The sequence below is a fragment of the Actinokineospora sp. NPDC051303 genome, assembly GCF_055586285.1.
Genome location: NZ_JBVJIN010000013.1, coordinates 26,616 through 141,958 on the forward strand (window position 1 = coordinate 26,616; position 115,343 = coordinate 141,958).

The 115,343-nt window shown below is 70.4% G+C and carries 98 protein-coding genes, 1 tRNA gene and 2 pseudogenes (1 of these 101 only partly in view); 47 read left to right on the forward strand and 54 right to left on the reverse strand.

The features are described from left to right. Positions 1-100: 100 nt before the first annotated feature. Complete coding sequence (locus ACZ6SD_RS12725; protein WP_465317072.1) at positions 101-1,261, reverse strand: alkaline phosphatase PhoX; 1,161 nt, start codon at positions 1,259-1,261, stop codon at positions 101-103. A 316-nt stretch (positions 1,262-1,577) separates the two neighbouring features. On the opposite strand from ACZ6SD_RS12725, the gene ACZ6SD_RS12730 reads away from it, so the two are divergent. Together ACZ6SD_RS12730 and ACZ6SD_RS12735 are read left to right on the forward strand one after the other, a co-directional pair. Then, positions 1,578-1,856: a type II toxin-antitoxin system Phd/YefM family antitoxin gene (locus ACZ6SD_RS12730; RefSeq protein WP_465317073.1), complete on the forward strand. Its 279-nt coding sequence runs from the start codon at positions 1,578-1,580 to the stop codon at positions 1,854-1,856. Next, on the forward strand, positions 1,849-2,253 hold the full coding sequence (locus ACZ6SD_RS12735; RefSeq protein ID WP_465317074.1) for a type II toxin-antitoxin system VapC family toxin: 405 nt from the start codon (positions 1,849-1,851) through the stop codon (positions 2,251-2,253). The genes ACZ6SD_RS12730 and ACZ6SD_RS12735 overlap by 8 nt, the downstream gene beginning before the upstream one ends. 16 nt (positions 2,254-2,269) lie before the next feature. Here the strand turns inward: ACZ6SD_RS12735 and ychF are convergent, their stop codons facing one another. Next, positions 2,270-3,349: a redox-regulated ATPase YchF gene (ychF, locus tag ACZ6SD_RS12740; protein ID WP_465317075.1), complete on the reverse strand. Its 1,080-nt coding sequence runs from the start codon at positions 3,347-3,349 to the stop codon at positions 2,270-2,272. 339 nt (positions 3,350-3,688) lie between these two features. Between ychF and ACZ6SD_RS12745 the strand changes: the two genes are divergently transcribed. Together ACZ6SD_RS12745 and ACZ6SD_RS12750 are read left to right on the forward strand one after the other, a co-directional pair. After that, positions 3,689-6,907, forward strand: coding sequence for a S8 family serine peptidase (locus ACZ6SD_RS12745; RefSeq protein ID WP_465317076.1), 3,219 nt, complete (start codon positions 3,689-3,691; stop codon positions 6,905-6,907). A 128-nt stretch (positions 6,908-7,035) separates the two neighbouring features. Next, a complete protein-coding gene (locus ACZ6SD_RS12750; protein WP_465317078.1) occupies positions 7,036-8,505 on the forward strand; it encodes an AlkA N-terminal domain-containing protein in 1,470 nt (489 codons plus the stop codon). Here the strand turns inward: ACZ6SD_RS12750 and ACZ6SD_RS12755 are convergent, their stop codons facing one another. Both ACZ6SD_RS12755 and ACZ6SD_RS12760 read right to left on the reverse strand, forming a co-directional pair. Beyond that, positions 8,506-11,469 carry an AAA family ATPase gene (locus ACZ6SD_RS12755; protein WP_465317079.1) on the reverse strand — a complete coding sequence of 988 codons (2,964 nt, stop codon included), beginning with the start codon at positions 11,467-11,469 and terminating at the stop codon, positions 8,506-8,508. It lies immediately after the preceding gene. Next, positions 11,466-12,614 carry an exonuclease SbcCD subunit D gene (locus tag ACZ6SD_RS12760; protein ID WP_465317080.1) on the reverse strand — a complete coding sequence of 383 codons (1,149 nt, stop codon included), beginning with the start codon at positions 12,612-12,614 and terminating at the stop codon, positions 11,466-11,468. The genes ACZ6SD_RS12755 and ACZ6SD_RS12760 overlap by 4 nt, the downstream gene beginning before the upstream one ends. A 125-nt stretch (positions 12,615-12,739) precedes the next feature. Here ACZ6SD_RS12760 and ACZ6SD_RS12765 point away from each other — a divergent pair, with 125 nt between their 5' ends. Beyond that, positions 12,740-13,687 carry a DNA recombination protein RmuC gene (locus tag ACZ6SD_RS12765; RefSeq protein ID WP_465317081.1) on the forward strand — a complete coding sequence of 316 codons (948 nt, stop codon included), beginning with the start codon at positions 12,740-12,742 and terminating at the stop codon, positions 13,685-13,687. Positions 13,688-15,006: 1,319 nt separating this feature from the next. After that, positions 15,007-15,666 (forward strand): DUF6542 domain-containing protein, encoded by a 660-nt coding sequence (locus tag ACZ6SD_RS12770; protein ID WP_465317082.1) that lies wholly within the window; start codon positions 15,007-15,009, stop codon positions 15,664-15,666. 247 nt (positions 15,667-15,913) lie between these two features. On the opposite strand, the gene ACZ6SD_RS12775 is transcribed toward ACZ6SD_RS12770, so the two are convergent. Then, complete coding sequence (locus tag ACZ6SD_RS12775; RefSeq protein ID WP_465317083.1) at positions 15,914-16,873, reverse strand: 4-hydroxy-3-methylbut-2-enyl diphosphate reductase; 960 nt, start codon at positions 16,871-16,873, stop codon at positions 15,914-15,916. Positions 16,874-16,994: 121 nt separating this feature from the next. Here ACZ6SD_RS12775 and ACZ6SD_RS12780 point away from each other — a divergent pair, with 121 nt between their 5' ends. Genes ACZ6SD_RS12780 through ACZ6SD_RS12795 form a run of 4 tightly spaced genes read left to right on the forward strand, consistent with a single transcriptional unit; the run spans position 16,995 to position 19,589 of the window. Further along, positions 16,995-17,768: a lipid droplet-associated protein gene (locus ACZ6SD_RS12780; protein ID WP_465317084.1), complete on the forward strand. Its 774-nt coding sequence runs from the start codon at positions 16,995-16,997 to the stop codon at positions 17,766-17,768. Beyond that, a complete protein-coding gene (gene xseA, locus ACZ6SD_RS12785) occupies positions 17,765-19,009 on the forward strand; it encodes an exodeoxyribonuclease VII large subunit (protein WP_465317085.1) in 1,245 nt (414 codons plus the stop codon). The genes ACZ6SD_RS12780 and xseA overlap by 4 nt, the downstream gene beginning before the upstream one ends. A gap of 2 nt (positions 19,010-19,011) precedes the next feature. Continuing rightward, on the forward strand, positions 19,012-19,389 hold the full coding sequence (locus ACZ6SD_RS12790) for a sugar ABC transporter substrate-binding protein (protein WP_465317086.1): 378 nt from the start codon (positions 19,012-19,014) through the stop codon (positions 19,387-19,389). Continuing rightward, positions 19,383-19,589, forward strand: a complete 207-nt coding sequence (locus tag ACZ6SD_RS12795; protein WP_465317087.1) for an exodeoxyribonuclease VII small subunit — start codon at positions 19,383-19,385, stop codon at positions 19,587-19,589. Before ACZ6SD_RS12790 ends, ACZ6SD_RS12795 begins: the two co-directional genes overlap by 7 nt. A 299-nt stretch (positions 19,590-19,888) precedes the next feature. On the opposite strand, the gene ACZ6SD_RS12800 is transcribed toward ACZ6SD_RS12795, so the two are convergent. Then, positions 19,889-20,473: a DUF4245 domain-containing protein gene (locus tag ACZ6SD_RS12800; protein ID WP_465317088.1), complete on the reverse strand. Its 585-nt coding sequence runs from the start codon at positions 20,471-20,473 to the stop codon at positions 19,889-19,891. 143 nt (positions 20,474-20,616) lie between these two features. Between ACZ6SD_RS12800 and glpX the strand changes: the two genes are divergently transcribed. Continuing rightward, positions 20,617-21,690 carry a class II fructose-bisphosphatase gene (glpX, locus tag ACZ6SD_RS12805; protein ID WP_465317089.1) on the forward strand — a complete coding sequence of 358 codons (1,074 nt, stop codon included), beginning with the start codon at positions 20,617-20,619 and terminating at the stop codon, positions 21,688-21,690. Positions 21,691-22,552: 862 nt separating this feature from the next. Next, the gene (locus tag ACZ6SD_RS12810) at positions 22,553-23,167 is read left to right on the forward strand and encodes a L,D-transpeptidase (protein ID WP_465317090.1); all 615 of its coding nucleotides are present in this window, start codon (positions 22,553-22,555) and stop codon (positions 23,165-23,167) included. On the opposite strand, the gene ACZ6SD_RS12815 is transcribed toward ACZ6SD_RS12810, so the two are convergent. Next, positions 23,168-24,151 carry an NAD(P)/FAD-dependent oxidoreductase gene (locus tag ACZ6SD_RS12815; protein WP_465317091.1) on the reverse strand — a complete coding sequence of 328 codons (984 nt, stop codon included), beginning with the start codon at positions 24,149-24,151 and terminating at the stop codon, positions 23,168-23,170. A 93-nt stretch (positions 24,152-24,244) separates the two neighbouring features. Between ACZ6SD_RS12815 and ACZ6SD_RS12820 the strand changes: the two genes are divergently transcribed. The 5 genes from ACZ6SD_RS12820 to ACZ6SD_RS12840 all read left to right on the forward strand — a co-directional run bounded on the left by ACZ6SD_RS12820 (position 24,245) and on the right by ACZ6SD_RS12840 (position 28,886). Beyond that, positions 24,245-25,636 (forward strand): class II fumarate hydratase, encoded by a 1,392-nt coding sequence (locus tag ACZ6SD_RS12820; RefSeq protein WP_465317092.1) that lies wholly within the window; start codon positions 24,245-24,247, stop codon positions 25,634-25,636. A 93-nt stretch (positions 25,637-25,729) separates the two neighbouring features. Further along, positions 25,730-26,452, forward strand: a complete 723-nt coding sequence (locus tag ACZ6SD_RS12825; protein WP_465317093.1) for an ESX secretion-associated protein EspG — start codon at positions 25,730-25,732, stop codon at positions 26,450-26,452. A 20-nt stretch (positions 26,453-26,472) separates the two neighbouring features. Continuing rightward, complete coding sequence (locus ACZ6SD_RS12830; protein WP_465317094.1) at positions 26,473-26,928, forward strand: hypothetical protein; 456 nt, start codon at positions 26,473-26,475, stop codon at positions 26,926-26,928. 9 nt (positions 26,929-26,937) lie between these two features. Then, positions 26,938-27,561 carry a DUF3558 domain-containing protein gene (locus ACZ6SD_RS12835; RefSeq protein ID WP_465317095.1) on the forward strand — a complete coding sequence of 208 codons (624 nt, stop codon included), beginning with the start codon at positions 26,938-26,940 and terminating at the stop codon, positions 27,559-27,561. A 74-nt stretch (positions 27,562-27,635) separates the two neighbouring features. Further along, a complete protein-coding gene (locus tag ACZ6SD_RS12840) occupies positions 27,636-28,886 on the forward strand; it encodes a hypothetical protein (RefSeq protein ID WP_465317096.1) in 1,251 nt (416 codons plus the stop codon). 103 nt (positions 28,887-28,989) lie between these two features. Here the strand turns inward: ACZ6SD_RS12840 and ACZ6SD_RS12845 are convergent, their stop codons facing one another. Both ACZ6SD_RS12845 and ACZ6SD_RS12850 read right to left on the reverse strand, forming a co-directional pair. Then, entirely contained in the window at positions 28,990-29,301 is a 312-nt protein-coding gene (locus ACZ6SD_RS12845; RefSeq protein WP_465317097.1) for a DUF397 domain-containing protein, read from the reverse strand. A 15-nt stretch (positions 29,302-29,316) separates the two neighbouring features. After that, positions 29,317-30,237: a DMT family transporter gene (locus ACZ6SD_RS12850; RefSeq protein WP_465317098.1), complete on the reverse strand. Its 921-nt coding sequence runs from the start codon at positions 30,235-30,237 to the stop codon at positions 29,317-29,319. Between the two features lie 101 nt (positions 30,238-30,338). Here ACZ6SD_RS12850 and pdxR point away from each other — a divergent pair, with 101 nt between their 5' ends. Next, positions 30,339-31,739 carry a MocR-like pyridoxine biosynthesis transcription factor PdxR gene (gene pdxR / locus ACZ6SD_RS12855; RefSeq protein ID WP_465317099.1) on the forward strand — a complete coding sequence of 467 codons (1,401 nt, stop codon included), beginning with the start codon at positions 30,339-30,341 and terminating at the stop codon, positions 31,737-31,739. Here the strand turns inward: pdxR and ACZ6SD_RS12860 are convergent. Both ACZ6SD_RS12860 and ACZ6SD_RS12865 read right to left on the reverse strand, forming a co-directional pair. Continuing rightward, the gene (locus ACZ6SD_RS12860; RefSeq protein WP_465317100.1) at positions 31,717-32,418 is read right to left on the reverse strand and encodes a hypothetical protein; all 702 of its coding nucleotides are present in this window, start codon (positions 32,416-32,418) and stop codon (positions 31,717-31,719) included. The two genes, pdxR and ACZ6SD_RS12860, sit on opposite strands and share 23 nt — an antisense overlap. 26 nt (positions 32,419-32,444) lie before the next feature. Beyond that, a complete protein-coding gene (locus tag ACZ6SD_RS12865) occupies positions 32,445-34,211 on the reverse strand; it encodes a substrate-binding domain-containing protein (RefSeq protein ID WP_465317101.1) in 1,767 nt (588 codons plus the stop codon). A gap of 209 nt (positions 34,212-34,420) precedes the next feature. Here ACZ6SD_RS12865 and ACZ6SD_RS12870 point away from each other — a divergent pair, with 209 nt between their 5' ends. From ACZ6SD_RS12870 to ACZ6SD_RS12890, 5 genes and pseudogenes are all read left to right on the forward strand, one after another. Continuing rightward, positions 34,421-35,944, forward strand: coding sequence for an ATP-dependent DNA ligase (locus ACZ6SD_RS12870; protein WP_465317171.1), 1,524 nt, complete (start codon positions 34,421-34,423; stop codon positions 35,942-35,944). Positions 35,945-36,000: 56 nt separating this feature from the next. Continuing rightward, a pseudogene (locus ACZ6SD_RS12875) lies at positions 36,001-36,853 on the forward strand (IS110 family transposase). A gap of 286 nt (positions 36,854-37,139) precedes the next feature. After that, complete coding sequence (locus ACZ6SD_RS12880; RefSeq protein WP_465317102.1) at positions 37,140-38,576, forward strand: GuaB1 family IMP dehydrogenase-related protein; 1,437 nt, start codon at positions 37,140-37,142, stop codon at positions 38,574-38,576. 42 nt (positions 38,577-38,618) lie between these two features. Further along, on the forward strand, positions 38,619-39,623 hold the full coding sequence (locus ACZ6SD_RS12885; RefSeq protein WP_465317103.1) for an ABC transporter ATP-binding protein: 1,005 nt from the start codon (positions 38,619-38,621) through the stop codon (positions 39,621-39,623). Beyond that, positions 39,620-40,393: an ABC transporter permease gene (locus tag ACZ6SD_RS12890; protein WP_465317104.1), complete on the forward strand. Its 774-nt coding sequence runs from the start codon at positions 39,620-39,622 to the stop codon at positions 40,391-40,393. The genes ACZ6SD_RS12885 and ACZ6SD_RS12890 overlap by 4 nt, the downstream gene beginning before the upstream one ends. Positions 40,394-40,702: 309 nt before the next feature. On the opposite strand, the gene ACZ6SD_RS12895 is transcribed toward ACZ6SD_RS12890, so the two are convergent. Both ACZ6SD_RS12895 and ACZ6SD_RS12900 read right to left on the reverse strand, forming a co-directional pair. After that, positions 40,703-42,094: a PhoH family protein gene (locus ACZ6SD_RS12895; protein ID WP_465317105.1), complete on the reverse strand. Its 1,392-nt coding sequence runs from the start codon at positions 42,092-42,094 to the stop codon at positions 40,703-40,705. Between the two features lie 418 nt (positions 42,095-42,512). Beyond that, the gene (locus tag ACZ6SD_RS12900) at positions 42,513-43,289 is read right to left on the reverse strand and encodes an isoprenyl transferase (protein WP_465317106.1); all 777 of its coding nucleotides are present in this window, start codon (positions 43,287-43,289) and stop codon (positions 42,513-42,515) included. A 49-nt stretch (positions 43,290-43,338) separates the two neighbouring features. Between ACZ6SD_RS12900 and ACZ6SD_RS12905 the strand changes: the two genes are divergently transcribed. Together ACZ6SD_RS12905 and trhA are read left to right on the forward strand one after the other, a co-directional pair. Next, positions 43,339-43,776 (forward strand): CoA-binding protein, encoded by a 438-nt coding sequence (locus tag ACZ6SD_RS12905; RefSeq protein WP_465317107.1) that lies wholly within the window; start codon positions 43,339-43,341, stop codon positions 43,774-43,776. A gap of 75 nt (positions 43,777-43,851) precedes the next feature. Further along, a complete protein-coding gene (gene trhA / locus ACZ6SD_RS12910) occupies positions 43,852-44,511 on the forward strand; it encodes a PAQR family membrane homeostasis protein TrhA (protein WP_465317172.1) in 660 nt (219 codons plus the stop codon). 532 nt (positions 44,512-45,043) lie between these two features. On the opposite strand, the gene ACZ6SD_RS12915 is transcribed toward trhA, so the two are convergent. Together ACZ6SD_RS12915 and ACZ6SD_RS12920 are read right to left on the reverse strand one after the other, a co-directional pair. Next, entirely contained in the window at positions 45,044-45,595 is a 552-nt protein-coding gene (locus tag ACZ6SD_RS12915) for a hypothetical protein (protein ID WP_465317108.1), read from the reverse strand. 85 nt (positions 45,596-45,680) lie between these two features. Beyond that, the gene (locus ACZ6SD_RS12920; protein ID WP_465317109.1) at positions 45,681-47,681 is read right to left on the reverse strand and encodes a thioredoxin domain-containing protein; all 2,001 of its coding nucleotides are present in this window, start codon (positions 47,679-47,681) and stop codon (positions 45,681-45,683) included. A gap of 57 nt (positions 47,682-47,738) precedes the next feature. Here ACZ6SD_RS12920 and ACZ6SD_RS12925 point away from each other — a divergent pair, with 57 nt between their 5' ends. Both ACZ6SD_RS12925 and ACZ6SD_RS12930 read left to right on the forward strand, forming a co-directional pair. Continuing rightward, positions 47,739-49,157, forward strand: a complete 1,419-nt coding sequence (locus ACZ6SD_RS12925; RefSeq protein ID WP_465317110.1) for a 3' terminal RNA ribose 2'-O-methyltransferase Hen1 — start codon at positions 47,739-47,741, stop codon at positions 49,155-49,157. After that, positions 49,157-51,676, forward strand: a complete 2,520-nt coding sequence (locus ACZ6SD_RS12930) for a polynucleotide kinase-phosphatase (RefSeq protein ID WP_465317111.1) — start codon at positions 49,157-49,159, stop codon at positions 51,674-51,676. Before ACZ6SD_RS12925 ends, ACZ6SD_RS12930 begins: the two co-directional genes overlap by 1 nt. A gap of 49 nt (positions 51,677-51,725) precedes the next feature. On the opposite strand, the gene ACZ6SD_RS12935 is transcribed toward ACZ6SD_RS12930, so the two are convergent. Both ACZ6SD_RS12935 and mca read right to left on the reverse strand, forming a co-directional pair. Further along, complete coding sequence (locus tag ACZ6SD_RS12935) at positions 51,726-51,935, reverse strand: hypothetical protein (protein WP_465317173.1); 210 nt, start codon at positions 51,933-51,935, stop codon at positions 51,726-51,728. A gap of 38 nt (positions 51,936-51,973) precedes the next feature. Further along, complete coding sequence (gene mca / locus ACZ6SD_RS12940; RefSeq protein ID WP_465317112.1) at positions 51,974-52,855, reverse strand: mycothiol conjugate amidase Mca; 882 nt, start codon at positions 52,853-52,855, stop codon at positions 51,974-51,976. A 129-nt stretch (positions 52,856-52,984) separates the two neighbouring features. On the opposite strand from mca, the gene ACZ6SD_RS12945 reads away from it, so the two are divergent. Both ACZ6SD_RS12945 and greA read left to right on the forward strand, forming a co-directional pair. Then, a complete protein-coding gene (locus ACZ6SD_RS12945; protein ID WP_465317113.1) occupies positions 52,985-53,425 on the forward strand; it encodes a DUF4307 domain-containing protein in 441 nt (146 codons plus the stop codon). A 177-nt stretch (positions 53,426-53,602) separates the two neighbouring features. After that, complete coding sequence (gene greA / locus ACZ6SD_RS12950; protein WP_465317114.1) at positions 53,603-54,100, forward strand: transcription elongation factor GreA; 498 nt, start codon at positions 53,603-53,605, stop codon at positions 54,098-54,100. 233 nt (positions 54,101-54,333) lie between these two features. Here greA and ACZ6SD_RS12955 read toward each other — a convergent pair whose 3' ends face one another. Continuing rightward, on the reverse strand, positions 54,334-54,864 hold the full coding sequence (locus tag ACZ6SD_RS12955) for an Lrp/AsnC family transcriptional regulator (protein ID WP_465317115.1): 531 nt from the start codon (positions 54,862-54,864) through the stop codon (positions 54,334-54,336). A 117-nt stretch (positions 54,865-54,981) separates the two neighbouring features. On the opposite strand from ACZ6SD_RS12955, the gene hppD reads away from it, so the two are divergent. Both hppD and ACZ6SD_RS12965 read left to right on the forward strand, forming a co-directional pair. After that, positions 54,982-56,184, forward strand: a complete 1,203-nt coding sequence (hppD, locus tag ACZ6SD_RS12960) for a 4-hydroxyphenylpyruvate dioxygenase (RefSeq protein ID WP_465317116.1) — start codon at positions 54,982-54,984, stop codon at positions 56,182-56,184. Positions 56,185-56,272: 88 nt separating this feature from the next. Further along, on the forward strand, positions 56,273-56,539 hold the full coding sequence (locus tag ACZ6SD_RS12965) for a hypothetical protein (RefSeq protein ID WP_465317117.1): 267 nt from the start codon (positions 56,273-56,275) through the stop codon (positions 56,537-56,539). Positions 56,540-56,597: 58 nt separating this feature from the next. Here the strand turns inward: ACZ6SD_RS12965 and ACZ6SD_RS12970 are convergent, their stop codons facing one another. From ACZ6SD_RS12970 to ACZ6SD_RS12985, 4 genes are all read right to left on the reverse strand, one after another. Further along, positions 56,598-57,770, reverse strand: coding sequence for a cystathionine gamma-synthase (locus ACZ6SD_RS12970; RefSeq protein ID WP_465317118.1), 1,173 nt, complete (start codon positions 57,768-57,770; stop codon positions 56,598-56,600). A gap of 105 nt (positions 57,771-57,875) precedes the next feature. Continuing rightward, positions 57,876-58,457, reverse strand: coding sequence for a hypothetical protein (locus tag ACZ6SD_RS12975; protein WP_465317119.1), 582 nt, complete (start codon positions 58,455-58,457; stop codon positions 57,876-57,878). Positions 58,458-58,579: 122 nt separating this feature from the next. Continuing rightward, positions 58,580-59,863 (reverse strand): hypothetical protein, encoded by a 1,284-nt coding sequence (locus ACZ6SD_RS12980; RefSeq protein ID WP_465317120.1) that lies wholly within the window; start codon positions 59,861-59,863, stop codon positions 58,580-58,582. Positions 59,864-59,968: 105 nt separating this feature from the next. Continuing rightward, on the reverse strand, positions 59,969-61,345 hold the full coding sequence (locus ACZ6SD_RS12985; protein ID WP_465317121.1) for a cystathionine beta-synthase: 1,377 nt from the start codon (positions 61,343-61,345) through the stop codon (positions 59,969-59,971). 177 nt (positions 61,346-61,522) lie between these two features. On the opposite strand from ACZ6SD_RS12985, the gene ACZ6SD_RS12990 reads away from it, so the two are divergent. From ACZ6SD_RS12990 to ACZ6SD_RS13000, 3 genes are all read left to right on the forward strand, one after another. Further along, positions 61,523-62,344 carry an SGNH/GDSL hydrolase family protein gene (locus ACZ6SD_RS12990; RefSeq protein WP_465317122.1) on the forward strand — a complete coding sequence of 274 codons (822 nt, stop codon included), beginning with the start codon at positions 61,523-61,525 and terminating at the stop codon, positions 62,342-62,344. Between the two features lie 102 nt (positions 62,345-62,446). Beyond that, positions 62,447-63,667 carry an acetyl-CoA C-acetyltransferase gene (locus ACZ6SD_RS12995; protein WP_465317123.1) on the forward strand — a complete coding sequence of 407 codons (1,221 nt, stop codon included), beginning with the start codon at positions 62,447-62,449 and terminating at the stop codon, positions 63,665-63,667. A 26-nt stretch (positions 63,668-63,693) separates the two neighbouring features. Beyond that, entirely contained in the window at positions 63,694-64,665 is a 972-nt protein-coding gene (locus tag ACZ6SD_RS13000) for a pentapeptide repeat-containing protein (RefSeq protein ID WP_465317124.1), read from the forward strand. On the opposite strand, the gene ACZ6SD_RS13005 is transcribed toward ACZ6SD_RS13000, so the two are convergent. The 5 genes from ACZ6SD_RS13005 to ACZ6SD_RS13025 form a co-directional block, all read right to left on the reverse strand. Beyond that, positions 64,659-65,564 (reverse strand): hypothetical protein, encoded by a 906-nt coding sequence (locus tag ACZ6SD_RS13005; protein WP_465317125.1) that lies wholly within the window; start codon positions 65,562-65,564, stop codon positions 64,659-64,661. The genes ACZ6SD_RS13000 and ACZ6SD_RS13005 overlap by 7 nt on opposite strands. Positions 65,565-65,633: 69 nt before the next feature. Beyond that, a complete protein-coding gene (locus tag ACZ6SD_RS13010) occupies positions 65,634-66,593 on the reverse strand; it encodes an ATP-binding protein (protein WP_465317126.1) in 960 nt (319 codons plus the stop codon). A gap of 92 nt (positions 66,594-66,685) precedes the next feature. Further along, positions 66,686-67,813, reverse strand: coding sequence for a polysaccharide deacetylase family protein (locus tag ACZ6SD_RS13015; RefSeq protein WP_465317127.1), 1,128 nt, complete (start codon positions 67,811-67,813; stop codon positions 66,686-66,688). 101 nt (positions 67,814-67,914) lie between these two features. Continuing rightward, entirely contained in the window at positions 67,915-68,511 is a 597-nt protein-coding gene (locus ACZ6SD_RS13020) for a class F sortase (RefSeq protein ID WP_465317174.1), read from the reverse strand. A 173-nt stretch (positions 68,512-68,684) separates the two neighbouring features. Then, positions 68,685-70,142, reverse strand: coding sequence for an MSCRAMM family protein (locus tag ACZ6SD_RS13025; protein WP_465317128.1), 1,458 nt, complete (start codon positions 70,140-70,142; stop codon positions 68,685-68,687). Between the two features lie 452 nt (positions 70,143-70,594). Here ACZ6SD_RS13025 and ACZ6SD_RS13030 point away from each other — a divergent pair, with 452 nt between their 5' ends. Next, complete coding sequence (locus tag ACZ6SD_RS13030) at positions 70,595-71,413, forward strand: Bax inhibitor-1/YccA family protein (protein ID WP_465317129.1); 819 nt, start codon at positions 70,595-70,597, stop codon at positions 71,411-71,413. Positions 71,414-71,884: 471 nt separating this feature from the next. On the opposite strand, the gene ACZ6SD_RS13035 is transcribed toward ACZ6SD_RS13030, so the two are convergent. The 8 genes from ACZ6SD_RS13035 to ACZ6SD_RS13070 form a co-directional block, all read right to left on the reverse strand. Then, positions 71,885-72,673 carry an alpha/beta fold hydrolase gene (locus tag ACZ6SD_RS13035; RefSeq protein ID WP_465317130.1) on the reverse strand — a complete coding sequence of 263 codons (789 nt, stop codon included), beginning with the start codon at positions 72,671-72,673 and terminating at the stop codon, positions 71,885-71,887. A gap of 11 nt (positions 72,674-72,684) precedes the next feature. Then, positions 72,685-73,755 carry a PDR/VanB family oxidoreductase gene (locus tag ACZ6SD_RS13040; RefSeq protein WP_465317131.1) on the reverse strand — a complete coding sequence of 357 codons (1,071 nt, stop codon included), beginning with the start codon at positions 73,753-73,755 and terminating at the stop codon, positions 72,685-72,687. Between the two features lie 281 nt (positions 73,756-74,036). Then, positions 74,037-74,894, reverse strand: coding sequence for a metal-dependent hydrolase (locus ACZ6SD_RS13045; RefSeq protein ID WP_465317133.1), 858 nt, complete (start codon positions 74,892-74,894; stop codon positions 74,037-74,039). Between the two features lie 14 nt (positions 74,895-74,908). After that, positions 74,909-76,684: an SDR family oxidoreductase gene (locus ACZ6SD_RS13050; protein WP_465317134.1), complete on the reverse strand. Its 1,776-nt coding sequence runs from the start codon at positions 76,682-76,684 to the stop codon at positions 74,909-74,911. Positions 76,685-76,845: 161 nt separating this feature from the next. After that, complete coding sequence (locus ACZ6SD_RS13055) at positions 76,846-77,601, reverse strand: MerR family transcriptional regulator (protein WP_465317135.1); 756 nt, start codon at positions 77,599-77,601, stop codon at positions 76,846-76,848. Positions 77,602-77,764: 163 nt separating this feature from the next. Next, positions 77,765-77,838, reverse strand: a tRNA-Leu gene (locus ACZ6SD_RS13060). A 90-nt stretch (positions 77,839-77,928) separates the two neighbouring features. After that, on the reverse strand, positions 77,929-79,254 hold the full coding sequence (locus tag ACZ6SD_RS13065) for an NAD(P)/FAD-dependent oxidoreductase (protein WP_091450746.1): 1,326 nt from the start codon (positions 79,252-79,254) through the stop codon (positions 77,929-77,931). A 471-nt stretch (positions 79,255-79,725) separates the two neighbouring features. Next, positions 79,726-80,019, reverse strand: a complete 294-nt coding sequence (locus ACZ6SD_RS13070; protein ID WP_465317136.1) for a DUF397 domain-containing protein — start codon at positions 80,017-80,019, stop codon at positions 79,726-79,728. 226 nt (positions 80,020-80,245) lie between these two features. Here ACZ6SD_RS13070 and ACZ6SD_RS13075 point away from each other — a divergent pair, with 226 nt between their 5' ends. From ACZ6SD_RS13075 to ACZ6SD_RS13085, 3 genes are all read left to right on the forward strand, one after another. Then, entirely contained in the window at positions 80,246-81,115 is an 870-nt protein-coding gene (locus ACZ6SD_RS13075; protein WP_465317137.1) for a DUF5753 domain-containing protein, read from the forward strand. Positions 81,116-81,205: 90 nt separating this feature from the next. Continuing rightward, entirely contained in the window at positions 81,206-81,586 is a 381-nt protein-coding gene (locus ACZ6SD_RS13080; RefSeq protein ID WP_465317138.1) for a hypothetical protein, read from the forward strand. A 31-nt stretch (positions 81,587-81,617) separates the two neighbouring features. Continuing rightward, the gene (locus tag ACZ6SD_RS13085) at positions 81,618-81,779 is read left to right on the forward strand and encodes a hypothetical protein (RefSeq protein WP_465317139.1); all 162 of its coding nucleotides are present in this window, start codon (positions 81,618-81,620) and stop codon (positions 81,777-81,779) included. A 424-nt stretch (positions 81,780-82,203) separates the two neighbouring features. Here the strand turns inward: ACZ6SD_RS13085 and ACZ6SD_RS13090 are convergent, their stop codons facing one another. Beyond that, entirely contained in the window at positions 82,204-82,908 is a 705-nt protein-coding gene (locus tag ACZ6SD_RS13090) for a uracil-DNA glycosylase (RefSeq protein WP_465317140.1), read from the reverse strand. Between the two features lie 48 nt (positions 82,909-82,956). Between ACZ6SD_RS13090 and ACZ6SD_RS13095 the strand changes: the two genes are divergently transcribed. Continuing rightward, the gene (locus tag ACZ6SD_RS13095) at positions 82,957-84,426 is read left to right on the forward strand and encodes a S10 family peptidase (protein ID WP_465317141.1); all 1,470 of its coding nucleotides are present in this window, start codon (positions 82,957-82,959) and stop codon (positions 84,424-84,426) included. 274 nt (positions 84,427-84,700) lie between these two features. Here ACZ6SD_RS13095 and ACZ6SD_RS13100 read toward each other — a convergent pair. The 8 genes and pseudogenes from ACZ6SD_RS13100 to ACZ6SD_RS13135 all read right to left on the reverse strand — a co-directional run bounded on the left by ACZ6SD_RS13100 (position 84,701) and on the right by ACZ6SD_RS13135 (position 94,809). Continuing rightward, positions 84,701-86,406 (reverse strand): annotated as a pseudogene (locus ACZ6SD_RS13100) (S8 family serine peptidase). 69 nt (positions 86,407-86,475) lie between these two features. Beyond that, positions 86,476-87,474, reverse strand: a complete 999-nt coding sequence (locus ACZ6SD_RS13105) for an ABC transporter ATP-binding protein (RefSeq protein ID WP_465317142.1) — start codon at positions 87,472-87,474, stop codon at positions 86,476-86,478. After that, a complete protein-coding gene (locus ACZ6SD_RS13110) occupies positions 87,467-88,507 on the reverse strand; it encodes an ABC transporter ATP-binding protein (RefSeq protein WP_465317143.1) in 1,041 nt (346 codons plus the stop codon). Before ACZ6SD_RS13110 ends, ACZ6SD_RS13105 begins: the two co-directional genes overlap by 8 nt. 6 nt (positions 88,508-88,513) lie before the next feature. Continuing rightward, the gene (locus tag ACZ6SD_RS13115) at positions 88,514-89,473 is read right to left on the reverse strand and encodes an ABC transporter permease (RefSeq protein WP_465317144.1); all 960 of its coding nucleotides are present in this window, start codon (positions 89,471-89,473) and stop codon (positions 88,514-88,516) included. Next, on the reverse strand, positions 89,466-90,395 hold the full coding sequence (locus ACZ6SD_RS13120) for an ABC transporter permease (RefSeq protein WP_465317145.1): 930 nt from the start codon (positions 90,393-90,395) through the stop codon (positions 89,466-89,468). The genes ACZ6SD_RS13115 and ACZ6SD_RS13120 overlap by 8 nt, the downstream gene beginning before the upstream one ends. Positions 90,396-90,464: 69 nt before the next feature. Beyond that, complete coding sequence (locus ACZ6SD_RS13125; protein ID WP_465317146.1) at positions 90,465-92,114, reverse strand: peptide ABC transporter substrate-binding protein; 1,650 nt, start codon at positions 92,112-92,114, stop codon at positions 90,465-90,467. A gap of 265 nt (positions 92,115-92,379) precedes the next feature. Further along, a complete protein-coding gene (locus ACZ6SD_RS13130; protein WP_465317147.1) occupies positions 92,380-93,351 on the reverse strand; it encodes a Ppx/GppA phosphatase family protein in 972 nt (323 codons plus the stop codon). Between the two features lie 147 nt (positions 93,352-93,498). Then, positions 93,499-94,809 (reverse strand): lytic transglycosylase domain-containing protein, encoded by a 1,311-nt coding sequence (locus ACZ6SD_RS13135; RefSeq protein WP_465317148.1) that lies wholly within the window; start codon positions 94,807-94,809, stop codon positions 93,499-93,501. A gap of 232 nt (positions 94,810-95,041) precedes the next feature. Here ACZ6SD_RS13135 and ACZ6SD_RS13140 point away from each other — a divergent pair, with 232 nt between their 5' ends. Genes ACZ6SD_RS13140 through ACZ6SD_RS13150 form a run of 3 tightly spaced genes read left to right on the forward strand, consistent with a single transcriptional unit; the run spans position 95,042 to position 97,396 of the window. Next, complete coding sequence (locus ACZ6SD_RS13140; RefSeq protein ID WP_465317149.1) at positions 95,042-96,670, forward strand: acyl-CoA dehydrogenase family protein; 1,629 nt, start codon at positions 95,042-95,044, stop codon at positions 96,668-96,670. Between the two features lie 50 nt (positions 96,671-96,720). Further along, a complete protein-coding gene (locus ACZ6SD_RS13145) occupies positions 96,721-97,029 on the forward strand; it encodes an ArsR/SmtB family transcription factor (protein ID WP_465317150.1) in 309 nt (102 codons plus the stop codon). Beyond that, entirely contained in the window at positions 97,010-97,396 is a 387-nt protein-coding gene (locus ACZ6SD_RS13150) for a VOC family protein (RefSeq protein WP_465317152.1), read from the forward strand. Before ACZ6SD_RS13145 ends, ACZ6SD_RS13150 begins: the two co-directional genes overlap by 20 nt. Before the next feature lie 5 nt (positions 97,397-97,401). On the opposite strand, the gene ACZ6SD_RS13155 is transcribed toward ACZ6SD_RS13150, so the two are convergent. From ACZ6SD_RS13155 to eno, 3 genes are read right to left on the reverse strand one after another with little or no spacing between them, the layout of a single operon-like run. Further along, positions 97,402-97,878 (reverse strand): DUF501 domain-containing protein, encoded by a 477-nt coding sequence (locus tag ACZ6SD_RS13155; protein ID WP_465317153.1) that lies wholly within the window; start codon positions 97,876-97,878, stop codon positions 97,402-97,404. An 11-nt stretch (positions 97,879-97,889) separates the two neighbouring features. After that, positions 97,890-98,438: an FtsB family cell division protein gene (locus tag ACZ6SD_RS13160; protein WP_465317154.1), complete on the reverse strand. Its 549-nt coding sequence runs from the start codon at positions 98,436-98,438 to the stop codon at positions 97,890-97,892. 5 nt (positions 98,439-98,443) lie between these two features. After that, the gene (eno, locus tag ACZ6SD_RS13165; RefSeq protein WP_465317155.1) at positions 98,444-99,730 is read right to left on the reverse strand and encodes a phosphopyruvate hydratase; all 1,287 of its coding nucleotides are present in this window, start codon (positions 99,728-99,730) and stop codon (positions 98,444-98,446) included. 148 nt (positions 99,731-99,878) lie between these two features. Between eno and ACZ6SD_RS13170 the strand changes: the two genes are divergently transcribed. The 3 genes from ACZ6SD_RS13170 (at position 99,879) to ACZ6SD_RS13180 (ending at position 102,080) form a co-directional block, all read left to right on the forward strand. Continuing rightward, on the forward strand, positions 99,879-100,265 hold the full coding sequence (locus tag ACZ6SD_RS13170) for a tetratricopeptide repeat protein (RefSeq protein ID WP_465317156.1): 387 nt from the start codon (positions 99,879-99,881) through the stop codon (positions 100,263-100,265). 47 nt (positions 100,266-100,312) lie between these two features. Next, a complete protein-coding gene (locus tag ACZ6SD_RS13175) occupies positions 100,313-101,167 on the forward strand; it encodes a class I SAM-dependent methyltransferase (protein WP_465317157.1) in 855 nt (284 codons plus the stop codon). Positions 101,168-101,237: 70 nt separating this feature from the next. Beyond that, entirely contained in the window at positions 101,238-102,080 is an 843-nt protein-coding gene (locus ACZ6SD_RS13180) for a lysozyme family protein (protein WP_465317158.1), read from the forward strand. Positions 102,081-102,710: 630 nt separating this feature from the next. Here the strand turns inward: ACZ6SD_RS13180 and ACZ6SD_RS13185 are convergent. From ACZ6SD_RS13185 to mfd, 5 genes are all read right to left on the reverse strand, one after another. After that, positions 102,711-105,902 carry a S41 family peptidase gene (locus tag ACZ6SD_RS13185; RefSeq protein WP_465317159.1) on the reverse strand — a complete coding sequence of 1,064 codons (3,192 nt, stop codon included), beginning with the start codon at positions 105,900-105,902 and terminating at the stop codon, positions 102,711-102,713. A 52-nt stretch (positions 105,903-105,954) separates the two neighbouring features. Continuing rightward, positions 105,955-106,935, reverse strand: coding sequence for a nucleoside triphosphate pyrophosphohydrolase (locus ACZ6SD_RS13190; protein ID WP_465317160.1), 981 nt, complete (start codon positions 106,933-106,935; stop codon positions 105,955-105,957). Beyond that, positions 106,932-107,927, reverse strand: a complete 996-nt coding sequence (locus ACZ6SD_RS13195; protein ID WP_465317161.1) for a SurA N-terminal domain-containing protein — start codon at positions 107,925-107,927, stop codon at positions 106,932-106,934. Before ACZ6SD_RS13195 ends, ACZ6SD_RS13190 begins: the two co-directional genes overlap by 4 nt. 53 nt (positions 107,928-107,980) lie before the next feature. Then, complete coding sequence (locus tag ACZ6SD_RS13200) at positions 107,981-108,700, reverse strand: ESX secretion-associated protein EspG (RefSeq protein ID WP_465317162.1); 720 nt, start codon at positions 108,698-108,700, stop codon at positions 107,981-107,983. 74 nt (positions 108,701-108,774) lie between these two features. Continuing rightward, positions 108,775-112,365 carry a transcription-repair coupling factor gene (gene mfd, locus ACZ6SD_RS13205; RefSeq protein WP_465317163.1) on the reverse strand — a complete coding sequence of 1,197 codons (3,591 nt, stop codon included), beginning with the start codon at positions 112,363-112,365 and terminating at the stop codon, positions 108,775-108,777. A gap of 115 nt (positions 112,366-112,480) precedes the next feature. On the opposite strand from mfd, the gene ACZ6SD_RS13210 reads away from it, so the two are divergent. Continuing rightward, on the forward strand, positions 112,481-113,086 hold the full coding sequence (locus tag ACZ6SD_RS13210; protein ID WP_465317164.1) for an HD domain-containing protein: 606 nt from the start codon (positions 112,481-112,483) through the stop codon (positions 113,084-113,086). A 133-nt stretch (positions 113,087-113,219) separates the two neighbouring features. Beyond that, on the forward strand, positions 113,220-113,474 hold the full coding sequence (locus ACZ6SD_RS13215) for a helix-turn-helix domain-containing protein (RefSeq protein WP_465317165.1): 255 nt from the start codon (positions 113,220-113,222) through the stop codon (positions 113,472-113,474). A 37-nt stretch (positions 113,475-113,511) separates the two neighbouring features. Here ACZ6SD_RS13215 and ACZ6SD_RS13220 read toward each other — a convergent pair whose 3' ends face one another. Continuing rightward, on the reverse strand, positions 113,512-114,279 hold the full coding sequence (locus tag ACZ6SD_RS13220) for an enoyl-CoA hydratase-related protein (protein ID WP_465317166.1): 768 nt from the start codon (positions 114,277-114,279) through the stop codon (positions 113,512-113,514). A 966-nt stretch (positions 114,280-115,245) separates the two neighbouring features. Beyond that, positions 115,246-115,343 carry the end of a hypothetical protein gene (locus ACZ6SD_RS13225; protein ID WP_465317167.1) on the reverse strand. It continues 2,050 nt past the right edge of the window, so only the last 98 of its 2,148 coding nucleotides appear in the window; its start codon lies beyond the right edge, outside the window; it ends in the stop codon at positions 115,246-115,248.

Consider the following 115,343-nt stretch of genomic DNA (forward strand, 5'->3'; position numbering starts at 1 on the left):
TTGATTTCTTCCCCGACACAGAACTCTGTGCGTTTGCTCACCTCCCCCCCCCCCCCCCCCCCCCCCCCCCCCCCCCCCCCCCCCCCCCCGCCGAGCGGGCTCAGGAGCGGAACGGGCCGGTCACCTCGTAGGTGATGCCGCCGCTGCTGCTGCCGGTGGTGCCGCGCTGCGAGGAGAAGTACAGGCGGCTGCCGTTCGGGCTGAACGCCGGGCCGGTGATCTCCGACGACGTCTGGCCGGTGACCTGCAGGAACGGCGCGACGACGCCGGTGGGGGTGATGATGCAGATCTCCATGTTGCCGCCGTCCTCGGCGACGAACAGGTCGCCGCTGGAGGTGCGGGTGACGTTGTCGACGCCGGTCAGCGGCGCGGTGCCGCTGGTGACGAGCGAGTCGTCGTAGGTGAGCGAGATCGTGGAGTTGTTCGCGTCGTAGGCCCACACCCGGTTGTCGCCCTTGGTGGTGAACCAGCAGGTGCCCGCGGCGTAGTAGCAGCCTTCGCCGCCGTTGAACCGCTTCGCGCCGCTCACCTGGTTGCGGGTCGCGGTGGGGCTGCCGTCCGGGTCGGGGACGTTCGCCCAGGTCACCGAGCCGCTGGTCTGCGAGTTGGAGCCCACCATGACCTGCAGGGTGCCGCTGGACAGGTTGCCCCAGGTGTTCGGGCGGAACCGGTAGAAGCAGCCGTCGCTGACGTCCTCGGTGAGGTAGATGTACCCGTGGTCGGCGTCGGCGGCGCACGCCTCGTGCTTGAAGATGCCCATCGCGGGCCGCGCGACGGCCGGGTTCACCCCCCACGGGTCGGTCTCGAACACCCGCCCGTTGGACACCTCCTCACAGGACAGCCACGTGTTCCACGGCGTCGCCCCGCCCGCGCAGTTGACGTTGGTGTTGGACAGCGTGCGGTAGGCCCCGGTGATCTGCCCGGTCGAGTTGAACTTGACCGCGCCGACGCCGCCGGTGCTGGACACCTCGCTGTTGGAGACGTAGATCCACCCCGTCCCGTCGGCGAAACACGCCCCGCCGTCCGGCGCCGGGTGCCAGGTGTAGTTGGTCCCGGCCACCTTCTGCCCGGTCCGGGCGATCACCCGGCTGGTGAACCCGGCGGGCAGCCGAATCCCATTCGCGTCAGCGGCCTGCAACGCCCCGTACGGGCTCGGCCCCGGCTGCGCCGTAGCCGCGAACGCTGTCCCCCAAGAAGCCCCGCCAAACGCGGCGGCGGCACCCCCCACGACGGCTACCCGAAGAAAGTTCCGACGCTCCACGGTCAACTCCGATCGTGTCACTACTCGTGTCCGCACGTGCTCCGTGCGTGGCAGAAACGTAGACGCGGGGCATGACGGGCCGCCAAAGATCGAGTGTGGAGAAGATGTACGACTGTCTCGGGAATCAGCGCCGAAGATTCACTTGGAATAGTGCGTTCGGCGGTACTCCACACCCGGGACCAATAAAACGAAAACCCCTCGGATTCGGCTGGCGCCAAGCACGCTCCCCGCAATATCGCTCCCGTTTGAAACCAAGCCACGCGAGACGGCAAAGCCGCTTGTAGCCCAGCGTGCTACATGGTGCTACACTAGCGTGATGAAGGTCATCAGCCAACGGGAGTTCCGAAACAACTCCGCCGAGGTCATGAACGCCGTCGAGGCGGGGGAAACCTTTCACGTCACCCGCAATGGCGTCGAGATAGCCGAACTCCGGCCACTGGCCCGCAAGCGCCGCCTGAGCGCCGAGGAACTGGTCGAGCGGCACCGCAAGCTTCCTCGCGTCGACTACGGTCTCATGCGCGACGAGGCCGACGCCTTCTTCGGTTCCGAGGACCGCGTCGGTGACGACGCCCCATGGGACGCGTCCCGTGGCTGACCGCCCCGAGTCCGGCGTGCTCGACACCTGCGTCTACATAGACCTGGCACTACTCGATCCGATCCTTCTACCCGCGACGCCGGAAATCACCGCGGTGACCATGGCCGAGCTGCATCAGGGTGTCGCGATGGCCAGAGACCCGCACACCAGAGCGGTACGCACCGAGAAACTGGGCGCCGCCATCGTCGAATTCGATCCACTCCCCTTCGACGCCGAGGCCGCCGCCAGGTACGGAACGCTGGTCGCCTTGACTTTGCTGGCCAATCGCGAGCCCCGCCCTCGCCGAATCGATTTGATGATCGCGGCCATCGCGTCCGCACGCGAATTGCCGCTCTACACTCGCAATCCGTCGGACTTCACTGGACTTGACGATATGCTCACAGTGATCGCGATTTGACGACCGCGGTCACCGGTCACACGTTGAAGCGGAACTCGACCACGTCGCCGTCGGCCATGATGTAGTCCTTGCCTTCGATGCGGACCTTGCCCGCCGACTTAGCCGCGGCCATGGAGCCCGCGGCGACCAGGTCGTCGAATGACACGACTTCGGCCTTGATGAAGCCGCGCTCGAAGTCGGAGTGGATGACGCCAGCGGCCTGGGGGGCGGTGGCGCCCTGGGGGATGGTCCAGGCGCGGGCTTCTTTCGGGCCCGCCGTGAGGTAGGTCTGCAGGCCGAGGGTGTGGAAACCGGCGCGGGCGAGGGCGTTGAGGCCGGGTTCGGTCTGGCCGACGGATTCCAGTAGTTCGCGGGTGGATTCCTCGTCCAGTTCCAGCAGTTCGGCTTCGACTTTGGCGTCGAGGAAAACGGCGTCGGCTGGCATGACCATTTTCGCGAGTTCGGCGACGCGGGCGTCGTTGGTCAGGACCGACTCGTCGGCGTTGAAGACGTAGAGGAAGGGCTTGGTGGTGAGCAGGCTCAGCTCGCGCAGCAGCGAGAGGTCCACTTCGGACTGCGCGGCGAACAGGGTGCGGCCGCCGTCGAGGATGTCCTTGGCCTTGGTGGCCGCGTCCAGGGTGGGGCGTGCCTCCTTGCGGGTGCGGGCCTCCTTCTCCAGGCGGGCCAGGGCCTTCTCCAGGGTCTGGAGGTCGGCGAGGATCAGCTCGGTGTTGATGGTCTCGATGTCGGCCAGCGGGTCGACGTTGCCGTCGACGTGCACGACGTCCGGGTCGTCGAAGACGCGGATGACCTGACAGATGGCGTTGGCCTCGCGGATGTTGGCCAGGAACTTGTTGCCCAGGCCAGCCCCCTCCGACGCGCCCTTGACGATGCCCGCGATGTCCACGAACGACACCACTGCGGGCACGATGCGCTCGCTGCCGAAGATCTCGGCGAGCTTGTCCAGCCGCGGGTCGGGGAGCGGGACGATGCCGACGTTGGGCTCGATGGTCGCGAACGGGTAGTTCGCGGCGAGCACGTCGTTGTTCGTCAGGGCGTTGAACAGGGTGGACTTGCCGACGTTGGGCAGGCCGACGATCCCGAGGGTCAAACTCACGGTGGTTGAGTCTACGGACCGACCCCCTGGCGGCTTCCGGCCCGGGGCGGGTGTCAAACCGTTACCAACGTTATTCCCAGTTTTGGTGACGCTGCGCGATGTGTCGTAGGACATACATACGCACAACAGCGCCCGTTCGCGGGGTAACACCCGGACACCAGCGGCGATGGATGCACACTCCGTGCCCAATAGTCCAGATTTCCACTACTGGATTAACCCAAATGGACGCTAGTCACCGCTGGGCTCGCCAACAACACTCCGTGAGCGCCCTGCTGTCGTCCGCCCACCGGAGGTTCCAGGCGCGCGCCCAGCTCACCCGCTGAGGAAGAAGGAAGTGGGATGACTCAACCTGAATGGCGCACCCGCAGCCGGTTGGCCCTCGGCCTGGCGTTCAGCACGGCCGTCACCGGGGTCATGCTGTCCTCGGCCCCGGCCGCCGCCGCGCCCGCCCCGGCCGACGAGGGCCCCGGCATCGGCAAACACGACTTGGACCTGTTAGCCAAGGCGGTGCAGTCCGGCGCGAAGACGGTCAAGGTCCTCATCGCCACCGACCGGGGCGACAGCGCCCGCCGGGTGGACGAGCTGACCAGGGCGGGCGCGAAGGTCGAGCACCGGGCCGACGAGATCGGCTACGTGCGCGCCGAGGTCCCCGTCGACCAGGTCAAGAAGGTCGCCAAGCTCCCCGGGGTGACCGCGCTGGACCTGGACGAGAACATCCCGCTCCCCGACCCGCGCCCCACCGGCATCGCCGACCCCACGCCGCAGCCCGCTCCGGGGCCGTCGACGCCGGGGGTCAACCCGTACATGCCGACCGGTGACATCAACGCCGCCCAGTTCGTGAACGAGCACCCGACCTGGGACGGGCGCGGCACGACGATCGCGGTCCTCGACAGCGGCGTCGACCTCGGTCACCCGTCGCTGAACACGACCAGCACGAACGAGCGCAAGATCACCGACTGGGTGACCTTCACGGACTCGTCCTTCGTCAACGGCGTCAACAAGGACAACGACCCGACGTGGGTCCCGATGACCGCTACCGTCAGCGGCGCCTCGGTCGGCCTGCCCGCCGAGGGCCAGCTGCGGTCGGGCACGTTCAACGAGCGCGACCCCCGGCTCGGCGGCGAGGTCGGCTCGGACGTCAACCGCGACGGCAACGGCGCGGGCACCAGCGGCCTGTTCGGCGTCGTGTGGAACCCCGCGACGAACACCGTGTGGGTGGACGCGAACCAGACCGGCACCTTCGGCGACGACAAGCCGATGACCAACTACAAGGTCAAGTACGACGTCGGCGCGTTCGGCACGGACAACCCGGCGACCCCGGTGCGCGAGTCCATGCCGTTCGTCGTGCAGACCGACGCGACCAACAACGCCGTCAACATCGGCATCGTCTCCGGCGCGCACGGCTCGCACGTCGCGGGCATCGTCGCGGGCAACCGGCTTTTCGGCGGCACGATGAACGGCGCGGCGCCGGGCGCGAAGCTGGTGAGCGTGCGGGTGTGCCTGTTCATCACCGGCTGCACCAACCACGCGCTGCTCGAAGGCATGATCTACGCGGCCCGGGACGCGAACGTCGACGTGATCAACATGTCGATCGGCGGCCTGCCCGCCCTCAACGACGGCAACAACGCGCGCGCCGAGCTGTACGACCGGCTCATCGACACCTACGACGTGCAGATGTTCATCTCGGCGGGCAACTCCGGCGCGGGCTCGAACACCGTCGGCGACCCGTCGGTGGCGACGAAGGTGCTCTCGGTCGGCTCCTACATCACCAAGGAGACCTGGCAGCGCAACTACGGCTCGGACCTGGGCGTCGCCGAGAGCCTGCACGGCTTCTCCTCGCGCGGCCCGCGCGAGGACGGCGGCTTCAAGCCGAACATCGTCGCCCCCGGCTCGGCGATCTCCACGGTCCCGACCTGGCAGGCGGGCCAGCCGGTGGCGGGCACCTATCCCCTGCCGCCGGGCTACGCGCAGTTCAACGGCACCTCGATGGCATCGCCGCAGGCGGCGGGCGCGGCGGCGCTGCTGGTCAGCGCGGCGAAGGCGCGCGGCGTCTCGCACAAGCCCGCGCAGCTGCGCGCCGCGTTCCAGTCGAGCGCGCGGTTCATCGCCGGGCTGGGCGCCTACGAGCAGGGCAACGGCCTGATCGACACCACGAAGGCGTGGAACCTGCTCAAGTCGAACCCGAGCACCACCGACATCACCGCGTCCGTGCCGGTCAACACCGCGCTGTCCGGGTTTCTCAAGACCCCGGGCGTCGGCGTCGGCATCAACGACCGCGAGGGCGTGAAGGCGGGCGACCGCTACGTGCGGCAGTACACCTTCACCCGCACGTCCGGTCCGGACCACCCGGTCACCTACAAGGTCGACTGGGTCGGCAACGACGGCACGTTCAGCTCGGCGAAGACGGTGACGCTGCCCAAGAACAGCGCCGTCAAGTTCGACGTCACGGTGAATCCGGGGTCGACCGGCATCCACTCCGCGATCCTGAACCTGGACAGCCCGACGACCTCGGGCATCGACGGGCAGACCTTGAACACGGTGATCGCGGCGGAGGACTTCACCTCGGCCAACAACTTCACCGTCATCAAGGGCGGGCAGGTCGGCCGCAACGAGGTCGTGAAGTTCTTCTACCGCGTCCCACGGGGCGCCCCGGCGTTCAAGGTCGACCTGAACGGCGGCGGCGCGGCCGCGGGCGCGGGGCAGCTTCGGTTCCTGCGGTTCCACCCGTACGGCGTGGGCGTGGAGGCCAACTCGTCGCTGAACTGCTACAACCCGCCGGTTCCCGGTGGCCCGGGGTGCGACGCGGGCAGCCCGACGAGCCGCACGGTGACCAACCCGCAGGCGGGCGTGTGGGAGGTCGTCGTGGAGGCCCGCCGCACCTCCGACGCCGCGGCCGCGCCGTTCACGCTGACCGCGTCGGTGTTGGGCGCTTCGGTCTCCCCGAACCCCGACACGATCGCCTCGGCCGCGGCGGGCACACCGGTGATTCGGGAGTACACGCTCAAGAACCTGTTCGGGCCGTTCACCGGGCGGGCGACCGGCACGCCGCTGGGCAGCGCCAAGCTGGGGCAGTTCAGCATCGCCGACCAGGAGGGCAAGCATTTCCAGGTGATCGTGACGCCGGGGTCGACCTCGCTGCGGGCGAAGATCGGCAACACCTCCGACGCCGCGGCCGACCTCGACCTCGCCGTGTTCAACTGCACCACCGGCCGGTGCGTCCTCGCGGGCCAGCAGGCCGACGGCGACTCCGAGGAGCAGGTCGTCATCCCCAATCCGGCGCCGGGAATCTGGGTGGTGCTGGTCGAGGGCTTCGCGGTTCCCTCGGGCACGACGACGTTCGACCACCTGGATGTCTTCGTCAATCCCGCGTTCGGCTCGGTGTCGGTGACCGACGCGAACGCCGCGCGCGACGCGGGCGCGCAGTGGACCGTGCGGGGAACAGTGACCGCCAACGAGGCTCCGGAAGAAGGACGCGTCCTGCTCGGCAACGTGCAGGTCCGCACCGAGGCCGACGTGGTGGTCGGCTCGGGTGACGTGGTGGTCCAGGCAGTCACGTAACACAGACGCAATAAACGGGAGCGGGGATCTGCGGCTAAGCAGATCCCCGCTTCTCTTTTTTTCCTCTTCGCGAACCACATGTCTCTTTCCTGCCAGCCCTTCGAGACGCGCGCCGGCAGCATGGTCGGGTGTTGATCGACCCGGAGCAGGGATACCACGCTGTCGTCTCGCGCGACGCGCGCTTCGACGGGCAGTTCTTCCTCGCCGTGCGCCCCACTGGGATCTACTGCAGGCCGTCGTGCCCGTCGATCACGCCGAAGCGCAGGAACGTCGAGTTCTTCCCGACCGCCGCGGCGGCGCAGCAGTCCGGATACCGGGCGTGCAGACGCTGTCTACCCGACACAGTCCCAGGTTCACCGGAGTGGGATCTGCGCGGTGACCTGGCCGGACGCGCGATGCGCCTGATTTCGGACGGGGTGGTGGAACGCGAAGGCGTGCCAGGACTCGCCCGCAGAGTGGGCTATTCGGAACGCCACCTGACCCGGGTGCTCACCGCGGAACTGGGCGCGGGTCCACTGGCGCTGGCGCGGGCGCACCGCGCGCACACCGCGCGGCTGCTGCTGGAGACCACGACGATGTCGGTGTCCGAGGTGGCGTTCGCCTCCGGGTTCGCCAGCGTCCGGCAGTTTAACGACACCGTGCGGGCCGTGTTCGCCACGACGCCGTCCGAACTGCGCCTGGCCGCGCAGCGGGCGGCCAGGCCCCGGCAGGCCGCGAGCGGCGGCCGGGTCACGCTGCGGCTGCCGGTGCGGACTCCATTCGACGCGGCCGGAATCCTGGCTTTCCTTGGCGCACGGGCGATTCCTGGGGTCGAGGCCGCGCGCCCCGGCCGCTACTCGCGGACCCTGCGGCTGCCGCACGGCTCGGCGACCGCGCACCTGCGGCCAGCGGGAAACCATGTGGAGTGCGCGCTGCGGCTGGCCGACCTGCGTGATCTCGGCACGGCGGTCTCCCGGCTGCGGCGGCTGTTCGACCTCGACGCCGACCCGGCCGCGGTGGACCGGGTCCTCGCGGCCGATCCCGCGCTCACCGCGTCGGTCGCCGCGACCCCCGGAATCCGGGTTCCGGGCAGTGTGGACGGCACGGAAACCGTGGTGCGGGCGCTGCTGGGCCAACAGGTCAGCGTGGCGGCCGCGCGGACCGGCGCGCGCAGGCTGACCGAGGCCATCGGCGAGGAACTGCCCAATCCGGAAGGGGAACTGACCACGCTGTTCCCCTCGGCGGCGGCGGTGGCCGAGCGGGCGTCGGAGCTGATCGCGGGCCCGGCCCGCCGGGTGGAGACGATCCGCGCCGTCTGCGCCGCGATCGCCTCCGGCGACCTGGAGCTGCATGTGGGCGTGGACGCGGAGACGCTGCGCAGCCGGTTGCAGACCTACGCGGGCATCGGCCCGTGGACGGCGGGCTACGTGGTGATGCGCCTGCTGGGCGACCCGGATGTGCTGCTGCCGCAGGACATCGCGCTGCGCAACGGCGCCAAGCTGCTGAACCTTCCGCCCACAATGGACGGTCTCGCCGAGCGCGGCAAGGCGTGGCGGCCGTGGCGCTCCTACGCGGGCATGCACCTCTGGCGCGCCGCCGCGCGGGGCATCACACCCTGATCACGCGGTCAGGTGCAAGGTCGACCCAGTCCGAGCCTTCGCCACCCGCAGCCGCACGGGAATCCGCTGCCGCAATTCGTCCACATGCGACACCAGGCCGACGACCCGGCCGCCTTCCCGCAGCGAGTCCAGGATCGCCATGACGTCGTCCAGCGTCCCGGCGTCGAGCGTGCCGAATCCCTCGTCCACGAACAGGGTGTCCAGCAGCGCGCCGCCACCGCTTTCGGCGGCCACCACATCGGCCAAGCCGAGCGCCAGCGCCAGGGACGCGACGAAAGACTCGCCGCCGGACAGGGTTTTCGCGGGCCGGGTGCGGCCGGAGAAGTCGTCCAGCACGTCGAGCCCGAGGCCGCCGCGGGTGCCGCGCGCGCCCGCCTCGTCGCTGTGCACGAACGAATAGCGGCCCTGGGTCATCTGCCGCAGCCGCTCGGTGCCCGCGGCGGCGATGTCCTCCAGCCGGGCCGCGAGGACGTAGGAGCGCAGCGACATCCTGGTGGAGTTCTGCCCGCGGCCGTTCACCACGTCGGTCAGCGCGTCAAGCTCGGCGAACTCGGCTTCCAGCGGCGCCAATGCCGCCCAGGCCACGCGCAGCCGCTCGCCGAGGCGCCGAGCCTCGCGCAGGCGGGTCGCGGCGGTCCGGGCTCCGGCCACGGCGTCCTCGGCCAGCGTGCGCGCCTGCTTCGCGGCCTGGGTCAACGGAAGCAGGTCGACGTCGAGGTCGGCCTCGATGCCGAACAGGTCCGGGTCGGCCAGGATCGAGCGGCTGGCGGCCTCGCGCTTCTCCGCCTCGGCGAGCTGTTCGCGCAGCTTGTCGATGACGGTGTCGTCGCGGGCCGCGCCCAACGCCTCGGCCAGGTCGGCGAATCCGGCCTCGGACACCACGTCGGCGAGCGCGTCGCGCTGCTCCTTGAGCCGTTCCCGGGCGGTGACCGCCGCGGTCTGCGCCTCGATGAGAGCGTCGACGGCCGTCACCAGCGTCAGCAAGTGTCGTCGCCGCGCGCCAACGGACGCGTGCTCCCCGCGCGCCTGCTCCACAGTGGACGCCCGGTCGGCGACGGTCGCGGCGAGCGCGGTCCGCTCCGACTCCAGCGACACCGCCTCCCGCTCCAGCGCCCCGTGCTTGCCCCGCAGCGCCTCGGCCTCGGCTTCCAGCGCCGCCAGCGCCTTGTCGAGCGCGCCGTGCCTGCCCGCCAGCTCGTCCGCCGACTGGAACGCCGCGAGCGCGGACGCGTGCACCCGCGCCAAGTCCACTTCGGACCAGGGAGCCAGCCGCTCGGCCAGCGTCTTGAGCGCGTGCTGCGCCCGGGTGACCGCGTTCGCTGCGCTCTCACGGGCTTTGGCCAGCTTGCCCTCGTCGGCCTGGGCGGCTTCCTCGTCCTCCGGGGTCGCGCGGACCGACGTGGGGTGCGCGGGCGCGGGATGCTCGACCGACCCGCACACCGGGCACGACTCCCCCGCCGCCAGGCCCTCGGCCAGTTCCGCCGCCATCCCGTCCAGCCGCCGCTGCCGCAGATCCAGCACCAGGTCCCGGGCCGCCTGGTGGGCGTCCACGGCGTCCTGGTGCGCGGACTTGGCCGCCGCCAAGGCTTCCTCGGCTTTGGGCAGCGCCCCCTGGTCAGCGAGCGCGGCGGCGACCTCGTCCTTGCGTGCCAGCAACCCGGGCAGCGCGGCCCGCGCCTCGGTCGCCTTCGACAGGTCTTCGCGCGCGGCGGCGATCCGCTCCGGGAATCCGGCCGACCGCGCGGCGATGTCTTCGGCCGCCTGCCGCGCGGCCTCGATCCGCTCGCCCAGGTCGACCAGTCGCGCCTCATCCACCCGCTGCCGCTCGGCTTCCGCGACCAGCGCCGCGAGCCCGCCCGCTTCCTCCCGCAGCCGCGCGGACTCCTTGCGCAGCTCGGAAAGCAGCGCGTCCGGCTCGGCGAAGCCCGCCTCTTCCGCGTCCGACGCGCGCTCGCGCACCGCCTGCTCGGCCTGGTCCGCTTTCCGCTCGGCCCGCCGCACCTGCTCGGCGGCGGTCACCACCGGAACCGCCCGCAGCGCGGCGGACAGCTCGTCGCGCGACTGCGCCCGCACCTCGGCCTGCTCGGCCAGTTCGGCGAGGTCGTCGGTGGCCCGCCGGACACGCCGGACCCGGTCGACTAGCTCGCGCCCCTCGGTCAGCGCCGCGTCCGCCCGATCCCGCTTGCCCGCCGCATCCGCCGCGATGGCCGCCGCGTCGGCGTCGGCGGTCTCGACCTCGCCCAGAATCCCGTCGAGCCAGACCGGGTCCGCCTCTTCCGGCGGCTCGACGCCCGCCGCCTGCGCGAACCGCGCGACCAGCTCCCGCGAGTCCGCCTTCGCCTTGTCGACCACATGCCTGCGCTCCAGGCGGCGATCCCGGAACCACTTCTCGACCCGCTCGAAATGCTGCGTGCCGAATAGCTTCTCCAGCAGCCGCTCCCGGTCCTCTGTGGACGATCGGAGGAACTGCGCGAAATCCCCCTGCGGCAACAGGACGACCTGGAAGAACTGGTCCTTGGTCATCCCGAGCAGCCCCTCGACCTCGCGGGCGACCTCGTCGATGCGGGTCACCCCCTCGGACGCGTGCCCGCTTGGCGCGGCGCCGAGCCAGGTCAGCGACGCCTTGGCGGGCTGCTTCGTCGTCCCGTCGCCACGCCGCTTGGGGCGCTCGTACTCCGGGCTGCGGGTCAGCAGCAGCCGGTGCCCGCGCACGGACAGCTCCAGGCTGACTTCGGTGTGCGCGTCCGGGTCGGCGTAGTCGCACCGCAGCCGCTTGACCTCGGCGCGCGCCCCCGGCACCGCCCCGAACAGCGCGTAGGCCACCGCGTCCAGCACCGTGGTCTTGCCCGCGCCCGTGTCGCCGTGCAGCAGGAACAGGCCCTCGGCGCCGAGCCGGTCGAAGTCGACCACCTCGTGGCCAGCGAACGGGCCGAACGCGCTCAGCTCAAGGCGGTGCAGCCTCACTCGGGCTCCTTCCCGGCGACCGCGGCCAGCGCTTCCCGCAGCAGGCCGCGCTCGGACTCGGTCGGCTCGCTGTTGCGGGTGTCGGCGACGAAGCAGCAGGCGATCTCCTCGTCCGACCGGCCGCGCACCGCGTCGGAATACCGGCGCGTGTCGGGCCTGCCGCCCTCGGGCTGCCAGTCGAGGTGGACCGCGTGCGGGAACCGCTCCTGGAGCCTGCGCATCGCGTCGATCGGGCGCACCCGGTCGGTCAGCACGACGGACAGGAACTTCTCTGCCTCCGCGTCGTGCGCGGGTTCGGTCAGCAACGCGGCCAGCTCGCCGCGCAGCGTGCCCAGCTCACGGGGCACCGGCAGCTCCCGGCGCTCGACGCCCGCGAGGCCGCCGTGGTCCAACTCGACCAGCCACACGGACTTGCGGTGGCGCGCCTCGGAAAACGAGTACGCCAGCGGGCTGCCCGAGTAACGCAGATGCTCGGCAAGCGTTTGCGGACCGTGCAGGTGGCCGAGGGCGGCGTAGTCGACGCCGTCGAAAGTCTTGGCTGGCACGTACGGCACCCCGCCGACGGCGATGGTCCGCTCGGACTCGCTGGCCTCGCCGCCGACCACGAACGCGTGCGACAGGACCACCGACCGGGTCTCCGCCGGGCGGGCGGCCAGGTCCGCGCGGACCCGGCGCATCGCCTCGCCCAGCACCCCGGAGTGCCCGCGCAGCTCCGGGAGCCCCAGCGCGTGCCGGGCGGGCTCGGGTTCGAGGTAGGGGATGCCGTAGAACGCGACCGGCCCGTGCTCGTCGGCCAGCAGGACCGGGTTGTGCAGCTCGCCGACAGTGGTGCGCAGGTGCAGCCCGCCCGCGGCGGCGAACGCCCCGAACGCGCCCAGCCGCGGCGCGGAATCGTGGTTGCCCGGGGTGACGACGATCTTCGCCCCCGCCTCGGCGACCCGCAGCAGCACCCGCGTGCACGCCGCGACGGCCTCCGCCGAGGGCACCGCGCGGTCGTAGAGGTCGCCCGAGACGACCAGGACGTCGACCCGCTCGTCGGACACCAGGTCGGCCAGGCCGCCGAGCACCGCCTCCTGCTCGGCGAGCAGATCCCGGCCGTGGAACTTGCGGCCCACATGCCAGTCGGAGGTGTGCAGCACCCGCATGGGGTCAAATTAGGCGGATCTTGCCCCCGATCGGGGGAGGCTCGCCGGTCGAACGGGCGTTCGAGCCTGGTTCTGTCGGGGGAGTGCGGTAAAGATCGTCAGGTGAATCGAAAGGAGGGACCACCGTGACCGCCGTGCTCGGCACCGTCGTCGTCGTGCTCGTGCTGCTGCTCGCCGCGGCGGCCGCGCTGTTCTGGCGCCTGTACACCGACAGCATCCGCCGCGCCGACGCCGCCCGCGCCGAGGTCGCCGCGGAACGCGCCCGGTCCGACGCCCACCAGGTCGCGCTGCGCCGCTACGAGGTCGCGTTCGCCTCCATCAGCGGGCGCGGCGAACTCGGCGAACAGGTGCTGGTCGAGACCGCCCGCGCGCTCGGCCTGCGCGAAGGCCTGCACTTCACCGTCCAAACCGACATCGCGGGCGGCGGCGCGGCCCGCCCCGACCTGCTGCTGATCGTGGGCGACGACCGCAGAGTCCCGGTCGACGCCAAGATGAGCATGGTCTGCTGGGCCGAAGCGGTGGAAACCGACGACGCCGAGGAACGCCTCGACGCCCTGCGCGTGCACGTGCGCAACATCCGCGCCCGCGCCGCCGAACTCGCGGGCAAGGGCTACCAGCGCTGGGCCGACGCCATCTACGGCACGATCATGTTCGTCCCCTCCGACGCCGCGGTCGTCGCGGCCCTGGACACCGACCCCGACCTGCTGCGCTGGCTGCTGGACCGCCGCGTGTTCATCTGCGGCCCCACCGGCTTCGCGGTGGTGGCCGCGGCGGCCCTGTTCGCGGGCACCGAACGCACCATCGCCGACGACGTCGCCGCCGTCCGCGCCCACTCCGCCACCGCCCACCGGGCCGCCACCAACGCCATCGACGCCGTCAACCTCTCCACCACCCACCTCCAACGCTTCATCAGCGCCCGCCGCCGCGAACTGGACGCGCTGGAACACTTCCGCACCACCGTCTCCCCCTTGAGCGACGCCGCGGCCACCCCCACCCCCCTCCCCCTCTTACGCCGCGCCGAAGACCCCACCCTCCCCCTCAACGGCCACGACCCAACCCCCGCCGACCCCTGACCACAGCCCACCCCGCCGCCCACGGCCCCAACCGCCCACGGCCAGAAACCAGAAGGAGGCCCCCAAGCCCACCCACGAACCCAACACACTCGTGCAGGCGACTCCCCTCAGCGGCGCCGCACGCCACAGCACGCTCCACAGCGCGGCACACCTGCCGACACAGCGCGCCCCGCTGGCACAGCACCGCCCACCAGTGCCAGTGCCAGTGCCAGTGCCAGTGTCGTGCGGGCCCCTGCCGTCCGGCCAACTGCCAGCCAGTCCTGCCGTGCGTTCCCTGCCGCCCGGACCAACGCCGCCCGGTCCCAGCCGTGTCGCCCACTGCCGCACAGCTCCGCCACGCGGTCGCTGCCACGCGGGCCCAACCGCCCAGCCCCAACCACCCGGCCCAACCGTGCGGTCCCAGCCGTCTGGCCCACCGCCGCCCGGCCCCGCCACGCGGTCCCAGCCGCCCGGCCCCAACCGCACGGCCCACCACCACACAGCCCCAGCCGTGCGGCCCACCGCCGCCCGGCCCTACCGCGCGGTCGCTGCCACGCGGTCCCCACCGCGCGGCCCACCACCTACACAGCCCCAGCCGTGCGACCCACCACCACACAGCCCACCGCCACACGGTCCCAGCCGTGCGGCCCACCGCCGCCCGGCCCCACCGCGCGGTCGCTGCCACGTGGTCCCAGCCGCACGGCCCACGACCGCCCGGCCCCAGCCGTGCGGCCCACTGCCGTGCGGTCCCGCCACGCGGTACCTGCCGCCCGGACCTGGCCGGGCGGTCCAAGCCGCCCGGACCACTGCCGCCAGGTCCCCCGCCGTGCAGTCCCCCGCTGTGCGGTCCTAGCTGGGGCAGCAGGCGCGTTCCGCTGCCTGCTGCCCCGCCGCCTCTTCCCCTCGTCCCCGGCGGCTGGGCAGGTGGCGAGACGAGGGCGTCCGCCACCGCACAACCCGCCACAGCTACCGGCCGCGCGCTTCCGAAGGCCGCTTTGGCAGCTCACCCTCGGGTTTCCTAGTCGCTTGCCCCCAGGTCACCGACTCCGGTCGGCTCCCCTCCGGCGACGCCCCTCCCGCCACCTCCCCCTCCGGTTACTCGCCGCAGGGCGCTTCCCTGGGGGCACGAGTAGGAACCGGTTTCCGCCACCTGACTACTCACCAGTAGCAACCCTCGGCTCCCCTTACACGCGGGGCGCGGGGCGTTGACGGCTATCATTGCGGTGCTTCCGCGCACCTCGCCGGGGTAGGTGGGGCCCAGCCCCGCTGCTGCCCGGGGACGCATCGCGGGGACGTTGTCATCCCCCGCGCAGGCGGGGCTGTTCCGTTGGAGGTTCGGCGTGACCGCGACTCACGATCGCCCGAGTGAGCTCGATGACGATCGTCCGGAGCCCGCGTGGGACGAGCGGCCGATCTTCGGGAAGTCGCGTGGGCTGCCGTGGTGGGGGGCGGTGGCGCTCGCGGTCGGGGTGGCGGCCGTCGCGGCGGTGATCGATATGCAGCGGCAGGAGACGCTGGGCAAGGTCTTCCAGTACGCCTACATCGCGAGCTGCCTCGCGGCGGTCTGCCTGGTGCGCAGGCGCAACCTGTTCGGGCCGATGGTGCAGCCGCCGCTGGTGTTCGCGGGGACCGCGATCACCGCGCTCCTGCTGTTCGGGCCGAGCGGGCAGGGCAGCGGGCTCAAGCAGTTGCTGTTCACCGTCGCCCTGCCGCTGACCACGAACTTCCCGACCATGGGCATCACCACCGCCGTCGTGCTCGCCATCGGCTTCGGCCGCATGTTCACGCAGCGCGACCCTGACGCCGTGGACGGCGAGTCCCCGTTCCGCAAACGCCCGGACGACGACCGCGGGGCCGTCGACCGCAAACCCCGGCCCACTCCCGACCGGGACCGCCCCCGCCCCGCACGCGACCGCCGCCCCCGGGACGAGCGCGCCGCCGAGCGCAGGCCCCGCGACCCCGCCCGCAAGCCCGCGCCCCGCAGGCCCCGCCCGGACTAGCGCGTCCCCACAAAATGAGGCGGGCTGGTGCCGCGCCACAGCACCGCCCGTGGATCTGCCGCGCCGGGACAGCCCCCAAGCACGGCCCCGGGACGGCACCCAAGCACGCGCCGCACCCCGGGACGGCACCCAAAGCAGCCCCCGGGACGGGCGCCCAAACCACCGCCGCGCCCCCGAGACGCGGCAGGCCGCCGCGTGCCGGGTCGGCAGGCGGCGGCCTGGGGCCACATCGGAGAGTGCCGCGGGGTCAGCCCGCGGGCTTGAGGTCCTTGCGCAGTTCCGGCGGGAGAGCGAAGTGGATCTTCTCGTTGGCCGTGGTGACCTCGTCCACGCTGGTGTAGCCGCGCTCGGCCAGCCAGGCGAGCAGGTCCATCACCAGGTTGTCCGGAACGGACGCGCCGCTGGTGACGCCGACCGTGGTGACGCCGTCCAGCCAGGACTCGTCCACCTCGTGGGCGAAGTCCACCAGGTACGACGCGTTCGCGCCCGCCTGGACGGCGACCTCGACCAGGCGCTTGGAGTTCGAGGAGTTCTGGGAGCCGACGACTAGGACCAGCTCGCACTCGGGGGCCATCGCCTTCACCGCAACCTGGCGGTTCTGGGTGGCGTAGCAGATGTCGTCGCTGGGCGGGTTCTGCAGGTCGGGGAAGCGGGCGCGGAGCTGGTCGACGCGTTCCATCGTCTCGTCCACCGACAGGGTGGTCTGCGACAGCCAGATGACCTTGGACGGGTCGCGGACGACGACCTTGTCGACGTCTTCCGCCTTGTCCACCAGCTGCACGTGCTCGGGAGCCTCGCCGGCGGTGCCCTCGACCTCCTCATGGCCCTCGTGGCCGATGAGGAGGATGTCGTAGTCCTCCTTGGCGTACCGCTTCGCTTCGAAGTGGACCTTGGTGACCAGCGGGCAGGTCGCGTCGATGGTGCGCAGGTTGCGCTCGGCCGCCTGCTCGTGCACGGCCGGGGACACCCCGTGCGCGGAGAAGACCACCATCGCGCCCTCGGGGACCTCGTCCGCCTCGTCCACGAAGATCGCGCCCCGTTCGCGCAGGGTCTCCACGACGTGGCGGTTGTGGACGATTTCCTTGCGCACGTAGACCGGCGGGCCGTAGGTCTCCAGCGCCTTCTCGACGGTGATGACGGCCCGGTCGACACCGGCGCAGTAGCCACGCGGCTTGGCCAGCAACACGCGCTTGGTCGGAGCACTCATGCCACCAGGGTACGGTGACCCGCCCGACACTCCCGACGGCCGGGGTGTGGCCCGCGTCTCGGGTGGACCGCGGCCCGGCCCGGCGCTGGGCAGATCGGCCGGACTCAGGCAGGCTAGGGGCATGAAGTCTCTCCCCCTGCCGCTGCGAGTCGCGGCCGGGCTCGCGGCCACCGCGCTCGAACAGGCCCGCGACCTGCCGACCCGCCTCGCCGGTTTGCCGGTGACCGTGGCCAGCCAGGCCCTGCAGGTGTCGATGCGCGTGCAGCAGACCGTCACCGAACTGGCGATCAAGGGCGACGAGGCGCTGGCCGCGCTGCGCCCCGACGAGGAGAGTCCGGAGTGGGCGACCTTCGATGAGGACGTCGACCAGGAGCCGCCCGGCGCGGTCCGCCGCCCCGCGTTCGACCGGGTCGCCGACGAGGACATCGATGCCGACCTCGATGAACTCGATGAGCTGGACGACCTCGCCGACGTGGACGACCTCGCCGACTTCGATGACGAGCCCGCCGCAGCGGCCCTGCCCGACGACGGCGACAACGAGACCGCCACGCTCCCCGATGCGGTCACCGAGCCGACCAGCGACAGCGACAAGGCCGCCACCGAGCCCGACGACGACGCCGCGATCGCCGACGAACTCGCCGAGATCGCCGAGGACGCCGCCGCCGAGGCGCCGACCGAGGACCCGTGGGAGCAGGAGCGCCAAGCCATCGCCCATACCCCGGCCGCCGTGCCCAACTACGACGACCTCACGCTGCCGCAGCTGCGCGCCCGGCTGCGCGCGTTCTCCCTCGCCGAGTTGGAGGAGCTGCTGACCTACGAGCGCGCCGGTGAGAACCGGCCGTCGTTCGTGGGGATGCTGACCCGCCGCATCGCGACGGTCCGCGACCAGACGTGACCGGTCCGACCGCGGAAGACCCCTGGCCCGTCCGCACTGTCGCCCGCAAGATCGCCGACTGGATCAACCGGCTCGGCACGGTCTGGGTCGAGGGCCAGCTCACCCAGATCTCCGCGCGCCCGGGGACCGGCACGGCGTTCCTGACGCTGCGCGACCCGGCCGCCGACGTCTCCATGACGGTGACCTGCTCGACGGGGCTGCTGCGCCAGCACGAGCCGCCGCTGACCGACGGCACGCGGGTCGTGGTGCACGCCAAGCCGACGTTCTTCCTCAACCGCGGCACACTGAGCCTGCGCGCCGACGAGATCCGCGCGGTGGGCATCGGCGAGCTGCTGGCGCGCATCGAGCGGCTGCGCAAGCTGCTGGCCGCGGAGGGCCTGTTCGACGCGCGGCGCAAGCGGCGCCCGCCGTTCCTGCCCGCGAAGGTCGGGCTGATCACCGGCCGCGCCTCGGCGGCGGAGCGGGACATGCTGGCGAACGCGACCGCGCGGTGGCCCGCGGTGCGGTTCCGGGTGGAGAACGTCGCCGTGCAGGGCGCTCTCGCCGTGCCGCAGATCATCGACGCGCTGTCCATTTTGGACAAGGACGGCGAGGTGGAGGTGATCGTCATCGCCCGCGGCGGCGGCAGCGTCGAGGACCTGCTCCCGTTCTCCGACGAGGCCCTGTGCCGCGCGGTGGCCGCCTGCCGCACCCCCGTGGTCAGCGCGATCGGCCACGAGCCGGACACCCCGCTGCTCGACCACGTCGCCGACCTGCGCTGCTCGACTCCCACCGACGCGGGCAAACGCGTGGTCCCCGACGTCGCGGAGGAGTCCGCGCGGGTCCGCCAGCTACGCGACCGGGCCCGCCGCGCCCTGCACGGATGGGTGGATCGGGAGGTGCGACTGCTGGCCCAGCTCCGCAGCCGCCCGGTGCTCGCCGACCCGTTCACCCCGCTGGAGCGCCGGGCCGAACAGGTCGATTCACTCGTCGGCCGGGCCCGCCGGGCGCTGGTCGGCAGGCTCGCCCAGGAGCAGTCGGCCCTGACCGCGACGAAAGCCCGCTTGACGACCTTGGGGCCAGCCGCCACCCTTGCCCGTGGGTATGCGGTCGTCCAGCACACCGATGCCGACGGGATTCCCCGGGTTCTCCGCTCGATCGAGGACGCGCCAGCGGGTTCACGTCTGCGCATCAGGCTCGCCGACGGCGCCCTGCACGCGGTCGCGACCGACGACCGGGAACCGGCGGGCGAAGGGAGCTAGCGGTGGCCAGGCCCTTCCGTGAGCCGACATTCCTGCCGCTGACCCTCGCCACGGCGGGCGCGGCGGCCAACGACGTCCACACCACGGCCCAGCGCGCCGACTCCGCGGCCGCCGACTGCTGGGCGGCGCTGCTGGCGGGCTGCGACACCCCCGGCAAGCGGCAGCTCCCGCACCGGCTCACCGACCTGTCTCGCGCGACCACGACCTACACCCGCGGCGCCTGCGACCAGGGCAAGATCCACCGCGCCCAGGCCCGCATCGTCGAAGCCGCGGCCGACCGCGACGGCGCCGACTTCGCCGAGGCGTTCATCAGCTACGACCAGGCGATCGCGACCGCCCTGGCCCGTGCCAACACCCGACTGGGGACCCCGACATGGTGACTGAACCCGGATACGAGCAGGCCCGCGACGAACTGGCCGCCGTGGTGGCCAAGCTGGAGGCGGGCGGACTGTCCCTTGAGGACTCACTGGCCCTGTGGGAGCGCGGCGAGGCGCTGGCGAAGATCTGCGACAAGCACCTCGCGGGCGCCCGGGAACGGGTCGAGACGGCCCTGGCCGCTGCGGAAGCCGAGAACAACTGACCGGTAATCCTTGTCCCGCAGGGGGTTCGGCCAGTGGACGAGGCGGGCGAAGGTGGTCCAGACCTTGGTCAGCCGATCGTCCATTCCGGACGCCTGCCAGGAGCGCGGCGCGTGGTCGAGGTGGCCCGGGCCGAGGCGACCGACGACGACACCGGGACCTTCGCCTAGTGGGGTGACCGGCGCGGCCGACTACCGCGTCGCTGGTGCGCTTCCTGGCAGGGCTGGATTGTCGGGATCGGCGGCGGGCAGGGCTGCCGAGTCGGTCGGAGAGCGTTTCGGATCGCTTGGGCGTTCTCCGGTCAGCGCGTCCTGGGCAGCGTCTCGGCGGTCAGCGTCGCCGAGGCCAGGGCGCGGAACTCGGCCGGGGTGGCGCTGCCGGTGATCAGCGTGGTGGTTCCGCCCAGGTCGGCCGCCCACGCCTTTTCCGCGCGCCTGCCCGGGAACTCCGTCCACACCGTGCCGTCGACGTCCACCGTCCCGGTCGCCGACGCGGCCTGTCCGGTCTCCACCGGCAGGAGGGCTTCCGGCGGGGCCGCGGACTGGCTGAGCTGGATGAACCGGTCCGGAGTCAGCCAGCCCGCGCGCACGACCACCGACACCGACTCCACCCGCGACGTGCTGGACGAGTTGGCCCGCCAGGTGTCGGGCACCTTCGGCGCCCGCAGCGGGAAGTCGACCGACGCCGCCGCGCGCCCGAGGTGCTCGGCCACCTCGACCGTCGGCGCGGTGGCCGGGTCGGGGTCGGGCGGGCCGGGGCTGAACGAGCAGCCGCGGCTGAGCGCCACCAGCGGGGCGATGATCAGCAGCAGCGCCAGCAGCGACAGGACCATGTCCCGCAGCGTGTGATTCGCGCGGCCCGCGCGCGGTTCGGGAGTCTGCGCCACCGGCCCATCGTCGCAGGCCACGGCCGCCGAGATGAGCGGGGCTCCCCGCCGCCGTGACGAGCGGCACGGCGATGTTACCGCCGGGTCTGAGATGATGAGGATTGGTCTGTTTTCCCAGACCGCCCGCCGAACCGGGAGGCAGTATGAATTCCTCGACCCCGTCCACCAGCCACAACGGGCCTCGCCGCCGGGAAGCACCCGACCGCAACCTCGCGATGGAACTGGTACGGGTGACCGAGGCAGCCGCCATGGCCGCTGGCCGCTGGGTGGGGCGCGGCGACAAGAACGGCGGCGACCAAGCCGCCGTGGATGCCATGCGCAAACTGGTCGGCACCGTGTCCATGCGCGGCCTCGTCGTCATCGGCGAGGGCGAGAAGGACGAAGCGCCCATGCTCTACAACGGCGAAGAGGTCGGCAACGGCGACGGCCCCGAGTGCGACGTCGCCGTCGACCCCATCGACGGGACGACCCTGATGTCCAAGGGCATGCCCAACGCCATCGCCGTCCTCGCCGTCGCCGAGCGGGGCGCGATGTTCGACCCGTCCGCGGTGTTCTACATGGAGAAGCTCGCCGTCGGCCCCGAAGCGGCCGACGTCGTCGACATCACCGCCCCCGTCGCCGAGAACATCCGCCGCGTGGCGAAGGCCAAGAGCACCGACATCTCCGACGTGACGGTCTGCATCCTCGACCGCCCGCGCCACGACAACCTGGTCAAGGAAGTCCGCGAGGCAGGCGCCCGCATCCACTTCATCTCCGACGGCGACGTCGCGGGCGCCATCTCCGCCGCCCGCCCCAACACCGGCGTCGACCTGCTGCTGGGCATCGGCGGCACCCCCGAGGGCATCATCGCCGCAACCGCCCTCAAGTGCATGGGCGGCGCCATCCAGGGCAAACTCTGGCCCAAGGACGACGAGGAACGCGCCAAGGCCATCGCCGCGGGCCACGACCTCGACCGCGTCCTGCTCACCGACGACCTGGTAGGCGGCGACAACGTCTTCTTCTGCGCCACCGGCGTCACCGACGGCGACCTCCTACGCGGCGTCCACTACCGCTCCGGCGGCTGCACCACCCAGTCGATCGTCATGCGCTCCAAGTCCGGCACCGTCCGCATGATCGACGGCTTCCACCGCCTCACCAAACTCCGCGAATACTCCTCCGTCGACTTCGACCGCCTCGCGGAACTGAACGAAGAGGACACCCTCCCGCCGCTGCCGTAACACTCACCCGAAGCCACCTCGGGATTACACGGCCACACCCATCCCGAGGTGGCAACGGCGGTGAGTTATCCACAGTTCAGGGTAGTTATCCACAGGCAAGATCGTTCTCGCCTGGATTGTCGCCCTGCCCCGATAGACTGGAGCGGGGTCAGCCCCCAGGGTGGGTGGGGCTTTGTTGTGGGGGCTGTGGGGCGGCGAAAGCGGTCGTTTGAGGTCAGTGGTTGGCGCGGCTGAGTGCCCGTTGTGGGGCCTGCCGGCCGGGAGCGCACCGCCTGTCTGGCAGGCGGAGCCGGTCAGCCCGCCCCATCAAGTCTGCCGGGGTTGGCCCGAGTGCTTGTCGGGAATGGGCTTGCCCCTGCCAGGTGCCTGATAGGCACGAGCGACACGCCCGAGTGCCCGCCCTCCTGCCGGTCGTCTCGCCCGCCCCCGTGAAGCCACGCCCTCGCCCACCCAGTGCTTGATGGGGTGAAGCAGCAACCGCTCTCCTGCCTGGCTGAGCCGGCTCCGCCAGGTGCCAGATGAACAGAGCAGGGAGCACACCCGAGCATCTGCCAGGCCGAACCAGCGCTCGCCCAGTGCTCGATGGGGTGGAGTGGTTTCTTTGGGGGTGAAGGAAGATCCCTAAACTTGCCGTGGTCGTGGGGCCGAAGGCTCCCCACCCGTCTTTCCCACGACGGGATCTTCCTTCGTAGGGGCCCCAAAGAAACCACTCCACCCCATCGAGCAGACAGACCCGAGCCAACCCCCAGATCACAGATCAGTACCAGCAGACAACCTCAGCGATCCCACGATCGTCTTCCTGGCGAGTGGGTAGTGGGACGCGCAGGCCGCTGGGGGCCTGCCCGCAGGCGAGGAGCCGAACATGCAGGTCAACAAACTGGTCTTGGCAGCCCTAGCCGTCACCGCCCTGTCGGCATGCGGCACAAGCCAGGGCGCCCCCTTGGCACAAACCACCAGCACCACCCCCACAACCACCACGAGCGCGCCGACGACCACCACCACCACCACCACCGTCACCCCACCCACGACCACCACCACACCACCCACAACCACCAAGCCGCCCACCACCAAGCCGAAACCGAAGCCGACCACCACTACGCCAAAACCCGCCCCGCAGCCCGCCGAAGGCGCCCCCTGTGCCGCCACCGCCGACGCCTGCATCGATCTCTCCGCGAACCAGTCATGGCTCCTGGAGGACGGCAAGGTCGTCTACGGCCCCGTGCCGATCACCCACGGCCGCCCCGGCTACCTGACCCCGCCCGGGACGTTCAAGGTCGGCTGGAAGAACATCGACCACAAGAGCAGCGTGTTCAACAACGCCCCGATGCCCTATTCGGTGTTCTTCAACGGCGGCATCGCCTTCCACCAGGGCAGCCTGACCGAGAAGTCGCACGGCTGCATCCACCTGTCCCCCGCCGCCGCCAAAGCCTTCTACAACGCGCTCAAGGTCGGCGACACCGTGCAGGTCGTGCGCTAGTCACTCGGCGTTGCTGGAGTGTCCGGGGAACAGGTGCGCTTGGGGGTCGATGGCCACGGCGATGTTGTTCACGGCCGTGGCCGCCTCGCCGAATCCGGTGGCGATGAGCTTGACCTTGCCTGGGTAGGCGGCCACATCGCCCGCGGCGTAGATGCGGTCGCGGGCGGTGCGCATGGTGGAGTCGACCGAGATGGAGCGGTGGTCGATCTCCAGGCCCCACGACTCGATGGGGCCTAGGTCGGCGGTGAAGCCGAGGGCGGCGACGACGGTCTGCGCGGGCAGCACCTCGTTCTTCTCGGCTCCCTTGACCGCGACCTCGACTTCCTGGAGCCCGGCGTCGTCGCCGCGTAGGTCGACTACCTCGGCGTCGGTGATGATCCGCACGCCTAGGCCCTCGACCTGGCGGACAGTCGCGGGCATGGCGCGGAACTTGGCGCGGCGGTGCACGAGGGTGACGCTGGTGGCGATGGGGTGCAGCGCCAGCGCCCAGTCGAACGCCGAGTCGCCGCCGCCGACGATGACGACGTCCTGGCCGCGGTGGACCTCCAGGGCGGGCACGAAGTGCACCATGCCCCGGTCGAGCCAGCCGTCGCCGGCTGGGAGCGGCCGCGGGGTGAACTCGCCGATGCCCGCGGTGATGAGCACGGCTTCGGCGACGACGACCGCCCCGCCGTCCAGCTCCACGGTGAACTTGCCGTCCACTTCGGACAGAGCGAGGGCACGGCGGCCGAGCAGGTAGGTCGGCTTCCACTGCGCGGCCTGCTCGACCAGCGCGTTGACCAGGTCGCGCCCGCGCACGGCCGGGAAGCCCGCCACATCGAAGATCATCTTCTCCGGGTACATCGCGGTGATCTGGCCGCCGGGCTCCGGCAGCGAGTCCACCACGGCCGTCGACAGGTCGCGGAACCCCGCGTAGTACGCGGCGAACAGGCCGGTGGGGCCAGCGCCGACGATGAGAAGGTCGACTTCGGTGGGAGCGGTCATCGGTCCCTCGCAATCACGCGTGGTGGGCGTCCTCACACCACCCTATGGGAGAACGACCATGCCCGAACCGGAGAACGGGACGAAACTGGACGTATGGGCGACTTCCGCATCGAGCACGACACCATGGGCGAGGTCCGCGTTCCCGCCGAGGCGCTGTGGCGGGCGCAGACGCAGCGCGCGGTGGAGAACTTCCCGATCTCCGGGCGGGGCCTTGAGCGCACGCAGATCCGCGCGCTCGGTCTGCTCAAAGCCGCGGCGGCGCGGGCGAACGCGCGACTGGGGGTGCTCGCCCCCGACGTGGCCGACGCGATCGCCGCGGCGGCGCAGGAGGTCGCCGACGGCGCGCACGACGCGCACTTCCCCATCGACGTGTTCCAGACCGGGTCCGGCACGTCGTCCAACATGAACGCCAACGAGGTCATCGCGACCCTGGCCACCCGCGCCCTCGGCCGCGACGTGCACCCCAACGACCACGTCAACGCGTCCCAGTCGTCCAACGACACCTTCCCAACGACGCTGCGCCTCGCCGCGACCGAGGCCGTGGTGGCCGACGTGATCCCGGCGCTGGAACAGCTCGCCGCGGCCATCGAGGACCGCGCGGCGCAGTGGGCGGACGTGGTGAAGTCCGGCCGCACGCACCTGATGGACGCCGTGCCGATCACCCTCGGCCAGGAGGCTGGCGCGTGGGCGACGCAGGTCCGCCACGGCGTCGAGCGGCTGCGCTCGACCCTGCCCCGGCTCGGCGAGCTGCCGATCGGCGGCACCGCGGTCGGCAGCGGCCTCAACGCCCCCGAGGGCTTCGGCGCCGAGGTGGCGCGGGAGTTGGCCGCGGTCACCGGGCTCCCGGTCACCGAGGCTGGCGACCACTTCGAGGCCCAGGCCACCCAGGACTCGGTCGTGGAGGCGTCCGGGCAGCTCAGGACGGTCGCGGTGGCCCTGTTCAAGATCGCCAACGACCTGCGCTGGCTGGGTTCCGGCCCGCGCACCGGCCTGGCGGAACTGGCCCTGCCCGACCTGCAGCCCGGCTCGTCGATCATGCCCGGCAAGGTCAACCCGGTGATCCCCGAGGCGACGATGATGGTCGTGGCCCAGGTCATCGGCAATGACGCGGCGGTGGCGTTCGCGGGCAGCCAGGGCAACTTCCAGCTCAACGTGATGCTGCCGGTCATCGCCCGCAACATCCTGGAGTCCGCCCGCCTGCTCGCCGCCGTCGCCCGCCTGCTCGCCGAGAAGGTCATCGCAGGCGTCGAGCCGAACGTCGACCGCCTCCGCGAGCACGCCGAGTCGTCCCCGTCGATCGTGACCCCGCTCAACGCGTACCTGGGGTATGAGGAAGCGGCGTCGATCGCGAAGCAGTCGCTGAAGGAGCGCAAAACCATTCGCGAGGTCGTCCTGGAACGCGGCCATGTCGCGGCGGGCAAGCTCACCGAACAGCAGTTGGACGAGGCCCTCGACGTCCTGCGCATGGCGCGCGGCGGCCGGTAGTCCGCTTTCGCGGAACCCGACCGGCCCGTCTCCCGTGCTCGGTACTCTCACGCGCGGGAAACACCGCCACGAGGTCATGGGGGATTAGCTTCGGTGCTCGACAAACCGATCACACTGTCCGCGTCGGCGCTGGCCAGAGTCATCAAGGCGGAGAACATCGGGGAACCGCACATCGCCCTGGCCCCCACCGCCTCCTGGCAGCCCAGGGACGCCGAGCACACCGCCGACATCCAGGCCCGCGCCGAAATCCAGCGCCTAGGCGGGCTCGACCGCCGCGGCCGACTCGACGCCGACCTGGCCGCCACCCTCACCCTGCTCTGCAAAGCCGCCGTCGAGTTCTACGGCTGGCTCACCACCGCCGACACCACCACCAGCGCCCTAGCCGCCGCCACCGGCCGCGACGCCGTCCTGGCCACCCGCACCGGCGACACCGTGCACCTGCGCCAGGCCACCCCCGACGACCTCGCCGCCCTCCTCGTCGCCCAAACCCCCGACGTGCCCCCCGGCCGAGGCAACACCGTCACCCTCACCTCCGACGACCTGCCGTCCCCCACCCACCGCGGCTCCCCACAGGTCCGCCTGGCCCAACGCATCGCCGAACTCCCCACCACCGGCAGCGGCCTCCTCTACACCGCGATCCGCGACCGCCTCGGCCGCAGGCAGGCCGTCACCCACCCCCTGCGCTACATCGACACGGTCCACGGCCGCTGGCTCAGCCACGCCCGCCCCGGCACCGGCCTCACCATCGCCCCCGCCGACCACCGCGCCCTGATCACCCGCCTCACCGACATGCACCGCACCCTGACCAACCGCTGACACACACAAAGGGGGAACCCATGCCCGAAGGAACCGAACCGGCACCCGCCGACCTCGAAACACAGGTCGCGACCGAGGTAGCCCTCCGCAAGCTGCTCAAGATCCCGGGACACCTGTTCCCCGGCGCCCCCACCCCCGGCATCGCCCCCACCAGCGGCGACGGCCACTACGCCATCTCCAGCATCGCCGAACTCGACAGCCTGATCGAGCAGTGGCAGGCCCTCAGCCACCGGATCTCCGTCAACGGCCAGAAGTTGGAGTTCGCGCGTGCCATGATCGAGCCACTAGCCGGAGACGAGGCGAGCAAGCGGGAAGCCGAAGCGAGCAGCGCCAGCATCCAAGCCGCGATCAACCACAATCGCAGCATGGACGACTACGCGCGCGGGTACGTCGATACGCTCATCGCGGCCCGCCACGAGTACGAGAACACCGAAGGCCACAACACCACAACCATGAACACCGCCGACGGAGCCTGACACCTCACCATGCGTCTTCTCACCCTGACCGGCCTCGCCCTGACCGCCGTCGTGCTCACCGCTTGCACCGAAAACGGCACCCCCACACCCGCGCCCGGCACCACTGGCGCCAGCTCAGGATCCAGCGCCCCTACCAGCAGCGCGTCCACAGCGGACAACACCTATGGGGCACCCCGAGTCGCCGACCCCATTGACGCCGCCGCTTTCGTGGAAAAACCCTGCACGCTGCTGACCAGTGCCCAAACCAGCGCCTTGGGCTTCGCCCCCCAGGGCACCCAAGAGGTGGTCAGGGAAACCCCGCACTGCTACTGGCGCAGCCCTGACGGCCGCGCCTACTACAGTATCGGATTCCTGCCCACTAACGAGGGCGGCCTGTCCGACCACTACCGCGAGAACGAAACCAACCCCAACTTCGCCGCTTACTGGGAACCCACCACAGTCACCGGCTACCCAGCGGTCTTTGAAGATGGCAGCGACGACCGCGATCGCGGGTACTGCAACTTGATCGTCGGCGTCCGCGATGAGCTCACCTTCCGCGTCGGCGCCCGCGGCGGAGCCAAAGGAAAAGCCTGCGACGACAAGATCAAGCAAATCGCCGAACAGGTTATCGTCACCTTGAAAAACGGGGGATGAGACGGCCGTACCCCGTTGAGGAATCTACATGGACTTCTGACATACCGAAGGCGTCGTAAGAAAGGGGGTGTGACGTGACGGGGCTTACCGGACAGCAGATTTTCGACAACTTCCACAATCCTCAGGGAGTGGAGAAGCGGCACGGCGTCGCTAATGGCCTGCGAGAGTTGATGGCCGAGTACGACCAATGCGCGGATGACGTGTTGGCGCTGACGAAATCCATGGACTCGATCTGGCAAGGGGATGCCTCTGGAGCGGCGCAGCGGGGGGCGGGTCCGCTGGTGGTGGAGCATCGGCTGGCCTCGCCGGAGTTCGGGAAGGCGCAGGACCTCACCACGCGGCAGTTGGATTCGTTCGAGCAGGCCAAGAACTCGGTGCAGCCGATTCCGGAGCAGCCGAAGGAACCTGGGTTCTGGGACGATGTGACCAGCCTGGGTGGGGCCAGCGATGACTACGAAGGCAAGCTGCGGGAGTACAACGCGGCGAATGAGCACAACGTCGCGGTGATGCGCGCCTACGAGGACGCCTCCGGGTACAACGGGGGTGGGATGCCCACCGAGTTCGGGGAGATGGCCCCGCCGCCGGGTGCGGTGGACGTGCAGGAAGCGGCGCCGCCGCCCAGTGAGCGGGTTGACCCGCCTGCGCGGCGGGAGCCGCCGACGACGACCGGTGGGGGCGGCGACGGCGGTGGGAGTGACTCGGCTTGGCGGACGACGGGCAGCCTGCTGGAGGACGACCCGGCGACGGGGCCTTCGCAGTCGACGGGCGCGAGTGGGTGGACGCCGCCCGCGGCGACGCCGGGGCCGGGGGAGCTTGGGCCGGGGCGGACGCCGGTCGGGCCGCCCGGTGGGTCTGGGATTCCGGTGCAGCCGCCGGGGATGGTGCCGCCGGTGAACTCGCTGCGGGGGCCCGGTGGCGGACCGGGCGGACGCGGCGGTGGCGGCGGGTTCGGACCGGGTGGTTCCGGGGGCCGGGGCGGCGGCGGGTTCGGACCGGGCGGTTCCGGGGCGCGTGGTGGCGGGGGCGGCGGCTTCGGGCCGAACAACCCGGGTGGCAGTGTGAGCGGCACTGGTTCCGGGGCGGGCCCGCGTTCCGGGGCGTTGGCGGGCATGGGCGCGGACGACGGGCATGGCGCGCAGAACCGCGGCGCGGCGGCGGGCGGTGGCCGGGGCGGAGCCGGTGGGCCGATGGGTGGCGGCGGCGGGGGCGGTGGCCAAGGCGGGGAGGACAGCGAGCGCACGGCGCCGTCCTACCTGTTGGAGGCTGATCCCGACGCGCTCTTCGGCACCGACGAGATCACCGCTCCACCGGTCATCGGCGAGTAGCGAGACCGTGAAGGCGGCCCGCATGCGGGCCGCCTTCACGGCGCCTGGTTGACGGTTCCACCCGAGCGAGGCCACCGCGTTCTGGCCCGAGCGGGCTATCTGCCTACTTGGCGGTCTTCACCAGGGCTGACAAAGCGAGCACAGACAGCACCAGAGCCAAACCGCTCACGTCCTTCGGATCACGAACCGCCGCAACCCGGTCCGCGTAAGCCAACTCCACACAGATGCCGCTGTTAGTGCTGCGGGAAACTCTCACGTCAACGCGCAGTGCCCAGATCCAGCGCACACATGCCACGCCCCTTCCGGCGCCTACTTGGCGGCCAGCGTGGAAGACGTGGACGGTCCGGGCGCACAGCGACGAAGGGTCGGCGATTATGACCCTGCGGATGCCGGACATCACGATCACTGACGTCACCGGTAGGCATCGTGCTCAGCGCGGTGCTGGGTGGGCACGTGGCCGAGACGCTGGAGTGGATCGCCTCGTTTGGTGGGGAGGGCTGAACAGGCCGAGCGCGGCGCCCGCGCCGACGACCAGGACGCCAACTATCGCCGTCCACGTAAGGGATTGCGCTCCCATCGCCACGGACACGATCAGCCCGGCCACCGGCATGGCGCCGATCAGGACACCAGCCCGGTCCGCGCCGAGAACGGTGACAGCCTGGTACCAGAGCACGAAGGCGACCACGGTCAGCACTGCCACCACCGCCAAAGCGCTTACCTCCGCCCCGGTAGGCGCGCGCCAAGCCTCCCGACCGTCCACAAAGGTCGCCAAGGCGATACCCCCGCCCGTCGCGATCACATGGCACCACAGGGAAACCGGCAAGGCGCCGCGCCTGCGGACCACGTTTACCGCGAGCAAGGTAAACGCCGCTTCACAGAGCATGGTCAGCACTGCCAGCAAGAGACCAGGACCGGACCAGGTGCCACCGCCAGACAGCACTGCCACCCCCGCGACCACCACCGCCGCGCCAACGAGAGTGCGGAAAGCGGGCCTCTTACGCGCGAGCATCGGCCCGAGGGCGGCGAGCACCAGCGGGCTCCCGCCCAGCACCGCGGCGACCAGCCCGGGTTCGGCGTGGTGCTGCGCGGCGATCATGGCGGCGTTGAACCCGAGCATCCCCACCGCCGCGATCGCCACCAGCGCGGGCAGGTCCGCTGGCCGGGGAAGCCCGATACGGGCCCGCCGCGCCCACGCCCAGCCCGCCAGCAGCACCGCCCCGAGGCCGTAGCGCATGGACTGCCCGGAAAGCAGCGGATAGTCCACCAACAGGCCGGACACGGGGACGGAACCGCCGATCATCGCGGCGGTCAGCACACCCGCGCCGACAGCGAGCCGAGGGGAGAAGGTCACGGCGCGAGCCTGCCGACTCAGTGGACCAGAAGTAAGTTCCACTTCTTGCTTCGCGAAATGGTCCACTTCTTACCGGCGCGGCGGAAGTAGGGTCTGCGTTCATGACCGACTGGTCCGCGTTCCGTGAACTCCTGATCCCCGACCTGGCCCAGGCCCCCAGAGGCAGGCGGGGGAAGGCGCTGGAATCGGCGCTGCGGACGGCGATCCGGGAAGGCAGGCTGCCCAACGGGACACGGCTGCCGTCGAGCCGGGATCTGGCCGGGCAGCTCGGCATGGCGCGCGGCACGGTCACGGCGAGCTACGCGCAACTGACCGCGGAAGGGTATCTGCGCGCGCGGCACGGGTCCGGCACGACGGTGGCCGCCGCGCCCGCCGGGTCGGCGGCGCCCGCGCCACCGCCGATCGAGACCCGGCGGTGGCGGTACGACCTGCGGCCGGGTGTGCCCGCGTTGAGCGCTTTCCCGCGCGCCGAGTGGCAGGCGGCAAGCCGCGCGGGCCTGGCCGCGCTCTCCGACGACGAGTTGGGTTACCCCGACCCGGCCGGGCTGCCCGCGTTGCGGTCGGAGCTGGCCGCTTACCTGGGGCGGGTTAGGGCTGTCGACGCGGCGGATGTGCTGATCACTCACGGCGTCGCGGAAAGCCAGTCGCTGATCGCGGCGGTGCTGCGGAAAGCGGGGCACCGGACGATCGCGGTCGAGGACCCGACGCACCCGGGGGCGGTGGAGATGCTGGCGGCGCACGGGTTGCGCCCGGTCCCGGTGCCGGTGGACGACGCCGGGCTGCGGGTGGACCGGTTGCCGCGCACGGGCTGCCGGGCCGTGCTGGTCACCTCGGCGCACCAGTTCCCGCTCGGCGTGGTGCTCAGCCCGCAGCGCCGCCGCGCGCTGGTCGCCTGGGCGCGGGAGCGCGACGGGTACGTGCTGGAGGACGACTACGACGCCGAGCACCGCTACGACCGGCCCGCGGTCGGCACGACACAGGTGCTCGACCGCGACCGGGTTGTTTACCTGGGCAGCGTTAGCAAGGTCCTGGCGCCCGCTATCCGGCTGGGGTGGATGGTTGTGCCTGCCGCTCTACGCGATCCGGCGGTCGACCGCAAACGGCTGTCGGACTTGGGCTGCTCGCCCTTGCCGCAAGCCGCCCTGGCCCACCTGCTGCGCACCGGCGGCTACGACCGGCACCTGCGCCGCAGCAGACAGCTTTACCGCCGCAGACGCGACGCCCTGGTGGCCGCTGTCGCCGCCGAACTGCCCGACTGGCAGGCGCACGGCGTCGCGGCGGGCCTGCACCTAGTCTTGCGGCTGCCGGACGGCTCAGACGACACCGCGGTGCAGGCCGCGCTCGCCGAGCGGGGGGTGAACGCGCCCGCGCTTTCCGGCTACTCGCTTACCGAGCCGCCGTTCCCTGGCCTGGTCGTCGGTTACGCGTCCCTGTCCCCCGACCGTCTCCGCGCCGCGGTAAGCGAGATCGCCGCCGTCTTCAGCGGTCGGACAAGCCGTTAAACAGGTCGCCGATAGCGTCGCGGGCGTCGTGGAGCGCGGCGCGGGCGGAGTCGAGCGCGGCGGCCAGCGCGTCGGGGTCGCCGCCGGGAAACCGGCCGACGCCCGCGGTGACCCGGGTCAGTGCCTTCGTGATGAACTCCATGGTGTCCAGATGCAGGTCGCGCAGCGCCTGGTATTCCAGCGGCTTCGCGAGCCGGGCCTCGACTTTCCGCAGCCGGTCCGCCGCCGCCGGGTCGTCTTCGGCAAGCGGAGCCAGCCGCTCCCGCTCGTCGCGCAGCGCGGCCAGGTCGACAGCGTCGACCTTCCGCTCGATCACGGCGAGCCGTCGGCCGATCCTCTCCGCCAAGCGGACAACGCTCTCGGCCAGCGTCGCCGGTTTCGCGTACCGGGGGTCGCGCTTCGACTCCGCCCGCAAGACCGCGGCGGCGGACCGGCAGCGAACAAGCAGGCCGTCCAAGTGGACAAGCTCGGACGAACGCACGGCGGGCTTTTCGGCCCCGCCTGCCAACCTGACCGCGACCGTGACACCGCAGAACAGCGCCCCGACGCCGACCCCGGCGCTCACCGCCGCCGCGGTCGGAAGCACGTCTTCGGTAAGCGACCACGCCAAGCCGCCGACAGTGGCCGAGAGCAGTAAGACCCAGCCGTCAGTCAGTTCTGCCCGTAAGCGGGAAGTCATGCGGTCAGTCTGCCGTCACCGCCAGATCAGAAGTTCGACAGCACGGACTCGACCACCTGGGTGATGGCCGTGGGGTCGGTCGAGTCGTAGACCGCGCCCGTGGAAGCGGTGGCTATGCGTTCCAAGACAGACTTGTCGGAACTGGCGCTGTACGCGACAGCGAAGACCGGAATAGTGGGGCGGCGCGGCGCTGGCGCGATGTCGGCTAAGAGCTGCTCAAGCGAATAAGAGGACTCCCGGTATTCGTTCGCCCCGTCACTGAGCACGACCACGGCGTTGATCCGCGACGGGTCGTATCCGGCCCGCAGCGACTCCACCGCGTCCCGGACCGTGACATACAGCCCGGTGGTGCTGTCCGGGGCCATCGCGTCGACCGCCGCGGTGAGCGCGGGCCGCCGCTGCCCCACCGGCCCGATCGGCACCAGCGTGCGCCACGGCGTGCTCTCCCCCGGCCGCGCGCCGCTGAACTCCCACAGTCCGACCTGGTCGTCGTCGGCCAGCAGCGCGGGGTCGCTGATCCGCTTGGCGGCCGCCTTCGCCAGCGACATCCGGGTGTTCTCTGCGCTGACCCGCTCGCTCATGCTGCCCGACACGTCCACGACGAACAGCACGTTGGCCCGTTTGCGCACGTCCTCCCAGAGATCGCGCACGGCCTGCATCGCGGGTTCCTCCGGGGTCGCCACCGGCCGGTAACCCTCGCGGTCCTGGGCGGCGCGGAACCCGGCGTCGATGAACCGCTGCTGCTGGGCGGGCTCGGTGACGTAGTCCAGGAACACTCGGGCGGCCTCTTGTTTGGCGGGGTCAGCCCAGGGCAGCACCAGGTAAGGGTTGTCGTGCAGCGTTGTGCCCTCTTCGGGCAAGACCGGCACCAGCTTCGTCTGCGGCGGTGTGCGGGGATCGCCGGACCCGACGAGGTGCCCCTGGTTGTAGCGGCGGACGACGAACTCCTCCAGCACGACGGCGTTGATGTAGCCCGACGCGTCGCCCCGCCGGTCCGCCTCGTAGAGGTTGTTCACGAACCCCGACGACGTCTCGCCGTAGTGCACCGCCGCCGCCTCGACGGCGGCCACGTCGGCACGGACGCGCGGGTCCAGCAGGGTCTCCGCGGTAAGAGGCGCGCCGTTAAGCACGGCTGACACCAACGAGATAGTCGCGTTGAGCCCCGTGGTCGACTCTCTCGGGTTCGTCTTACCGAGGGTGAACCGCCCCCATTCCGGTTTCCCGCGCGCGGCCCAGCCCTGCGGATCGCGGGCCAGCGCGAGCAGGTCCTTCCACCCGAGACCGCCGTTGGCGACCCCGAGAGCGTTGGCCACCGGCTCCGGCATGGCGATCACCAACGGCGTCGAGGTGACCGACGGGACGTCCTGCGGCACCTGGATCGGGTTGGCGACCCCGTTGGCGCGGTCGTAGCGCAGCCGCTGCAACCACACACTGGACGACGGCGTGAACACGTCCGGCCGCGGCCCGTCCACCGCCTCGTCCCACTGTTGATCAGCGCCCCGGCGAAGCAGCCGCACCACGTCACTGGTCTGCCGGACCTCGACCCGGGGTCGCACGCAGCGGCCGTCGCCGATGCCGCGCCCGGAGGTGGCGACGCCCTCGGCCAGCGCCGCGAGGATCGGGGCCTTCTCGTCGGAGCTGAACACCAGGAACTCGACGCAGTCGCTGGAGGTGGCGACGTTCTTGCCGCCATCGGCGTCGGTCGGCGCGCACTGCCGGATCACCACGATCACTAGCAGCGCGACAACGGCGGCGGCGGCCAGGGACAGTGCCCGGCGGCGCGAAGGGGTCATCACGTCCACTTCCGTGTGGGGATGAGGAGACATAAGAGGCATCGGGATAGACGGGCCGCTGATGACGCGATCACACGGAAACTGTAGTCAGAGAGCCATAAGTTGGCCGGGAATCCCCCTGTTGTTCATGAAGTCTTGGCCCCGGTGAACACGGAGCCGACACCGCGTCTCCGGCGATTGTCGGTGGTCAGGGGCACGATGGGGCGGTGCTGACGTTCGCGGAGGTGGTCGCGGTCTCGGCCGAGGTCGGGGAGACCCGGTCACGGCTGGCGAAGGTGGCCGCCCTGGCGACGCTGCTACGGCGGGCGGAGGGGGCCGCGGAGACCGAGGCGGTGGTCTCGTTCCTCGCGGGCGCGCCGAGGCAGGGGCGGATCGGGGCGGGGTGGCGGACGATCGTCGCGTTGGCACCGGAGCCTGCCGCGGCGGCGACGCTGACGGTCGGCGACGTCGACCGCGCGCTGGGGGACGTGGCGGGGTCGGCGGGCAAGGGGTCGGCGGGGCGGCGGGCGGCGGTGCTGGGCGAGTTGTTCGCCGCCGCGACCGCCGATGAGCAGCGGTTCCTGCGGGCGCTGCTGACCGGCGAGCTGCGGCAGGGGGCGTTGGAGGGGGTGATGCTCGACGCGGTGGCCAGGGCGAGCGGGGTGCCCGGGGAAGGTGTGCGGCGGGCCTTCATGCTGTCCGGGCGGCTGCCCGAGACGGCCGCGGCGGCGCTGAGCGGCGGGGCGGAGGCGTTGGCCGCGGTCCGGCTGGAGCTGGGCAGACCAGTCCGCCCGATGCTGGCCGCGCCCGGGGCGTCGCTGGCGGAGGCGGTGGCTGAGCTGCGGCCGTGCCTGGTGGAGTACAAGATGGACGGCGCGCGCATCCAGGTCCACAAACGCGGCGACGACGTGCGGGTGTTCACCAGGACCCTGCGCGAGATCACCGGCAGCGTCCCGGAACTGGTCGAGGTCGTGCGCGGATTGCCGTGCCGGTCGACAGTGCTCGACGGCGAGACGCTGGCGCTGACCGACGAGGGCAGGCCGCGGCCGTTCCAGGAGACGATGAGCCGCTTCGGCAGCACGGTCGAGGAGCAGGTGAAGGCGCTGCTGCTGCGCCCCTACTTCTTCGACTGCCTCCACTTGGACGGCGATGACCTGATCGACGCGCCGCTGCGCGCCCGCGCCGCCGCGCTGCGCCGCGCCGTCGGCGACCACGTGATCCCCGGCCTGGTCGACCCCACCGTCGCCGAGGCGGAAGACCTGACCGCCGCCGCCTTAGCCGCTGGCCACGAAGGCGTGATGGTCAAGGACCTCGATGCGCCGTATCAAGCGGGCAGGCGGGGGAAGGCGTGGCAGAAGGTCAAACCCGTGCACACCCTCGACCTGGTGGTCCTCGGTGCCGAATGGGGCCACGGACGGCGCACCGGCGTCCTGTCCAACCTGCACCTGGGCGCCCGCGACCCCGACGGCGGCCCACCGGTCATGGTCGGCAAGACGTTCAAGGGCCTCACCGACACCCTGCTCCGCTGGCAGACCGAAGAGTTCCTGAAACACGAGTCGCACCGCGACAACTGGACCGTCTACTTGCGACCCGAGATCGTGGTCGAGATCGCCCTGGACGGCGTCCAGGTCAGCACCCGCTACCCCGGCGGCGTGGCCCTCCGCTTCGCCCGCGTCGTGCGCTACCGCCCCGACAAGGCCCCCGCCGACGCCGACACCATCGACACCGTCCGCGCGCTCCTGCCCGGCCGCTGAGCCGCCCCGCTTCCCGCACCGGCAAGACACCGCCCTGACCCCTTCCGGCATGACAGATGACCAGCGGTTACCAGGTGTTCCTCGGCCTGAATGTCCGCAAGGGCGAGCACCACGCCGTCGACCTGGACCCCGCAGGCAAACGGCTGCACGACACGCAGACGCCCAACAGCGAACCGAAGCTGCGAGCGTTGCTCGACAAGCTCGCCACGCACGGGCCGCTGCTGGTGGTGGTCGATCAACCCGCCACAATCAGGGCGTTGCCGATCGCCGTGGCCCGTGCGGCCGGTCACCAGGTGGCCTACCTGCCCGGGCCAGCCATGCACCGTATCGCCGACCTCTACCCGGGCCGAGCGAAGACCGACGCCCGGGACGCGTTCGTCATCGCCGACGCCGCCCGCTCGCTGCCCCACACACCGCGCCCAGTCGACGTCGGCGACGACGCCCTGGCCGACACCGTGCCGCCCCGACTCGCCGACAGCCTGAAAACCGTTCTGGCGCAACGCGAACAAGTCACCACCGAGGTCGAGGAAATCCTCGATACGCACCCTCTTGCCGCCGGTCCGGACCTCGATGCCCGGCACCGGAGTCAGGACCGCCGCCCGCACCCTGCTCGAAATCGGCGACGCCCCAGCATCCAAGTCCTCCGCTCACCAGGCCGCATACGCTGGCATCGCCCCGGTCACCCCCGGCTCCGGCTCCTCGACCAAGGACGAACACCCCGCCCGCACCGGCAACCGCAAACTCAAACGAGCGTTCTACCTGGCCGCGTTCGCCGCGCTGGCCGACCCCACCAGCAAGGCCCACTACGACCGAAAGAGAGCCGAGGGCAAGAAACACAACGCCGCACTGATCTGCCTGGCCCGGCGCCGCTGCGACGTCCTGTCCGCGATGCTCCGCAACAAGACCTAACTACCGGCACCCCAAGACTGTTCCGCCCTAGTCGCGGCTTGACAACCACATAGGGACACCCCCTGGGGTCGAGCCCTGTTCCATCCTATCGGCGCAGGTCAGGGCGAGAAAGAGGGTCGCGAAAACTGTGGATAACTCGCCTGTCGAAACACGATTGGGGTAGGGAATCTGTGGACAACGTGACGCCTTCCACCCGATTGGGGCATTGGTGAACGGCCACAACGCCCAGGCGCGGTAGGGGCTTCGGGGGCTCGCCGGGGCAGGGGTGAGGCCGTACGGTGAATCGGTGCGCTTCTACCACGGGCAGCCGGACCACGATCTCACCTACGACGACGTCTTCCTGATGCCGGGGAGGTCGGCCGTTGAGAGTCGGTTCGATGTTGATTTGTCCACATTGGACGGAACTGGCGCCACGATCCCGGTGGTCGTGGCCAATATGACCGCCGTGGCGGGGCGGCGGATGGCCGAGACCGTGGCCCGCCGCGGTGGGCTGGTGGTGTTGCCGCAGGATGTGGACCCCGAGGTGGTCGGGGGCATCGTGGGCTGGGTGAAGTCCCGGCACACCGTGTGGGACACGCCGCTGGTGCTCACCGGGGGCGACGCGGTGGCCGACGCGATGAACCTGTTGCCCAAGCGGGCGCACGGCGCGGTCGTGGTGGTCGACGCGGACGGGCGGCCGACCGGGGTGGTGAACGAGGCGGCGTGTCTCGGAGTGGACCGGTTCACTCGGTTGAGTGAGGTGGCTGACCCGGAGATCGTCACGCTTCCGGTGGACACCCCGCCAAGGGCTGTGTTCGACGCGGTGCACGGGCGGTCGGCGAAGATCGCGCTGGCGGTCGACGCCGATGGGCGGCTCGCCGGGGTGTTGACCGAGGTCGGGGCGCTGCGAGCGGGGATCTACACCCCGGCGCTCGACGCGGACGGCCGGTTGCGGGTGGCCGCGGCGGTCGGGGTCAACGGGGACGTCGCGGCGAAGGCGGCGGCGCTGTTGAAATCCGGGGTGGACACGCTGGTCGTGGACACCGCGCACGGGCACCAGGAGAAGATGCTCGCCGCCCTGCGCGCGGTGCGGTCGGTAGACCCGCTGGTGCCGGTGGTGGCGGGCAACGTGGTGACCCCCGACGGGGTGCGCGACCTGGTCGAGGCGGGCGCGGACGTGGTGAAGGTCGGCGTAGGGCCGGGCGCGATGTGCACGACCCGGATGATGACCGGCGTCGGCAGGCCGCAGTTCTCCGCCGTGGCCGAGTGCGCCGAACAAGCCCGAGAGCTAGGCAAACACGTGTGGGCGGACGGCGGTGTGCGGCATCCGCGGGACGTGGCGCTGGCGTTGGCGGCTGGCGCGGCGAGCGTGATGGTCGGGTCGTGGTTCGCGGGCACCTACGAGTCCCCCGGCGACCTGCAGCGCGACGAGCAGGGCAGGCCGTACAAGGAGTCGTTCGGCATGGCGTCCAAACGGGCCGTCACCGCGCGCACCCGCGCCGACAGCGGGTTCGACCGGGCCCGCAAGGCGCTGTTCGAGGAGGGCATCTCGTCGTCGCGGATGCGGCTCGACCCGCTCGCGCCGGGGGTGGAGGACCTGTTGGACGCGATCTGCTCCGGCGTGCGGTCGGCGTGCACCTACGCGGGCGCGCGTGACCTGGCCGAGTTCCACGAGCGGGCCGTCGTCGGCGTGCAGTCGGCCGCCGGGTTCGCCGAAGGGCGGCCGTTGCCCAGCGGTTGGTGAGTTTCGGGTGAAAACCGTTGACGACGCGCATATGGTTGCGTCGTGAGAGCAGTCGAGGTCACGGACCTTGTCAAGCTGTACAAGAAGAACCCCAAACCCGCGGTCGACGGCCTGAGCTTCACCGTCGAGTCCGGCGAGGTGTTCGGCCTGCTCGGGCCCAACGGCGCGGGCAAGACGACCACCATCGGGGTGCTGACGACGCGGGTGCTGCCGACGTCGGGAACCGCTCTGGTGCACGGCGTCGACGTGGTGAGGGACGCGACGAGAGCCCGGCAGGCGCTCGCCGTGGTGCCGCAGCGCAACAACCTCGACCGGTCGCTGAACATCCGGCAGAACCTGCTGTTCCACGCCGCCTACCACGGGGTCGGCCGCGCGGAGCGCAACGCACTCGCCGACGAGATCCTCGACCGGATGGGCCTGGCCGACCGCGCCAAGGACCGGATCGACCTCGTCTCCGGCGGCCAGGCGCAGCGGGTCATGATCGCCCGCGCGCTGATGCACCGGCCGAAGGTCATGTTCCTCGACGAGCCGTCCACCGGCCTTGACCCGCAGGCCCGCCTGTTCGTCCACGACCGCGTCAAGGACCTGCGCGACGAGGGCGTCACCGTCGTGCTGACCACCCACGACATGGACGAGGCCGCGAAGCTGTGCGACCGCGTCGGCATCGTGGACCACGGCAGGCTGCTCGCCCTCGACACCCCCGCCGCGCTGACCAAGGGCCTGCCCGGCAGCACCACGGTCGGCGTCTCGGTGAACCTGGGCGGAACCGACGCCGCCGTGGTCGAGCAGGCCCTGACCGGGATCGGCGGCGTGGAGCGAGTCGAGCGGATCGCCGCAGGCGAGCCATCCGGACCGCCGCCTGGGCCGTCCGCGGCGGACACGACGGGCGGCCAGTTCCGGCTCTACACCGGGCTGGAGCCCGCCGTGATCCTGCCCGCCGTGCTGCGCGTCCTCGGCGACACCGCCTGCGAGGTCACCGACCTGTCCATCGGCACGCCCAGCCTGGAAGACGTCTTCATCCACCTGACCGGCCGGGAGCTGCGATGACCACCGCCGTGCGCACGTTCAACTCGGTCCTGTGGCGCGACGTGTTCGTCACCGGGCGGGAACTGCCGTCGTTCCTGGCGCAGGTGCTCGTGCAGCCGTTCTTCACCCTGTTCATCTTCGGCAAGGTCCTGACCAGCCTCGGCTACGTCGGCGCCGACTACGCGGCGATCCTGCTGCCCGGCATCGTCGCCCTCAACGGCTTCCTCGGCGCGCTGCAGAACACCACCATGCCGCTGATCCTCGACTTCTCCTGGACCCGCGAGATCGAGGACCGCCTGCTCGCACCGATGCCGATCTCCTGGGTCGCGGTGGAGAAAATGCTCTTCGGTGCCCTTCGCGGCATCGTCGCGGCGGTGGTGATGATCCCGATCGGCTTCCTGATCCTCGATGACGTGCACTGGCCTGCGTCTACATGGCTGCCGGTGGGGCTGATCATCGTCTTGGGCTCGCTGGTCGGAGCCGCTATCGGGATGACTATCGGGACTTCGGTGCCGCCGCGGCGGATCAACATCATGTTCGCGGTGATTCTGATGCCGATCATGTTCACTGGCTCCACGCAGTTTCCCTGGGTGGGGTTGGAGCATCTGCGGTGGTTTCAGGTTGTGTGCGCGCTGAACCCGTTGACGTATTTCAGTGAGGCGATGCGGGCTGAGGTGGCGCCGCAGGTGCCGCATATTCCGGTCTGGGTGAGTTTGGTGGTTCTCGTTGCGGCGGGGCTTGTGTTTGGGGGGATCGGGATTAAGGGGTTCTTGCGGCGGGCTCTCGACTGAGCTGCTGCGCTCTTCGTGTTGTCTGCTCGATGGGGTGGAGTGGTTTCTCCGGGGCCCCTACGAAGGAAGATCGCCGTGTGAAAGACGGGTGGGAAGCCTACGGCCTCACACGCGCAGCCAGCTTAGCGATCTTCCTTCTCCCCCGAAGAAACCACTCCACCCCATCGAGCACCTGGCAGGGTCGAGTTCCTGCTGGTAGGAGCGTGAGTTCCTGCGGCAGTGACAGCCCTGCCGGATGGGCCGCCCGGATGGCCTGGTGTGGACCTGGGGCCGGGCTGGTGGCTGGGGGCCGCCAGCCCGGCTGCCGGGTCAGGGGGTGTGGTCCTCCAGCATTTCGGTCACCAGGGCCGCGATCGGGGAGCGCTCCGAGCGGGTGAGGGTGACGTGGGCGAAAAGGGGGTGGCCCTTGAGTTTTTCGATCACCGCTGCCACGCCGTCGTAGCGGCCTACTCGGAGGTTGTCTCGTTGGGCGACGTCGTGGGTTAGGACCACTCGGGAGCCGGAGCCCAGGCGGGAGAGGACCGTCAGCAGGACGTTGCGCTCCAGGGACTGGGCCTCGTCCACGATCACGAAGCTGTCGTGCAGGGAGCGGCCGCGGATGTGGGTCAGGGGGAGGACTTCCAGCATTCCTCGGTCCAGGACCTCATCGATCACGGGCTTGCTGACTAGGGCACCCAGGGTGTCGAACACCGCTTGGGCCCAAGGTTGCATCTTCTCGCTCTCGGAGCCCGGTAGGTAGCCCAGGTCCTGGCCGCCGACCGCGTACATGGGGCGGAAGACGATCACGCGGCGGTGCAGACCGCGTTCCATGACCGCCTCCAGGCCAGCGCACAGGGCCAGGGCCGACTTGCCGGTGCCCGCCCGGCCGCCCAGGGAGACGATGCCGACCTCGGGGTCCAGCAGGAGGTCGAGGGCGATGCGCTGCTCAGCCGAGCGGCCGTGCAGGCCGAAGGCCTCTCGGTCGCCGCGGACGAGCCTGACCTGCTTGTCGGCGGTGACCCGGCCCAGGGCGCTGCTGGAACCGGCGAGCAGGCGCAGGCCGGTGTTGCAGGGCAGGTCCAGTGGGCCGTCGACACCGAAGTCGGCCAGGTCGATGGTGCTGTCGTCGGCGCTGAACAGGGCGTCGACGGCGGCCTGGGGGACGTCGAGGTCGGTGATGCCGGTCCAGCCGGATGGGGCGACCTCGCCCGCTCGGTACTCGTCGGCGTCCAGGCCGACGGCGCCCGCTTTGACCCGCAGCGGGATGTCCTTGGTGACCAGGGTGACCGCGAGGTCCTCGGCGGCGAGGTTCAGCGCGCAGGCGAGGATGCGGGCGTCGTTGCCGTCGGTGCGGAACCCAGCCGGGAGGACTGACGGGTCGGAGTGGTTGAGCTCGATGTGCAGGGTGCCGCCGTGGTCGCCGATGGGGATCGGCTTGTCGAGCCTGCCGTGGGCGAGCCGGAGGTCATCGAGCAGCCGCAGCGTCTCCCGGGCGAACCAGCCCAGTTCGGGGTGGTGTCGCTTGCCCTCCAGCTCGCTGACCACGACCAGCGGGATCACCACCGAGTGCTCGGCGAACCTGGTCAGCGCCCAGGGGTCCGACAGCAGGACGGAGGTGTCGAGGACGTAGGTGCGCCTGGCTGGGTCGGCCTCCTGAGATGCGGTGCTGGTCGAGCCTGAGGAAAGGCCGGCAGTGCGCCTGGACGAACGCGAAGCGGTCACGGCAACTCCCTTGCGGACGCGGCACCGCATCCGCTCCTCGGTGGGCCGGGCACCAGGCCCTGGTTGGTCGCTGAAGGCGGGCGCCGGGGCTACCGACGTCCACCTCGCGTCCCACGAGGGCCGGGTGCCGGCCCCCTCGCGATCGTCATGCTCACGACCAGGGCCTCCCGGGCCGGACCGCCTTGGACACGGCCCGACACTTCGCAAGCTACCTGCGTGGTCTGACAAACGGCAGGCAGCCACACAGGTGATTTTCGGATTCGTCATCACCGCGTCATGTCGCCGCCACGTGTGACCCGACCGTCCACATACCACGCCGCGTGACCAGCGGCATCAGCCGTTCGTGTCCGAACGGTGACTTAGGGCCTGTATCGCAGTACCGGCGCGGCTGGCGTGTGCCGGTACTGCGAGACAGGCCCTAGGAGCCGAAGCGGCGGTGCCGGATGCCGTACGCCCGCAGGGCGCGCAGGAAGTCGGTGCGCCGGAAGTCCGGCCAGTACGCCTCGCAGAAGTGGAACTCCGAGTGCGCGGACTGCCAGAGCAGGAACCCGGACAGCCGCTGCTCGCCGGAGGTGCGGATGACCAGGTCCGGGTCGGGCTGCCCGGAGGTGTAGAGGTGCTCGGCGATGTGATCGACGTCGAGGACCTCGGCCAGTTCCTCGATGGTGGTGCCCGCCTCGGCGTGCTGCTGCAGCAGCTTGCGCACGGCGTCGGCGATCTCGCGCCTGCCGCCGTAGCCGACCGCGATGTTCACCTGCATCCCGGTGCGGCCCGCCGCCCGGCCCGCCGCCGCCGAGAGCCGGGACGCGGTGTCGGCGGGCAGGATGTCGAGGGCGCCGATGATCCGCAGCCGCCACGGCGCCTCCGGCTCGGCGAGCTCGTCCACGACGTCGCCGATGATCTCCAGCAGCGGCGCCAGCTCGGCCTCGTCGCGGTTGAGGTTGTCGGTGGACAGCAACCACAGGGTCACCACCTCGACCCCGACCGCGTCGCACCAGCCGAGCAGGTCGGCGATGCGCCGCGCGCCCACCCGGTGCCCGTCGTTGACGTCGGCGAACCCGGCTTCCCGCGCCCACCGGCGGTTGCCGTCGAGCATCACACCCACATGCCGGGGTGTTTGGCCGCCCGCCTGGTGGAGCAGTCGCTTCTCGTAGAGGCCATAAACGACGTCGGCTACGCGCCTGCGAAGACTCACGGCCAACGAGGGTACGCCGCCGCCCCCGGAACAGGCGCACACTGGGGACGTGCACCGAACCGGCATCGATCCGATATGGCAGGACCTCGACGTCATCGAACGCCTGGTCCGCGAATCCCGCACGGTCGCCGTCGTCGGCCTCAGCGCCGACCCGACCCGCCCCAGCCACGGCGTCGCGCGCTACCTGCGGGCGAGCGGCCTGACCGTGTTCCCCGTCAACCCGGGGCTGACGGAGTGGGAGGGCCTGCCCGCGTACGCCTCGCTCGCCGACGTGCGCGAGCACATCGACATCGTGGACGTCTTCCGGCGGCCCGAACACGCCTTGGCGGTCGCGACGGAAGCCGTTGCGGTGGGTGCCGGGGCGCTGTGGCTGCAACTGGGCGTGATCGATGAACGCGCGGCCCGGCTCGCGTCCGACGCCGGGCTGGCCGTGGTGGTGGACCGCTGCCTGGCCGTGGAGCACCGCGAGGTCGTCGGCTGGAGTTAACATGCGACCCGGGTCACAGCCGTCCGGCCGCGACCTGTCCATTGTCGTAGCCTCGGTGGCGTGCCTGCCGCGACCATGACCGGGGCGTCCGCCGGTTCCACGAAGCCGCGAATGCGCGGCGTCATCCACTTGTGGTCCTTCTTCGTGTCCCTGATTACGGGGACGACATTGTTCGCATTGGCGCTGACGGTGTCGGCTACCGCCGCGCTGGCTACCGCGGTGTACGGGGTGACCGTGCTCGGGCTGTTCGGCGTGAGCGCGCTTTATCACCGGCGGTGGTGGGTCACGGAACGGGCGCGAACGTGGATGAAGCGACTCGACCATTCGATGATCTTTTTGTTCATCGCGGGCACTTATACGCCGTTTTCCCTGCTCGCCATGGATCAGCCGACCGGGTACATCGTGCTCGGCGTGGTGTGGGGTGGGGCGCTTGCTGGGGTGGCGTTGAAGCTGCTGTGGCCGCACGCGCCGCGATGGTTGGGGACGCCGATCTATATCGCTCTGGGCTGGGTGGCGGTGTTTGTGCTGCCTCAGCTGTTGGCGAACGCTGGGGTGGCGGCGTTGGTGCTGCTGCTGACTGGGGGATTGTTCTATACGGTTGGCGCGGTGTTTTATGCCACCAAATGGCCTAATCCTTGGCCTGGGGTTTTTGGGCATCATGAGTTTTTTCATGCCGCTACTGTTTTGGCGGCTGTGTGTCATTATGTGGCTATTTGGTTTTCGATGTATTCGTGAGCTTTCTTGGCGTTGTCTGCTCGATGGGGTGGAGTGGTTTCTTCGGGGCCCCTATGAAGGAAGATCGCCGTGTGAAAGATGGATGGGATGCCTTCGGCCTCACACGCGCAGCCAGCTTAGCGATCTTCCTTCTCCCCCGAAGAAACCACTCCACCCCATCGAGCACCTGGCGAGCCTCGGTTCGGCCTGGCAGGTACTCGGGTTCGGTTCGCTGTTTGGTCCCATCGAGCATCCGGGTGGGCGTTGCTCGTTCGCGAGCGGGCCCAACAAAGACAGCCGACCGCTCCAACCGAACCCCGCAACGACTGCTTGCGCCGCCCCACAGCCCCACAACAAAACCCCACCCACCCTGGGGGCTGACCCCGCTCCAGTCTATCGCCGCAGGTCAGAGCGGGGGAAGAGGGTGAAGCGTGCCTGTGGATAACTCGGTGTCCGGGGTACAGCGGGTGGTGGTCGACACGGGTGGGGGACGTGGGTGGGGGGCTCGAAAGGAGTAGTTGGGCGATCTGGTGAGGATGGGCGGGGCTGAAGATTAGACCTCGGGGCCCTTGGCTCGGAGGTCGTCGACCTTGCTCATGGCCTCCCGTAGTTCAGTCAGCCATTCCTCGGCGTGGGCGCCGACCAGGCGGACGGTCCAGGCCAGGGCGTCCGAGCGGGAGCGGGCTACGCCTGCGTCGACCAGGGTGTCGAGGACCAGGCGTTCTGGTTGGCGGAGGCGGGTCATCACGGGGGCGGAGAGGGTGGTGAAAAGTTCCTCGGTGTCTCCCTGCCGGGCGCCCCAGGCGACTTTGCGGCGGTAGCGGTGTTCGGCTTGGCGGGCGATTTCGATGCGTTCTTCGCGGGTGTCTTCGCGGAAGCGGGCGATGCGGCCGGATTCGGCCGCGGCTCGGGCCGCGGCGTCGGGGTGGTCGGTGTCCAGGGCGGGGAGGGTGCCGACGACGAGGATTTCTTCGCGGTCGACGGTGACGGTGGGGGCGTCGGTGAACCAGCTGTCGGGGAGGCGGCCGGAGAACCAGGCGGCGGCGGCGTCGGCGGGTGGGAGGTCGGACTGCTGCCAACCCCGGGTGTTCCAGTGCTTGCGCATGTCGGGCTCCTTGATTACATGATTACCTCTCTACTCAAGTTACGCCGGTCCGCGAGTAAGCGGGAGGGTGTTCGCGAGGAGCGGATCAGGTGAGGGCGGCGACCAGCTCGTCCACTGTCGTCACGGGGCGGTCGCAGACGTATCCGCGGCACACATAGGCCGCGGGCTGGCCGTCGACCAGGGGGCGGTCGGCCAGCAGTGGGGTCTGGTCGGGCTCGCCCGCGACGATCACCGCGCCGCCGTGGGCGTGGTGGATGGCCGTGGCGACCAGTGGGGCGCGATCGTCGGCGGGGCCGACGACGGCCACCTGGACCGGGCCCTGGGCCAGTGCCTCGGCGACGGTGAGCCAGTGTCCGGCGAACCGGGGGGCGCGGGCGGCCAGCAGGCCCGCGCGGGCGACGGCCTGCTCCGCCGCCGCCCGGTATGTTCCGGCGCGGTCGACGCCCGCCAAGGCCGAGCCGAGCAGCAGGGCGCCCGCCAACGCCGAGGCGCCGGAGGGGCTGGCGTTGTCGCCGGGGTCGCTGGGGCGCCAGACCAGGGCGTCGGCGTCATCGGCTGTGTCGTGATACGCGCCGGGGGTGGTGGGGTCGGCGAAGTGGGCCAGGGCGGTGTCGAGCAGGTCGCACGCAGCGTCGAGCCAGCGGGGGTGGGCGGTGGCCTGGTGCAGAACCAGCAGGCCCTCGGCCAGGCAGCCGTAGTCCTCCAGCACCCCGGCCGCGCCGCCGACCGCGCCATTGCGGGATGTGCGGCGGAGCCTGCCGTCGGCCAAGTGCAGGCGGAGCAGCAGGTCGGCTGCGCGTTCGGCGGCGGCGACCCAGGTGGGCTCGGCCAGCGCGAGGCCTGCTTCGGCCAGGGCGGCGATGGCCAGGCCGTTCCACGCGGTGACGACCTTGTCGTCGCGGGCCGGTTGGGGGCGTTCGGCGCGGGCGGCGGTCAGCGCCGCCTTGATTCGCTGCCAGCGGGGCACGTCCTCGACTTCGCGTTGGAAGCGGAGAGTGGACGTGCCGTGCTCGAAGGTGCCGTCTTCGGTGACGCCGAGCAGGTCGGCCGCCCACGGGCCGTCGTCGGGGCCGAGGACGGCGGTGAGTTGCGCGGGCGTCCAGACGTAGGTGAGGCCCTCGACGCCTTCGGTGTCGGCGTCCAGCGACGCGGCGAAACCGCCTTCGGGGGTGACGAGGTCGGTGAGCAGGAACCGGGCGGTCTCCTCGGTCACCTCGCGGTAGCGGCCGATGCCGGTGCGGCGGGCCAGGTGTGCGTAGAGGCGCAGCAGCAAAGCGTTGTCGTACAGCATCTTCTCGAAGTGCGGCACGACCCAGGCGGCGTCCACGCTGTACCGGGCGAAGCCGCCCGCGAGCTGGTCGTTGAGGCCGCCGTCGGCCATCGCCCGCGCCGATCCCTCCACAATGGACAGCGCTTCGACCGAGCCGGTGCGCTCGTGGTGGCGCAGCAGGAACTCCAGCACCATGGTGGGCGGGAACTTCGGCGCGCCACCGAAACCGCCGTTTGCCCGGTCGTACTGGCCCAGCAGCGACGCCGCCGCGCCCGCAAGCGCCGCACTGTCCACAGGGGACTCACGCAGTGGTGTCGCGGTCGTGCCCAGTTCGGCCACGACCCGCGCCCCGGCTTCCCGGACCTGCGGGTCGCCAGACGACCACGCCTGGTGCACGGCCGTGAGCACCTGCCGGAACGAGGGCATCCCGGGGTGCGGGACAGGCGGGAAGTAGGTGCCGCAGTGGAACGGTTCGGCGGCCGGGGTGAGGAAGCAGGTCATCGGCCAGCCGCCGTGGCCGGTCATCGCCTGGGTCGCGGTCATGTAGACGGCGTCGACGTCGGGGCGTTCCTCGCGGTCGACCTTGATGTTGACGAACATCTCGTTCATCATCGCGGCCACGTCCGGGTCCTCGAACGACTCGTGCGCCATCACGTGGCACCAGTGGCAGGCCGCGTAGCCGATCGACAGCAGCACCGGCACGTCGCGGCGGGCGGCCTCGGCGAACGCCGCCTGGCCCCACTCCCACCAGTCGACCGGGTTGTCGGCGTGCTGGAGCAGGTAGGGGCTGGTGGAGTCCTTGAGCCGGTTCGCCATGGCACCAGCCTCTCAAATCGAGTGTGGCCGGGCACGGCGGTGCGCGACACTTCCCCGGTGCTGCTGACCCTGACCACGACCATCCGGCCCGCGACCGATCTGGGTTACCTGCTGTTCAAGCATCCGGAGAAGGCGCAGGCGTTCTCGACCGCCGCGGGCGCGGCCCACGTGTTCTACCCCGCCGCCGACGAGGACGTGTGCACGGTCGCGCTGCTGGTGGAGGTCGACCCGGTCGAGCGGCCACGCGACGGGCAGCACGTCACCGACCGCCCGTACGCGGCTGGGTCGCAGCTCGCGGTGGCCTTGGCCGCGGTGTTCCGCACGGCCATGACCGGCCGCTGCGACGCCCGACCGGAGCTGGCCAAGCAGCCGATTCCGTTGTCCATCCGGGTCCCGGCGACCTCGTGCCGGGGCGGGGCGGCGCTCGCGGAGCGGCTGTTCGCGCCGCTGGGCTGGCGGGTCGACGCGCGGCCGGTGCCGCTGGACCCCGAGTTCCCCGACTGGGGCGACTCGCGCTACCTGGATCTGCGGCTCGACGGGGAGGCGCGGGTGGCCGACGCGCTCAAGCACCTGTACGTGCTGCTGCCGGTGATGGACGACACCAAGCACTACTGGGTCGCCGAGGACGAGGTCCAGAAGCTGCTGCGCGCGGGCGCTGGCTGGCTCGCCGGGCACCCCGAGCGCGATCTGATCAGCGCCCGCTACCTCGCTCACCAGGGCGGATACGTGCGCACGGCGCTGGCGCGGCTCGCCGAACTGGACGAAACGAGCGCGGAAAGCCTGGACAACGCCTTGGCGGAGCCGGTGGCCGCATCTGGCGGGGCGTCCGCTTCGGACGACGCCCGGACAGAACCCGTGAACACCCCGGCGCCGCTGGCCGTCCCCCGTCGACAGGCGGTGCTCGCCGCGCTGCGCGAGGTCGGCGCGCGGCGGGTGCTCGACCTGGGCTGCGGCGGCGGGGCGCTGTTGCGCGACCTGCTGGCCGACCCGTCGTTCACCGAGATCGTCGGAACCGACGTGTCCTCGGGCGCGCTGGCCGCGGCGGAGCGGCGGCTGGGCCTGGACCGGCTGCCCGACCGCACGCGCGAGCGGCTCACGCTGCGGCAGTCATCGCTGACCTACACCGACCCGTCGCTGGCGGGCTACGACGCGGCGGTGCTGATGGAGGTCGTCGAGCACGTAGACCCGAACAGGCTGCCTGCGCTGGAACGGGCCGTGTTCGGTACCGCGAGGCCCGCGCATATCGTGGTGACCACGCCGAACGTGGAGTACAACGCGCTGTTCCCCGCGCTGCCCGCCGGGCAGGCACGGCACCCCGACCACCGGTTCGAGTGGACCCGCGCGGAGTTCCGCGAGTGGGCCGACGCGGTCGCCGGGCGGCGCGGCTACACGGTCCGGTTTTCCCCGGTCGGACCGGAAGACCCGGACCTCGGCCCGCCGACGCAGCTCGCTCTGTTCTCCCGCAAGGAGGCGTGATGGACCTGGCCATTCCCGACATGGCGCTCGTGGTGCTCATCGGCGCCTCGGGCTCGGGCAAATCGACCTTCGCGCGCAAGCACTTCCTGCCGACGCAGGTCCTGTCCAGCGACTACTTCCGCGGCTTGGTCAGCGACGACGAGAACGACCAGTCCGCGACCGTGCCCGCGTTCGAGGCGCTGCACTACGTGGCCGGGAAACGCTTGGCCGCAGGGCGAATTACGGTCGTGGACGCGACGAACACGCAGCGGGAGCCGCGCGCGCAGCTCGTGCGGCTCGCCCGCGAGCACGACGTGCTGCCGGTGGCGATCGTGCTGGACCTGCCGGAGTCGACGTGCGTGCGGCGCAACGCCGAGCGCCCGGACCGCGACTTCGGCGCGCGGGTGGTCAAGCGGCACGTGTCCGAGCTGCGGCGCTCGCTGGGCTCGTTGCGGCGCGAGGGTTTCCGGCACGTGCACGTGCTCTCGGACGAGTCCGAAGTGGACTCGGCGCGGATCGTGGTCGAGCCGCTGCGCAACGATCTGCGCGGCGAGACCGGCCCGTTCGACGTGATCGGCGACGTGCACGGCTGCCGCGCGGAGTTGGAGGAGCTGCTGGACGCCCTGGGCTACGCGATCGACCGGGACGCGGACGGGCGCGCGGTCGGCGCGCGGCACCCGCTGGGCAGGCGCGTGGTGTTCGTCGGCGACCTGGTCGACCGCGGCCCGGACACCCCGGGCGTGCTGCGGCTGGCGATGGGGATGGTCGAGGCTGGCACGGCGCTGGCGGTGTGCGGAAACCACGAGCAGAAACTCGTGCGGGCGTTGCGCGGCAAGAAGGTCACCGTCGCGCACGGCCTAGGCGAGTCGCTGGCGCAGCTAGCCGAGGAGCCCGCCGAGTACCGCGCGCGGGTGGAAGCCTTCTGCGACAGGCTGATCGGGCACTACGTGCTCGACGGCGGCAAGCTCGTCGTCGCGCACGCGGGCCTGCCGGAGCGCTACCACGGCCGCGCGTCCGGCCGAGTGCGTGCCTTCGCGCTCTATGGCGACACCACCGGCGAGACCGACGAGTACGGCCTGCCGGTGCGGTATCCGTGGGCGAACGACTACCGCGGTAGCGCGACAGTCCTGTATGGACATACACCGGTGCCGGAAGCCGAGTGGGTCAACGGAACTATGTGCCTGGACACCGGGTGTGTGTTCGGCGGCAAGCTCACCGCGCTGCGGTACCCGGAGCGCGAAGTGGTGTCGGTGAAGGCGCACGAGGTCTGGTACGAGCCGGTGCGCCCGCTGGCCCCGGAGCCGGTCGCCGACCGCGAGCCGACCGCCCTCGCGCTGAGCGACGTCGTCGGCAAGCGCGTGGTGGAAACCGCTGTGCTGGGCCAGGTCACGGTGCGCGGCGAGCAGGCCGCGGCGGCGCTGGAGGTGATGAGCCGGTTCGCGGTGGACCCGCGCTGGCTGCTGTACCTGCCGCCGACGATGGCCCCCGCGGAGACGCGTCCGGACGGGACCGTGCTGGAGCACCCACGGGAGGCGTTCGCCGGTTTCGGCGGCATTCCCGTGCTGTGCGAGGAGAAGCACATGGGCTCCCGCGCCGTCGTCCTGGTCACCCGCGACCCGGAGGTGGCCCCGCGCCGCTTCGGCATCGAGGGCGACGGCGCCGTGCACACCCGCACCGGCCGCCCGTTCTTCGACGCCGCCCTGACCGCGCGGCTGCTCACCCGCGTCCGCGCGGCCGCGGCGGGCCTGTGGGACGAGTTGGGCACCGATTGGCTGCTGCTCGACGCGGAACTGCTGCCGTGGAGCGCCAAAGCGGGCGAGCTGATCACGTCGCAGTACGCGTCGGTGGGCGCGGCGGCCGAATCCGCCCTGCCGGTAGCCCTGTCGGCGCTGTCCGCCGCCGCCGACCGAGGCGTGCCCGTCGCGGACCTGGTGGCGCGCACGGAATCCCGCGCGGCGAACGTCGCCGCCTTCCGCACCGCCTACCGCCGCTACTGCTGGCCGACCGCCGGTCTGGACGGTGTCCGCCTGGCCCCGTTCCAGCTCTTGGCGGCCGAGGGCGCCACCTTCCACGACCGCCCGCACACCTGGCACCTGACGGTCGCCGAGCGGCTGCGCGCGGCGGACCCCGACCTGTTCACCCCCACCCGAACCCTCGCGGTGGACACCGCGGACCCGGAGTCGGTCGCCGCGGGTATCCGCTGGTGGGAGGACCTGACCGAGGCGGGCGGCGAAGGCATGGTGGTGAAACCGGCGGCCAACCTGGTCCGCGCGGGCCGCAAACCGGTTCAGCCCGGCGTCAAAGTCCGCGGCCGCGAGTACCTGCGCCTCATCTACGGCCCCGACTACACCGAACCGGACAACCTGGCGCGGCTGCGCGACCGCAAACTGGGCCACAAACGCTCCCAAGCCCTGCGCGAATACGCGCTCGGCCTCGAAGCCCTCGACCGCGTCACCCGCGGCGAGCCGCTGTGGCGCGTCCACGAGTGCGTCTTCGCGATCCTCGCCCTCGAATCCGAACCCGTCGACCCCCGCCTGTGAATGTGCCGGAGCCCCCACCCGCGGGCGGGTGGGGGCTCCGGGGCACGGCTCAGGCGGTCTTCTTGTCGTCCTCGGGCGGGTCGAAGCTCGCTGGGAGGCGCTTGAGGTGCTTGGTCATGGAGCGAATCAGGAACGCCACGGCCACGAAGAACAGGACCAGGATCAGAAAGCCCAGCGGGCTGGACTTGCCGAAGTCCTCGCCCTGGCCGCCGGGGTCGGCTGGGCGCGGCGGGGGCGGCTGCGTCTGGGTCAGGACCATCGGCACCGTGGCCGAGAGGTCCGGACCGGTCAGCTCGATCACAGGGACACCTTCTCGCTGATGCCGGAGAACAGGTCGTCCTCGGGCAGAGTGCTGTCCACCAGGGAGCGGACGAGTTCGTACTCCTCATAGGGCCACACCGCGCGCTGGATGTCCAGCGGGACGGCGAACCAGCGGCTCTCCGGATCGATCTGGGTGGCGTGGGCCAGGAGGGCGGCGTCGCGGACCTCGAAGTAGTCGGCGCACTCGACGCGGGTGGTGACCCGGTGGGCGATGTCGCCGCGGTCGGCTGGCCAGTTCTCCAGCCACTCGGTGTACGGGGACTCCAGGCCCGCGGCGATGACCGCCTCGTGCATGGCGACCAGGCGGGCGCGGGAGAAGCCGTGCGAGTAGTACAGCTTGAGCGGGGTCCAGGGCTCCCCGGCCTCCGGGTAGCGCTCCGGGTCGCCAGCGGCGTCGAACGCCGCGACCGAGACCTCGTGGCAGCGGATGTGGTCGGGGTGCGGGTAGCCGCCGTTCTCGTCGTAGGTGATGATCACGTGCGGCTTGAACTCGCGGACGGCCTCGACCAGCCGAGGCACGGACTCCTCCAGCGGCACCAGCGCGAAGCAGCCCTCGGGCAGCGGCGGCTTGGGGTCGCCCTCGGGCAGGCCGGAGTCCACGAAGCCGAGCCAACGGTGTTGCACGCCCAGGATCTCGGCGGCCTTGGCCATCTCCTGCCTGCGGACGGCCGGGATGTCCTCGGCGACGTCCGGGCGGTCCATGGCCGGGTTGAGGATGTCGCCGCGCTCGCCGCCGGTGCAGGTCACCACCATGACCTCGTGCCCCTCGGCCACGTAGCGGGCCATCGTCGCGGCGCCCTTGCTCGACTCGTCGTCCGGGTGGGCGTGGACCGCCATCAAACGCAGCTTCTCGGCCATGACCTCTCTCGGCCCCCTCCTGATACGTGGACTCCGCACGCGGCGGATACTCGACCCGGATAGTCGAACGCCCCCGGCGGGGCCCATTGTTCCCACCGGTCGGACAACCGCCCCCAGGAGGTCCCCGCGATGACCGTGGCCGGTCGAGCCCTACCGGAGGGCCGCTATGGGTCGACGCGCGCGCGCCGGTCCCCGCGGACCCTGCTCGTGCTGATCGTCTGCGGGCTGCTGGCGGGCGGGGTGGTGGCGTATCTCGGCTACAAGAACCTGGGGACCGCGCCGATCGAGGCGCAGCGGACCGCGTTCAGCAACCAGCCGGACAACCGGATGGAGCTGACCTTCGACGTGACCCGCACGACGCCCGACCGGCCCGCCGTCTGCATCGTGCGGGTCCGGGGGATTGACGGCACGGAGAACGGTCGCAAGGAGGTTTACATCGCGCCGGGCGAGCCGTCGGTGCGGGTGACGACGGTCATCCGGGGCGCGTCCGAGCCGGTGACAGCGGACGTTTTCGGTTGCTCTTACCAGGTTCCCGCCTACTTGTCCACAGATCAGCCGCCAACGGGGTGAACTGCGGCCTTAACGGCAGGGAAACGGACATTTCGGGCAGAGAGAAACCCCTGTTCGTGCTACCCTCGGCTACCTGCACGGCCCCTAGGAGGGCCGTGTTTTTTCCATTCCGGGCGCCCCACGAAGCCCGGGACTGCCTGGCCCGAAACCACGGGCCCGGAGTACGACGAGGAGTTGGTGACCGTGAGCGACACCCAGGTGACCTGGTTGACCCAGGAGGCCTACAACCGGCTCAAGCACGAGCTCGACGAGCTGATTGAGAACCGCCCGGTCATCGCGCAGAAGATCAACACCAGCCGCGAGGAAGGTGACCTCAAGGAAAACGGGGGTTACCACGCCGCCCGCGAGGAGCAGGGCCAGCAAGAGGCGCGCATCCGCCACCTGCAGGAGCTGCTGCGCGGAGCCAAGGTCGGCGAGGCCCCCGCCAACGACGGCGTCGCCGAGCCCGGGATGGTGCTGACGGTGCGCTACGACGGGGACGACGAGGAGGAGCAGTTCCTGCTCGCCACGCGTGAAGAGGGCGGCGGTGAGGGAGCGCTGGAGGTGTACTCGCCGGAGTCGCCGCTGGGGCGGGCGCTGCTCGGCGCCAAGGAGGGCGAGACGCGGGAGTACGAGCTGCCGAACGGGAAGACGCAGAAGGTGACTCTGCACAAGGCTGTGCCGTATAGCGGCTGATGCTGTTGCGAGGGCCGGTCTCCGTGGGGGCCGGCCCTTCGCATGCCCGGGGGGGGTTTGGGCGGTGGGGCTCGATTGGGTGGAGTGGTTTCTCTGGGGCCCCTACGAAGGAAGATCGCCGTGTGAAAGACGGGTGGGAAGCCTTCGGCCTCACACGCGCGGAGCCAGCTTAGCGATCTTCCTTCTCCCCCAGAGAAACCACTCCACCCAATCGAGCAGTTGGCGAGCGTTTCTTACGTTTGGTTGGCGGCGCGTTCCAGGAGGGGGCGGACTCTTGGGGGGACTGGGGTGGAGAGGGCTATTGAGGTTGAGGTTCTGCTGACCCACTCGACGTCTACTACCTGGTCTATGACTCGTTGTAGGTCGTCGTTGTCTTTGGCGACCATGCGGACTAGGAGGTCGCCTTGGCCGGTGGTGGCGTGGACTTCGCAGACCTCGTTGATCGCTCTTAGGCGGTTTGCCACCTCTGTGCGTTTGCCCTGGGCGATTTCCAGTACTGCGAAGGCGGTTAGGCCGTAGCCCATGGCCGTCAGGTCCAGGGCGGGTGGGAAGCCGGTGAGGACGCCACGCCGGTCCAGGCGGTCCAGGCGGGCTTGGACTGTTCCCCTGGCTACTCCTAGGCGCCTTGAGCATTCCAGGACGCCTAGGCGGGGCTCGTCGGTGAGGAGGAGCAGGAGGCGGGCGTCGAGAGCGTCCAAGGCGTCCAGGGGGCCTTCGGCGGGGTCGTTGGGCACTGGGGTGTACCTCCTGGGCAGAGTGACCATTTTGTTGAGGGTCCGTCGGGACAGACTAGGCAATATGACCAGTGAAATGACACCGTCTTGCGCAGGATGACTGGTCGGCACATGCTCGTCTTACCGCTGCGAAGGTAGGAGGACGTCATGACCGGCACCCTCGGTCACCGTGAGCCAGGGCTGGACGAGGTGAGCTACGACCAGCTCCGTCAGCTTGTCGGGCTGGTCGACTACGACGAGAGCCGGGACCCGTTCCCGGTGCACGCGATGGACGCGGTGGTGTTCGTGGTGGGCAATGCCACGCAGACCGCGCTGTTCTACCAAATCGCTTTCGGGATGCGGTTGGTCGCCTATAGCGGGCCGGAAACGGGGAATCGCGACCACAAGGCGTATGTGCTGGAGTCGGGGTCGGCGCGGTTCGTGGTCAAAGGCGGGGTTGACCCGGCCAGTCCGCTGCTCGACCACCACCGGGTGCATGGGGACGGGGTGGTTGACCTGGCGTTGTCGGTGCCCGATGTGGATCGGTGCGTCGCGCACGCGCGCAGGCAGGGGGCGACCATTCTGGATGAGCCGCACGATGTGTCCGATGAGAACGGGACGGTGCGGGTGGCCGCGATCGCGACCTATGGGCACACCCGGCACACACTGGTCGATCGGGCTCGGTATGACGGGCCGTATCTGCCGGGGTATGTGGCCGCCGAAGGGGCGGTTGCCCGGCCCCCGGACGCGCCCAAGCGGTTGTTTCAGGCCATCGACCACTGTGTGGGCAATGTCGAACTGGGACAGATGGACTACTGGGTCGACTGGTACAACCGCGTGATGGGCTTCGTGAACATGGCGGAGTTCGTCGGCGACGACATCGCCACCGAGTACTCGGCGCTGATGAGCAAGGTCGTGTCCAACGGCAACCACCGGGTCAAGTTCCCGCTGAACGAGCCCGCCGTCGCGAAGAAGAAGTCGCAGATCGACGAATACCTGGAGTTCTACGGCGGGCCGGGCTGCCAGCACATCGCGCTGGCCACCAACGACATCGTGACCACCGTCAAGGCCATGCGGGCGGCGGGGGTGGAGTTCCTTGACGTGCCCGACTCCTACTACGAGGACCCGGAGCTGCGGGCGCGGATCGGGTCGGTGCGGGTGCCCATTGACGTGCTCAAGGAGCACGCCATCCTGGTCGACCGCGACGAGGACGGGTACCTGTTGCAGATCTTCACCAAGCCGGTGGGCGACCGGCCGACGGTGTTCTTCGAGATGATCGAGCGGCACGGGTCGCTCGGGTTCGGCAAGGGCAACTTCAAGGCCCTGTTCGAGGCGATCGAGCGGGAGCAGGAGCGGCGGGGCAACCTCTGACGGCCGGTGCCGGGGGCCACACTCAGCGACTCCTCAGGTGGGGCGGGTACCCTCGTCGGCAGAAGTATTCAGGTGGGGAGAAACTGGCATGGCCCTCGGCACTCGGATCGCCGGTGCGGTCCCCCTCGCGGGCGCCGCGGCCGCGGCGTTGGTGCTGGCCGGGGTCGCGGTCTTCACCGTGGGCAGCGCGGGGTGCGCCAGCGCGGGCGAGTTCGTCCAGCGCGGCGCCGAACTGGAGCTGGTCGGCGGCTGTGTCGACCCGGCCGACCTGCCCCCGGCTCCCGGCGGACCGGAGATCGTGCCGGGGTCGCATCCCGGTTCGGCGGTCGAGCGCCTGCACCAGGTCCGCCCCTGATCCCAGACGACGACAACGGCCCCGCTCGGTGAGCGGGGCCGTTGGTCTGTGTCGGGGGTCAGCCGAGCGCGTCCAGCAGGTCGCCGACGAGGTCGGCGCCGTCCTCGATGCCGACCGACAGGCGCAGAATGTCACCCGCGACCTGCAACGGCGAGCCGGTGGTGCTCGCGTGCGTCATCTTGCCCGGGTGCTCGATCAGGGACTCGATGCCGCCGAGGGACTCGCCGAGGATGAACAGCTTGGTCCGCGCGGCGATGTCGAGAGCCGCCTGCTCGCCGCCCGCCACCGCGAAGGAGACCATGCCGCCGAAGCGGCGCATCTGCTTGGCGGCGATCTCGTGGCCGGGGTGCTCGGCCAGGCCAGGGTAGTAGACCTTGGTGACCCGGTTGTGGCTGACCAGCGCCTCCACGACCCGCTCGGCGTTGTCGCTGTGCCGCTCCATGCGCAGCGCCAGCGTCTTCGCCCCGCGCAGCACCAGCCACGAGTCGAACGGGCTGGGTACCGCGCCAGCGGCGTTGCGCAGGAAGGCGAACTTCTCGTGCAACTCCGGGTCCGAGGTGACCAGCGCGCCACCCACGACGTCGGAGTGCCCGCCGAGGTACTTGGTGGTGGAGTGCAGCACCACGTCGGCGCCCAGGCCGAGCGGGCTTTGCAGGTACGGGGTGGCGAAGGTGTTGTCGATGACCAGCTTCGCCCCGGCCTCGGCGGCGACCACGGCCAACGCGGCGATGTCGGCGATGCCCAGCAGCGGGTTCGTCGGCGTCTCCGACCAGATGACCTTGGTGTTGGGCCGCACGGCCGCCCGGGTGGCGGCGACGTCGGACAGGTCGACCGAGGTGTACTCAACCCCCCAGAGCGAGAGGACCTTGTCCAGCAGGCGGAAGGTGCCGCCATAGGCGTCGCTGCCGAGCACGACGTGGTCGCCCGGCCGGGTCATCGACCGCAGCGCGATATCGGCGGCGGCCATCCCGGAGGCGAACGCGAGCCCGAACTTACCGCCCTCCAGGGAAGCCAACGCTTCCTCCAACGCGGTCCGCGTCGGATTGGCGGTGCGCGAGTACTCATAGCCCCCGTCGCGGACGCCCCCGACCCCGTCCTGGGCGAAGGTCGAGGTCGCGTAGATCGGGACGATCACCGCGCCGGTCCGCGGATCGGGCTCTTGGCCCGCGTGGATCGCCCGGGTCTCGAAGCCCCACCGTGTCGCGTCCACAGGCGACATGTCTTCTGCCATGTGACCAGGCTACGGCCCTGGACCACCATGACCACGATGTGGGACTTATCCCACTTTCGGGAATGTCTGCCCACGATGGTGTATCGCGCCGCGCACCCGGTGTGCCTAGTAGCGCGGATACCCGCGCCGTCGTGGCGTCAGCCACCGGAACGTCGTCGGCAGCGCCGCGAACAGCAGCGTGATCGGCGAGACGATCAGCGCGATGGCGAGCAGGGTCGGGTACAGGACCTCGAAGCCGAACAGCAACTCGAAGTAGTAGCCGAAGCCGAAGGCGCTGAACACCTCGGAGACCACCGGCTCCAACAGCACCGACAGGATGCCCAGGAACGCCGCTATCAGCACGAGCACGGCGCCCGCCTTCAACCGGGCGAGCATGAGCGCGCCGCCGAGCATGACCATGGCCGCCACCACGAACCGGAGGACGAGGATCACCACCCCGCCGCCGGACAAGAAGTGCAGGCCGGGAACGCTGTCGAACGAGACCAGCAGGTGGATCGACGCCCAGGCCAGGCAGGCCGCCATCACCAGCGCGAACAGCAGCGCCACGATCGCGGTCGCGGGATTCGCTGGACGAGCGGGCGGCTGTGGCCAGCCACCCGGCGGATAGCCGCCCTGCGGATACCCGCCGTACGGATACGGCTGCTGCGGGTACGGCCCAGGCTGGTAGGGCTGCTGCGGATACCCCATGGCTTGTTCCCCTCCGAACGCGCGTGACGCCCTATGCGACTCGGGTCGCGCCCGAGTCGTTCCCCTCAGACGCCGATGGACCCCGACTCGGCGTCGGGGTCCATCGGCTGATCGTTAGCGCTTCACCACTGCTGGGGCGGCTGGCCCTGCGGCGGCTGGCCGTAACCCGGCTGACCGGGCGGCGGGCCGTAGCCCGGCGGGGGCTGCTGGCCGTACCCCGGCTGCTGCGGGGGCTGCCCGAAGCCGTGCTGCTGCGGCGGCGGCTGGCCGTAGCCCTGCGGCTGGCCGAAACCGCCGCTGGGCGGACCGCCGAAGCCACCGCCCTGACCGCCGGTCTGGCCGCCGAGCGGCGCGTCGGCGACGAGGAAGGGCTTGGTCTGCGGGAAGAAGTACAGCGCGCCCGCCGCCGCGATGAGCAGGCCGAAGATCAACGGGGTGACGGCCCGGCCGACGAACGCGTAGGACGCGCCGATCAGGATCGAGGCGAGCACCAGCACCGCGCCACCGCCGACGACCAGCAGGTGCGCGAACGCCGTCTTCCTGAGGAAGAGCAGCACCGCGCCCGCGATCGCCGCGGCCCCGCCGAGGATCTGCAGCAGCGAGTAGAACACGCCCGCGCCACCGCCGCTGAAGCCGCTGGACGCCGCGCCGCGCTCGCACTCGTCCTGGAAATCACCGAGCCCCGCGCAGGTTTCGGAGACACTGGGAACGCTCGCGAAATCCACCAGCAGGGTGATGGCCATGATCACCGCGATCAAGCCGAGCAGGGCGATCGCGCCCTGCACGATCATCGACACCATGGCCGTGTTGTTGCCCTGGCCGCCGTAGTTCGGCTGGGGGCCGAAGCCGCCCTGCTGGGCGAAGCCGCCCTGCTGCGGGTAGCCGCCCGGCTGGCCGTAGCCCGGCGGGGGCTGCTGGCCGTAGCCGCCTGGCTGCTGCTGCCCGTACTGCGGCTGGCCGTAGGGAGGCTGCGGCTGGCCGAAGCCGCCCGCTGGCGAGTCGGTCGCGCTGGGTGGTGGGGCGTACGGTGGCGCGGCCTGCGGGATCGAGCCGGGCTGCACGACCTGGGTGGCCTCGGGCTGGCTCGGGTTGGGGGCGCCCTGGCCGGGGCGCACGACCTGGGTGCGGTCGGAGCCCTCGTCCTCCTTGCCCGGGGTGTCCTGGCCGGGAACCGGCTGGCCCGGGCGGATGGCCTGGGTGCGTTCGACGCCGTCGGCCCCGGTGTTGGGGCCGGGCGGCGGGGCGTACTGCGGCTGATTCGGGTCCGGCTGCGGCGGCTGCGGCGCGGGCGGGTAGCCCGGTGGCTGGCCGTACTGCGGCTGCCCCTGGTCCTGGCCTGGCTGACCAGGCCACTGCGGGGGCTGACCGCCCTGCCACGGCTGATTGGGCGGCTGGGGAGAGCTCATCGGGTTTCCCACCCCTTTTGACCTGGAATGTCGTCTCGCATCGCCGGTAACGCTATCGGATGGCCTATCCCGCTGCGCGGCGCGCCGGACACCGTTCCCGGGTCGTCACCTGCCCGCGAGGAAACCCAGCAGGTCCTGCCTGGTCACCACGCCCGCGGGCTTGCCGTCGACCAGCACCAAGGCGCCGTCCGCGGCGGCGAGCGCGCTCATCGCCGCGGTCACCTGCTCGCCAGCGCCGATGGTGGGCAGTGGGCCGGACATGTGCCGGTCGAGCCGGTCGGCGAGGGCGGCCTTTCCGGTGAACAGGGCGTCGAGCAGGTCGCGTTCGTTGACCGCGCCGACGACCTCTGCGGCCATGACCGGCGGCTCCGCGTTGACCACGGGCATCTGGCTCACGCCGAACTCGCGCAGGATCGCCACCGCGTCGGCGACGGTCTCGGTGGGGTGGGCGTGGATGAACTCCGGCAGCGCGCCGGTCGCGCTCTTGCGCCGCAGGACGTCGCCGACCGTCGCGCCGGAGTGCTCGGGGGGCAGGAAGCCGTACTGGGCCATCCACGAGTCGTTGAAGACCTTCGACAGGTAGCCGCGGCCGCCGTCGGGCAGCAGCACGACCACGACGTCGTCGGGGCCGAGGCGCTGGGCCAGGCGCAGCGCCGCCGCGGCCGCCATGCCGCAGGAGCCGCCGACCAGCAGGCCCTCCTCGCGGGCGAGCCGCCGGGTGATCTCGAACGACTCCGCGTCGCTGACCGCGATGATCTCGTCGGCGATGTCACGGTCGTAGGTCTCGGGCCAGAAGTCCTCGCCGACGCCCTCGACCAGGTACGGGCGGCCGGTGCCGCCGGAGTAGACCGAGCCCTCGGGGTCCGCGCCGATGACCTTGACCCGGCCCTCGGAGACCTCTTTGAGGTAGCGGCCGGTGCCGCTGATCGTGCCGCCGGTGCCGACGCCCGCGACGAAGTGCGTGATCCGGCCATCGGTCTGCTTCCACAGCTCAGGGCCGGTGGAGGCGTAGTGGCTCGCCGGGTTCTCCTGGTTGGCGTACTGGTTGGGCTTCCAGGCGCCCTCGATCTCGCGGACGAGCCGGTCGGAGACGTTGTAGTAGGAGTCCGGGTGCTCGGGGGCCACCGCGGTCGGGCACACCACGACCTCGGCGCCGTAGGCCTTGAGGACGTTGCGCTTGTCCTCGCTGACCTTGTCCGGGCACACGAACACGCACTTGTAGCCCTTGCGCTGGGCGACCATGGCCAGCCCGACGCCGGTGTTGCCGGAGGTGGGCTCCACGATCGTGCCGCCCGGGCGCAACTCGCCGGACTTCTCCGCCGCCTCAACCATGCGCAGCGCGATACGGTCCTTCACGCTGCCGCCGGGGTTGAAGTACTCCACCTTGGCCAACACGGTCGGGGCCAGTCCCGCGGCGAGCGAGTTCAGCTTCACCAGCGGCGTGTCGCCGACAAGATCGATGATGTGCTCGACGTACTCCACCGGGGTCTCCTTTTGGGGTGATCACGTCCAGGACCTGCGATGCGGCCCTGTGACGCAGCCTAACCCGGCGGTATCCGAGCGCCAGGTTCGCGCCTCTTGGTAACAAGGAACCGGGGGGTCTCGCGATAGGTGATGAGTACCCGCTGGTGCGGGAGATGGTGCGGGAGGAGGCAGGCGATGGGCTGGATCAGGGGACTGCGGATGCTGGCGCTGGCGGCGGGCTCGGTCGGCGGGTTGTCGGGCGCGGCGTATTCGGTGCTCAACACCCAGTCGCGGCGGGCCCGCACGGTCATCGGCGTGCCGCGTGACCTGCCGTTCAACGCCGATGGCGGCTACCTGCCGCACGGCCCGGGGCCGGTGCCCGTGCCGGTCGACCGGATGCTGACGCTGGCGGTCTTCGGCGACTCCAGCGCGGCCGGGCTCGGCGCCGAGTCGCCCGACCTGCTGCCCGGGGTGCTGCTGGCGCGCGGGCTGGCCGAGGAGTCGGGCAGGCCGGTGCGGCTGCGGACGTACGCGGTGAGCGGGTCGCGCACGACGGACCTGATCGACCAGGTGGACCGGGCCCTGGCCGACCCGCCGGACGTGGCGGTGGTGCTGGTCGGCGGCAACGACGTGACGGCCAGGATGAGCGTCGCCGCGTCGGCGGCGCTGCTGGCCGAGCAGGTCCGCAGGCTGCTCGCGGTCGGCGCCGGGGTGGTCGTGGGCACGTGCCCGGACCTGGGCGCGATCGCGCCCATCCCGCAGCCGCTGCGCAGCGTCGCGCGGCGGTGGAGCCTGGCGCTGGCCAGGGCTCAGGCGCGGGAGCTGTCGCGGACCGAGGCGACCTCGGTGCCGCTGGCCGCGCTGCTGTCGCCGCACTTCCTGGCGCGGCCGCAGGACCTGTTCAGCCCGGACCGGTTTCACCCGAACGGGGCGGGCTACGCGCTCGCCGCCGAGGTGATGCTCGCCCCACTGTGCGCGGCCGCTGGCGTGTGGAAAAGTGCGGAGACGGCCCGCTGAGCAGCGCTGTCGCACCGTTCCGAATGCTCCGCGCGGTTGTGGTTACCAGCGAGTAACATCGGCCAGGTCGTGCAGACCGGCAATCGCGAAGGAGTTCCCGCCATGCCAGAGGCAGTCATCGTCTCCGCCGTCCGATCCCCCATCGGGCGCGCTGGGAAGGGGTCGCTGGTCGACATCCGCCCCGACGACCTCGCCGCGCAGATGGTCCGCGCCGCGCTGGACAAGGTGCCCGCGCTCGACCCCACCGAGATCGACGACCTGATGCTGGGCTGCGGCCTGCCCGGCGGCGAGCAGGGCTTCAACATGGGCCGGATCGTGTCGGTGCTGCTCGGCTACGACCACCTCCCCGGCTGCACGGTCACCCGCTACTGCGCGTCCTCGTTGCAGACCACGCGGATGGCGCTGCACGCGATCAAGGCGGGCGAGGGCGACGTGTTCATCTCGGCGGGCGTGGAGACGGTGTCCCGCTTCGCCAAGGGCAGCAGCGACTCCTGGCCGGACACGCAGAACCCGCTGTTCGCCGACGCCGTCGCCCGCACCGCGTCCGTCGCGGAGAACGGCGCGGACGAGTGGCACGACCCGCGCGCGGACGGCACGGTCCCCGACGCCTACATCGCCATGGGCCAGACCGCGGAGAACCTGGCCCTGCTCAAGGGCGTCACCCGCGAGGACATGGACCACTTCGGCGTCCGCTCGCAGAACCTGGCCGAGCAGGCCATCAAGGACGGCTTCTGGGCCCGCGAGATCACCCCCGTCACCCTCCCCGACGGCCGCGTCGTGGACACCGACGACGGCCCCCGTCCCGGCATCACCTACGAGAAGACGGCGACCCTCAAGCCGGTCTTCCGCCCGGACGGCCGGGTCACCGCGGGCAATTGCTGCCCCCTCAACGACGGCGCCGCCGCCCTGGTGATCATGTCCGACACCAAGGCCAAGGCGCTGGGCCTGACTCCCCTGGCCCGCGTCGTGTCCACCGGCGTGTCCGGCCTGTCCCCCGAGATCATGGGCCTTGGCCCGGTCGAGGCGTCCAAGCGCGCCCTGGCCAAGGCCGGTCTGACGATCAACGACATCGACCTGGTGGAGATCAACGAGGCGTTCGCCGCCCAGGTCATCCCCTCCGCCCGCGACCTCGGCATCGACGAGGACAAACTGAACGTCAACGGCGGCGCCATCGCCATCGGCCACCCCTTCGGCATGACCGGCGCCCGCATCGCCACCACCCTGATCAACTCCCTCCAGTGGCACGACAAGCAATTCGGCCTGGAGACAATGTGCGTCGGCGGCGGCCAGGGCATGGCCATGGTCCTGGAACGCCTCAGCTGATCGCCTCGGCGGGCCATGATCTGTCCATGAGCCCGCCCGGAGAACCCCGCCACCAGCTTCCACCGATTCCCCGGTGGAAGCTGGTGGCGTTCACGACCGCGATTCTGATCGGCACCGGAGCCGTCGTCACGGCCCTCTGGTGGGCCGGAACCCGAGGACTCACCGGCAACGAACTGGTCACGGCTCGTTTCGACGCACTCAAGATCGGCCTGAGTATCGGCGTGGGCAGCGGTGGCCTTTTCGCCCTCTATCTGGCCTGGCGCAGGCAACGTTCGACAGAAGCCGCCCTGGCCCACCAACTCGAAGTCGCCGCGGACACCAAGGCTGACGCAGCCGAACGCCGAATCACCGAACTTTACACAAAGGCAGTCGAGCAACTCGGCTCCGACAAAGCCCCGGTCCGCCTAGGCGGCCTCTACGCCTTGGAACGCTTGGCCCAGGACAACGAGTCCCAGCGGCAAACCATCGTCAACGTACTCTGCGCCTACCTGCGGATGCCTTACGTTCTGCCAGACGCCACGGACGAACCTCCAGTTCACCAGGAACGCAGCCAGGAGCGCGAGGTCCGTGTCACCGCCCAACAAATCCTCACCAACCACCTACAGCCTGCGGACAAAAGCACGTTCTGGCCCAATACCCCACTGAACCTCGCAGGCACGGTCTTAATCGACTTCGTCCTCAATAAGTGTGAAGTACATGAGGCGAACTTCACCTCGACAACTTTCACCGGTTATACCGAATTCGGCTCGACCGCCTTCAACGGAGGCGCCCGTTTCACAGGGTCTACCTTCACCGGATTTACCGACTTCGGCGCGACTGCTTTCGCAGGCTGGACCGACTTCGCCTTCGCCACTTTCCTCGACCACACTGATTTTGTGGCAACAAAATTCGGAAAATACACCGATTTTACGGATACCGCCTTCGCCAAGGGTGTGCCGGAAGAAGTGGTGAAGTTCCGAGAGAACCAAGTGCCGAGATGGTGGCGGTCCAGTTACTGAGCCCGGCTGTGATCCCGGTCGGGCTCTTCGACCGCTTCCGGTGGCCCGACCAAGTCGAAGGACTCCAGAGACTCAGGGGCCATCAGTTCGGCTTCGGATTCGACCGGGTCCAACAGGTCCACGCTCTGGTTGATCAGCTCGGATGTCCCGCGCAGGCGTCCGGCCAACTGGTCGCGCAGGGCGTCCAGACGCTCCACGCGGCCGGTGGCGTCGGTGATGATTCGGTTGGCTTCTTCGGTGGCCTCGCGGACGCGGCGGTTGGCTTCTTCGGTGCTGGTGAGGCGGGCGGTTTCGATTTCGCGGGCGAGTTCTTCGCGCTTGGCCTTGGTTTCCTGCTGGAAACGCTCCTCGACGCGTTGGCGGTCGCGTTCGGCGAGGTCGTCTATTTCCTTCTGCCTGCGTTCGGCCTCGGCGGTCATGGCGGCGACCTTGGCCTTGGCCTCGTCCATGATCTTCTTGTGGGCGGAGTGGACCTCGGCGTGCTGGCGGTCGACCTCGGCCAGCAGGGCCGTGTAGCGCTCGCGCAGGGCGGCTGAGGCGTCTTCCGCCGCCGACCACACCGTCTCGGCGGCGGCCTTGGCGCGGCTGTTGATCTCCGAAGCCTGCGCCTTGGCCACCACCAGGGCCCGGGCCGCCCGCTCGGCCGCGTTGGGGGCGGACGCGGCCGCGGCGGCGGTGCCGATCTTGTCCAGGCGCTCGGTGAGGGCCGCGATCTCGCGGCGGGCGAGTTCGAGTTGGCCCGCGGTCTCGTCCAGCCGGACGCGGATCTCGTCGCGTTCGGCGGCGGCGCGGGCGGCCTCGACCTCCAACCGCTGCACGTGCTGGGTCACCTGGGTCCGGTCGAACCCGTGTCGCACGACCGTGAAAGCCACGGGGTCGCGTTCCTGCTGGAAGGCCATGGAATGACGGTACCCGGGCCACCACGAACGGCAACACCGCAGCCCCGCCGTCCGTGGTCGCGATCAGTCCTAATGGGCCAGCGCCACCGGACCGGGCACGAAGTCCGGGTCGATCTGGTCGGCCAGGTCGCGGCCCGCGCGGTCGCTCGCCCACGCCCGCGCGTTGCGCAGGTGGAACTCGACGGCCTGGCGCTGGTAGGTGGGCCAGTCCTTCTCGACGCCGTCGACCAGGGTCCGCATGGCGCGCAGCGCGTCGCGGTTCTCCGGCTCCAGCGTGTCGATGGGACGCAGATTACCGCGCTCGGCCGCGCGCACGTGCGCGGACCGGCCGACCCAGGTGAGCAGGTCGTCGCCGATCTGGTCGCGCAGGAAGGCGAGGTCCTCGCCGTCGCTGATCTTGTTGCCGACGACCGCGAGGCGCACCCCGAAGTCCCGGGCGTAGCCGAGGTACTGCCGGTAAACGCCGATGCTGCGCACGGTGGGCTCGCACACTAGGAAGGTGACGTCGAACCGGGTGAACAGGCCGGACGCGAACGAGTCGGCGCCCGCGGTCATGTCGACCACGGCGTACTCCCCCGGCCCGTCGACCATGTGGTTGAGCAGCAGCTCGACCGCGCCGACCTTGGAGTGGTAGCAGGCGACGCCGAGGTCGCCCTCGGTGAACGGCCCAGTGACCGCGAGCCGGATGCCGCCGACCTCGCGCACGCACTCCCGGTAGACGGGGTTGTCCTCGTCGATGCCGACCAGCCGCGACCCGCGTCCGGGCGGGGTCGTCTTGACCATGTCGGCGGTCGAGAGCACGCGCGGGTTGTCGCCGCGCAGGTAGTCCTTGATGACGGGGAGGTTCGCTCCGAGAGTGGGCATCACCAGGTCCTCCGGCGCGCCGAGGGCGGCGGCGAGGTGCTGGTTGATGTCCGCGTCCAGCGCCAGCAGGGCGGGCGCGGGCGTCTCGGCGGCGAGGTGACGGAGGAACAGCGAAGCGAGCGTGGTCTTGCCGCTGCCGCCCTTGCCGACGAAGGCGATCTTCACGTGAGGTCTCCAGAAGCGAGAAGCTAGGACCTACGTATTGGTATCGGTTTTCATTATCCGAGGCAAGTCGGTTCACTGAATAGTGGTCAGCCCTACTCGGTGATCTGGGCGTTGGGCATGGCGCGGTAGGCGGCCAGCACGGCCGGGTCTTGCAGCGCCATCCAGGCGATGACCTCGGTGTGGGTCGCGCAGACCGTCTCCGGGCGCACGCACACCTCGCCCATGAACCGCTCCGTCGCGGCCATGAACGCGCCCCCGGACCATTCGTTGAAGTGGTTGCCCACGACCATCGGCGCCCGATTTCCGTTATACGCGGCCCGGTAAGCGCGCTGGTAGGTCTCCAGAGTGACCCGGGTGAACTCCTCGGCGCGGGCGGGCTCGTCCTTGCCCCGGTTGAGCAGGAACCAGAAGTTGTAATCCATCATGATCGCGTGCCGGAACCCCGCGCCGGGCACCCGCACGCTCGGCAGCGGGAACTCCCACAGGCCGTCCCGCCGCGTCGGCCACGCCAGGCCGTCGGTGACCTTGCTGGAGTCGTAGGTCATGCCGCGCGCGGCGAGCACGGGCGCCAACTGGTCGAAGCGGCCCTCCAGGCACGGGGTGCGCCCGCCCTTGATCGCGCCGCGGTCGATCCGCAGGCCGAGGGCTTCGGCGCGCTCGACAAAGGCGAAGAACTGGTCGAGTTCGCTGGTCCACTGGGCAGTGTCCCAGCGGCCGACGCTGGGCTCCACGCCCCGGCAGAAGTGTCCGTTGTAGTGGGTGCCGATCTCGTGTCCCTGGGCGACGGCGGTGTTCAGATCGCCGATGAGGGCGCGCACGTCCTGTTCGGACCCGCCGAAGGTGATCGTGGCGCGGCCGGGCCGGTGGCCGGGTCCGATGTAGTCGGTCTTCCGTGAATCGGTGAGCAGGTAGATCCCGGAGAGGAATGCGGAGAAGTGCGCGTCGACGTCCCCCGCCAGCCGCAGGAAGCGCTGCCAGTGCTGGTGGGAGCCCGCGCCGTCGAAGGAGAACAACACGAACTGCGGTGGTTTCTCACCGGGGGCCAGTTTGCGCATCCAGGCCGCGGGACTCGCCGCGCCCTGAGGGACCGGGGTGCCCGGCACGGTGCCACGGCCGCTGTCAGGCCGGACCGTGCCGAGCGCCACTAACACGATGAACGTCACCACCAGTCCCAGACCGATGCCGATGGTGTCCCAGCGTCTGCTCACCCGTCTGTTCATCGTGTTCTCCCAAGAGGGTCTGCGGCTTTTCCTCCCCGAACGGATAGACGCCTTCGCCGAGAGCCCGTTGCCCTCGGTCGTTCTTACGCTGTCGTCAGCTCTTACTCGGGAACCGCGATCACGACGCGGTTCGACTCGTACCCGTCCTGCCCGCCGACCCACTGGCCGCCGCAGGTGACCAGCACCAACCGGTGCGGGCCCGCCTGACCGAAGAACTCTTCGGCCCGCTTGGGCAGGTCGTGCTTGGCGACGGTCTCCACGCGCGAGACGCGGTACCGCCAGGGACGCCCCTCCGCGTCCACAACGGACACGGTATCGCCAGAACGCGCATCCCACAGTTCGGCGAACGGGCCCGTCTGGCCCTTCCAGTTGACGTGTCCGGCGAACACCGTCGCCCCGGTGGGCGCGTCGAGCCCGGCGCCCCACCAGGTGGCCTCCCGCACCCCGCTGGGGACCGGGAGGGTGGCGTCGGCGTCGAGTTCCTTGCGGATCAGGGTCGCCGTGCCGCCCTTGGCCAGCCGGACCGTGCCGGGGCGCTGCCCGGACGGCTTGGGCTGGACCGGCGCGGGGGCCGCAGCCGGAACCGGCGGCGGGGCCTGCTGCGGGGCGGGCGCCTGCGGGGCCGGGGCCTGCTGCGCAGGAGCCTCTGGCTTGGGCTTGATCTGCAGGCGCAGGCTCCGCAGGGCCGCGTCGCTCATCGCGGCCGCGTCACGGACCTCGGAGATCGAGACCTCGGCGGCCCCGGCGAACGGCAGGCCGCTCACCCGCTCGGGGACGGCGAACGTCAGCGCCGTCACCGCCACGACGAGCAGGCCCGCCCCGCCCGCGATCGCGGGCGGGGCGAACCTCGAACCTCGGTGGGCCATGCCGCTCAGTGCCCCCAGTCCTTGCGCATCCGGCGGCCGACCACCTGCGGGCCGCGGGCGCGTCGCACGATCGTGGCGCCGGTGCCCGCGGCGAGCAGCAGCAGCGCGCTCAGCGCGACCAGCAGGCCGGTGGACGGCCCGCCGTCGTCGAGGACCGCGGCCGCGAGAGCCGGGCCGTCACCCGCCGGGATTGTCTGCGGCACGGTAGGCACGTTCGGCTTGTTGACCAGCGTCAAGGCAAGCGTGCCGCCCGGTTCCACGTTCCCGCACGCCGACGGCGGCGCGGCCGGGTCGAACGCCTGCTCATAGCCCGGCGGCGCGGCGACCTCGGTGACACAGATCTCCTGCGGGGTCTTCAGGTTCGGCACCTCGGCCGTGCCGTCCGCGCCGGTCACCACGACCAGCGGCGTGGTGTCCTCGCCGACGAGCGGCTTGCCGTCCTGGGCGACCGCGGGGGCGGTCTTGTCGGCCGCGGTGATCCGCAGGGAAACCCCGGCGATGCCCTTGCCGGTCTTCTCGTCGGTCTTGGTCACCTTGGCCGCGCCCGGCGCGGTCACCGCCGTGGTCTTGCTCTCGGCGGTGAGCTGCTTCTCGCCGCCGGTGCTCACCACGCGCTGGGTGTTGACCTGGACGGCCTGCTGCACGATCGGGCGGTCGGCCGGGCTGGCCAGGCTGATCTTCACGGACGGGTTCGGCCCCGTCGGGATGACCTCAAGCGGGATGCCGCTGCCGTCGTCCTTCGTGGGGACTGTCAGCGTGCTCTTACCGCCAGAGGTGGCGTCGGTGAGGGTGATGGTCACCGGGACCTTGGCCACGCCCTTGTCGGCGGCGTTGCGGACCTCGATCGTCCAGGTGTCCGGGGTGCCGATGATCTGCGGCTTGGTCGGCTTGGCGATCGCGGTCGTCCACGGGCCGTGGTTGGCGCTGGCGTCTTCCTTGAGCCGGTTGACCGCGGCCTGCGCGGACGCGGGCAGCTTCGCCAGGTGGTACGGCGCGTCGTAGGCGATCGTGCGGAAGTCGTTGCCGGGGTCGAGCTGGCCGGGGTTCTGCGGCCCGGCGGTCCACTGGTGCAGCAGGTGGGCCAGGGCGGCGGACTCGTCCGCGCTCGTGGTGTTCGTGTAGCGCAAGAGGAGGTAAGAGATGTCGGCCGCGACAGTGGGTTCCAGCTCGGTGCCCCACTTGGTCTTGAGCGGCTCGCCCGGGTGGTACTGCTCGTCGGAGTCCGGGGCGAGGTGCGCGTACTGGACGCACCACACCTGCTTTCCGCCGACCAGGTAAGAGCCGAGCCAGTCCGAGGCGTCGGGATTGCCCTTGTACGGCTGGGCGGGGGCGGTCTCGTAGCCCAGCCCGTTCTGGATTTCGGCGGTGGCGGTCGGCGCGCCGACCGCGAGGAAGACCGCGGCCAGCGTCGCGACGCCCGCTGCCCCCGCGGTCAGGCGCGCGCCCAGTGTGGTTCGCCCCATTGTGTAGTCCGCTCCTTGCCGCGCGACGGCAGCGCACGCCGCCCGCGCTTGGTGTCCCTGACGATCCCGGTGGCGCGAACCGAGAGCCGGGGAGACGTGGGCCACGTCACGTGACCGTGTGGACACTCAGCGCGCACCTTGGCCGAGCCTGGTGGCTCTCCGCCAGGCCCGCAACCCGCCATTGGGAGGATTCACCGTCCCTCACGCAGCGGCATCGCCCCTGGTCGACTCCCACCAAAGGTCACAGTTGCCGCCCGAAGGGAGTAATCACCGCTGCTCCAGACTCCGCCTTGGTTACGCTGAGCGTCATCAGTGGATCGAGACCGGGCATCCCAGGTTCCAAATCGGCGGCGTGGCCGGTGCGGGTAAAGTGTGTTTTACCCAACGGGAACCGGTCAGCCGGGTCGATCGTTGAACCCGTGCAAGGCGCCATTCAGGCCCAGGAGGATCAGGTGCGCTCTACCAGCAACCCCGCGTTCCGCAACCTGCCGAACAGCGGTTACGGCTCGTACGCCGGCTTCCAACCTCAGGCCCAGGGCTACCAGCAGCCGGGTCCGCCCGGATATGGCGGCTACGGCGCTGCGCCCGCAGCCGGCAGCGACCGTCCCATGACCGTGGACGACGTTGTCACCAAGACCGCGATGACTCTGGGCACCGCCCTGATCATCGGCGTCATCACCGCCGTGGCGGTCCTGGGCGGCTCCATCAGCCCGTACCCCCCGATGATCGCGGGCCTGCTCGTCGGCTTGGTGCTGTCGCTGATCATCATCTTCAAGCAGACCCCCAACCCGGCCCTGGTGCTCGCCTACTCCGCCGCCGAGGGCGTCTTCCTCGGCGCGATCACCGGAGTATTCGAGGCCCTGGTCCCCGGCATCGCGTTCCAGGCCATCCTCGGCACGGCCCTGGTGTTCATCACCATGCTGGTGGTCTACAAGACCGGCGCGATCAAGGTCACCCCGAAGCTCACCAAGTGGATCATCGGCGCCACCATGGGCGCGGCAGGCCTCATGCTGGTCAACCTGATCCTCTCGATGTTCGGCGTGAACATGGGCCTGCGCGACGCTGGCCCGCTGGGCATCGGCATCTCCCTGCTGTTCATCGGCATCGCCGCGTTCAACTTCCTGCTCGACTTCGACATGGCCGACCAGATGATCCGCACCGGCACCCCCGCCAAGTGGGCCTGGTACGTCGCCTTCGGCCTGATGACCACCCTGGTCTGGCTGTACCTGGAGATCCTGCGCCTGCTGTACATGCTCCAGAGCAGCGACTGACCCAGCTGCCTCACAGCAAGCCCCACAGAGGCCCCGCCTTCGCCCCTCGCGAAGGCGGGGCCTCTGCCATTCCCCCAAGCAAGCCCCCGCCAACCACCGCACCAACGCCGCCAAGTGCTCAACAGGCAGAACAAACGCAGCGAACCACCCTCCTGCCAACCGCACCCAAGAGCTGCCAGGTGCCCGGCGAGGACGGATCAGCGAACCCGCGTTCCTGCCAGCAGCACCCAAAGCTGCCAGGTGCTCGATGAGGGCGGAGACAGCGAACCCAAGCCCCCTACCAGCAGGAACCCGGCCCTGCCAGGTGCTCGATGGGGTGGAGTGGTTTCTTCGGGGGAGAAGGAAGATCGCTAAGCTGGCTCCGCACGTGTGAGGCCGAAGGCATCCCACCCGTCTTTCACACGGCGATCTTCCTTCGTAGGGGCCCCGAAGAAACCACTCCACCCCATCGAGCAGACAACACGACCCCAGCTACCCAACACCCCGACAAGTCCCCAAGATCAACTCAGCCACCCGCCGAGGATCATCGCTCATCGGCACATGCCCGCACCCCCGCAGCGACACATGCCGAGCAGCAGGCAACAACTCCACAGCCCGACGAGCCTGCCGAGGCCACAGCACCCGATCCCGAGTCCCCCAAGCGACCGTCACCGGCACCGCAGGCGCCGGACAGGCGTAAACATAATCAGCCCCACCCGCCGCGATAACAGCGTCAAATCCCGGTGCCGCGACCATGGCCGCCATGTCGGCGAGCATCACCTCAGCGCTGATCACCCCAGGCTTTCCGAACAGGACACTGCCGCCGAGCACCCGCACCAGTTTCCGCTGGAACAGCACCTCGCGCAGCGGCGCCCGCGCCGTCAGCCGCACCATGCTGAGAATCCGGATCGCCCACGCCCGTCCCCGGGGGGACCAGAACCCGGCCGGGGCGAACGCGGTCGCCGACGCGGCCAGCCCTCGGGAGGCCATCTCCAGCGCCAGCATTCCGCCCAGCGAGTTGCCCGCCAGGTGCGGCCGCTCGATTCCGAGGTCGGCGAAGACCTCGCCCAGTGCCTCGATCATCCCGTCGACGTCGTGCTTGCGGTCCGGCGACAGCGCTGGCGAAGCCCCGAAGCCGGGCAGGTCGAGCGCGATGACGTCGTGTCGCTCGGCAAGCCGGTCGAGCACCGGTTCCCAGGCTTGCCAGCGGTGTCCGATGCCGTGCAGCAGCACCAGCGGGCTGCCTTGGCCGCGCCGGTCGTAGACGACCTCGATTGTCATGGGACTTCCCTTCACACATCCAGCACGAGCCGGTCGCCGACCGCCCGCGAGACACACACCAGCATCGAGTCCTCTTCGGACACCGCACGGCCCCGCCGGTCGACGGCGCCCGCGGCCACCTTGACCTCGCAGGTGCCGCAAAACCCTTGTCTGCACGAGTAAGCCGCATCCGGCCGCACCCGCAACAACGCTGTCAACGCGGTCTCGTCCGCGGCGACCGACACGACCGGCCCACCCACACCGACCTGCATCTCGAACGGCCTGCCATTCACCACCGGCGCCGCGGAGAACCGCTCGAAGTGCAACGCCCCAGCCCATTCCCGCCGGACAGCGGCCACCATCGGCGGCGGCCCGCACAGGTAGACCGAGGCCCCCTCCGGCGCGGCGGCCAAAAGTTCGGCCGCGGTCGGCATTCCTTCCACTATGGACACTCGCGCGCCGCCGGGAAGCTCGTCCAGGAAAGGCATCGATGCCCGTGTCCGCCCGGTGTAGACCAACCGCCAGTCCGCCCCCAGGTTCTCGGCCGCACGCACCATCGGCAGGATCGGCGTGATCCCAATGCCTCCCGCGAGAAACAGGTACGGCCCCCGCCCAACGAACGGAAACGCGGTGCGCGGCCCCCGCACCGTCAGCACGTCCCCCACCCGAACCGACGAGTGGATCTCCACCGACCCACCGCCCCCACCCGGCACCAGCCGAACCGCGATCCGATACCCGAAGCGGTCCGCCGGATCTCCGCACAGCGAGTACTGCCGTTGCCTACCCGAGGGCAGCACCACATCCAGATGAGCACCCGGCCGCCACGGCGGCAGCGCACCCCCAGCGGGGTCGGCCAACCGCAGCGACACCACCCCCTCAGCCTCGGCGACGACCGCCCGCACAACCAGCCGCAGGTCCCGATCCACCGCCCGCACCACCGGCTGCCGACGCCCCCCACGGCGGCTCAACCGCAGCACCCCCGACACCAACCGAGCCACCCCCAGCATCGCCCGGTCCACCCGATCCCGCCCATACAGATCCGGCGGCACGCCCAGCACGTGCCCACCGGTCCCCCGAACCACCGACGATCGCGAGTTATCCACAGACACGACGCACCCTCTTCCCCCCGCCAACAGGCACCCCAAGCTGCCAGGTGCTCGATGGGGTGGAGTGGTTTCTTCGGGGGAGAAGGAAGATCGCTAAGCTGGCTCCGCACGTGTGAGGCCGTAGGCTTCCCACCCGTCTTTCACACGGCGATCTTCCTTCGTAGGGGCCCCGAAGAAACCACTCCACCCCATCGAGCGGACCCCCAGAACCAGCCACCCACGGAACCCCATCGAGCAACCCCACGAAACCCAGCCCCAACGGAACCCGAATCACGCCATCACCCAGCCGCCCGAGCCGCAGGCGAGCTGGCCAGATACGCCACAGCCAACTCGGTAGACCCCTCATTGCGAGGGTGATACGAACGAGGCAGATACCGCCAGAACGCGCGCAGCAACTCCCGAGCCCCCGGCAGCAATCCCCGCCGCACCAGCCGCCGGTAATCGCTCCACCGGGGACGCGCGGGCCGCTGCGGGTCGTGCGTCAGCAGCCACCGAGTGCACCGCAGCAGCAGCCAGATCAACAGCGGTCCCGCGATCACCATGGCGCGCAGCCGCCGCCCCTGGCGCCCGTCCAAATGCATATACAGGTCGAAGGCGACCGAGCGGTGTTCGACTTCTTCCGCCCCGTGCCAGCGCAGCAGGTCGAGCATTGTCGGGTCGGCCCCGGCTGACTCCAGGGGCGCGGTCAGCACCCAGTGCCCCAGCACGGCCGTGAAGTGCTCGACGGCCGCGATGACCGACAGCCGTTCCAGGAGCCACTGGTGCTGGGCGTCCCCGGTCATGTCCCGGTCGCCGAGGAGGGAGCGGAACATCCACTCGACCTGCGCGACGAACGGCGCCGGGTCGAGTCCCTGTTCGGCGAGATGGTCGGCCGCCCCTTGGTGGGCTTCGGCGTGCATGGCCTCTTGGCCGATGAAGCCCAGCACGTCCGCGCGGAGTTCTTCGTCGCGGATGTGCGGGAGGGCCTGTTTGAACACGCGCACGAACCAGCGTTCGCCCTCGGGCAGGACGAGGTGCAGGGTGTTCAGGGCGTGCGAGGCCACCGGTTCGCCGGGTATCCAGTGCGCGGGGACGGTGGACCAGTCGAAGCGCACGTCCCGGGCGTGCAGCACGACCTTGTCGGTGGGGTCAGGCATCACGCGGGCCTCCTTCAGCGAAGCACGTCGAGTCGGGCGGCGCGGCGCATCAGGCCGGGGGCGAGCCGGGCGACGACGCGGGCGATTTTGGCCTCGGGGGTGACCGGGACGACGGCGGCGCCGCTGTCCACCGCGCGCAGGATTTCCTCGGCCACCCGCTCCGGGCCGAAGCCGCGGCGGGCGTAGGCCTTGGTCGCCTGCTGGCGCAGCCGCCGCTGCTCGACCTCGTCCACGCCGGTGAAGCGGGTGGTCTTGGTGATGTCCGTGGCGACGATGCCGGGGCAGATGGCGCTGACGCCGATGCCCTGGTCGGCCAGTTCGGCGCGCAGGCAGTCCGACAGCATCAGCACGGCCGCCTTGGTCGCCGCGTACGCCGACATGGCGCGGCTGGGCGTGTAGGCGGCCGCGGAGGCCAGGTTGACGATGTGCCCGCCCTCGCCCGCCTCGGCCATGAGCGCGCCGAACTCGCGGCAGCCGTTGGCGACGCCGAGCAGGTTGACGTCCACGATCCGCTGCCAGTCGGCGGCGCTGGTGCCCAGGAACGACCCGGCCATGCCGATGCCCGCGTTGTTCACCAGGATGTCCGGCACGCCGTGCTCGGTGGCCACGTCCTCGGCAAACTGGCGCATGGCCACGTCGTCGGCGACGTCCACCCGGTACGGGTAGGCTGCCGGGCCGATCTCGGCGGCGGTGCGGCGGGCGGCGTCGAAGTCGATGTCGGCGACGACGACCTCCGCGCCGCGCTCGGCGAACGCGGCGGCGGTGGCCCGGCCGATCCCGCTGCCCGCGCCGGTGACGACGGCGAGCCGGTTGGTGAGGCCGCGATCGGGGGCGCCGACCCGGGCGCGTTGCAGGCTTCTGGTCATCGGGGAGCCGTTGACGTGCTCGACGAACTCCTCGACCATCCGCGCGAGCACGTCCGGGCGGGCCGCGGGCGCCCAGTGCCCGGCGACCACCTCGCGGCGCCACAGCCGCCCGACCCAGCGTTCCAGATCCTCGGCCAACGCCGCGGTGACAAACCGGTCGCGGGTCGGGATGACGACCTGCACCGGCATCGTGGCCGGGCGCTGCCGGGGGCGGCTGAGCAGGGGGACCATGTTCGCCCGGTAGAGCTGCACTCCCCTGGCCGCGTCCGCGCGGATGGTGGGCGCGGGCCGGTGCCGGACGCCTTCGACGCGGCGCAGGATCTCGCCCCACCGGGGTCCGATCACGGTGCGCCAGGCGAGGCCGGGCAGCACGGGCAGGTGGAACAGGTAGATGTACCAGGAGTGTGCGAGCTGACCTAGGAGCTGGCGGACGTTCGCCGGGGTGGGCCGGGACAGCCTGCGCCGCATCCAGTGGCCGACGTGGTCGAGGCACGGCCCGGAGACGGAGGTGAACGAGGCGATGCGGGTGTCCGCGTCGGGCTCGGTGACCGCCTCCCAGGCCTGGATGGACCCCCAGTCGTGCGCGACGACGTGCACCGGCTCATCCGGGCTGACGGCGTCGGCGACGGCGAACAGGTCTTCGGCGAGACGCTGGGTGCGGTAGGCCGACCGTTTGCGCGGCGCGGTCGACTCGCCGCTGCCCCGGGTGTCGTAGCGGACGACGTGGAAGTTCTCGGCGAGCCGTTCGGCCATGTCGTCCCAGAGCCGGTGGGTGTCGGGGTAGCCGTGGACCAGCAGCAGCGTCGGCGAGCCGGGGTCGCCCTGCTCGAACACCGCCAGCTCGGCCGCGCCCGAGCGCACGGTCCGGCGCCGGGGCAGCGGGTGGCGCGTCGAGCCGGGGAAGCGGAGCGGTTCGCTGGACATGGCGGCTCCTTCGGGCGTGCGTCGTCGGCCCGAAGCGGGGCGGCGGGCTGCGATGACCTGGGCATTACATGACAATGACGAACGTTACAACGGCCGTTGACAACGTGCAAGGGTCCGCGAACGGCCTCGACAATGACCGGATGAATGGATGAGCGGCGCCGCTATTCCCGCTCTTGCGTCGCGCGGGCCCGTTCCGCCAATGCGATCAATCGATCGCCCATGATCTCCGGGATTACGCGCCGCGCCGACCTGTCGACCGCCGCGCTTAGCGCGGACATGACCAATGGATGCAGCCGTGAGATCACGTCGGCGTAGTGCGGCAGTTCTTCGCCACTGGGCAGCCAGTCCGGCCCCTTGGGGTCCAACACGTACTTGCGGACCAGGTTGACCAGCAAACCGGTGACCCGATCCGTCTCGGTCTGCAGTTCGGCGGCCAAGTCCAGCACCTCGGCGAGCGGAACGTCGAGCCGGACCAGTTCGTGGCCCACTTCGAGCAGCTTCGGACTGGGCGCGACGAAGTGCGCGCCGTGCCGCGCCAGGATGCCCAATCGCAACGCTTTGGCGATATTGGCCGGGGTGAGCTGGGCGCCGAACATGCGGGTCAGATCGGCCAGCGCGATGACCGCGGGCCGCTCGTGCGACGAGGCCGCCCCGGTCGCCTCCTCCAGGCCGAGCACGTCGGCCAGGCTGTGCCCGGACTGCCAGGCGTCGAGCATCTCCTTGATCTGCGCGAACGCGTAGCCGCGGTCGAGCATGTTGAGGATCAGCCGCAGCCGGGACAGGTGCCGGTCGCCGTAGATCGCGGTGCGGCCGCGGCGCTCGGGCGGCGGCAGCAACTCGCGGTCCTGGTAAACGCGCACATTGCGCACCGAGGTGCCTGCCGCCCGCGCCAGGTCGTCGATCCGGTACTCCGCCACCTGGCCGAGCTTAGAGGGTTCGTTTCGGTTCCAGAGTGGACATGCCTGCGAACAAGCGCCCGGGGGCCAGCGCGGTTGGCAAAGCGTCAACAAGTCCACCGCACAGGTGTCCAGTGCGGACGCCCACCATACTGACTCTGCGTGAGTGGACAGTTCCGCTTTGTGCCCCCGACCGGATTCGAACCGGCACTCGACCCCTTTTAAGGGGGCTGCCTCTGCCTGTTGGGCTACGGGGGCAGCCGCAGCCTAAGGCGCGATTCCATGTCTCGGGACGGGTTTCTCGGATTTCCGGCCGGGTGGCCCAATGCGCTTTGGGCCGTTTGCCGGTCAACCTTTGGAAACTCTGACGAACTCCGCCTTCGGATCATTGATCTGACCCATCGAGATGACCTCACGCCGGAAGAGTCCTCCCGTTAACCAGTCCAGCGTGATCCGGACCTTGCGGTTGACCGTGGGCATCGCCTTGACGTGATAGGCGCGGTGCATCGCCCAGGCCATGAAGCCCTTGGCCTTGACGTTGAACACGTCCCCGACGCCCTTGTGCAGGCCGAGGCTGGCGACCGAGCCGATGTTCTTGTGGTAGTACTCCTTGGGCTTGCCGCCGCGCAGGGCCACCACGATGTTCTTGGCCAGCAGGCGGGCCTGCCGGACGGCGTTCTGGGCGTTCGGGGCGCAGATCGCGGTCGGGTCGTCCGGGGTGCGCGACAGGTCCGGGACCGCGGCGCAGTCACCGGCGGTCCACGCGTCGGGCAGGCCCTCGACGCGCAGCGCCGCGGTGGCGCGCAGCCTGCCCTGCTTGGTCAGCGGCAGGTCGGAGGCGCCCAGCACCGGGTTGGACTTGACGCCCGCGGTCCAGACGATGGTGTCGCTGTCGAACTCGGTGCCGTCGGAGAGGACGACGTGGCCGTTCTCGAACGACTTGGCCAGCGTCGACAGGTAGACCTCGATGCCGCGCTTCTCCAGCTGCATGACGGTGTAGACGCCGAGGCTCTCGCGGACCTCCGGCAGCACCCGCCCGGCGGCCTCGACCAGCACGAACCGCAGGTCCTCCGGCTCGACGTTCTTGTAGTACTGGGTGGCGAAGCGGGCCATGTCCTCCAGCTCGCCCAGCGCCTCGATGCCCGCGAAGCCGCCGCCGACGAAGGTGAACGTCAGCAGCTTCTTGCGCAGCTCGGGGTCGAGCGTGCTGTCGGCCTGGTCGAGCTTGGTCATCACGTGGTTGCGCAGGTAGATGGCCTCGCCGATGGTCTTGAACGCGATGCCGTGCTCGGCGAGGCCGGGGATCGGCAGCAGCCGGGCCACCGAGCCGAGCGCGACGACGAGCACGTCGTAGCCCAACTCCTCGGTGTGCCCGTCGGCGGCCTCGATGGTGACGACCTTGCGGGCGTGCTCGATGCCGGTGGCCCGCGCGGTGATCACGTGGCAGCGCTTGAGGGCGCGCCGCAGCGGCACGACCACGTGCCGCGGCTCGATCGCGCCAGCGGCCGCCTCGGGGAGAAACGGCTGGTAGGTCATGTGCGGCTGCGGGTCGATCACCGTGACCGAGGCCTCACCGGAACGGAGCTTTCGCTGGAGCCCGAGCGCCGTGTACAAACCGACGTAACCGCCACCCAGGATGAGGATGCGGGTGGGCTCCGACTTTCCATGCGCCATGCCGCAATGGTCGCACTGGTTTTCCACCTCCGCGCGCCGCCCCCATGCTGGTGTGACCCGGGTCGCTGACCCGTTTTCCCAGGCCGCGCCCGACCTCGCCGCTTTGTCCGAACCTGTCCACTGTGGTCACTGGCAGTGGCCTTCCGGACGTCGAGAGTGACCGGCGGCCGGTCGGCGGATCTCGCCGCGGCGCGGTTTCGCGGCCGGAAGTGACACGCCATGCCGGAAACGACAGAAAATGGACACCGGAGAGATCATTAACCGCTTTCTGTCCATTTTTGCGAACAGTCCGACAGGGCGAGCCGGGGGCGATTCCGAGAAGACTTCGCCGGACCCCTCTGGAAGCGTGGCGAGTCGCCGGGGAATCGCTGTTTTACGCCATTTTTCCGCCCGAGCGGCTTCCGCCGATCGGCCATTCGGCGCAGGCGGGCCGCCACGCGCCCAGCCGCCGGATAGCCGCTGGCCAGGACCCTAGCCCCGGAGGAAGTCGAAGAGCAGGCGGGCGGACCGGGTGGGAATGTCCACCGTCTGTCCAGGATTCTTCGAGTCGCGGATGGAGGTCGTCGCGGCGCGCCAGGCTACTTCCACGCACTTTCCACTCTCGCAGCGGGTGCTCTTCCGCCAGACCACATTGTTCGAGACCGACACAATGACCCCCCTCCCCAGCCCCCGGCCACGGAGGCGAACAGGATGATTATTCCCGCCCACCCGGGGTCGATGAATCCGCTGCTTGGGTGTCGCATTCCCGATACGCGCGAAAGCCACCCGTTGTCATCACTCTTCGTAGTCGATCGCCACCGACGGGCACAAGGACGGGTGGTGGTCAGAGTGTGTCGGCACAGAGCGCGTCAGTCCGCCGACGACGAATCCGCGTGCTAGGTTCGGCAACGCTGGCCAGGGCTGAGTATCGCCAAAGTGACAGGTGTCAAGCTGAACATGGGCGACACCCGGTAGAGTGAAGGTCAGCACGGGAACACGAGAGGAGTGGACCGTGGCCAGGACGCGCGACCCCCGGTTCTTCCGGCGGCTGATCGGCCGCCGCGTCCGCAGGCTGCGCGAACAACTCGCCCGGACCCAGCCCGAGGTCGCCGCCGCCATGGAGTGGTCGCTGTCCAAGTTGATCCGCCTGGAGGCAGGCGTAGGCGGCGTCTCCGCGTCCGACATGAAGGCACTGCTCACCGAGTACGGCGTGACCGACCCCGAGCAGGTCGACAAGTTCGTCGCGATGGCGCGGGAAACCCGCAAACGCGCGTGGTACGACCAGTACAAGAGCGTGTTGAACGGCCCGGTCGGCAACCTGTTCAGCTACGAGTCCGCGGCCACCGTGATCCGGCAGGCGCACCCGCTGCTCGTGCCCGGCCCGGCGCAGACCGCCCGCTACACGCGGTCGCTGCTGGCGAACTACTTCAGCGGCGACGACCTCGACCTGGCCGAGGAGGCCCGCCGAGAGCGCCAGCGGCGCCTGCGCGGGGCGGACGGGCCGGAGCTGACGCTGGTGGTCGACGAGAGCGTGATCCGCCGGGTGATCGGCGGCCCCGAAGTGATGTCCGAGCAGTTGCGGGAGCTGCGCGCGCTGGCCGACGACCCGAAGGTCACGATCCAGGTGATCGACTACGCGGCGGGCTGGCACGCGGCGATGGACGGCCCGTTCATCCTCCTCGACGTCGAAGGCGACTCCGAGTCCGAAACCGAGACCGTGTTGTTTCTCGAAATGCTCGACAAGGACTTCTTCACCGCGGGCGACGACGAGCTGGTGCTGGCCTATCAGACGAAATGGGACGACTCCGTGCGCGCGGCGCTGTCCGAGGACGATTCTTTGGCACTGATCGAGGAGCAGATCAAGCTACTCGACGCCCGGTGACGTCGGAGTGGCGACGCGGAAGCGACCGCGGCGTAGGCGGTGACCCCCACTTTCCCTTTGCTCTTTTTTCCCCATCCGGAGCACACAGCGATGACAGAGAACGCGGCTCCCGCACACTCCCCTGACCCAGGCCGCGAGGAGGACCCTCCCCAGTCCGACGACGACCTGACCTACACCCCGGGAAGCGGCCTGTACAAGCAGTACACCGAGGACATCAAGAGAATGCTGACCTCGGCGAACAAAAGCGAGAACAAGATAGGCAAGGCCGCCGCCATCGTGTTCTACGTCTTGTTCCCAGCCGCGCTGCTCTTGTTGATTCCGGTGGTGCTGATCGGCGCCATCGTGATCCTAATGTTCGCGCCCGGTAGCTGGCACCCACTGGCCGTCGCTGTCGCTGCGGGCCTGGTTCCGCTGGTCTCGCTGGCGAAGTTCGCCATGCGGCGCCTGCTGGAGCAGGTCGGAAAGAAGTAGCGCCCGTTCCGCCGCCCGCTTTCGGGAGGTCATGAGCCACGGCACCGCCCGGTCGGCCCACAGGCCCGCGCAGACGACGACAGACGCGCTGATGGCGATGGGCACGAAGTTCCACGCCGAACTCGCCGACGCCATAATGCCCGCGACGAGAACACCCGCGGCGACAGCCACCACTCCCGCTCCGACGCTGTAGGCCGTGTAAGCGGCGATCTTCCGCGCGCGCTGTGCGTTCATGTCATTGGATTCCTGACCATCCGAGTGGCAGAGTGCGCACCAGCGTCCATGTCAATCGGAACACGATCGCGCCGAATCCGGGTTGCCCTGAGCAGGTGGAGGTCGAAACATCTCGACGCGCTCCCCACTGCCGAACCCCCGTTCGCGCCACCGCAGCAAGTTGATCTTGCCACAGGCTCGTGCCGAACCACAACGCCGCCCTAGCAGGGTCGCACTCCCCTGTCGTCCCGTAACGCGAGCAGCGTAGTTGTACCCGATTGGACTAGCGTACCGAACCTGAACCCCATTCGGAGACTGAAGCGATCCAGAATAACCAGGGGAAATGCGGTATTCGGACTCCGGGACTCGGATTCCGAACATTTCGTCAAGTCTTCGCGTCGCGATTAGCGGCGGATGCCAAGTGGCGTGGCCGCGTCGGCGAGCACGGCGCGGACCATGGCGGGGGTCAGCAGGCCGGTCGAGGTGTTGCGCTGGCTGACGTGGTAGCAGCCGTGCAGGGCCAGTGGCGGGCCGCCGTCGAGGGCGGGGAGGTCGTGGCGGACGCCGTGGCCGAAGCGGGGGCGGGGGTGCGGCACGGACCAGGCCGTGGCCAGGACAGGGAGCAGGGCCTGCCAGCCGAACGCGCCGAGGACGACGACCGCGCGCAGCGTCGGGCGCAGCAGGGCGAGTTCGCGCTCCAGCCACGGGCGGCAGTTGTCCCGTTCCGCCGGAGTCGGCTTGTTCTCCGGCGGCGCGCATTTGACCGGCGCGGTGATCCGGGTGCCGTAGAGCTCCAGGCCGTCGCCGAGGTGGGTAGCGGTGGGCTGAGAGGCGAGGCCGACAGCGTGCAGGGCGGCGTAGAGGACGTCGCCGGAGCGGTCGCCGGTGAACATGCGGCCGGTGCGGTTGGCGCCGTGCGCGGCGGGGGCGAGGCCGACGATGGCGAGCGCGGCGTCCGCCGGGCCGAAGCCGGGGACGGGGCGCGCCCAGTACTCCTGGTCACGGAAGGCGGCGCGTTTCACCCTGGCCGTCTCTTCGCGCCAGGCGACGAGCCGAGGGCACGCGCGGCATTCGGTGACCGCCTGGTCCAGTTCCGCGAGTGTCCGCACCGGGCTGATTCCACCACAAGGGCCGGAGACAGGCCCTAAGGTCGGCGCATGGCATCCCAGGACGCGGCCGACGAGCAGCAGACCGCCCCCGACCCCATTGACGACCTGGTCACGACCGCGCACTCGGTGACCGTGCGCGAACGCAAGCTCGACTACACCGCCACGACCGGGCGCCTGGTCCTGCGCAAGGAAGTGGTCACCGACGGCACGTTCGACGGGCACCTGCCCAAGGCCGAGGTGTTCGTGACCGCCTACACCCTCGACGGCGCCGACCCAGCCCGGCGCCCGGTGACGTTCGCGTTCAACGGCGGCCCCGGGTCGGCGAGCATCTGGCTGCACCTGGGCGTCCTGGGCCCCCGCCGGGTCGTCTCCGGCGACGCGGGCAACCTCGCCGCGCCGCCGTACGGGCTGGTCGACAACGCCGAGACCCTGCTCGCGCACAGCGACCTGGTCTTCATCGACCCGGTGTCCACCGGCTACTCGCGGGCGGTCAAGGGCGAGAAACCTGGCGACTACCACGGCTTCCAGGCCGACTTGGAGTCCGTCGGCGAGGTCATCCGCCTGTGGACGACCCGCAACGGCCGGTGGGTGTCACCGAAGTTCCTCGCGGGCGAGTCCTACGGGACGACCCGCGCGGCGGGCTTGGCGCAGCACCTGCAGAGCCGCCATGGCATGTACCTCAACGGTTTGATGCTCATCTCGGCCGTGCTGGACTTCAGCACCCTGGTCTTCAGCGAGGGCAACGACCTGCCCTACACCCTGTTCCTGCCCACCTACGCCGCGATCGCGCACTACCACGGCTTGCACGGCGACCGACCGCTGGCGGAGGTGCTGGCCGAGGCCGAGGAGTTCGCGTCCCGCGACTACCCGCACGCGCTGTCCCAAGGCTCCAGACTGTCCACAGAGGACCGAGCAGCGGTGGTGGCGAAACTGGCGCGCCTGACCGGTTTGTCCGAGGACTACGTGGACCGCGTCAACCTCCGCGTCGAGCACATCCGCTTCTTCACCGAACTTCTGCGCCACCGCAGGCAAACCGTAGGCCGCCTCGACGGCCGCTTCACCGGCTGGGAAGCCGACTACGGCGGCGAACGCCTCACCGAGGACCCCACCACCACCGCGATCATGGGCGCCTACACAGCGGCCATCAACCACTACCTGCACACCGAACTGGCCTACCCCAACGACCTACCTTACGAAGTCCTCAGCATGCAGGTAAACCGCGACTGGTCATACAAGGAATTTGAAAACGCCCACGTAACCGTCTCCCACAAACTCTCCGCCGCGATGCGCGCCAACCCCCACCTGAAAATCCACGTAGCCTCCGGCTACACCGACGGCGCCACCCCGTACTTCGCCACCGAGCACACCCTCGCCCAACTCCGCATCCCCACGGAACTGCGAGACAACATCGAAGTCGCCTACTACCCCGCAGGCCACATGATGTACGTCCACGAGCCATCCAGAATCCAACAGGCCAAAGACCTGGCCGCCTTCATCAAGAAAGCCACCAACCGCTGACCCCACCAGCACCCCCACAACACAACCCAAACCCCTCCAACGAAAAGGCGCCCGAGGCCGCCAAGCGCCCGATTGGGTGGAGTGGTTTGGCTGGGGGAGAAGGAAGATCGCTAAGCTGGCTACGCACGTGTGAGGCCGAAGGCATCCCACCCGTCTTTCACACGGCGATCTTCCTTCGTAGGGGCCCCAGCCAAACCACTCCACCCAATCGGGCACCCACAGAAGACAACGGCGGGCCCCTCCGAAAACCGAAGAGGCCCGCCGAGCAAGCAAACTACCTCAAAAACTTCTTGCCACCAGTGACCGCAGCCCAAGCATCCACAGCACCATGCCCGTAGAAGTTGTTGTAAGCCGGAGTCCCCTCACACGTGGCGTTGAACTCCGCCGGTCGACCAACAGGCGTGTAATCAACAGTGCGAGGCGTAGGGCAAGCGATGTCCGCCGCGGTGCCCTCCAACACAGTCTGCACCTTGTCCGGAGACAAGGTCACACCACCACGGGAGTACTTCCCATACTGAGCAACGATCAGAGCAGCGACGCCAGAAGCGTGCGGCGACGCCATAGACGTGCCCTGGAGGAACTGATAATAGCCGCAAGTCCCGTCGGCCTTGCACGCCTTCTGGACGCCCAGCGCCTCGCCATCGGGGGTAACGTTGCCCGCCTCATCGATCGCGCCTTCGATGAGCGCGACGTTCTTGGGGTAGGCGGACAGGATCAGGTTCTCGTTGGTGCGGTAGGCAGGGGTGCCGAGGCCGTCGCGGAAGTAGCCGCCGGGGGCGGAGACGGAGATGCGCTCGAAGCCGTAGTTCGAGTAGTCGGCCTTGGCCTGGGACGGGCCGAACGAGCTGACCCCGATGGCGTGCGGGCCCTCGACCGGCAGGGACAGGCAGTCGTCGTTGTCGATGTCGCGGGGGTGGGCCGCGCCCGCCGGGTAGTTCGGGCTGATGGTGTCGGGCAGCGGGGCGCCGAGGTCCTGGTGCTGGTTGCCCAGGGACACGATCTGGGTGACGCCCTTGCGGTAGGCGTAGTTCATCGCGCGGGTGATCGCTTTGATCGTGATGCGCTGCTGGGCCTGCTGCTCGGCGCTGTCGGCCGGGTTGCTCTTGCAGTTGTAGAGCCACGGGTCCACGAAGAACGACATGTTGACCACGTCGAGGCCCGCGTCGCCGGAGTAGGTCATCGCGTCCACGACCGGCTGTAGGAAGAAGAAGCCGGAGTCCTGGCCGCCGCGAATGTTCACAATGGACACGTTCGGCGCGACACCGGAGATGCCGAACCCGTCCGCCGCCGCGGCGATGGTGCCCGCGACGTGCGTGCCGTGGCCGCCCTCGTCGACGTCGCGCACGGGCCGTCGACCACGGCTCCGGTCTCGTCGGTGGGGATGTCGCGGGTGAAGTTGCGTGACAGCGCGTGGTCGAAGTTGGGGGCGATGTCGGGGTGGCTGGCGTCGACGCCGGTGTCGAGGACGCCGACCTTGACCCGCTTGTCCCCGGCCTGCTTGGTGCGGGCCAGGTGCGAGCGGACCGAGGTGAGGCCCCACAGCTGCCCGTCCAGCGGGTCCATGCCCGCGGTGGCCGCCGCCGCCGGGCCGCGTTTGCCCGCCTTGGCCGCCTTGTGCTCCTGCTCGACGGCCGTCCTGATCTCCTCTTTGACGGCCTTGTCAGCCGCGCGCGCGTCGCGGGGCGCCTGGCCGATCGACTTGGCGCGGGCCGCGCTGTCAATGGACTTGGCGCCCGCGAGTCGGGCGGTGAAGCCGTTTTCCGGCGCGGTGGCGGTGACCAGGCCCGCGGCCCGGTTGGCCGCCACCACCGTGCCGCCCGCCGCGCGGACGGCCGCCTCGACGGACTCGACGCTCGCGCCGTCCGCGGTGAGGATGTTGAACTCGACGGTCTTGCCGGACAGGTCCGGTTGGGCGGTGGCCGAACCCGGCCCCACCACCGCGGACAGTGTCACGACCAAGGGCACCGCTAAGGCGGCCACCACTGTCTTGCGTCGCTTCACGAACTCCTCCTCGACTTGTCATCCAATCCCTGGGTGCTGCCCCCGACCTCAGGGAACGACCGACTTCTCCTCGGCGAAGTGGCACGCGCTCGGGTGCGCCGCCACCCTGGTGATCAGCGCGGGCTCCTCTTCCGCGCAGATGTCCTGCGCTTTCCAGCAGCGGGTGCGGAACCGGCAGCCCGACGGCGGGTCGACCGGGCTGGGGACGTCGCCCTCCAGCCGGATGACCTTGCGCTGGCCGCGCAGCTCCGGGTCGGGCACGGGCACCGCGGACAGCAGCGCCTGGGTGTAGGGGTGGGTCGGGTGCTCGTAGATCTCCTGCTCGGTGCCGATTTCCACGATCTTGCCCAGGTACATCACCGCGACCCGGTCCGACAGGTGCCGGACCACCGACAGGTCGTGCGCGATGAACACATAGGACAGCCCGAACTCGGTTTGCAGGTCGCCGAGCAGGTTCATCACCTGTGCTTGGATCGAGACGTCCAGCGCGGAGACCGGCTCGTCACACACGATCACCTTGGGCCGCAGGGCCAGCGCGCGGGCGATGCCGATGCGCTGGCGCTGGCCGCCGGAGAACTGGTGCGGGTAGCGGTTGATGTGCTCGGGGTTGAGGCCGACGACATCGAGCAGGTCGCGGACCTTCTTCGCCCGCGACCCCTTCGGCGCCACCTCGGGGTGGATCTCGAACGGCTCGCCGACGATGTCGCCGACGGTCATCCTCGGGTTCAGCGAGGTGTAGGGGTCCTGCAGCACGATCTGGATGTCGCGGCGCAGCTTGCGCAGCTCCGCGCCCTTCATCGCGAGCATGTCGCGGCCCTCGAAGGTCGCGCTGCCGCCGGTGGGCGGCTCAAGGCGCATCAGGACCTGCGCGAGGGTCGACTTGCCGCAGCCGGACTCGCCGACCACACCGAGGGTCTCGCCGCGCCTGAGGTCGAAGGACACCCCGTCGACCGCGCGGACGTGGCCGATGGTGCGCTTGAACAGCACGCCGACCCGCACCGGGAAGTGCTTGACCAGGTCGCGCACCTCGATGATGTTGTCAGTCACCGGCGATCAACTCCTCGGCGAAGTGGCAGGCGCTGAGCCTGCCCGGCATCAGCCGGTGCTGCGGGGGCACGTCGGTCTCGCAGACGTCTTGCGCACGCGGGCACCTCGGGTGGAACGGGCAGCCGGGCGGGACGTTGAGCAGGCTCGGCGGCAGGCCCTTGATGGTGTTGAGCTCCGTGCCTTTGAGGTCGAGCCGGGGCAGCGAGTCCAGCAGCGCCAAGGTGTAGGGGTGGCCGGGCTTGCGGTAGAGCGACCGCGCGTCGGACTGCTCCACGATCCGCCCGGCGTACATGACCGCGATCCGGTCGGCGACCTCGGCGACGACGCCGAGGTCGTGCGTGATCAGGATCAGGCCCATGTTGCGCTCGACCTGGATCTCCTTGAGCAGGTCCATAATCTGGGCCTGCACGGTGACGTCCAGCGCGGTCGTCGGCTCGTCGGCGATGAGCATCTCGGGGTCGAGCGCGAGCGACATCGCGATCATGGCGCGCTGGCGCATCCCGCCGGAGAACTCGTGCGGGTACTGCCGGACCCGGCCCTTGGCGTTGGGGATCTTGACCTGGTCGAGCAGCTCGACGGCGCGCTTGCGGGCGTCCCTGCGGGACATGCCCCGGCGCATCCGCAGTTGCTCCTCGATCTGGAAGCCGACGGTGAAGACCGGGTTCAGCGCGGACAGCGCGTCCTGGAAGATCATCGCGATGCCCGAGCCGCGCACCTCCCGCCTGCGCCGGGCGGTCGCGGCGAGCAGGTTCTCGCCGCGGAAGCGGATCGCGCCGCCGGTGATGTGCCCGGGCGGCATGTCCAGGATGCCCATCACGGTCTGGGCGGTGACGCTCTTGCCGGAGCCGGACTCGCCGAGCACGGCCAGGGTCTCCCCCGCCTCGACCCGGTAGCTCACGCCGTTGAGCACCTTGGCCACGCCGTCGCGGGTGCGGAACTCCACGTGCAGGTCGTCGACCTCCAGCAGGGGCGCCGCCGGGTCTTGACCGATCCCATCTGAGTCCACAGTGGACTGTGCGGTGTTCGTGGGCATGCGCCCCTACCTCATCTTCGGGTCGAGCGCTTCGCGCACGGCGTCGCCGAGCATCACGAAGGCCAGCACGGTCGCGGTCAGGAAGGCCGCGGGGAACAGCAGCGTGTGCGGTGCGACGCGGATGATGTCGCGGGAGTCCGCGATCATCACGCCCCAGGACACGACCGGCGCGCGCAGGCCGAGACCGAGGAACGACAGCGTCGCCTCGGCCCCGATGAACGCGCCGAGCGCGATCGTGGCGTACACCAGCACCGGCGCGATCGCGTTGGGCAGCATGTGCCGCAGGATGATCCGCGGCGCGCCAGCGCCCAGCGCCCTGGCCGCCTTCACGTAGTCCTGCTGCTTCGCGGTGATCGCCGCCGAGCGCATGATCCGCATGCAGACCGGCCAGGACAGCAGCGAGATCGACAGGACCACCAGGAACATGATCTCGGTGGCCGAGTTCCCGCCCCCGCCGAGGCTGGTCAGGATCACGATCGCGCCCAGGACGAAGGGCAGGCCGAAGAACACGTCGGCGATGCGCGACATCAGCCCGTCGAGCCAGCCGCCGTAGAACCCGGCGAGCAGCCCGAGCGTGCCGCCGATCAGCACCGTCAGGACGGTGGCCGCGATGCCCACGATGATCGACGCGCGGGCGCCGTAGATCGTGCGGGCGAAGACGTCGGCGCCCTGGTTGTCGTAGCCGAACCAGGCCTGCGCGGACGGCCCGTTGCGGCTGCGGGAGAGATCGGCGAAGGTCGGGTCGACCGAGGTGAACAGGCCCGGCGCCACCGCCATCACGAACACCAGCAGGATCATCGCGCCGGAGATGATGAACAGCGGTCGCCTGCGCAGGTCGTGCCAGGCGTCGGAGGCGAGACTGCGGGGTTTGCCCGGCTTGGTCTCGACGTGCTCGGCCGCGGTGACGAAGCCGTCCGCGGCCGTGGTCACCGCGGCGCCGGTGGCCGCGGTGCTCGGGTCAGTCATAGCGAATCCTTGGGTCGAGGACGGCGTAGAGCATGTCCACCAGCAGGTTCGAGAGCAGGTACACCATCACCAGCAGCGTCACGACGCCGGTGACGACCAGGCCCTCCTTGCCGAGGATGCCCCGGTAGACCAGGTTGCCGATGCCCTTGATGTTGAAGATGCCCTCGGTGACGATCGCGCCGCCCATCAGGTTGCCCAGGTCGGTGCCGAGGAAGGTGACCACCGGGATCGCGGAGTTGCGCAGCAGGTGCACGCCGACCACGCGGCGCTGGGGCAGCCCCTTGGCCACCGCGGTGCGCACGTAGTCGGCCCGCTTGTTCTCCGCGATCGAGGTTCTGGTCAGCCGCGTCACGTACGCCATCGACAGGCTGCCCAGGACGAAGCCCGGCACGATGAGCTGCTCCCATGGCGCGGGTGAGGCCGACACGGTCGTCTTGATCCAGCCGAGCTCGAAGCCGAGCACGATCTGCAGGACGAAGCCGGTGACGAACACCGGGAGCGAGATGAGGAACAGGGTCGAGACGAGCGTCAGGTTGTCCAGGAAGCCCCGGCCGCGCAGGCCGGTCAGGATTCCGGCGGTCAGGCCGATCAGCGCCTCGATGGCCAGCGCGACCAGCGCCAGCCGGATGGTGTTGGGGTAGGCCTCGGCGATCAGGTCGCCGACCTCGATGCCCCGGAAGGTCTCCCCGAAGTCGCCCTGCAGCAGATTGAGCATGTACTTGCCGTACTGCACGATCAGCGGGTCGTCGAGGTTGAACTTGTCCTTCATCAGGTTGACGTAGGAGTCAGGACAGGGTCGGTCGCCGCACTTTCCGGAGAACTCGTCGCCGGGCAGGCTCCAGACCAGCCAGTAGATCAAGAACGTGGTCCCGATGAAGACCGGGATCAGCTGCAAGAGCCGTCGGAGGACGTAGCGTCCCATCAGTTATCTCCCCACCTGACTCCGGGCCGGAGCACGGGATCGCCGCGCCCCGGCCCGGAGTGGCCCTGGTTAGTTCTTGACCGTCACGGTGGACAGGTCCAGTTCGCGCAGCGTGCTCAGGCGGACGTTGTCCAGCCGCTCGGACCAGCCGTACTGCGAGGTCTGGTTCCACAGCGGGATGCTGGGCACGTCCTCGGCCAGCAGCCGCTCGGCCTCCTGGTAGAGCTTGTTGGCCTCGTCCACCGAGAGCGCCGCGTCGGCCCTGGCCACCAGCTCATCGAACTTGGGGTTGCTGTACTCGCCGTCGTTGGACGACGCGCCGGTGCGGTAGAGCTGGTTCATGAAGTTCTCGATCGACGGGTAGTCCGCGATCCAGCCCGCCCGGAACAGGCCGCGGATCTGCCGCGAGTTGATCTGCGCCCGGGTCTCGCCGAAGGTCGGGATCGGGTCGTAGGTGCACCCGATGCCCAGGTTGTTGATGATGTTGTTGCAGACCGCGGTCATCCAGTCCTTGTGCCCGCCGTCGGCGTTGGTCTTCAGCGAGATCGAGCCGGTGAAGCCGGACTTGGCCAGGTGCTCCTTGGCCTTCGTCGGGTTGAACGTGCACACCTCGCCGCACTGGTCCTTGGCGTAGCCGGGGACCGCGGGGTTGACCCAGCCGTCGGCGGGGATGCGCGTGCCGTCGAAGATCTTGTCGATGATCTCCTGGCGGTTGATGGCCATCGAGATGGCCTTGCGCAGGTCCTTGTTCTGGTAGGTCGGGTCGTACGCGGGGACCGTCAGCGTCTGGTTGCCCATGTACGGGACGGAGCCGTTGCGGCCTTCGAGGTCCTGCTTGTACTTGCCGCCCGCGAGACCGGTGGGCGGAACGGTCTCCAGGAAGTCCAGCTCACCGGAGACGACCGCGTTGTAGGCCGCCTCGTTCGTCTCGAAGATCTTGAAAATGAGGTCCTTGAACTTCGCCGGGTCGTCGCCCTTGTACCCGTCGAAGCGGGTCAGGGTGACGTGCGAGTTCGGCTGCCGGGAGACGAACCTGAACGGGCCGTTGCCGACCGGGTTGGCCTCCCAGGTCTTCGGGTCGGCGAAGAAGGAGTCCGGCAGCGGCATGAACGGGTTGTACCCGAGCTTGAGCGGGAACACCGCGAACGGCGCCGACAGGGTGACCTCGAAGGTCGTGTCATCGATGACCTTGAGGCCGGACATCTCCTTGGCCGTGGGCTCGGGCGCCTTCTGCGGGCCAGCCGTGCCGTCCGGGTCCTCGGTGTGCACGTCCTTGTAGCCCTGGACCTGCTCGAAGAAGCTGCCGTTCTGCTGGCCGTTGGGGCTGTAGGCGGTGTAGTTCCAGGCGTCGACGAAGTTCTTGGCCTTCACGTCGGTGCCGTCGTGGAACTTCCAGCCCGACTTGATCTTGATGGTGAAGACCTTGGAGTCGGTCGTGTCGAACTTCTCCACCATCGCCTCGACGGGCTTGCCGGTGACCGCGTCATACCGATAGAGGCCGGTGAACAGGGCGCGGACGACCTTGCTGCCGCCCTGTTCGTTCGTGTTGCCGGGCACCAGCGGGTTCTCCGGCTCGGTGGCGAAGGCGGATAGCGTGCCGTCGTTGTTCCCCGCGCCTCCCCCGGAGCCGCCGTCCTCGTTGCCCCCGCCGCACCCCGCGATCGTGAGCGCGAGCGCGAGCGGCATCACCGACGCCGCTATCCAGCGTGGTTTACGCATGGGTCTCCTCCCAGGCTCTTCTCGACGTGCTCTCGGGCTTGGTCCGCCATCGGCTCCGTCGGTCACGAAGCGGAACCGCCCGCTCCGAAAGTGAATGGAAGTTAACCGGAGGGGCGAATATCTCGGCGATCGCGGACGTCACAAACGAGTCACAATCGAAGGTAGTTCATCCATTTGGCGGATAGTCGGATCGGCAAGTGCCCGCTAGACGGACACATTTCTGTCCAAAAAGTGTCAGGTCATGGTTGAGACGACCTCTGAGCTGTCACACAGAGTCGGCCACCTCCGCCACTGACAGTGCTATCCCGTCGAGGATGTCGTGCTCGCTGACGAGCAAACCTGTGATGCCCGTCTCACGGAAAATCCTCTCCGCAAGAGTCTGCACGATCACCGCGCCGCCGCCGATCACATCCACCCGGCCGGGGTGCATCACCGGGATAGCGGCCCGCTCATCGTGACTGGCGGTAAGCATACGACTCGCCGTGGTGTCGATCTCGTCGGCGGTGAGCCTGCTCAGGTGAATGCTCTCCGGGTCGTACCGCGGCAGGCCCAGGGAGACCGCCGACAGCGTCGTCACCGTCCCGGCCACCCCCACCCAGGTCCGCGCCCGCTCGACCGGCACCGCGGCGAACGCCTCGTCAAGGACCCGCGCCGCCAGCGCCCTGGCCTCGGCGACCTCGGCCGGGCTGGGCGGGTCGCCGCGCAGCGCCCGCTCGGTGATCCGGACGCAGCCGATGTCGACCGACAGCGCGGCGTGGATTTCGGCGCGGGCGCCGTCCCAGTCGCCGAGCACCAGCTCGGTCGAGCCGCCGCCGATGTCGGTCACCAGGAACGGGCCGTCCTCGGGCGGAAGGTCGCCGACCGCGCCGACGAACGACAGCCGCGCCTCCTCGTCCCCGCTGATCACCTCGGCGTCGACGCCGAGCAGCGCCCGGGTCATCGCGAAGAACTCGTCGCGGTTCTTCGCGTCCCGGGTGGCCGAGGTGGCGACCATGCGGACGCGCTCGACCCCCTTGCGGCGCATGATCGCGGTGTAGTCGGCAAGCGCGGCGGACGTCCTGGCCAGCGCTTCGGGCGCGAGCACGCCGGTCGCGTCGACGCCTTGGCCGAGCCGGACGACCCGCATCTCGCGGTGCACGTCGCGCAGCCAGAAGGAGCCGTCGTCGCGCACCGAGATGTCGGCGACGAGCAGCCGGATGGAGTTAGTCCCGCAGTCGATGGCGGCAACCCTGGTCATGTCCGCAGCCTAAAGCTGGACGGGCGCGTCGGCTGTGAGTCCGCCGCGGCTGTGGACAACTTCAGGGGATGTGGATAACAGCGGAGGCCGCCCACGCTCCGAAGAGTATGGTGCGGCCTCCGTGTTCGGACTTCGCGCGCCCTGGGGTCAGGACGAGCTGGTCACCACGCTGGAGCCAGCCGGACCCGAGGTCGACGCCGCGGCCGAGGTGGTCGACGGCGGGGTCGAGGTGCTCGACGGCGGAGTCGACGTGGCGGGCGGGGTCGTGGTCGGGGTGGCGCAGGGGTTGGGCGTCGCGGTCGCCGTCGGCGCCGTGGTGCTGGTCGGCGGGGTCACCGACCCGGTCGGGCACGACGGCGTCGTCGTGGTCGGCGGGGTCGTGGACGGCTTGGTCGTCGTCGGGCTCGTCGGCGCGGTGCTGCTGCTGCTCGGCGGGGTCGTGGACGGCGTCGAGCCAGGCGTGGAGGACGACGGCGGGACCGTGCTCGACGTGCTCTGCGAGGGCGACCCCGGCACGATCGGGCCCGGGGCGACGGCGCCCGGCTGCTGCGGGACCAGCGGCTTCTGGATCGCCAGCTGCTCGGCCGCGGCGACCGGCGTGGTCGGGACCGGCGTGACGCCCTTGGCGTAGGCCTCGGCCCAGATCAGGACCGTGCGCACGTAGCTGTCGGAGTGGTTGTAGCGGAACACCGCGGTCGCGCGCTGCTGCGGGTTGGACAGGTCCATCCCACCCGAGCACAGGTACTTGCCCGCGCCAAGGGCGGCGTCGTAGACGTTGTTCGGGTCGGTCTTGCCGTCACCGTTGCCGTCGGAGGCGTAGCCCTTCCAGGTGGACGGGATGAACTGCATCGGCCCGACCGCGCGGTCCCACCGGGCGTCGCCGTCGTAGGACCCGCCGTCGGTGTCGGCGATCGCGGCGAACCCGCCGCCGTTGAGCACCGGGCCCAGGATCGGCGTTGCCGTGAGGCCGTTCGCGTCGACCCGGCCGCCGCGGGCGTGGTTGGACTCGATGCGGCCGATGCTGGCCAGCAGCGGCCAGTCCAGGCGGCAGCCCGGGGTCGTGGTGGCCAGGGTCTGCGCGGCGCGCATGTAGGCCTGCAGCATCACGCCGGGGATGCCGAGCGGGCCGCCGGGCATGGACACCTCGGGACCGGCGCCCTGGGCCAGCAGCGCGGGCGTCGCCGCGAGTTCGAGCACCTCGGCGCCGAGTTGCTGGTTCTGCGGGATCGCGCCGTTGGCGCTGACCTTGCTCGGGTCGGTCAGGCCCATCAGGCCGCCGCCCGCGTTGCCCGCGAGCGTGATGGGGCCGGTGTCCTCCTGGGTGACCCAGCCCGTCGGCTCGCCCGCGGCGACCACGGGCACGAGCAGCAGCGCGCCAGCCGCCGCGGCCGCGCCGCGCTTCCGCTTTTTCGGGTGCCTGTGCTTGCCAGCCTTGCCCCTGGTCTTCGGAAGACTCACCGTGACCCCGTCCCTCGCCTGTGTGCCCGCCGGCTGTTCGCCGACCCGTGTGACGCTCGTCCTGGTCAACCACTGTGCCTCATCTCTCCCCGGGAGTCACCGTCCGTGGCTACATTCACGTAATAAAGATTCAAAAGTCGTCATGTACTTGCCCTTTCGTACGAGCGTTGTTAACCCAGAGAGACAAAAACTGGTCGACTAAGATCTGTTTGAGTCCCGCTACCCTCGGGTAATGACCGCCACCGCGCATGCCGTCGGCGCGACCCACGAGGTCGTCAACCAGGCCCCGCCGCTGTCCGGATTCGACCCGCTCGCGTGCGACCCGGCGTTGGTCGGCGCGGTCCGCGCGTTCGGCTCGGACGCGGTGGTCGGCTCGCTCTCCGCGCTGGCCCTTGAGGCGGGCTCGGACACCGCGCGCGAGCACGGGCGGCTGGCCAACGAGCACCCGCCGGTCCTGCGCGCCCACGACCGCTACGGCCACCGGATCGACGAGGTCGAGTTCCACCCGTCGTGGCACTGGCTGATGTCGCGCGCCGTGGCCCACGGCCTGCACGCCGCGCCGTGGGCGGCCGCCGACGACGACCACGCCCACCTGCGCCGCGCCGCCGCGTTCACCCTCTGGTCGCAGGTCGAAGCCGGGCACGGCTGCCCGATCTCGATGACCTACGCCGCCGTGCCCGCACTGCGGCACGCCCCGGACCTGGCCGCCCGGTTCGAGCCCGGCCTGACCGCGCCGGTCTACGACCCGGGCCTGCGCGAACCGGGCGGCAAGGCGGGGCTGCTCGCGGGCATGTCGATGACCGAGAAGCAGGGCGGCTCCGACGTCCGCGCGAACACCACCACCGCGACCCCGCTGGCGGACGGCACGTACTCGCTGGTCGGGCACAAGTGGTTCACCTCGGCGCCGATGAACGACCTGTTCCTGACCCTCGCGCAGGCCCCCGACGGGCTGACCTGCTTCGTCCTCCCGCGCGTCCTGCCGGACGGGAGCCGCAACGGGCTGCGGTTGCAGCGGCTCAAGGACAAGCTGGGGAACAAGTCCAACGCGTCCGCGGAGATCGAATACGCGGGCGCGGTCGGCTGGCGCGTCGGCGAGGAGGGCCGCGGGGTGCGGACCATCATCGAGATGGTCACCATGACCCGGTTGGACTGCGTGCTCGGCTCGACGGCGAACATCCGGATCGCGCTGTCGGAGGCCGCCCACCACGCGGCCCACCGGACGGCGTTCGGGTCGGTGTTGCGGCGGCAGCCCGCCATGGCCGCGGTGCTGGCGGACCTGGCGCTGGAGTCGGAGGCGGCGACGGTGCTGGCGCTGCGGTTGGCGGCCGAGGTCGACAGCGGGGCCGGGGCGCTGCTGCGGATCGCGCTGCCCGCGGCGAAGTTCACCGTGTGCAAGCGGGCGCCGATGGTGGTGGCGGAGGCGCTGGAGTGCTTGGGCGGCAACGGGTACGTGGAGGACTCGGGGATGCCCCGGCTCTACCGCGAGGCGCCGCTGATGTCCATTTGGGAGGGTTCGGGGAATGTGACCGCCCTGGACGTCCTGCGCGCGCTGTCCCGCGATCCGGCCACGGTGGAGGCGCTGATGGCGGAGTTGTCGACCACCGCGGGGATGGACGAGCGGTTGGACGCCGTGGTGGCGGCACTGTGGACGGAGGTGAAGGCCGCCGAGCCCGCCCGGGCGCGGCGGCTGGCCGAGCTGATCACCCTGTCGTTGCAGGGAAGTCTGCTGTCGCGGCACGTTCCCGAGGTGGCCGACGCTTTCCTCGCTCGGCTGGCCGAGTCCGGCCAGACGCTGGGCACGCTTCCGCGTGGCGTCGACACGGCCGCGCTGATCGACCGGGTCACCCCCCAGACGGGCTGATTTCCGGGGCCGACTTGATAGGCAAGTGACGACTTGCCTATGGTGGGGATGTGGCGGAGGATCTCTTCAAGGCGCTGGCCGATCCCACCCGTCGGCGCATCCTCGATGAGCTGGTGGAGCGGGACGGGCAGACCTTGTTCGAGATTTGCGGGCGGCTGCTGGCCAAACACGGGTCGGGGCTGTCTCGGCAGGCGATCAGCCAGCACTTGGCCGTGCTGGAAAGCGCGGGGCTGGTCGTTTCCCGCCGGGAGGGTCGCTACAAGTTTCACGATGTGAACACCGAACCGCTTGAGCGCATCGTCACCAGGTGGCTCAGGCCTGAAGCACGGGGAGAAACCGGTGCGGATTCATCTGTCTAGCGTGTTTGTCGATGATCAGGACAAGGCTCTGCGGTTCTATACCGACGTGTTGGGCTTTGTGAAGAAAACCGAGGTGCCGGTGGGGGACGACCGGTGGCTGACCGTGGTGTCGCCGGAGGACCCGGACGGGACCGAGCTGCTGCTGGAGCCCGACGGGCATCCCGCCGTGAAGCCGTACAAGGAGGCGCTGGTTGAGGACGGGATTCCGGCCACGGCGTTCGCCGTGGACGACGTGCACGCCGAGTTCCGCAGGCTGCGGGACCTCGGGGTGCGCTTCACTCAGGAGCCGTTGGAGATGGGGCCGGTCACCACGGCCGTTCTGGACGACACCTGCGGGAACCTGATTCAGATCGTCCACAGCTCCTGAAACGGCTACACCGCCGCGCAGTCGCCGCTGGGCCAGGCGGGAGCCAGCAGAGCCAGCGCCTCGTCGCCGAAGGGGTTGACGCCGGGGCCGGTGGCCAGCGAATGGGCCACCAGGGCGTGCAGGCACTTGACCCGGCCGGGCATGCCGCCCGCCGTCACGTCGGTGCCGAGGGGTCCCAGGGCGTCGCGTTCGGCCAGATAGGACTTGTGGGCCTGGAGGTAGTGGGCAGCCAAGTCCGGGTCGGTGGACAGGCGGTCGGTCATGTCCTTCATGACGCCCGTGGTTTCCAGAGTGCTGATGGCGGCGGCCAGTTTGGGGCACGTCAGGTAGTACAGGGTGGGAAACGGCGTGCCGTCTTCCAGTTTCGGGTTGGTCTGGATGACCGCGGGGTGGCCGCTGGGGCAGCGGGCGGCGATGGCGCGGATGGCCCGGGGCGTGCGGCCCAGCTGGGCGGCGACGGTCTCGCGGTCGGTCTCGGTCACGGGTTCCAGGGTCACCGGCGTTCCCCCGTCACCGCGTCCCACAGGGCCTGATACCAGGGCTGGTCGGGAATGGGACGGGTCGGCTCCTGGCTCGCGCCAGGGCCGCCCGCCTCCGGTGGCAACTCGACCATGTACGGCGTCTCTCCCGGCATCACGTAGCGCAGTCTCCTGCGGGCCTCGGCCTGCACCTGCTCGGGGTCGGCGAGCTGCTCCTTGCGTTTCTGCAGCTCATCGACCTGGGTGCGTAACTCGGCCTGGCGTTGTTGTTGGATTTCCACGTCCGAGCGCTGCGACAGGTAGGTGCGCAGCGGGACGGCCACGCTCAGGGCGAGCGCGCAGACGACCGTCGCGAACACCGCCGCCCGGCGGGTGGTCGACAGGCCCAGGACGGCGCCGCGCTTGCGGCGCTTCTGCGGGCCCGGCGACCGGGCCGGGCGGGGCGGTTCCGCCGGGGGTTGCGCGGTCGGACGCGCGCGGCGCCGCACGCGCTCGGGTCTGCGGGCGGCGGAGGTCTCGCTCCGCCGCCCGCGACCGCCGCGTTCGGCGCCGCGTCCGACCATCGGGGTCAGGACTCCGGCGTGAAGCGGGGGAACGCGAGGTCGCCCGCGTACCGCGCCGCGTCGCCCAGGGTCTCCTCGATGCGCAGGAGCTGGTTGTACTTGGCGACCCGGTCGCTGCGCGCGGGGGCGCCCGCCTTGATCTGGCCGACGCCGGTGGCCACGGCCAGGTCGGCGATGGTGGTGTCCTCGGTCTCGCCGGAACGGTGGCTCATCATGCTGCGGTAGCCGTAAGAGGTGGCCAGAGTGACCGCGTCCAGGGTCTCGGACAGCGTGCCGATCTGGTTGACCTTCACCAGCAGAGCGTTGGCCGCGCGGCGGGCGATGCCCTCTTCGAGGCGGTCGGGGTTGGTGACGAACAGGTCGTCGCCGACGAGCTGGACGCGCTCGCCCAGCTCGGCGGTCAGCCGCACCCAGCCGTCCCAGTCGTCCTCGGACAGCGGGTCCTCGATGGACACCATCGGGTACGCGTCGACCAGCTCGGTGTAGTACGCGATGAGCTGCTCGGCGCTCTTCTTCGCGCCCTCGAAGGTGTAGGCGCCGTCCGAGTGGAACTCGGTGGCAGCCACGTCGAGCGCCAGCGCCACGTCGCGGCCCGCGGTGTAGCCCGCCTTCTCGATCGCGACCAGGATCAGGTCGAGGGCCTCGCGGTTGGTGGTCAGGCTCGGCGCGAAGCCGCCCTCGTCGCCGAGACCGGTGGCCAGGCCCTTGCTCTTGAGCACCGACTTGAGCGAGTGGTAGACCTCCGCGCCCCAGCGCAGCGCCTCCCGGAAGCTCTCCGCGCCGATCGGCGCGATCATGAACTCCTGGATGTCGACCTCGGTGTCGGCGTGCGCGCCGCCGTTGAGGATGTTGAGCATCGGCACCGGCAGCACGTGCGCGTTCGGGCCGCCCAGGTAGCGGAACAGCTCCAAGCCGCTGGACTCGGCCGCGGCCTTGGCCACCGCGAGCGACACCCCCAGGATGGCGTTGGCGCCGAGGCGGGACTTGTCCGGCGTGCCGTCGAGGTCCACCAGCTTCTGGTCCACGATGCGCTGGTCGACCGCGTCGATGCCCTGCAACTCGGGCCCGATCTCGTCGAGGACCGCGGTGACGGCCTTCTCCACGCCCTTGCCGAAGTAGCGGTTCGCGTCGCCGTCGCGCAACTCCACCGCCTCGTGCTCACCGGTCGACGCCCCGGAGGGCACGGCGGCGCGGGCCAGCGTCCCGTCGTCCAGCGCGACCTCCACCTCCACGGTGGGATTGCCGCGCGAGTCCAGGATCTCGCGTGCGCCGACCTGCTCGATGACAGCCACGTGGTGCTCCTCACAAAGCGTCCAACTACTCCAAGACGAGCGTAGCGGTGCCGGTTTGGGCAGTGCCGAAGGCACGCGCCGGGAGCCCGGTGATCACTCCTGCGGAGGGTCGAGGAACAGCGCTTTCGCAGGTAGTGTTGATCTGACTATGACGGACGAGCCGGGCAATACGTTCGAGGCGTTCCGCCACGCGGAGTCACTCGTGGCGCAACGCAGGCCGCTGGACGCCTTGGCCGCGCTGGCCCCCGTCCTCGACGCCGAGCCTGACGCGCCCAGCGTCCAACTGCTCGCGGGCCGCGCCTACCTGGGCTCGGCGCAGCTTCGGCGGGCCGAGCAGGCGTTCCTGCGGGTGCTGGAACTCGACCCGACCGACCACTACGCGCGGTTCGCCCTCGGCAAGACCCTGCAACGGCAGAGCAGGCTCCCCGAGGCGCAGACGCAGCTGCGGATCGCGGTGGCGATGAACCCCGTCCCGGAGTACCAGGAAGCGCTCGGCGAGGTCAACGCCCGTATCTCCGTCGAACGCGACCGGTAGCTTTCCGGGGTTCACGGCGTCCGGTTTCCCAGTCCAGTATGGGGATCATGGGATTCGACAGCGCGACCGAGCGGATGATCCAGGCCAACGAAGCCAACTGGGACGCCCGCACCCCGATCCACGTCGCCAGCGCCTTCTACGACGTCGCCAACCGCGACCCGGAGGTCTGGTTCGCCGACTTCGAATGGGACGACCTGGGCGACCTCGACGGCAAGGACGTCGCCCACCTGCAATGCCACATCGGCGCGGAGACGATCGCCTTCGCCCGGCGCGGGGCGCGCACCGTGGGACTGGACATCTCCGCCGAGTCGGTGCGCGCGGCCCAGCGGCTCGCGCGGGACAAAGGCGTGACCGTCGAGTACGTCAAGTCCGATGTGCACGCCGCCGCCGACGCGCTCGGCCGGGAGCGGTTCGACATCGTCTACACCGGCAAGGGCGCCATCTGCTACCTGCCCGACCTGCCCGCCTGGGCCGAGCAGGTCGCCGCGCTGCTGCGCCCCGGCGGCCAGGTGTACGTCGTGGAGTTCCACCCGCTGCTCAACGCGCTCGGCCCCACCCCACCGGCGGACGGCAGCGAAGACCTGCTGCTGCGGCATGACTTCATCGGCGGCCGAGGCGGCGTCGAACACGACGGCACCCGCACCTACACCGACGGCCCCCCACTGGCCGAGGCGAAAGTCTCCTACGAGTGGCCGCACGGCATCGGCGAAGTCGTCAACGCCCTGGTCGGAGCCGGTCTGCGCATCACCCGGCTCCGCGAAACCGAGCGTCTGCCGTGGCAGCGCTGGTCGACCATGGCCAACCCGGACGGCGGCTGGTACCGCCTGCCCGACAGCGCGCCGCGCATTCCGCTGATCTACGCGCTGCAAGCCGTCAAACCGGACGGTGTTTCCGCTGGTTGACCAGGCCCCCAGGGCGATTTCGGCGCACGACGGGCGGAATCCGGGCCCGCGCACACGTAACCTGGATTTCGTGGCCGCATCTTCGACACCCCCGCCGACCACGCTGCCCGCCGAGCCATGGCCCCCGCCCGAGCCACCCCCGGGCCGCGGGCCGGGGGTGGCCGCGCGCCTCCTCTTGGTCGCCGTCCTGATCACTTTGGCCGGGGCGACGTTCCTGCTCTTGGACGCCGCGAACACCCCGCGTCGGCAGCCTGTCCGGGAAGACCGGTTCGTGGTGCCGTTGCTTGACGTTGTTCCCGGGGCGTCGGCTCCGCAGGCCCGGCCCACTCCTGCTGGGCAGGATCTGCGGGCGTGGGCGGAGAAGATCGCCGCGGAGACCGATATTCCGGTGCGGACGGCGATCGCTTATGCCAACGCCGAGTTGGCTGTTCGGGAGCGGATGCCTAACTGCAATCTGACGTGGGTGACGCTTGCGGGGGTCGGGCGGGTCGAGTCGCACCATGGGCATTACGGCGGCAGTCGGGTTGGGTCGGACGGCAAGCTGTCCAAGCCGATCATTGGGGTTCCGTTGGACGGATCGCCTGGGGTGCAAGCCATTCCGGACACAGACGGCGGACGGCTCGACGGCGATCCACAGTGGGACCGTGCGGTTGGGTCGATGCAGTTCCTGCCGACTACCTGGGCTCGGTGGTCGCAGCGGGCCAGTGGGGACGGTGCGCCACCGGATCCGCAGAACGTGGACGATTCCGCGCTTACCGCTGCTCGGTATCTGTGTGCCAGTGGAGGGGATCTGGCTACGGGGGCTGGGTGGTGGAAGGCCGTGTTGACTTATAACGAGTCTCGGAAGTACGGGGTGGATGTGTTCAGTGGGGCTTCCGCTTATGCGCGGAAGGCTGCTGAGTTGGGGGGTTGAGGGGGCTCGGGTTCGGTTTGGGGCTCTGCGGGGCTCGCTTGGGTGGGGTTGCTCTCTGGGGTTCCTGGGGTGGCTGGTTCTGGGGGTTGCTCGATGGGGTGGAGTGGTTTCTTTGGGGCCCCTACGAAGGAAGATCCCGTCGTGGGAAAGACGGGTGGGGAGCCTTCGGCCCCACGACCACGGCAAGTTTAGGGATCTTCCTTCACCCCCAAAGAAACCACTCCACCCCATCGAGCACCTGGCGAGCCTCGGTTCGGCCTGGCCGGGGGTTGAGTGTGCAGTTCCACCCCATCGAGCACTGGGCGGGCGCTGGTTCAACCTGGCAGGAACGCGGGGCCAGCAGCAGGGCGGTTTGGCGGGGTTGGCCCCACAAAGGCCACTCAACCACTGGCCCAACCGCATCCGCGAAAGCTCTTGTTTGCCGCCGCACAGGCCCACAACAAAGCCCCACCCACCCTGGGGGCTGACCCCGCTCCAGTCTATCGGACCAGGCCGACAATCGGGGTCGAAACGATCTTGCCTGTGGATAACTCGGCGCGAGGGCATAGCGAGGGGTGGGAAACGCGGGTGGGGCTCGGCGGTGGCCTTGGGGCAGGGGGTTCCCAAGGCCACCGGTCGACAGCCGGGGGGTTACGCGGGTGGGGGGAGGTCGGGTGGGGAGGCTGCGGGGTGGTCGGCCAGGTGGTCCAGGGCTATGCGGATGGCTGTGTCAAGTTGGGGGTCTCGGCCAGCCGCGTGGTCTTGGGGGGTGACTACGACTTCGATGTCTGGGTCGACGCCGTGGTTTTCTAGGTTCCAGCCTGGGCCTTCCATCCAGGTGGCGTAGCGGGGTTGGGTGACCAGGGTGCCGTCTACCAGGTGGTAGCGCATGTCTATGCCGACTACGCCGCCCCAGGTGCGGGTGCCGACTACCGGGCCGATGCCCAGGGCCTTGATGGCGGCGTTGACGATGTCGCCGTCGGAGCCGGAGAACTCGTCGGCTACCGCCACTACCGGGCCTCGGGGGGCGTCTAGGGGGTAGGTCTCTTCGTAGTAGCCGTCGCGGGCTCGGCCCCAGCCGACTATGCGGCGGCTCAGCTTTTCCACCACCAGTTGTGACAGGTGGCCGCCTCGGTTTTCGCGGAGGTCGACCACGACGCCCTCGCGGCGCATTTCCAGGCGAAGATCTCTGTGCAGTTGCGCCCAGCCGTTGGCGACCATGTCGGGGACGTGCAGGTAGCCGACGCGGCCGTCGGACGCGGCGTGGACGTGGGCGCGGCGGTCGGCGACCCACGCCTGGTAGCGCAACGGCATGTCGTCCAGCAACGGCACCACGACCACGCGGCGGGTGGCGCCGCCGCCCTTGGGTTCGATGGTGAGTTCGACGGGGGCGCCCGCCGTGCCGACCAGGAGGGGAGCCGGGCCGCGTAATGGGTCCACTGGCCTGCCGTCGACAGCGACGATGGCGTCGCCGACGCGGGCGCCGACGCCGGGGGCGCGCAAGGGGGAGCGGGCGCGGGGGTCGGAGCTTTCGCCGGGCACGATCGCGGTGATGCGCCAAGCGCCGTCGGCGTCGCGGGCCAAGTCGGCGCCGAGCAGGCCGAGCCTGCGCTTGTGGTCGGCTCCGCCGCGCGGGGGCATGACGTAGGCGTGCGAGGTGTTCAGTTCACCGTGGACTTCCCAGAGCAGGTCGACCAGCTCGTCGTGGGAGCCGACCGAGTCCACCAGGGGGCGGTAGCGGGCTAGCACGCCCGACCAGTCGATGCCGTTCATGTCCGCGCGCCAGAAGTGGTCGCGCATGAGGCGGCCGGTCTCGTCGTAGGACTGCCGCCACTCCGCCGCCGGGTCGAGCAGGACGCGGACCCGGCTCAGGTCGACGCTGATGTTGTCCTCCGAGCCGTCGTCGGAGTCGGCCTTGCGGTCGGCGGGCAGGACCCGCAGCGAGCGGCCGTCGCGGACGACGATGCGGGAGCCGTCGCCGCTGGTCCACACCTCGTCCAGGCCGTCGACCAGGGTGTCGACCTTGAGTTTGACCAGGTCGTAGCGTTCCAGCACGGAGCGCGGGGCGTCTTCGCCGAGGTCGTCAAGATCGTCGCCGAGGGAGCCGGTGAGCGGGTCGCGCAGCCACAGCACGCCGCCCTTGGCCGCGCGCAGGCCGGAGTAGCGGGCGGCGGGCACCGGGAAGGCCACCACCCGGTCCTCGATGCCCTCGATGTCGACCGAGGTGCGCGGCGCGCCGTCGTCGCCGGTGTCCTTGTCGTCGGGGTCGCCGAAGGGCCGCCCCTCGCGGACGGGTGCGAAGGGCGACGGGGTCGTCGCCGACAGCGGCACCAGGTAGGGCCTGCTGCCGTTGGCGAAGGACAGGTCGAACACGTGCACGTCGTAGATCGGGTCGAAGCTGCGCGTGGACAGGAACGCGATGTGCTTGCCGTCGAGGGTGAAGGCGGGATCGGAGTCGACAAACCGCAGTGGTGTGACGTCGACCACACTCAGGTCGGTCGTGTTGACCATGCGGATGTGCCGCAGCGGGCTCGGGCCGGGGTGCGACCAGGCCAGCCACAGCGAGTCCGGGGAGAACACCAGGCCGGTCGGGTCCATCTCCTGGACGCGGACTACCTCGCGGACCTCGCCGTCGTCCGCGTCGACCAGCAGCAGCCGCCCGTCGTGGGTGACCACGCCGACCCGGCGCCCGTCCGGCGACGCGGCCAGCTCCAGCACCCGCCCGAGTTGGCCACCGGCGACGCGACGCGGGCTGACGCCGGGTTCGCGGCCCGCCACCGGGGCGAACTCCAGCGCGTCCTCGCCGTCGGCGTCGGTGACCCAGACGACCTGGCCGGTGTCGCCGAGCACCTGCGGCAGCCGGGCGCGGACGCCGGGCTCGACGGCGAGCGCGCGGACCGGGCCGTCGCGGTGGGTCACCCAGTGCACGGTGCCGCGCACCTCGACGGCGCTGGCCCGGCCGGTCTTGTCCGGCCCCACGTCGCCCAGGTGCAGGCGCGCGGTGATCGGGCGGGGCTGCCGGGAGCCGCGCGGCCCGCCCAGGCGCACCTCGACGCGGCGCGGGGCGGCGTCGAGCCCGTCGAGCAACCACACCTCACCGGCGCGGTGGTAGACGACGCGGGAGCCGTCTGTGCTGGCGTTGCGCGCGTAGAAGTCGTCGTGGTCGGTGTGTTTGCGCAGGTCGGTGCCGTCGACCGCGCAGGAGTACAGGTTGCCGACGCCCTCGTGGTCGGACAGGAACGCGATCCGGTCGCCGACCCACATCGGGTCGACCATGTGTCCGTCCACATCGGACAGGATGCGGGCGAACTCGCCGGTGCCCTCCGGGTCGACCCAAATCTTGCCGGTGGTGCCGCCCCGGTAGCGCTTCCACCAGGCGGGTTCGCGGGAGATCACCGAGCCGAGCACGACCGCGCCGGACGCGGCGATGTCGAGGGCGGCGACCGGCCCGTAGGGAAGCCGTTCGCTGGGCGTCCCGTCGAGCGGGACCGCGTGCGCCCAACTCGCCCGCAGCGACGGGCGGCCCGCCGTCGTGCGGGCGATCACCCGCCCGTCCCGGGTCCAGCCGAGCACGGTGGTGCGCACGTCGCCCCAGTGCGTGAGCCGTTCGCTGGGACCGCCCTCGGCCGGGGCCGCGTGCACTTCCGGCTCGACGTCTCTGGTGCTCGTCCAGGCGATCGTGGCGCCGTCCGGCGAGAACCTGGGGTTGGTCACCGGGACCTGGTCAGCCGAGAGCCGCCACGCCCGGCCACCGTCGGCCGGTGCCAGCCACACGTCGTCCTCGGCGACGAAGGTGATCAGGTCCGCATGCAGATGGGGGAATCTGAGATAGGCGTCGGTCACCCTGCCAAGTTAGCCATAGCCGCCGACAGGTGCGGCGCACTCGGGTCGATGATCACCGCGTGGGCCAGTGCGCGCGCCAGGTGTCGTGGTCCATTCGGGCGGAATCGACGCCCGCCGCGCGGGCGGCGGCCTCGGCGGCGCGCACGGCCGAGGCGAACTCCCGGGCGACCGCGCGCAGGTCGCCTTCCGGGTCGCGGCCCGCGAGCTTCGCCTCGGCGGCCAACGCGAACAGCCGGGAGCCATAGTCGGCACCAGAGCCATCACCAGAGCCGTTGCCAGAGCCCGCGCCCGGCAGCAGGTCCGGCGGCAGGCCAGCGCGGGCGGTGCGCTGGGTAAGCTTCGCGGCCAGCGCGGCGGCGGGCTGCCCGGTAGCCACACCGTCCACACTGGACTCCCGGCGCTTCTCCCGCTGTTTCAGCTCCTCCCAGCGGTGCTCCTGGCTGGCGGCGTCGCGCACGGCCGGGTCGCCGCCCGCGAACACGTGCGGGTGCCTGCCGACGAGCTTGGCCACCAGGTCGCCCGCCACGTCGTCAACCGAGAACGCCTCGGTGTCGTGCTCCTCGGCGACGCGGGCGTGGAACAGGACCTGCAACAGCACGTCGCCGAGCTCTTCGCGCAACGCGACCCGGTCGCCGTCGTCGATGGCCTCCAGCAGCTCGAAGCACTCCTCGACCAGGTACTGCCGCAGCGACTCGTGGGTCTGCTCCGCGTCCCACGGGCACCCGCCCGGGGACCGCAGCGTGTCCATGACCCGCGCCGCGGCGACCAGCCCGGCGCCCGGGGTGCGGTGCACGGGGGCGCCCGCCGCGACCAACGCGGCCGCGGCCGGGTCGCCGAGATCGTCGGTGACCAGCACGACAGCCGCCGTGGCCGCCTCGTCCAGCAGGGTGTCGGGCGCGGGCGCGTCGCCCAGCGCGGGGTCTGCCCCGCCGGTGACGTACACGCGTTTGGCCGCGCGCAGCGGCGCGAGCGCGCTCGCGGGGACCGTCTCGGCGCTCACCAGCACCACGGCGGACCCGGGGTGGCTGCTCACGGCGCGACGGGGGCGTTCTTGACCGGGATCACCACGCCCTTGGTCTCGCCCTCGCTGGGCGCGACCGTCATCCCGGCCAGGTCCCACAGGCCGTAGCGCGGGCTGATCTTGACGCCGAGGTCGGCCACCGTGGACTGCAACAGGCGCGGCCCGAGCGCGGTCGACAGGCGCGCGTCCGGCGCCGGGGCGTCCGCGGCGGGCTTGGCCGAGGTGTCCCGCTCGCGGACCAGCGCGACCACCCAGCCCGCGTTCTCGTCGCCGGGCTGGAAGGCGACCACGGAGTTGGCTGGCGTGCCGAACAGCGCGCTGCCCGCGATCTCCGGGGCCTGCGCCGGGAAGATCGTCTCGTTCTTGGCCGCCTGCGCGCCGCCCGCGATCTCGGCGTCGAGGACCTTGTCCGCCTGGTCGAGGCCCTGGGCGAGTTCCTTGGCCTTGTCGACGGCCTGCGAGCGCAGCGAACCGGAGTCGCCCGCGCCGCCGGGGGCGACGAGGATGAAGTCGAAGGTCACCGCGAGCGTCGCCGCCTGCGCCTGGCCGATCCTGGTCATCAGCAGGTGGTCGCGGGCGATCGCCTCCGGCTCGAAAGCCCGGTTGACCGCCTGCTGCACGAGCGCGGTCGGCGGCACCGTGCCATCGGTCGGCAGCGACTCCAGCTCGCGGATCTGCCGGGCAAGCTCGGTCACGTCGGCGGGCTCGACCGTCAGCCGGTGCTTGGCCGCGTAGGACTCGATCAGCTCGTGCAGCACCAACTGGCGCAGCATGCCCCGGGAGAGCAGGTCGAGCTTGCGCTGGTCGGCCAGCGTCCGGGTGGCTGGCTCGATCTCCAGCGCCCGGTCCACCAGCTGCTGGACCCGGTTGACTCCGATGGCCTTGCCGCCCACGATCGCGGCGGCGTTGACCTGACTCGGCCCGGAGGCGCAGGCGGTGAGCACGAGCCCGAGCACGGCGAGCAGCGCGAAGAACGGGCCGCGGCGGCGGATGACGGTGGTCACAGTGCCGTAGCCTCTCACAACGCCGCCGAGCTGGTCACGAGCACCCGTTCGGGTTACCCAGCGTGTCCGGCGGTCTGCCGCAGCACGCGCGTGAGCAGCCCGCGCAGCACGGCGGTGTCCGCGGGCGCGAGCCGGACCCAGAGCCTGCCGTCCGCGCCCACGACGCGCAGCAGGGCGTAGCGGCCGTCGCCCGCCACGTCGAACCAGAACAGCATCGGCCCGCGCGTGCCGTGCGCGGTGACGCCGAGCTGGCCCGCGCGGAGCCTGCGGGCGGCGAGCAGGTCGCGCAGCGCGTCAGCCCGGTCGGCGTCCGCGCCCGACCAGCTCCCGCCGGGCACGCGGCCGGGGCGGTCGGCGGGCAGCTCGTGGACCACGGACGCGGCGAGCGCGGTGCACACCAGGTCGCGGATCAGCACGTCGCCACCCGCGTGCTCGCTCGGGCCGGGCTCCTGGGTGGCGATCACCGCCAGCTTGCCCACCCGGGCGGCGAGCACCCGGTGCGGGGAGTCTGAGCCGTCCTCGGCCAGCCACACCGAGTCCACGGACAGCTCGGGGGCGTGCAGCATCCGCAAGGCGGCTTCCAGCTCGGGGTCGATTCGGTCCGCGCGACCGAGTATCCGCGCCGACCGTAATCGCTTGCGGACTCCGCTGATGTCGGGGTCCGCGCGCTCGACCCGGATCGGATACGGGAACCCGTCTACGCCCAACCGGTCCCACACGTCGGCGAACTCGTCGGGCGACAGCGTCCAGCCGAGCTGGGTCGTGTGGATCACGAGCGACGCCCTCCCCTGGGTCCCCGCCTTGCCGGAGTCGCCAGGGGAGTCGCGTGATCGGCACGCAGTGTTACCTAACGCACTCCAGCGGTAGCGGGAGCGACTTCGAGTGAGGCGAGGAACTTCGCGCACCAGTCGAGCAAATCGCGGTCGCGCAGCACCGGCGCGCCGATCCGGCCGCCCGCGGCGCCCTCGGTCGGGCGCGGCACGGTGACGGTGTTCGTGACCGCCTTGTGCACGGCCTTCGGGTGCAGCCGCTTGAGCCGCACCAGCTGCGAGTCGCGTAGCGGCAGCGGGGCGAACCGGATGTTGCTGCCCTGCGCGACGACCTCGGTGACACCGTGGCGGCGGCAGGTCTGGCGGAACTCCGCGACCGCGAGCAGGGTGACGACCGGGGTGGGCGGCTCGCCGTAGCGGTCGACCAGCTCCTCGCGCACCGCGTCGAGCGCGGCGGCGTCCGGGGCGGCGGCCAGCTTCCGGTATGCCTCCAGCCGCAGCCGCTCGCCGGGCACGTAGTCGTGCGGGATGTGCGCGTCGACCGGCAGGTCCACCCGCACCTCGGCCAGCTCCTCCTCGTCCTCGGCCCCAGGCGCGCCCGCGTGCCTGCGGAACGCGTCGACAGCCTCGCCGACGAGCCGGATGTAGAGGTCGAACCCGACGCCCGCGATGTGCCCGGACTGCTCGGCGCCCAGGATGTTGCCCGCGCCGCGGATCTCCAAGTCCTTCATCGCCACGGCCATGCCCGCGCCCAGCTCGGTGTTCTGCGCGATCGTGGCCAGCCGGTCGTGGGCGTGCTCGGTCAGCGGCTGCTCGGGCGGGTAGAGGAAGTAGGCGTAGCCGCGCTCGCGGGCCCGGCCGACCCGGCCGCGGAGCTGGTGGAGCTGGGCCAGGCCGAGCATGTCGCCGCGCTCCACGATCAGCGTGTTGGCGTTGGAGATGTCCAGGCCGGTCTCCACGATCGTCGTGCAGACCAGCACGTCGTGCTCGCGCTCCCAGAACCCCTGGATGATCTTCTCCAGCCGGTCCTCGTTCATCTGCCCGTGCGCGGTGACGACCCGCGCCTCCGGGACGAGCTCGCGCAGCCTGCGGGCGGCCTTCTCGATGGAGGACACCCGGTTGTGCACGTAGAAGACCTGCCCGTCGCGCAGCAGCTCGCGGCGGATCGCGGCGGCGACCTGCTTGTCGTCGTACGCGCCGACGTAGGTCAGGATCGGGTGCCGGTCCTCCGGCGGGGTCAGGATGGTCGACATCTCCCGGATGCCCGCCAGCGACATCTCCAGGGTGCGCGGGATCGGGGTCGCGGACATGGTGAGCACGTCGACGTGCGTGCGCAGCGCCTTGATGTGTTCCTTGTGCTCGACGCCGAAGCGCTGCTCCTCGTCCACGATCACCAGGCCGAGGTCCTTGTACCGCAACCCGGTCTGCAACAGCCGGTGCGTGCCGATGACGATGTCCACCGTGCCGTCGGCGAGCCCGGCGATGGTCTGCTCGGACTCGGCCGAGTCGGTGAACCGGGACAGGCCCTTGACGTTCACCGGGAACGAGTGCATCCGGCCGGAGAAGGTGTTGAGGTGCTGCTGGGCGAGCAGGGTCGTCGGGACCAGCACGGCGACCTGCTTGCCGTCCTGCACCGCCTTGAACGCCGCGCGCACGGCGATCTCCGTCTTGCCGTAGCCGACGTCGCCGCAGATCACCCGGTCCATCGGGACGCCGCGCATCATGTCGGCCTTGACCTCATCGATGGCGGCGAGCTGGTCGACGGTCTCGGTGAACGGGAACGCGTCCTCCAGCTCGCGCTGCCACGGGGTGTCCGGGCCGAACGCGTGCCCGGGGGCGGCCTGGCGGGCGGCGTAGAGCTGGACGAGTTCCGCGGCGATCTGTTTGACCGCCTTCTTGGCCTTGGCCTTGGTGTTCTTCCAGTCCGACCCGCCGAGCTTGTTCAGGCTGGGCAGCTCGCCGCCGACGTAGCGGGAGACCTCGTCCAGTTGGTCGGTCGGCACGAACAGGCGGTCGCCGGGCTGGCCGCGCTTGGAGCTGGCGTACTCCAGCACCAGGTACTCGCGCGTCGCGCCCGCGACCGTGCGCTGCACCATCTCGACGTACCGGCCGATGCCGTGCTGCTCGTGCACCACATAGTCGCCCGCTTTCAGAGCCAACGGGTCTACCGCGTTGCGCCGGCGCGACGGCATCTTGGTCGACATGTCCTTTGTGGACGTGCCGTGCCTGCCGCCGGTCAGATCGGTCTCGGTGAGCACGACCAGCGCCGACCCGGGCGCGGCGAACCCGTCCTCTATAGAGCCGCGTACAACGGTGACCATGCCCGTCTTGGGCCGCTCGGCCAGCCCGTCCTCGGCGAACGTGGCCGCCACCTCGGCCTCGGCCAACTGCTCGACGGCCCGCTTCGCGGTGCCCGCGCCCGGCACGACCAGCACCGCCGCCCCGCCCGCCGCGGTGTGCGCGCGCAGGTCGGCGAAGGCGCGTTCTACGTCGCCCCGGTAAGCCTCGACGGGGTGGAGATCGAGAGCGACAGCGGTCTCGTCGGTGAGCTGGGAGAGCGTCCACCACGGGTGGTCGCTGTCGCGGGCGTGCGCGGCGATGTCACCGAGGTCGCGGTAAGCCGACGCGCCCAGGTCGATGGGGGCCTTGCCGCCGCCCGCGGCGGCCATCCACGACGCTTCCAGGAACTCCTGGCCGGTGCGGACCAGGTCGTGGGCGCGGGTGCGGATCTTCTCGGGGTCGTTGAGCAGGACGTGCGTGCCCGCCGGGAAGACATCGGTGAGCAGTTGCATCTCGCCGCGGCACAGGGCCGGGATGAGCGCCTCCATGCCCTCCGACGGGATGCCCTCGGCCAGCTTCGCCAGCATCTCGTGCAGATGCGCGTCGGCCTGGTGCGCCTCGGCCAGCGCGGCGGCCCGCTCCCGTACGTCGTCGGTCAGCAGCAGCTCCCGGCACGGCGGGGCGACAACCTCGCGCAGTTCACCGGGCAGCGACCGCTGGTCGGCCACGGCGAACGGCCGGATCTCGGTGACCTCGTCGCCCCAGAACTCCACCCGGACGGGGTGCTCCGCGGTCGGCGGGAACAGGTCGACGATGCCGCCCCGCACCGCGAACTCACCCCGCTTCTCCACCATGTCGACGCGCAGGTAAGCGAGGTCGGCGAGCCGAGCGACGACCCCGTCGAAGTCCTGCTCCTCGCCGACCGCGAGCCGCACCGGAGCCAGTTCGCCCAGCCCGGGGGCCATCGGCTGAATCAGGCTGCGCACCGTGGCCACGACCACCTTCAGCGGCCCGGCCGGGTGCTCCTCGGGGTGAGCGAGCCTGCGCAGCACAGCCAACCGTCCACCGACGGTGTCCGCCCGCGGCGACAACCGCTCGTGCGGCAGCGTCTCCCAGGAGGGGAAGTCGGCCACCGCGTCCCGCCCGAGCAGGTCGCCGAGGACGGAGACCAGGTCGTCGGCCTCCCGCCCGGTGGCCGTGACGGCGAGCACCGGAGTCTTGGTGGCCAACGCGGCCACAACCAGCGGCCGCGCGGCGACCGGGCCGCGCAGTTCCTGGACGGGAGCGCCCGCAGCCTCGATCACGGTGGCGGCGGCGGGATCGTCGAGCAGTGTTTCGAGCAGACCGTGCAGCGGAGCCTTCGACACGATGAGAAGCCAGTCCTTCATGACGGGAGGGAAAAGGCGGACAGACCCCTGCCCGGGACCTTGAGTCCGGAAGGGGTTCTCACGGTTCAGACTACGGCCTGTCCCCGACACTCGTCGCGCCGATAACGTGGCGCCCATGTCCGTCGAGCGATGGTCAACGCTGGCGAGGTCGCTGGGCCTGCCCGACACCGGCGGCGCGGCGCTGGTGGCCCGCTGGGAAGAGCCGCACCGCCGCTACCACACCCTCGCCCACCTGCACGCGGTCCTCGACGGCGTGGACCTGCTGGCCGACCACGCCGCCGACCCCGACCTGGTCCGTCTCGCCGCCTGGTACCACGACGCCGTCTACCAGGGCCGCGGCGACGACGAGGAGCAAAGCGCCCGCCTAGCCGAGACAGAGCTAACCGCCCTAGGTCTGCCCACGCTTGCCGTGACGGAGGTAGCGCGCCTGGTTTGCCTCACCAACGGCCACAAAACCACCCCCGGCGACAACAACGGCGAAGTCCTCTGCGACGCGGACCTGGCCATCCTCGCCTCCCCCGCCTACTGGGCCTACACCGAAGCCGTCCGCGCCGAGTACGCCTTCGTCCCCGACGCGGCCTTCCGGGCGGGACGGGCGGCCGTCCTGCGCGGACTGCTGGCCCTCCCCAGCCTCTACCGCACCCCGCTGGGCCAGGAACTCTGGGAAGCCCCGGCCCGCGCCAACCTCCAAGCCGAACTGGCCCGCCTCACCCCCACGTGAGCCCCCTTCCGATGCCCGGAATCCGATTCCGCCACCCGACCGTGCGGCAACTATGAGCCAACCAGTAGTCCGATCGGATGGTTTTAGCTGCCGAAACGGGAGTTGGCGCGCGGCAACCACTACGGTGGCTGGCATGACGAATGATCACGTGAATGATCACCGATCCGACCTGCACAAGATGTGGGGAGACGAGGTCTACCAAGCCCGCAGGCGGGCGAGACTGAGCGCGTCGATGCTCGCCAAACGGATGGGCTGGTCAACCACGCGGGTGCGCCTGGTGGAGACCGGCGCGCTGGGTGGCACCGCCAGCTTCCCCGGGCTCGCCTTGAACCTGAAGAGGTCGGATATCGACCGAATCATCGACGCGTGCGCCCAGGAAGCCGACTGAGCGGGAATCCAGCCCAGCGGCCGAGGGTCGTTCCGCGCTAGAAGCGCGGCGGGCGCTTCTCCAGGAAGGCCGCGACGCCCTCGGCGTAGTCGGGGCTGGTGACCGAGTGGGCGTAGAGGGCGTGGGTTTCGTCGTCCTCGTCGGTGCGGCCCGCCAAGATCCAGCCGACGATGATCTTGGCGCCCTGGATGGTCACCTGGGAACGGGAGGCCATGAGGTCGGCGAGGTCCTGGGCGCGTTTGGGGAGGGCGTCGGCCGGGTGCAGTTCGTTGACCAGGCCGATGCGCAGGGCGGTGGGGGCGTCGAGGATGTCGCCGGTGAACAGGATTTGCTTGGCCCAGGCTGGGCCGACCGCGTCGACCAGTTGCTTGGTCGAGGGCAGGTTGAACACGATCCCCAGCTTGGCCGGAGTGATCCCAAACCGGGCGTCGTCGGCCGCGATCCGGAGATCGCAGGCCAAGGCGATCTCACAGCCGCCGCCGATACAGAAACCGGTGATGGCCGCGATGGTGGGCTTACCCAGGCCGGTCAGGGCCTTGGTCGCAGCCTCCACCGCCTGCCCGTACCGCTGCGCACCCGCCGCGTCCCGCCGCAGCGTGGAGAACTCGCTGATGTCCGCACCCGCCGAGAAGTTCTCAGTCCCCCGGATGACCAGCACCCGCACCTCGTCGTCAGCCGCGACCCCGGCCACGATCCCGGGAATCGCCGACCACATCTCAAAGCTCAACGCGTTGCGCTTAGCGGGCCGGTCGATGGTCAGGGTCGCCACGGGTCCGTCAACGCTGAGGACAAGGTGCTCACTCACCGCGCCACCGTAACGGCCCACCAACCCCACCCAGCCCATTCCGAGATTGGCATCACGCAAGCGACGCGGCAACCGGGCGAACCCGACAACCCCGCGCAACGGGCATCGCCGTCCCGCGAGCACGGCACACACCGTGGCGAGGCCGCAAGGCGCTCGCTCACCGCGCCACCGCAACCGCCCACCAACCGCGCACAACCGTTCCGAGATTGGCCTCACGCGGCGACGCGGCCACCGGGGCTAGATCGTCCGAAACCCGACAACCCGCACCGCAGGCATCACCGTCACGCCAGCAGGACACACACCATGGCGAGGCCGCAAGGCACCCGCTCACCGCGCCACCACAACCGCCCACCAACCCCACCCAACCCATTCCGAAACTGGCATCACCCGCGTGACGAGGTGCCCGCTGACCAGGTCGTCCGAACCCGACAACCCGCGCAACGGGCACCGTCGTCACGCGAGCACGGCACGCACCATGGCGAGGACGTAAGGCACCCGCCCACCGCGCCACCACAACCGCCCACCAACCCATTCCGAAACTGGCATCACCCGCGTGACGAGGTGCCCGCTGACCAGGTCGTCCGAACCCGACAACCCGCGCAACGGACATCGCCGTCACGCGAGCAGGGCGCGCACCGCGGCGAGAACGCAAGATGCTCGCTCACCGCGCCACCACAACGACCCACCAACCCCGCACAACCCGTTCCGAGATTGGCGTCACGCAGGCGACGCGGCCACCGGAGCCAGGGTCGTCCGAACCCCGACAACAACCCGCACCGCAGGCATCACCGTCACGCCAGCAGGGCACGCACCGTGGCGAGGTCGCAAGGCACCCGCTCACCGCACCACCGCAACGGCCCACCAACCCCGCACAGACCGTTCCGAGATGGCGTCACGCGCGTGACGAGGATGCCCGTTTGAGCAGGTAGTCCGAAACCCGACAACCCCGCACAACGAGCATCGTCGTCACGCGAGCAGGGCGCGCACCGTGGCGAGGTCGTCGGGCACCCGCGCGCGGCGGCCTTCCAGATCGGCTAACGCGGTGGCGAAGGCGGACACGGCGC

Coding starts and splice junctions, on each gene's coding strand:
- ACZ6SD_RS12915 (WP_465317108.1), bottom strand. CDS start 45,595: ATGCGCAAGCACTGGAACACCCGGGGTTGGCAGCAGTCCGACCTCCCA.
- ACZ6SD_RS12795 (WP_465317087.1), top strand. CDS start 19,383: ATGGTGACTGAACCCGGATACGAGCAGGCCCGCGACGAACTGGCCGCC.
- ACZ6SD_RS13125 (WP_465317146.1), bottom strand. CDS start 92,114: ATGCGTAAACCACGCTGGATAGCGGCGTCGGTGATGCCGCTCGCGCTC.
- ACZ6SD_RS13085 (WP_465317139.1), top strand. CDS start 81,618: ATGAGCCACGGCACCGCCCGGTCGGCCCACAGGCCCGCGCAGACGACG.
- ACZ6SD_RS12930 (WP_465317111.1), top strand. CDS start 49,157: ATGGACCTGGCCATTCCCGACATGGCGCTCGTGGTGCTCATCGGCGCC.
- ACZ6SD_RS13005 (WP_465317125.1), bottom strand. CDS start 65,564: ATGGCCTTCCAGCAGGAACGCGACCCCGTGGCTTTCACGGTCGTGCGA.
- ACZ6SD_RS12835 (WP_465317095.1), top strand. CDS start 26,938: ATGCGTCTTCTCACCCTGACCGGCCTCGCCCTGACCGCCGTCGTGCTC.
- ACZ6SD_RS13050 (WP_465317134.1), bottom strand. CDS start 76,684: ATGTCCAGCGAACCGCTCCGCTTCCCCGGCTCGACGCGCCACCCGCTG.
- ACZ6SD_RS13000 (WP_465317124.1), top strand. CDS start 63,694: ATGAGCCCGCCCGGAGAACCCCGCCACCAGCTTCCACCGATTCCCCGG.
- ACZ6SD_RS12780 (WP_465317084.1), top strand. CDS start 16,995: ATGAAGTCTCTCCCCCTGCCGCTGCGAGTCGCGGCCGGGCTCGCGGCC.
- ACZ6SD_RS13080 (WP_465317138.1), top strand. CDS start 81,206: ATGACAGAGAACGCGGCTCCCGCACACTCCCCTGACCCAGGCCGCGAG.
- ACZ6SD_RS12865 (WP_465317101.1), bottom strand. CDS start 34,211: ATGACCCCTTCGCGCCGCCGGGCACTGTCCCTGGCCGCCGCCGCCGTT.
- ACZ6SD_RS13215 (WP_465317165.1), top strand. CDS start 113,220: ATGACGAATGATCACGTGAATGATCACCGATCCGACCTGCACAAGATG.
- ACZ6SD_RS12970 (WP_465317118.1), bottom strand. CDS start 57,770: ATGGCAGAAGACATGTCGCCTGTGGACGCGACACGGTGGGGCTTCGAG.
- ACZ6SD_RS12965 (WP_465317117.1), top strand. CDS start 56,273: ATGGCCCTCGGCACTCGGATCGCCGGTGCGGTCCCCCTCGCGGGCGCC.
- ACZ6SD_RS13025 (WP_465317128.1), bottom strand. CDS start 70,142: ATGGGGCGAACCACACTGGGCGCGCGCCTGACCGCGGGGGCAGCGGGC.
- ACZ6SD_RS12745 (WP_465317076.1), top strand. CDS start 3,689: ATGACTCAACCTGAATGGCGCACCCGCAGCCGGTTGGCCCTCGGCCTG.
- ACZ6SD_RS13110 (WP_465317143.1), bottom strand. CDS start 88,507: ATGCCCACGAACACCGCACAGTCCACTGTGGACTCAGATGGGATCGGT.
- ACZ6SD_RS12935 (WP_465317173.1), bottom strand. CDS start 51,935: ATGGTCCTGACCCAGACGCAGCCGCCCCCGCCGCGCCCAGCCGACCCC.
- ACZ6SD_RS12830 (WP_465317094.1), top strand. CDS start 26,473: ATGCCCGAAGGAACCGAACCGGCACCCGCCGACCTCGAAACACAGGTC.
- ACZ6SD_RS13210 (WP_465317164.1), top strand. CDS start 112,481: ATGTCCGTCGAGCGATGGTCAACGCTGGCGAGGTCGCTGGGCCTGCCC.
- ACZ6SD_RS13095 (WP_465317141.1), top strand. CDS start 82,957: ATGGCATCCCAGGACGCGGCCGACGAGCAGCAGACCGCCCCCGACCCC.
- trhA (WP_465317172.1), top strand. CDS start 43,852: ATGACCGGGGCGTCCGCCGGTTCCACGAAGCCGCGAATGCGCGGCGTC.
- ACZ6SD_RS13115 (WP_465317144.1), bottom strand. CDS start 89,473: ATGACTGACCCGAGCACCGCGGCCACCGGCGCCGCGGTGACCACGGCC.
- hppD (WP_465317116.1), top strand. CDS start 54,982: ATGACCGGCACCCTCGGTCACCGTGAGCCAGGGCTGGACGAGGTGAGC.
- ACZ6SD_RS13175 (WP_465317157.1), top strand. CDS start 100,313: ATGGGATTCGACAGCGCGACCGAGCGGATGATCCAGGCCAACGAAGCC.
- ACZ6SD_RS13015 (WP_465317127.1), bottom strand. CDS start 67,813: ATGAACAGACGGGTGAGCAGACGCTGGGACACCATCGGCATCGGTCTG.
- ACZ6SD_RS12980 (WP_465317120.1), bottom strand. CDS start 59,863: ATGAGCTCTCCCCAGCCGCCCAATCAGCCGTGGCAGGGCGGTCAGCCC.
- ACZ6SD_RS13170 (WP_465317156.1), top strand. CDS start 99,879: ATGACGGACGAGCCGGGCAATACGTTCGAGGCGTTCCGCCACGCGGAG.
- ACZ6SD_RS12760 (WP_465317080.1), bottom strand. CDS start 12,614: ATGCGGGTGCTGCACACCTCCGACTGGCATGTGGGCCGCAAGTTCCAC.
- ACZ6SD_RS12995 (WP_465317123.1), top strand. CDS start 62,447: ATGCCAGAGGCAGTCATCGTCTCCGCCGTCCGATCCCCCATCGGGCGC.
- ACZ6SD_RS12975 (WP_465317119.1), bottom strand. CDS start 58,457: ATGGGGTATCCGCAGCAGCCCTACCAGCCTGGGCCGTACCCGCAGCAG.
- ACZ6SD_RS12775 (WP_465317083.1), bottom strand. CDS start 16,873: ATGAGTGCTCCGACCAAGCGCGTGTTGCTGGCCAAGCCGCGTGGCTAC.
- ACZ6SD_RS12890 (WP_465317104.1), top strand. CDS start 39,620: ATGACCACCGCCGTGCGCACGTTCAACTCGGTCCTGTGGCGCGACGTG.
- ACZ6SD_RS13130 (WP_465317147.1), bottom strand. CDS start 93,351: ATGACCAGGGTTGCCGCCATCGACTGCGGGACTAACTCCATCCGGCTG.
- ACZ6SD_RS12810 (WP_465317090.1), top strand. CDS start 22,553: ATGCAGGTCAACAAACTGGTCTTGGCAGCCCTAGCCGTCACCGCCCTG.
- ACZ6SD_RS12820 (WP_465317092.1), top strand. CDS start 24,245: ATGGGCGACTTCCGCATCGAGCACGACACCATGGGCGAGGTCCGCGTT.
- ACZ6SD_RS12860 (WP_465317100.1), bottom strand. CDS start 32,418: ATGACTTCCCGCTTACGGGCAGAACTGACTGACGGCTGGGTCTTACTG.
- ACZ6SD_RS13160 (WP_465317154.1), bottom strand. CDS start 98,438: ATGGTCGGACGCGGCGCCGAACGCGGCGGTCGCGGGCGGCGGAGCGAG.
- ACZ6SD_RS12955 (WP_465317115.1), bottom strand. CDS start 54,864: ATGGTCACTCTGCCCAGGAGGTACACCCCAGTGCCCAACGACCCCGCC.
- ACZ6SD_RS13020 (WP_465317174.1), bottom strand. CDS start 68,511: ATGAGCGACGCGGCCCTGCGGAGCCTGCGCCTGCAGATCAAGCCCAAG.
- ACZ6SD_RS13045 (WP_465317133.1), bottom strand. CDS start 74,894: ATGCCTGACCCCACCGACAAGGTCGTGCTGCACGCCCGGGACGTGCGC.
- mca (WP_465317112.1), bottom strand. CDS start 52,855: ATGGCCGAGAAGCTGCGTTTGATGGCGGTCCACGCCCACCCGGACGAC.
- ACZ6SD_RS12945 (WP_465317113.1), top strand. CDS start 52,985: ATGACCGTGGCCGGTCGAGCCCTACCGGAGGGCCGCTATGGGTCGACG.
- ACZ6SD_RS12730 (WP_465317073.1), top strand. CDS start 1,578: ATGAAGGTCATCAGCCAACGGGAGTTCCGAAACAACTCCGCCGAGGTC.
- ACZ6SD_RS13120 (WP_465317145.1), bottom strand. CDS start 90,395: ATGGGACGCTACGTCCTCCGACGGCTCTTGCAGCTGATCCCGGTCTTC.
- ACZ6SD_RS12920 (WP_465317109.1), bottom strand. CDS start 47,681: ATGGCGAACCGGCTCAAGGACTCCACCAGCCCCTACCTGCTCCAGCAC.
- ACZ6SD_RS13065 (WP_091450746.1), bottom strand. CDS start 79,254: ATGGCGCATGGAAAGTCGGAGCCCACCCGCATCCTCATCCTGGGTGGC.
- glpX (WP_465317089.1), top strand. CDS start 20,617: ATGAATTCCTCGACCCCGTCCACCAGCCACAACGGGCCTCGCCGCCGG.
- ACZ6SD_RS13140 (WP_465317149.1), top strand. CDS start 95,042: ATGACCGCCACCGCGCATGCCGTCGGCGCGACCCACGAGGTCGTCAAC.
- ACZ6SD_RS13035 (WP_465317130.1), bottom strand. CDS start 72,673: ATGACAATCGAGGTCGTCTACGACCGGCGCGGCCAAGGCAGCCCGCTG.
- ACZ6SD_RS12815 (WP_465317091.1), bottom strand. CDS start 24,151: ATGACCGCTCCCACCGAAGTCGACCTTCTCATCGTCGGCGCTGGCCCC.
- ACZ6SD_RS12990 (WP_465317122.1), top strand. CDS start 61,523: ATGGGCTGGATCAGGGGACTGCGGATGCTGGCGCTGGCGGCGGGCTCG.
- mfd (WP_465317163.1), bottom strand. CDS start 112,365: ATGAAGGACTGGCTTCTCATCGTGTCGAAGGCTCCGCTGCACGGTCTG.
- pdxR (WP_465317099.1), top strand. CDS start 30,339: ATGACCGACTGGTCCGCGTTCCGTGAACTCCTGATCCCCGACCTGGCC.